This window comes from Aeromonas sp. PI_26, assembly GCF_027854445.1.
Classification (GTDB): Bacteria; Pseudomonadota; Gammaproteobacteria; order Enterobacterales; family Aeromonadaceae; genus Aeromonas; species Aeromonas veronii.
In genome coordinates, this window is sequence record NZ_JAJNOE010000009.1 from 1 (window position 1) to 115,343 (window position 115,343).

Annotated in this window: 98 protein-coding genes, 1 other RNA gene and 2 pseudogenes; 40 read left to right on the plus strand and 61 right to left on the minus strand. The window is 59.7% G+C overall.

What is annotated here, in order from left to right:
- Window positions 1-192: pseudogene (locus LRL22_RS11205) on the minus strand (helix-turn-helix domain-containing protein); the annotation flags it as partial.
- Between the two features lie 130 nt (window positions 193-322).
- A complete protein-coding gene (locus tag LRL22_RS11210; protein WP_110303149.1) occupies window positions 323-1,738 on the minus strand; it encodes a GumC family protein in 1,416 nt (471 codons plus the stop codon).
- Window positions 1,739-2,002: 264 nt separating this feature from the next.
- Between LRL22_RS11210 and LRL22_RS11215 the strand changes: the two genes are divergently transcribed.
- Genes LRL22_RS11215 through LRL22_RS11225 form a run of 3 tightly spaced genes read left to right on the plus strand, consistent with a single transcriptional unit; the run spans window position 2,003 to window position 4,915 of the window.
- Window positions 2,003-3,058, plus strand: a complete 1,056-nt coding sequence (locus LRL22_RS11215) for a glycosyltransferase (protein ID WP_270905405.1) — start codon at window positions 2,003-2,005, stop codon at window positions 3,056-3,058.
- A gap of 31 nt (window positions 3,059-3,089) precedes the next feature.
- Window positions 3,090-4,283 (plus strand): glycosyltransferase family 2 protein, encoded by a 1,194-nt coding sequence (locus tag LRL22_RS11220; RefSeq protein WP_270905406.1) that lies wholly within the window; start codon window positions 3,090-3,092, stop codon window positions 4,281-4,283.
- Complete coding sequence (locus tag LRL22_RS11225) at window positions 4,280-4,915, plus strand: sugar transferase (RefSeq protein ID WP_139459340.1); 636 nt, start codon at window positions 4,280-4,282, stop codon at window positions 4,913-4,915. Before LRL22_RS11220 ends, LRL22_RS11225 begins: the two co-directional genes overlap by 4 nt.
- A 282-nt stretch (window positions 4,916-5,197) precedes the next feature.
- On the opposite strand, the gene LRL22_RS11230 is transcribed toward LRL22_RS11225, so the two are convergent.
- The 6 genes from LRL22_RS11230 to LRL22_RS11255 all read right to left on the minus strand — a co-directional run bounded on the left by LRL22_RS11230 (window position 5,198) and on the right by LRL22_RS11255 (window position 11,342).
- Window positions 5,198-6,199 carry a glycosyltransferase family 4 protein gene (locus LRL22_RS11230; protein WP_270905407.1) on the minus strand — a complete coding sequence of 334 codons (1,002 nt, stop codon included), beginning with the start codon at window positions 6,197-6,199 and terminating at the stop codon, window positions 5,198-5,200.
- Between the two features lie 71 nt (window positions 6,200-6,270).
- Window positions 6,271-7,761, minus strand: a complete 1,491-nt coding sequence (locus LRL22_RS11235) for a SpoIIE family protein phosphatase (RefSeq protein ID WP_270905408.1) — start codon at window positions 7,759-7,761, stop codon at window positions 6,271-6,273.
- Between the two features lie 23 nt (window positions 7,762-7,784).
- The gene (locus LRL22_RS11240; protein WP_005333403.1) at window positions 7,785-8,453 is read right to left on the minus strand and encodes a tyrosine-protein kinase family protein; all 669 of its coding nucleotides are present in this window, start codon (window positions 8,451-8,453) and stop codon (window positions 7,785-7,787) included.
- A gap of 1 nt (window position 8,454) precedes the next feature.
- Window positions 8,455-10,560 (minus strand): SLBB domain-containing protein, encoded by a 2,106-nt coding sequence (locus LRL22_RS11245; RefSeq protein WP_005360128.1) that lies wholly within the window; start codon window positions 10,558-10,560, stop codon window positions 8,455-8,457.
- A gap of 18 nt (window positions 10,561-10,578) precedes the next feature.
- Window positions 10,579-10,995, minus strand: coding sequence for a hypothetical protein (locus tag LRL22_RS11250; protein WP_019445317.1), 417 nt, complete (start codon window positions 10,993-10,995; stop codon window positions 10,579-10,581).
- Window positions 10,992-11,342 carry an STAS domain-containing protein gene (locus LRL22_RS11255; RefSeq protein ID WP_005333409.1) on the minus strand — a complete coding sequence of 117 codons (351 nt, stop codon included), beginning with the start codon at window positions 11,340-11,342 and terminating at the stop codon, window positions 10,992-10,994. The genes LRL22_RS11250 and LRL22_RS11255 overlap by 4 nt, the downstream gene beginning before the upstream one ends.
- A 338-nt stretch (window positions 11,343-11,680) precedes the next feature.
- Between LRL22_RS11255 and LRL22_RS11260 the strand changes: the two genes are divergently transcribed.
- Together LRL22_RS11260 and LRL22_RS11265 are read left to right on the plus strand one after the other, a co-directional pair.
- The gene (locus LRL22_RS11260; RefSeq protein WP_005351410.1) at window positions 11,681-12,172 is read left to right on the plus strand and encodes a molybdopterin-dependent oxidoreductase; all 492 of its coding nucleotides are present in this window, start codon (window positions 11,681-11,683) and stop codon (window positions 12,170-12,172) included.
- Between the two features lie 8 nt (window positions 12,173-12,180).
- Window positions 12,181-14,007: an ATP-binding protein gene (locus LRL22_RS11265; protein ID WP_270905409.1), complete on the plus strand. Its 1,827-nt coding sequence runs from the start codon at window positions 12,181-12,183 to the stop codon at window positions 14,005-14,007.
- 317 nt (window positions 14,008-14,324) lie between these two features.
- Here the strand turns inward: LRL22_RS11265 and ffs are convergent.
- The 8 genes from ffs to LRL22_RS11305 form a co-directional block, all read right to left on the minus strand.
- An RNA gene (ffs, locus tag LRL22_RS11270) (signal recognition particle sRNA small type) lies at window positions 14,325-14,421 on the minus strand.
- Window positions 14,422-14,523: 102 nt separating this feature from the next.
- Entirely contained in the window at window positions 14,524-15,312 is a 789-nt protein-coding gene (locus LRL22_RS11275; RefSeq protein ID WP_270905410.1) for a sulfite exporter TauE/SafE family protein, read from the minus strand.
- A 105-nt stretch (window positions 15,313-15,417) separates the two neighbouring features.
- On the minus strand, window positions 15,418-16,854 hold the full coding sequence (gene arcD / locus LRL22_RS11280; protein WP_005336921.1) for an arginine-ornithine antiporter: 1,437 nt from the start codon (window positions 16,852-16,854) through the stop codon (window positions 15,418-15,420).
- Between the two features lie 358 nt (window positions 16,855-17,212).
- On the minus strand, window positions 17,213-17,992 hold the full coding sequence (locus tag LRL22_RS11285; RefSeq protein WP_227273797.1) for an SDR family oxidoreductase: 780 nt from the start codon (window positions 17,990-17,992) through the stop codon (window positions 17,213-17,215).
- A 51-nt stretch (window positions 17,993-18,043) separates the two neighbouring features.
- Window positions 18,044-18,946, minus strand: coding sequence for a 3-hydroxyisobutyrate dehydrogenase (gene mmsB, locus LRL22_RS11290; protein WP_270905411.1), 903 nt, complete (start codon window positions 18,944-18,946; stop codon window positions 18,044-18,046).
- A gap of 51 nt (window positions 18,947-18,997) precedes the next feature.
- Entirely contained in the window at window positions 18,998-20,110 is a 1,113-nt protein-coding gene (locus LRL22_RS11295; protein ID WP_259583463.1) for an enoyl-CoA hydratase/isomerase family protein, read from the minus strand.
- 18 nt (window positions 20,111-20,128) lie between these two features.
- On the minus strand, window positions 20,129-20,911 hold the full coding sequence (locus tag LRL22_RS11300; protein WP_227273800.1) for an enoyl-CoA hydratase: 783 nt from the start codon (window positions 20,909-20,911) through the stop codon (window positions 20,129-20,131).
- 134 nt (window positions 20,912-21,045) lie between these two features.
- Window positions 21,046-22,203 (minus strand): acyl-CoA dehydrogenase family protein, encoded by a 1,158-nt coding sequence (locus tag LRL22_RS11305; protein ID WP_270905412.1) that lies wholly within the window; start codon window positions 22,201-22,203, stop codon window positions 21,046-21,048.
- A 304-nt stretch (window positions 22,204-22,507) separates the two neighbouring features.
- On the opposite strand from LRL22_RS11305, the gene LRL22_RS11310 reads away from it, so the two are divergent.
- From LRL22_RS11310 to LRL22_RS11350, 9 genes are all read left to right on the plus strand, one after another.
- Window positions 22,508-23,650, plus strand: a complete 1,143-nt coding sequence (locus tag LRL22_RS11310) for an isovaleryl-CoA dehydrogenase (protein ID WP_270905413.1) — start codon at window positions 22,508-22,510, stop codon at window positions 23,648-23,650.
- A complete protein-coding gene (locus LRL22_RS11315) occupies window positions 23,647-25,248 on the plus strand; it encodes a carboxyl transferase domain-containing protein (RefSeq protein ID WP_270905414.1) in 1,602 nt (533 codons plus the stop codon). The genes LRL22_RS11310 and LRL22_RS11315 overlap by 4 nt, the downstream gene beginning before the upstream one ends.
- Window positions 25,249-25,259: 11 nt before the next feature.
- Window positions 25,260-26,114, plus strand: a complete 855-nt coding sequence (locus LRL22_RS11320; protein ID WP_270905415.1) for an enoyl-CoA hydratase-related protein — start codon at window positions 25,260-25,262, stop codon at window positions 26,112-26,114.
- Window positions 26,111-28,081 carry an acetyl/propionyl/methylcrotonyl-CoA carboxylase subunit alpha gene (locus LRL22_RS11325; protein ID WP_270905416.1) on the plus strand — a complete coding sequence of 657 codons (1,971 nt, stop codon included), beginning with the start codon at window positions 26,111-26,113 and terminating at the stop codon, window positions 28,079-28,081. The genes LRL22_RS11320 and LRL22_RS11325 overlap by 4 nt, the downstream gene beginning before the upstream one ends.
- On the plus strand, window positions 28,078-29,046 hold the full coding sequence (locus LRL22_RS11330; protein WP_270905417.1) for a hydroxymethylglutaryl-CoA lyase: 969 nt from the start codon (window positions 28,078-28,080) through the stop codon (window positions 29,044-29,046). The genes LRL22_RS11325 and LRL22_RS11330 overlap by 4 nt, the downstream gene beginning before the upstream one ends.
- Window positions 29,047-29,048: 2 nt before the next feature.
- Entirely contained in the window at window positions 29,049-29,459 is a 411-nt protein-coding gene (locus tag LRL22_RS11335) for a MerR family transcriptional regulator (protein ID WP_047436889.1), read from the plus strand.
- Window positions 29,460-29,495: 36 nt separating this feature from the next.
- Window positions 29,496-30,257, plus strand: a complete 762-nt coding sequence (locus LRL22_RS11340; RefSeq protein ID WP_139748172.1) for a substrate-binding periplasmic protein — start codon at window positions 29,496-29,498, stop codon at window positions 30,255-30,257.
- Between the two features lie 52 nt (window positions 30,258-30,309).
- Window positions 30,310-33,312 carry a DUF748 domain-containing protein gene (locus tag LRL22_RS11345; protein ID WP_270905418.1) on the plus strand — a complete coding sequence of 1,001 codons (3,003 nt, stop codon included), beginning with the start codon at window positions 30,310-30,312 and terminating at the stop codon, window positions 33,310-33,312.
- A 223-nt stretch (window positions 33,313-33,535) separates the two neighbouring features.
- Window positions 33,536-34,132 (plus strand): acetate uptake transporter, encoded by a 597-nt coding sequence (locus LRL22_RS11350; RefSeq protein WP_005336948.1) that lies wholly within the window; start codon window positions 33,536-33,538, stop codon window positions 34,130-34,132.
- Between the two features lie 336 nt (window positions 34,133-34,468).
- Here LRL22_RS11350 and LRL22_RS11355 read toward each other — a convergent pair whose 3' ends face one another.
- The 9 genes from LRL22_RS11355 to sdhC form a co-directional block, all read right to left on the minus strand.
- A complete protein-coding gene (locus LRL22_RS11355; RefSeq protein WP_270905419.1) occupies window positions 34,469-35,875 on the minus strand; it encodes an autotransporter outer membrane beta-barrel domain-containing protein in 1,407 nt (468 codons plus the stop codon).
- A gap of 275 nt (window positions 35,876-36,150) precedes the next feature.
- Window positions 36,151-37,023, minus strand: coding sequence for a succinate--CoA ligase subunit alpha (gene sucD / locus LRL22_RS11360; protein ID WP_005333542.1), 873 nt, complete (start codon window positions 37,021-37,023; stop codon window positions 36,151-36,153).
- Window positions 37,023-38,189 carry an ADP-forming succinate--CoA ligase subunit beta gene (sucC, locus tag LRL22_RS11365; RefSeq protein ID WP_005361097.1) on the minus strand — a complete coding sequence of 389 codons (1,167 nt, stop codon included), beginning with the start codon at window positions 38,187-38,189 and terminating at the stop codon, window positions 37,023-37,025. Before sucC ends, sucD begins: the two co-directional genes overlap by 1 nt.
- Before the next feature lie 103 nt (window positions 38,190-38,292).
- Window positions 38,293-39,480: a 2-oxoglutarate dehydrogenase complex dihydrolipoyllysine-residue succinyltransferase gene (gene odhB, locus LRL22_RS11370; RefSeq protein ID WP_270905420.1), complete on the minus strand. Its 1,188-nt coding sequence runs from the start codon at window positions 39,478-39,480 to the stop codon at window positions 38,293-38,295.
- Between the two features lie 33 nt (window positions 39,481-39,513).
- Window positions 39,514-42,324, minus strand: coding sequence for a 2-oxoglutarate dehydrogenase E1 component (gene sucA / locus LRL22_RS11375; protein WP_270905421.1), 2,811 nt, complete (start codon window positions 42,322-42,324; stop codon window positions 39,514-39,516).
- A gap of 115 nt (window positions 42,325-42,439) precedes the next feature.
- The gene (locus LRL22_RS11380; protein WP_270905422.1) at window positions 42,440-43,156 is read right to left on the minus strand and encodes a succinate dehydrogenase iron-sulfur subunit; all 717 of its coding nucleotides are present in this window, start codon (window positions 43,154-43,156) and stop codon (window positions 42,440-42,442) included.
- A 16-nt stretch (window positions 43,157-43,172) separates the two neighbouring features.
- Complete coding sequence (gene sdhA, locus LRL22_RS11385) at window positions 43,173-44,939, minus strand: succinate dehydrogenase flavoprotein subunit (RefSeq protein ID WP_270905423.1); 1,767 nt, start codon at window positions 44,937-44,939, stop codon at window positions 43,173-43,175.
- Window position 44,940: 1 nt separating this feature from the next.
- Window positions 44,941-45,285, minus strand: coding sequence for a succinate dehydrogenase, hydrophobic membrane anchor protein (gene sdhD, locus LRL22_RS11390; RefSeq protein ID WP_005333558.1), 345 nt, complete (start codon window positions 45,283-45,285; stop codon window positions 44,941-44,943).
- A complete protein-coding gene (sdhC, locus tag LRL22_RS11395; protein WP_270905424.1) occupies window positions 45,279-45,656 on the minus strand; it encodes a succinate dehydrogenase cytochrome b556 subunit in 378 nt (125 codons plus the stop codon). The genes sdhD and sdhC overlap by 7 nt, the downstream gene beginning before the upstream one ends.
- 442 nt (window positions 45,657-46,098) lie before the next feature.
- Between sdhC and LRL22_RS11400 the strand changes: the two genes are divergently transcribed.
- Both LRL22_RS11400 and LRL22_RS11405 read left to right on the plus strand, forming a co-directional pair.
- A complete protein-coding gene (locus LRL22_RS11400; RefSeq protein ID WP_005333572.1) occupies window positions 46,099-47,385 on the plus strand; it encodes a citrate synthase in 1,287 nt (428 codons plus the stop codon).
- Between the two features lie 92 nt (window positions 47,386-47,477).
- Window positions 47,478-47,798 (plus strand): DUF4377 domain-containing protein, encoded by a 321-nt coding sequence (locus tag LRL22_RS11405; RefSeq protein ID WP_270905425.1) that lies wholly within the window; start codon window positions 47,478-47,480, stop codon window positions 47,796-47,798.
- 78 nt (window positions 47,799-47,876) lie between these two features.
- On the opposite strand, the gene LRL22_RS11410 is transcribed toward LRL22_RS11405, so the two are convergent.
- Window positions 47,877-48,317 (minus strand): acetyltransferase, encoded by a 441-nt coding sequence (locus tag LRL22_RS11410; protein WP_270905426.1) that lies wholly within the window; start codon window positions 48,315-48,317, stop codon window positions 47,877-47,879.
- A gap of 57 nt (window positions 48,318-48,374) precedes the next feature.
- The gene (locus LRL22_RS11415) at window positions 48,375-49,220 is read right to left on the minus strand and encodes a DUF5718 family protein (protein ID WP_103251154.1); all 846 of its coding nucleotides are present in this window, start codon (window positions 49,218-49,220) and stop codon (window positions 48,375-48,377) included.
- A 338-nt stretch (window positions 49,221-49,558) separates the two neighbouring features.
- Here LRL22_RS11415 and LRL22_RS11420 point away from each other — a divergent pair, with 338 nt between their 5' ends.
- The 3 genes from LRL22_RS11420 (at window position 49,559) to LRL22_RS11430 (ending at window position 51,965) form a co-directional block, all read left to right on the plus strand.
- On the plus strand, window positions 49,559-49,951 hold the full coding sequence (locus tag LRL22_RS11420; RefSeq protein WP_075115100.1) for an NUDIX hydrolase: 393 nt from the start codon (window positions 49,559-49,561) through the stop codon (window positions 49,949-49,951).
- Window positions 49,952-50,042: 91 nt separating this feature from the next.
- The gene (locus LRL22_RS11425; protein ID WP_216962344.1) at window positions 50,043-50,549 is read left to right on the plus strand and encodes a GNAT family N-acetyltransferase; all 507 of its coding nucleotides are present in this window, start codon (window positions 50,043-50,045) and stop codon (window positions 50,547-50,549) included.
- A gap of 297 nt (window positions 50,550-50,846) precedes the next feature.
- A complete protein-coding gene (locus tag LRL22_RS11430; RefSeq protein WP_164536643.1) occupies window positions 50,847-51,965 on the plus strand; it encodes a glycerol dehydrogenase in 1,119 nt (372 codons plus the stop codon).
- Between the two features lie 106 nt (window positions 51,966-52,071).
- Here LRL22_RS11430 and pdxY read toward each other — a convergent pair whose 3' ends face one another.
- From pdxY to LRL22_RS11445, 3 genes are all read right to left on the minus strand, one after another.
- The gene (gene pdxY, locus LRL22_RS11435; RefSeq protein ID WP_019446110.1) at window positions 52,072-52,935 is read right to left on the minus strand and encodes a pyridoxal kinase PdxY; all 864 of its coding nucleotides are present in this window, start codon (window positions 52,933-52,935) and stop codon (window positions 52,072-52,074) included.
- A gap of 168 nt (window positions 52,936-53,103) precedes the next feature.
- A complete protein-coding gene (locus LRL22_RS11440; protein ID WP_270905427.1) occupies window positions 53,104-53,880 on the minus strand; it encodes a DUF429 domain-containing protein in 777 nt (258 codons plus the stop codon).
- Window positions 53,881-53,964: 84 nt separating this feature from the next.
- Complete coding sequence (locus LRL22_RS11445; RefSeq protein ID WP_270905428.1) at window positions 53,965-54,528, minus strand: VC2662 family protein; 564 nt, start codon at window positions 54,526-54,528, stop codon at window positions 53,965-53,967.
- 260 nt (window positions 54,529-54,788) lie between these two features.
- On the opposite strand from LRL22_RS11445, the gene ybcJ reads away from it, so the two are divergent.
- Window positions 54,789-55,022, plus strand: a complete 234-nt coding sequence (gene ybcJ, locus LRL22_RS11450; protein WP_005361116.1) for a ribosome-associated protein YbcJ — start codon at window positions 54,789-54,791, stop codon at window positions 55,020-55,022.
- A 33-nt stretch (window positions 55,023-55,055) separates the two neighbouring features.
- On the opposite strand, the gene LRL22_RS11455 is transcribed toward ybcJ, so the two are convergent.
- From LRL22_RS11455 to LRL22_RS11470, 4 genes are all read right to left on the minus strand, one after another.
- Complete coding sequence (locus tag LRL22_RS11455) at window positions 55,056-55,529, minus strand: DUF4442 domain-containing protein (protein WP_180342937.1); 474 nt, start codon at window positions 55,527-55,529, stop codon at window positions 55,056-55,058.
- 167 nt (window positions 55,530-55,696) lie between these two features.
- A complete protein-coding gene (locus LRL22_RS11460; protein ID WP_270905429.1) occupies window positions 55,697-57,448 on the minus strand; it encodes an ABC transporter transmembrane domain-containing protein in 1,752 nt (583 codons plus the stop codon).
- A complete protein-coding gene (locus LRL22_RS11465) occupies window positions 57,445-59,181 on the minus strand; it encodes an ABC transporter transmembrane domain-containing protein (RefSeq protein ID WP_120414116.1) in 1,737 nt (578 codons plus the stop codon). Before LRL22_RS11465 ends, LRL22_RS11460 begins: the two co-directional genes overlap by 4 nt.
- 166 nt (window positions 59,182-59,347) lie before the next feature.
- Window positions 59,348-62,152 carry a hybrid sensor histidine kinase/response regulator gene (locus LRL22_RS11470; RefSeq protein WP_270905430.1) on the minus strand — a complete coding sequence of 935 codons (2,805 nt, stop codon included), beginning with the start codon at window positions 62,150-62,152 and terminating at the stop codon, window positions 59,348-59,350.
- Between the two features lie 187 nt (window positions 62,153-62,339).
- On the opposite strand from LRL22_RS11470, the gene trxC reads away from it, so the two are divergent.
- Both trxC and LRL22_RS11480 read left to right on the plus strand, forming a co-directional pair.
- On the plus strand, window positions 62,340-62,774 hold the full coding sequence (gene trxC, locus LRL22_RS11475) for a thioredoxin TrxC (RefSeq protein WP_005352560.1): 435 nt from the start codon (window positions 62,340-62,342) through the stop codon (window positions 62,772-62,774).
- Between the two features lie 161 nt (window positions 62,775-62,935).
- The gene (locus LRL22_RS11480; RefSeq protein ID WP_005333606.1) at window positions 62,936-64,318 is read left to right on the plus strand and encodes an SLC13 family permease; all 1,383 of its coding nucleotides are present in this window, start codon (window positions 62,936-62,938) and stop codon (window positions 64,316-64,318) included.
- Window positions 64,319-64,381: 63 nt separating this feature from the next.
- Here the strand turns inward: LRL22_RS11480 and LRL22_RS11485 are convergent, their stop codons facing one another.
- Window positions 64,382-66,856, minus strand: a complete 2,475-nt coding sequence (locus LRL22_RS11485; protein WP_005361122.1) for a glycogen/starch/alpha-glucan phosphorylase — start codon at window positions 66,854-66,856, stop codon at window positions 64,382-64,384.
- A gap of 375 nt (window positions 66,857-67,231) precedes the next feature.
- Complete coding sequence (locus tag LRL22_RS11490; protein ID WP_005333612.1) at window positions 67,232-67,429, minus strand: DUF4250 domain-containing protein; 198 nt, start codon at window positions 67,427-67,429, stop codon at window positions 67,232-67,234.
- 230 nt (window positions 67,430-67,659) lie between these two features.
- Here LRL22_RS11490 and LRL22_RS11495 point away from each other — a divergent pair, with 230 nt between their 5' ends.
- Together LRL22_RS11495 and LRL22_RS11500 are read left to right on the plus strand one after the other, a co-directional pair.
- Complete coding sequence (locus LRL22_RS11495; protein ID WP_216962328.1) at window positions 67,660-68,145, plus strand: cell division inhibitor; 486 nt, start codon at window positions 67,660-67,662, stop codon at window positions 68,143-68,145.
- Window positions 68,146-68,557: 412 nt separating this feature from the next.
- Window positions 68,558-68,992 carry a YcgN family cysteine cluster protein gene (locus tag LRL22_RS11500; RefSeq protein WP_005352569.1) on the plus strand — a complete coding sequence of 145 codons (435 nt, stop codon included), beginning with the start codon at window positions 68,558-68,560 and terminating at the stop codon, window positions 68,990-68,992.
- Window positions 68,993-69,532: 540 nt separating this feature from the next.
- On the opposite strand, the gene pflB is transcribed toward LRL22_RS11500, so the two are convergent.
- The 4 genes from pflB to LRL22_RS11520 all read right to left on the minus strand — a co-directional run bounded on the left by pflB (window position 69,533) and on the right by LRL22_RS11520 (window position 76,479).
- Window positions 69,533-71,815: a formate C-acetyltransferase gene (gene pflB / locus LRL22_RS11505; protein ID WP_005352571.1), complete on the minus strand. Its 2,283-nt coding sequence runs from the start codon at window positions 71,813-71,815 to the stop codon at window positions 69,533-69,535.
- A 46-nt stretch (window positions 71,816-71,861) separates the two neighbouring features.
- Window positions 71,862-72,710: a formate transporter FocA gene (gene focA / locus LRL22_RS11510; RefSeq protein ID WP_005333620.1), complete on the minus strand. Its 849-nt coding sequence runs from the start codon at window positions 72,708-72,710 to the stop codon at window positions 71,862-71,864.
- A gap of 381 nt (window positions 72,711-73,091) precedes the next feature.
- Entirely contained in the window at window positions 73,092-74,852 is a 1,761-nt protein-coding gene (ycaO, locus tag LRL22_RS11515) for a 30S ribosomal protein S12 methylthiotransferase accessory factor YcaO (protein WP_123172916.1), read from the minus strand.
- A gap of 193 nt (window positions 74,853-75,045) precedes the next feature.
- Window positions 75,046-76,479: a glycoside hydrolase family 1 protein gene (locus LRL22_RS11520; RefSeq protein WP_058058735.1), complete on the minus strand. Its 1,434-nt coding sequence runs from the start codon at window positions 76,477-76,479 to the stop codon at window positions 75,046-75,048.
- A gap of 166 nt (window positions 76,480-76,645) precedes the next feature.
- On the opposite strand from LRL22_RS11520, the gene LRL22_RS11525 reads away from it, so the two are divergent.
- Complete coding sequence (locus LRL22_RS11525) at window positions 76,646-77,509, plus strand: LysR family transcriptional regulator (RefSeq protein WP_021231364.1); 864 nt, start codon at window positions 76,646-76,648, stop codon at window positions 77,507-77,509.
- A gap of 36 nt (window positions 77,510-77,545) precedes the next feature.
- Here LRL22_RS11525 and LRL22_RS11530 read toward each other — a convergent pair whose 3' ends face one another.
- Both LRL22_RS11530 and metE read right to left on the minus strand, forming a co-directional pair.
- Complete coding sequence (locus tag LRL22_RS11530; RefSeq protein WP_410489649.1) at window positions 77,546-78,253, minus strand: substrate-binding periplasmic protein; 708 nt, start codon at window positions 78,251-78,253, stop codon at window positions 77,546-77,548.
- Window positions 78,254-78,471: 218 nt separating this feature from the next.
- Window positions 78,472-80,736 (minus strand): 5-methyltetrahydropteroyltriglutamate--homocysteine S-methyltransferase, encoded by a 2,265-nt coding sequence (metE, locus tag LRL22_RS11535; protein ID WP_270905432.1) that lies wholly within the window; start codon window positions 80,734-80,736, stop codon window positions 78,472-78,474.
- Window positions 80,737-81,012: 276 nt separating this feature from the next.
- On the opposite strand from metE, the gene LRL22_RS11540 reads away from it, so the two are divergent.
- The gene (locus LRL22_RS11540) at window positions 81,013-81,921 is read left to right on the plus strand and encodes a LysR substrate-binding domain-containing protein (RefSeq protein WP_270905433.1); all 909 of its coding nucleotides are present in this window, start codon (window positions 81,013-81,015) and stop codon (window positions 81,919-81,921) included.
- A gap of 6 nt (window positions 81,922-81,927) precedes the next feature.
- Here the strand turns inward: LRL22_RS11540 and LRL22_RS11545 are convergent, their stop codons facing one another.
- Entirely contained in the window at window positions 81,928-82,863 is a 936-nt protein-coding gene (locus tag LRL22_RS11545; protein ID WP_270905434.1) for a LysR substrate-binding domain-containing protein, read from the minus strand.
- Between the two features lie 192 nt (window positions 82,864-83,055).
- Here LRL22_RS11545 and LRL22_RS11550 point away from each other — a divergent pair, with 192 nt between their 5' ends.
- The 4 genes from LRL22_RS11550 (at window position 83,056) to LRL22_RS11565 (ending at window position 87,011) form a co-directional block, all read left to right on the plus strand.
- Window positions 83,056-83,793: an isochorismatase family protein gene (locus tag LRL22_RS11550; RefSeq protein ID WP_270905435.1), complete on the plus strand. Its 738-nt coding sequence runs from the start codon at window positions 83,056-83,058 to the stop codon at window positions 83,791-83,793.
- Between the two features lie 59 nt (window positions 83,794-83,852).
- The gene (locus LRL22_RS11555; RefSeq protein ID WP_270905436.1) at window positions 83,853-84,752 is read left to right on the plus strand and encodes a pirin family protein; all 900 of its coding nucleotides are present in this window, start codon (window positions 83,853-83,855) and stop codon (window positions 84,750-84,752) included.
- Window positions 84,749-86,008, plus strand: coding sequence for an MFS transporter (locus LRL22_RS11560; RefSeq protein ID WP_270905437.1), 1,260 nt, complete (start codon window positions 84,749-84,751; stop codon window positions 86,006-86,008). Before LRL22_RS11555 ends, LRL22_RS11560 begins: the two co-directional genes overlap by 4 nt.
- A 100-nt stretch (window positions 86,009-86,108) precedes the next feature.
- Window positions 86,109-87,011, plus strand: a complete 903-nt coding sequence (locus tag LRL22_RS11565) for a LysR family transcriptional regulator (protein ID WP_005352600.1) — start codon at window positions 86,109-86,111, stop codon at window positions 87,009-87,011.
- 124 nt (window positions 87,012-87,135) lie between these two features.
- Here the strand turns inward: LRL22_RS11565 and LRL22_RS11570 are convergent, their stop codons facing one another.
- On the minus strand, window positions 87,136-88,026 hold the full coding sequence (locus tag LRL22_RS11570) for a LysR family transcriptional regulator (protein ID WP_042052878.1): 891 nt from the start codon (window positions 88,024-88,026) through the stop codon (window positions 87,136-87,138).
- 101 nt (window positions 88,027-88,127) lie between these two features.
- On the opposite strand from LRL22_RS11570, the gene LRL22_RS11575 reads away from it, so the two are divergent.
- The 3 genes from LRL22_RS11575 (at window position 88,128) to LRL22_RS11585 (ending at window position 91,536) form a co-directional block, all read left to right on the plus strand.
- Window positions 88,128-88,766: an NAD(P)-dependent oxidoreductase gene (locus tag LRL22_RS11575; RefSeq protein WP_120414102.1), complete on the plus strand. Its 639-nt coding sequence runs from the start codon at window positions 88,128-88,130 to the stop codon at window positions 88,764-88,766.
- Between the two features lie 429 nt (window positions 88,767-89,195).
- Window positions 89,196-90,239 (plus strand): isopenicillin N synthase family dioxygenase, encoded by a 1,044-nt coding sequence (locus LRL22_RS11580; protein WP_270905438.1) that lies wholly within the window; start codon window positions 89,196-89,198, stop codon window positions 90,237-90,239.
- A 133-nt stretch (window positions 90,240-90,372) separates the two neighbouring features.
- Complete coding sequence (locus tag LRL22_RS11585) at window positions 90,373-91,536, plus strand: trans-sulfuration enzyme family protein (protein WP_270905439.1); 1,164 nt, start codon at window positions 90,373-90,375, stop codon at window positions 91,534-91,536.
- Between the two features lie 109 nt (window positions 91,537-91,645).
- Here LRL22_RS11585 and LRL22_RS11590 read toward each other — a convergent pair whose 3' ends face one another.
- From LRL22_RS11590 to LRL22_RS11600, 3 genes are all read right to left on the minus strand, one after another.
- On the minus strand, window positions 91,646-93,310 hold the full coding sequence (locus LRL22_RS11590; RefSeq protein ID WP_005333638.1) for an AMP-binding protein: 1,665 nt from the start codon (window positions 93,308-93,310) through the stop codon (window positions 91,646-91,648).
- Between the two features lie 98 nt (window positions 93,311-93,408).
- Entirely contained in the window at window positions 93,409-93,687 is a 279-nt protein-coding gene (locus LRL22_RS11595; RefSeq protein ID WP_005333639.1) for a YfcL family protein, read from the minus strand.
- A 99-nt stretch (window positions 93,688-93,786) separates the two neighbouring features.
- A complete protein-coding gene (locus LRL22_RS11600; RefSeq protein WP_270803714.1) occupies window positions 93,787-94,902 on the minus strand; it encodes an ATP-NAD kinase family protein in 1,116 nt (371 codons plus the stop codon).
- 120 nt (window positions 94,903-95,022) lie between these two features.
- Between LRL22_RS11600 and LRL22_RS11605 the strand changes: the two genes are divergently transcribed.
- The gene (locus tag LRL22_RS11605) at window positions 95,023-95,760 is read left to right on the plus strand and encodes a TerC family protein (protein WP_005352619.1); all 738 of its coding nucleotides are present in this window, start codon (window positions 95,023-95,025) and stop codon (window positions 95,758-95,760) included.
- 95 nt (window positions 95,761-95,855) lie between these two features.
- On the opposite strand, the gene LRL22_RS11610 is transcribed toward LRL22_RS11605, so the two are convergent.
- From LRL22_RS11610 to pspA, 12 genes and pseudogenes are all read right to left on the minus strand, one after another.
- Window positions 95,856-96,344, minus strand: coding sequence for an OmpA family protein (locus LRL22_RS11610; protein ID WP_005333642.1), 489 nt, complete (start codon window positions 96,342-96,344; stop codon window positions 95,856-95,858).
- 35 nt (window positions 96,345-96,379) lie between these two features.
- Window positions 96,380-97,609: a diguanylate cyclase domain-containing protein gene (locus LRL22_RS11615; protein WP_270905440.1), complete on the minus strand. Its 1,230-nt coding sequence runs from the start codon at window positions 97,607-97,609 to the stop codon at window positions 96,380-96,382.
- Window positions 97,606-98,163: a YfiR family protein gene (locus tag LRL22_RS11620; protein ID WP_005333646.1), complete on the minus strand. Its 558-nt coding sequence runs from the start codon at window positions 98,161-98,163 to the stop codon at window positions 97,606-97,608. Before LRL22_RS11620 ends, LRL22_RS11615 begins: the two co-directional genes overlap by 4 nt.
- A gap of 189 nt (window positions 98,164-98,352) precedes the next feature.
- Complete coding sequence (tyrR, locus tag LRL22_RS11625) at window positions 98,353-99,900, minus strand: transcriptional regulator TyrR (RefSeq protein ID WP_005333656.1); 1,548 nt, start codon at window positions 99,898-99,900, stop codon at window positions 98,353-98,355.
- A 148-nt stretch (window positions 99,901-100,048) separates the two neighbouring features.
- Window positions 100,049-100,192, minus strand: a pseudogene (locus LRL22_RS11630) (4a-hydroxytetrahydrobiopterin dehydratase); the annotation flags it as partial.
- A gap of 5 nt (window positions 100,193-100,197) precedes the next feature.
- Complete coding sequence (locus LRL22_RS11635) at window positions 100,198-100,536, minus strand: 4a-hydroxytetrahydrobiopterin dehydratase (RefSeq protein ID WP_216978931.1); 339 nt, start codon at window positions 100,534-100,536, stop codon at window positions 100,198-100,200.
- Window positions 100,537-100,599: 63 nt separating this feature from the next.
- On the minus strand, window positions 100,600-101,394 hold the full coding sequence (gene phhA / locus LRL22_RS11640; protein WP_270905442.1) for a phenylalanine 4-monooxygenase: 795 nt from the start codon (window positions 101,392-101,394) through the stop codon (window positions 100,600-100,602).
- 400 nt (window positions 101,395-101,794) lie between these two features.
- Complete coding sequence (locus LRL22_RS11645) at window positions 101,795-102,829, minus strand: YcjF family protein (protein ID WP_270905443.1); 1,035 nt, start codon at window positions 102,827-102,829, stop codon at window positions 101,795-101,797.
- A gap of 53 nt (window positions 102,830-102,882) precedes the next feature.
- On the minus strand, window positions 102,883-104,289 hold the full coding sequence (locus LRL22_RS11650) for a YcjX family protein (RefSeq protein ID WP_270905444.1): 1,407 nt from the start codon (window positions 104,287-104,289) through the stop codon (window positions 102,883-102,885).
- 145 nt (window positions 104,290-104,434) lie between these two features.
- Window positions 104,435-104,839: an envelope stress response membrane protein PspC gene (gene pspC / locus LRL22_RS11655; protein ID WP_005333670.1), complete on the minus strand. Its 405-nt coding sequence runs from the start codon at window positions 104,837-104,839 to the stop codon at window positions 104,435-104,437.
- Window positions 104,836-105,072, minus strand: a complete 237-nt coding sequence (gene pspB / locus LRL22_RS11660; protein ID WP_005333672.1) for an envelope stress response membrane protein PspB — start codon at window positions 105,070-105,072, stop codon at window positions 104,836-104,838. The genes pspC and pspB overlap by 4 nt, the downstream gene beginning before the upstream one ends.
- A 3-nt stretch (window positions 105,073-105,075) precedes the next feature.
- The gene (gene pspA / locus LRL22_RS11665; RefSeq protein ID WP_005361184.1) at window positions 105,076-105,762 is read right to left on the minus strand and encodes a phage shock protein PspA; all 687 of its coding nucleotides are present in this window, start codon (window positions 105,760-105,762) and stop codon (window positions 105,076-105,078) included.
- A 196-nt stretch (window positions 105,763-105,958) separates the two neighbouring features.
- On the opposite strand from pspA, the gene pspF reads away from it, so the two are divergent.
- The 6 genes from pspF (at window position 105,959) to LRL22_RS11695 (ending at window position 112,400) form a co-directional block, all read left to right on the plus strand.
- Window positions 105,959-106,987 carry a phage shock protein operon transcriptional activator gene (gene pspF / locus LRL22_RS11670; RefSeq protein ID WP_199427416.1) on the plus strand — a complete coding sequence of 343 codons (1,029 nt, stop codon included), beginning with the start codon at window positions 105,959-105,961 and terminating at the stop codon, window positions 106,985-106,987.
- 108 nt (window positions 106,988-107,095) lie between these two features.
- Window positions 107,096-108,691: an ABC transporter substrate-binding protein SapA gene (gene sapA / locus LRL22_RS11675; protein ID WP_236380562.1), complete on the plus strand. Its 1,596-nt coding sequence runs from the start codon at window positions 107,096-107,098 to the stop codon at window positions 108,689-108,691.
- 2 nt (window positions 108,692-108,693) lie between these two features.
- A complete protein-coding gene (locus tag LRL22_RS11680) occupies window positions 108,694-109,653 on the plus strand; it encodes an ABC transporter permease (protein ID WP_021231386.1) in 960 nt (319 codons plus the stop codon).
- A 35-nt stretch (window positions 109,654-109,688) separates the two neighbouring features.
- Window positions 109,689-110,582 (plus strand): ABC transporter permease subunit, encoded by an 894-nt coding sequence (locus tag LRL22_RS11685; protein WP_005333677.1) that lies wholly within the window; start codon window positions 109,689-109,691, stop codon window positions 110,580-110,582.
- Complete coding sequence (locus tag LRL22_RS11690; RefSeq protein WP_005333679.1) at window positions 110,582-111,580, plus strand: peptide ABC transporter ATP-binding protein; 999 nt, start codon at window positions 110,582-110,584, stop codon at window positions 111,578-111,580. Before LRL22_RS11685 ends, LRL22_RS11690 begins: the two co-directional genes overlap by 1 nt.
- 34 nt (window positions 111,581-111,614) lie before the next feature.
- Window positions 111,615-112,400 carry a peptide ABC transporter ATP-binding protein gene (locus LRL22_RS11695; RefSeq protein WP_005333681.1) on the plus strand — a complete coding sequence of 262 codons (786 nt, stop codon included), beginning with the start codon at window positions 111,615-111,617 and terminating at the stop codon, window positions 112,398-112,400.
- Between the two features lie 105 nt (window positions 112,401-112,505).
- Here LRL22_RS11695 and htpG read toward each other — a convergent pair whose 3' ends face one another.
- Together htpG and recR are read right to left on the minus strand one after the other, a co-directional pair.
- Window positions 112,506-114,419 carry a molecular chaperone HtpG gene (htpG, locus tag LRL22_RS11700; protein ID WP_139433199.1) on the minus strand — a complete coding sequence of 638 codons (1,914 nt, stop codon included), beginning with the start codon at window positions 114,417-114,419 and terminating at the stop codon, window positions 112,506-112,508.
- A 176-nt stretch (window positions 114,420-114,595) separates the two neighbouring features.
- The gene (gene recR / locus LRL22_RS11705; protein ID WP_019444931.1) at window positions 114,596-115,198 is read right to left on the minus strand and encodes a recombination mediator RecR; all 603 of its coding nucleotides are present in this window, start codon (window positions 115,196-115,198) and stop codon (window positions 114,596-114,598) included.
- Window positions 115,199-115,343 lie beyond the last annotated feature (145 nt).

Sequence of the window (115,343 nt, forward strand, 5' to 3'; positions counted from 1 at the left end):
TACAGAAGCCCCCTGGCTCCAATCTTGCCGACCATGTTTACGCAACCATACCAGAACGGTGGAGCGGCCCTGAATGCCATAACGCGCCTGAGCCTGTTTATAGGTGAGCTCGCCTTTTTCAATTTGCTCGACCAGTGCCAGTTTAAAAGTCAGCGAGTAATCGCGCTGTGTCCGTTTCACACCTTGTCCCATCGGGTTCTCCATTTATTGGGGGGGAAGGTGTAAACCATATTCAGGATGGGACAACAATATAAAAAAGGCCTTATCACAAGGCCTTTTCAGACATATCCAGATTCAGGCTGATAGCCCGCTTTTACCACAATCAACCCGGCTCAGGTGACAAAGGCAGCACCTGCCCATCCAGCGCATGATCACTATTGGATGGATAGTCCGGCACCGGTTCGCAGTAGGGAATGCGGCTTAGCACCGGTGCCTTGACCAGGGCGGCCAGTTGATCGGAGCGGCGCAGGCTGGCATCCGCCAATTCGGCCACCAGCGCCAGACCGCAGCCCAGCCCCAACCCGCCAACAATGCCCGCCAGCAGAAACAGCCAGAGCGGGTAGTTGCTCGGCTTGCTGGGGGCAAAGGGTTTGTCGATCACCTTGATCCGCTCCCCCTGCTCGAAGTTGCCCAGATCGCCGGTCACCTTGGCCTTCTCATAGCGCAGCAGCAAATCCTGATAGAGGGTGCGCTTGACCGCCAGATCCCGCTCCAGCTCGGCGAGCTGGCGCTCGGTATCTCCCTGGGAGTCGACCACCTTGTCCAGCCCATCCAGCTGGTTCTTCAGGCCGGCGGCGTTTTGCTCCGCCTCCGTCAGCTGCGTCTGGGCCAGCTGCCACTCGGGCCCGCGGGCCATATCCGGTTGAGATTTGAGCTGCTCAAACTCCTGCTGCAACTGGTCAATCTGATAGCGCAAACTCTGCACCTTGCTGTGCTCGTCGCTGTAGCGGGCCCGCAGCAACACCAGCTCGGTGCGCATCAGCTGGAGCTTCTCATCCAGCTGGCGGGCCAGCTGACTCTCCTGCCCCAGCGATAGCTGATCGACCCGGGCCTTGGCCTGCTGCAGGGTGATCAGGCTCTCGGCGTAACGCTCCTGCAAGCCATAGAGACGGGCGACGTTGGTACTCTGCTGCTGGGGCAAGGCGCTGGCATGCTCCCGTTTGAAGTCGGCGAGCAGCTGCTCGGCTGCTTGCAGTTCGCTGCGGCGGCTGTCGAGCTGGCTTTGCAGGAAACGTTCGGACGATTCCGCCGACTGGCGCCCCTTGCTGAGCAGGTTGAAGAAAAAGCGCCGTGAAATGGCTTCGAGCAAACCGGCGCTGTTGGCCGCCGAATCCGCTTTGACCTTTATCTCGATCACCTCATCGCCAATCAGCCGCAGCGAGACGGCACTCGAGAGCCAATCCATGATGGCATCGCGCTGGGCTGGGGGGGTCTCGTCATTGACCAGACCGCGATCCCGCGCCACCCCGTCCAGCACATAACGGCTGCGCAGCAGGGCTTCGAGCACCGCAAAGCGATCCTTGAGACTCTCCTGAGTGATCAGATCCTTGAGGGTCGGGGTCTGGTTGGCATCTTGCGGCACCATAAAGGTGGTGCGGCTCTCATACTCCTTGGGGGTGAGCAGGCCGATCGTCACGCCCACCAGCGGCATCACCAGTACCGGGATCACCAGCAGATAGCGACGGCGCCAGGCGGCAAAGAGAATGATGTAGAGGTTGTAATAGAACTGGACAGGCATGGCATCACTCCCTGAGAAAAGCCCTCCCCCGCACGATGCAAAGGCAGTGCCACCAGAGGAGCTGATCGCCTCTGTGGGTAGATCGCAAGAGTGGTACAAGATTCGCATTCTCCCGTTATCCGGGGTGTTACCCCTTCCCTTGCCGGAGCGCGAACCATGTTGTCATCAACCCCGTCGCACAGACCCCATCCCCGCAGGAGCACCATCCCCCAGCCCGTCGTTCGGTCTGTCCTGCAACCTGCTGTTCCACCTGTCGTGCAAATCGTGCAGCACCTGCAGCCCGGCGGGCTGGAGACCATGGTGCTCAACCTCACGCAGGCGAGCCCTGCCGAGCAGCCAGTGTACATCATCTCCCTCGAAGGGCGCAAAGGGGATGTGCTAAGGGCATGGCCCGCCCTGCATCCCTTCGCGGGCCACATTCACTGTCTGGAAAAGCCCGCAGGCTGGTCGCTGGTAACCCTCTGGCGGCTCACCCGACTGCTGCGCCAACTCAAGCCCGTCGCGGTACATACCCACCATCTGGGGCCCATGCTCTATGGCGGCCTCGCCAGTCGGCTGGCCCGGGTGCCCACCCTGGTACACACAGAGCACGATGCCTGGTATCTCGATGATCCCCATCAGCGCATGCTGGCCCTGTGGGGGCTGCGCGCCTTCAAACCCATTCTGGTGGCCGATGCCACGCCGGTGGCCAACCAGCTGCTGGCCAAGCTGGGCCAGCTGTCGCCAACCGTGATCCCCAACGGCATCGATGAGCAGCGCTTTGCCCCGGGCGCCGCTGCCCTCGCCCGTCAGGAGATGGGATTGCCGCAAGGGGTCAAGTTGATTGGCTGCGCCGCCCGCCTTGAGTCGGTCAAGGGTCACACCTTGCTGCTGGAGGCGATCCGCGCCCTGCCGGAAGAGGTGCATCTTGCGTTGGCTGGGGTCGGCAGTTTGCAAAATGCGTTGCAACAACAGTGTCAGCAACTGGGAATCGCTCATCGGGTCCATTTTCTGGGGCTGGTCGAAAACATGCCGCGCTTCTATCAGGGGCTGGATATCTTCTGCCTCCCCTCGCTGGCGGAGGGGATGCCGCTTTGCGTGCTGGAAGCACAGGCGTGCGGGGTGCCGGTGGTGATGAGCGACGTGGGGGCGGCCAGAGAGATCGTCTGTCAGACCAGCGGCCATATCCTGTCGGAGCGGGATCCCGGCCGCCTTGCCCAGCTTCTGGCACAAGGGTTGCTGCAGTGCCATAGCCTGCGTGCCGTCACCCGTGAGTTTGTGTGCAAGCAAAGCAGCTTGAGCCGGATGGCTCAGGCCTATCAGCAGCTCTACAGCCGCTGATCAAGCGACCCGATGACCAGAGGAGCATCCCATGGAATGGATCATGATCGTGTTCTGGCTGTGCGCTGTACTGGTGGTCTACCACCATGTCGGCTATCCCCTGCTGCTCAAATTCGGTGGTCGGCAGGCGCGCAAGGTAGCCAATCCGCCCCGCCCTCTGGATCGGGGATTCAAAGCAGAGGCCGCCGATGAGGCGCTGCCGACCATCACTTTGCTGATGCCGGTCTACAACGAGGCGGCGACCATCGCGGCCAAGCTGCAAAACCTCGCCAGCCTCGATTACCCCGCCGACAAGCTGTGGGTGCATGTGCATTTCGACGGCTGCAGCGACAACAGTTACCCCATTGCGCTAAGCCAGCTCGGAGATCCCGCCCTGCAGCAGTTACAGATCAGGCTGTTTGATCACCCCCTCAATCGCGGTAAGGTCGCCGTGCTCAACGAGGCCATGACCCGGGTGCACAGCGATCTGGTTGCTTTCAGCGATGTCTCGGCCCTGCTGCCCATCGACAGCCTGCTGCTGGCGGTCGCCCATTTTGCCGATCCCAAAGTAGGGGTGGTCGGGGAAGCATACCGCTTCTGGCAACCGGGCTCACAGGGCGAGGAGAGTTACTGGCACTATCAAAGCCAGATCAAGCTCTGCGAATCGGCCCTTGGTGGCATGCTGGGTGCCCACGGGGCCTTTTACATGATGCGCCGGGAGTGCCTCACCCCGCTGGCCGCCGATACCATCAACGACGATTTCATCCTGCCGATGCAGGCCATCGCCAAGGGGTATCGCGCCGTCTATGACAATCGCTGCGCCGCACTGGAGCTGGAAGTTTCCGATGCCGCGCTGGAGGCGACACGGCGCAAGCGGATCGGCGCTGGCAACACCCAGCAGCTGTTGCGGTTGCTGCCCCTGCTGCACCCCAAATTCGGCTGGGTTGCCTTCAACTTTGCCAGTGGCAAGGGACTGCGGGTGTTGATGCCGCTCTGCCTGACCCTGCTGTGGCTCTGCGCCATCCCGCTGGCCACCCAATCCCTGCTGTTTCAGCTGCTGCTGGGACTGCAACTGCTGGGGTATCTGCTGGTCATCTTGATCCAGCTGACCCCTGTGCACCCCTGGCCCAATCTGTTTCGCAAGATCCACTATCTGGTACTCGGACACTGGTACAACGGCATGGGCACCCTGCGCTACTGCCTGCGCGCCCCCATACGTTTCATGTCACAGGAGAAAGCCGTATGACACACCCCATTCCAAGATTGACCCTGGTGGTCAAACGCAGCATGGATCTGCTCGGTGCCACCCTTGGCCTGCTGCTGACGCTGCCACTGTGGCCGCTGATCATGCTGGCCATCCGGCTCGATAGCCCGGGGCCGGTGTTCTTTCGTCAGCTGCGGATCGGGCGCAGCCATGCCACCTATACCGAGCTCTTTTTCATGATCAAGTTTCGCACCATGCGCGCCGACGCCGAGGCGGCCACCGGGCCGGTCTGGTGTGGCAAGGGGGACAGCCGGATCACCCGCAGCGGCGACTTTCTGCGCAAAACCCGGCTCGATGAGCTGCCGCAGTTTATCAATGTGCTCAAGGGGGAGATGTCACTGATAGGCCCCCGCCCGGAGCGGCCCGGGATCGCCAACCGGCTGGAAGATGCGGTGCCGTACTTTATCGAACGCACCTATGAAGTGGCCCCCGGCATCACCGGTCTGGCCCAGGTCAATCAGGGTTACGACGAGTCGCTCGATGATGTGCGCAGCAAGCTAGCGTTCGATCTGGCCTACTCGGTTGCCCTGCTCCACCCCTGGCGTTGGCTGGTGCAGGATGTGCATATCATCGGCAAGACGATCGCCATCATGGTCGGCAAGAAGGGGCGCTAATCCCGCCAATCTCAGCCACACCTCGAGACCATCAGGCCATTGCCACTGCAATGGCCTTTTTTATGGCGCATCTTTGTGGCACGTCCGCGGTAATCACCGAGAAGTCAGCGATCTGATCGCCATCATCTGGCCCCATCCACAGGCCTGATGTCCGCTTGACCCACTGCAGAAACCCGAGCGTTGCGTGATCACAGAAGCAATCCGCCCCCTGCGACCTCTAACACCGGCACATAAAAAAACGAGTAGCCAGCGGCCACTCGTTTTGACAGGTTTCTCTGGGATTCAGGCGCCGTAAACGGCCAGAATATCGGTCACTCTGTTGTTGACGCTGTAACCCTTGGTTATGGTGTTGCGCGCCGCCTGACTCATTTTGCTGCGCACCACCCCATCGCTGCGCAGCCAGTAGTTGACCAGCTCAGCCATATCCCGCACATGGCCGGGCTCCACCAGCCAGCCATTAGACTTGTGGTCGATCAGGTTGACCAGGCCCCCCACCGCAAAGGTACAGACCGGTATGCCGTGAGCCATCGCCTCCAGGGCCACCAGCGGCAACCCTTCAAATCGGGAGGTGATGCAGAGCAGGTCGATGTTGTGCCACTCATTGGCCATGTTCTGGAAACCATGAAGCTGGACGCGATCACCATACTGCTGCAACAAGGCACTTTTCATGGGGCCATCCCCGTAGAGATGAAACGCCCCGTCTGGGCAGAAGGCGGCCAGCTGGCAAAACGCCTCCGGCCCCTTTTCCGGCGAGAGGCGGCCGACAAAGGCAATCCGGTTGCCAGTTACCGTAGCCGGCGTCGCAGGCATGGGGACAAAATTGCTGATCACCGTGCTTGGCACAGGCAATTTGCGAGCGATGGGCTCGCTCACTGCAATACACTTCGCAAAACGCGCTGTGGTGCGATCCAGCCAGCTGTAAAACTTCAGCAAACCCTCCCCGTCATCCCCGCTGTGAAAGGTCGAAACTACCGATTTACCGGTGAACCAGGCTGTCAACCGCCCCAGCACCCCGGCCTTGTAGCCGTGGGTATGGATCAGCACAGAGGCAGGCTGGCGGGCCAGACGGCGCATAAAATCGCGGCTGTTGTGGCACACCTCATAGGGCAAGCCCTGTTGTTTGAGCAGGGTCGTAAAGGGGGTCATGCCGTGGTTGCTCACCAGCACTATGGTGGGGCGAAATCCCCTGGCCAGCAGATCGTTGGCCAAGTGGATAATGTGAACTTCTATTCCACCGACCTGACGCGCATCGATGGCCAGCCAGATCTGCTGCATGGGTAACATAGGCACCTCCTCCCGTGGCTCCATGCCACCTGAAATGAGGCGTTGCATAGAGCGGGCCAGTCAGGCATGGATCAGGCGCCGGGACAGGCGACCAGCAGGAGGGTCATGTCATCGAGGGCGGCATCATTGATGCGCTCATCAAACCAGCGGGCAATGCGATGAGCCAGTTGCTCAAGACCGGGCCCCGAGGTCAGGCAGATCTCTTTTAGCTGCGCCTCCCAGCGCTGGCGCTCTGCGGCATCACGGCTATCGAGCAGGCCGTCGGTCCAGAACAGCAGGATCTCGCCGGGCTTGAGCTGACGCTCATTGGTCACGAAGTGGGGATCCGGGCGCAAACCGGGCAAGGGGCCGGTCACGCCGACCTGACGGATGGTACCGGGCCCGACCAGCCAGGGCGCAGGGTGGCCCGCGCTGGCCCACTGCACCCGCCCCTCGTTGCCGAGCTCAATACAGAGGGTGGTGAGCAGGGTAGCCCCCAATAATGGATCACTGTGAACCGCATTCGACAAGATGGTCAGCAAACGGGCGGGGGCGCGCTCCAGATCGTGGGCGGTCAGCAAGCCGCGCAGATAACCGGCATAGGCATGGGCGAAGAACTTGGCTTCCGCATCGTGGCCCATCACATCCCCGAGCCACAGCACCCGATCCTTGACCAGCAGAAAGTCCCCGCCCCCCACGGTGGCCGCACGGGTTTGCAACGCCAGCTGGTATCCCCCTATGGAGGTGGCGGGCAATAACGGGCGCAGCGCCGAGGTCATGCGCTGATCCAGCTGCTCGCCCCATTGCGACTTGAGCTGCTCCGAGCGTTGCAGCACCCGCGAAACCGCCAGCAACAGGTCCTGCTTGGTGATGGGTTTGACCAGAAAGTCATCGATCCCCAGCGCCCCCGCCCGACTCTGGGTCCACTGATCCTGATGACCGGTCAGGAAGATAAAGGGCACCCCCTTCATCTTGGGATCCTTCATCAACTGCTGGCGCAGCCCAAAGCCATCGATCCCTTCCATCTCGATATCGGAGAGCACCAGCGCGGGAGGTTGCTTTCCAAGCGCCAGCAGGGCGGCATGGGAGTCGGCATAACTTTCAACCCGGTAGTGCTCATGAAGGTAGGCGGTGAGCAGGGCACGCATCACCTTGTCATCGTCGATCACCGCAAGCACCGGCAGTTGGTTGACCGGGCCCTGCTGGCGAAGAGTCACGCGATTGCGCTCACCGTCGCGAGAGAAGTGCACCTCGGCAAACAGCTGGTGCACCAGCGCCAGCCCGTATCCCCCCTCCTGCAGCTCATCGGGTAACTGCGCGCTGGCAAGACCGGGTTGCGGGCCGCCATCATCTTCCAGTATCAGACTCAAGCCCGTTTCATCCTCTTTCAGCGTGAGCCAGAGCCTGGTCGCGGGAGGGACTGTGTGTTTGACGCTATTGGTGGCCAGCTCACTGAAACAGAGCAGCCAGTTGGCTTGATCCTTTGGGGATACCTGAAACAGGGAGAGCCCCTGTGCCAGCCGGTTGCGCAGTTCGCGTACCGACTGCAGGGTTGCCGGAGCAGATCGCAACCAGTCATCCATATCGGGCCTCCATCAGCGGGCGATCAGATCCGGAAATTGAGCAAGGCACTGCGCCGGCACCAGCGCTTGAGCCATTCGGTCACCCGGTTGCTGGGCAGCCGGTTGAGCTCGCGCAGGATCTCGCTGGCCAGCCCTGGGTTGAGTTTGTCGTTATAGACTGCGCCAATCAGATTGGCCTCGGCACGAGTCAGTTTATCCACCGCACTTTGTACCACGGTCGTCGGGGTCACCCCCGCCAGTACCACCAGCAGCGCCCCTTCACAGGCCCCACACACCTGATCGGCCGGAATATTGCCCCGATTGAGAGCGGTGAGCGGCGAGGTATCGAAGATCACCACATCGTAATGCTCCAGCCAGCGAACCAGCAGCTGACGCAAGGTATCCTTGTTGCGAAAGGCCATCAGATCCTTGCCTGGCGCCGGGAGCAAGGACAAGGAGCGGCCAGTGGCTACCGGCTCGGGCACATCATTGGGCCCCCAGGCAATCGCCGTGGCGCGGCCGGGATGATAGAGGTTGAGATCCACCAGCAGGGTGCGCAGCCCATCCGCCTCCGAGCGCCTTGCCAGCGCATCGCAGATGGAGCTAACCCCCTCTCCCCCTTCTGACGAGGTGACCGCCAGCGAGCGGATCCCCCGGGCGACCGTCGCCGCGTAGAGGGATTCGAGCTCCAGATATTGAATGGGGATGCTCATATCAAAGCGTTCCGACCAGGGCCACCACCGAGATCGTGGTCAAAATGTCGCGCATACCATCCATGAAGATGGCCCAGTTGCTGCTTTTGCTATCAGGGATAAAGACGGTGTCCCCTGCGCGCAGCACCGGTAACTGGCTAAAGTCGGGCTCTTTGGCAAAGCCGTCGAGATCGAAGCTGCGGGCCTGATCCCCCTGACCACTGGTGGCCATGTTGATCACCACAATCTTCTTGATATAGGCGCTGCTGGTCGGGCCCCCCGCCTCGGCCAGCAGATCCAGCAGGGTCATGGAGGAGTCAAAGCGGTAGCGCCCAGGGCGGGCAATCGCCCCCAACACCCGAATGGTGTTCTCCTTGGGCTCGTCTAGCCAGGGACGATTCTTCTCCGGCAGGTAGATGGAGTCGCCGGGCAGCACCTTGGGCAGCAAGGTTTCATCGCCGGTTTCAAAGTAGAGGGCAAGGTCGAGCTTGCTGACCCGCGCCGTGCTGCCACTGCGATGGGCGATGCGCACATTGCGCAGATCCGCCGCCGCAGTCGGACCATCGGCGGCCGACAGGATGTCGATAAAGCCCATCTGCTCATTGAAGGCATAGCGACCGGGGGCTCCGACCTGACCGAAGATATAGATGGAACTGTCCGGTGACTGGCGCACCCACTGGGACTTGTTGTCACTGGGATCGGTGGGCAGCTCGGGGATCATGATGGTGAATCCGGCCCGGATCTTCGGCAGGCTGGCCAGCGCCCCGCCCTGATGAAGGAACTTGTCGAGATCAAACAGGGTTGGCGTGGCCTGCCCCCCTTCGGCGGTCAGGATCTGCACCTTGGCGATATCGGCCCGCTCGTTGGGCCCTCCGGCGTGGGCGATCAGATCCAGCAGCGACATTTCGTCAGACCATTCATAGCGGCCCGGGATCCGCACCGCCCCCATCACCATCACCGCCCGCCCGGGTGCCACCTTCAACCAGGACTTCTCGTTGATATCGGTCTTTTCCGGCACAAAGATGGCATCACCTGGTTTGACTTGGGGCAGCGCCTTTTGCATCCCTTCGGTATAGGCCTGCAAGTCGATGGGTTCGATCGTGCCATCGGTGCGCAGCAAACGGATCTGGCGACTCTCGGCATAGCGGGTCGGGCCACCGGCATTGGCCAGAATATCGAGGAAAGAGTCCCCTTCCCGCCCCTCATAGGCGCCGGGTTTGAACACCTCGCCCATGATGTAGATAGTGCGTGCCCCCCGTTTTATCTGCTCTTCATCCTTGGGCACGAAGATGGTGGCGCCCGGCGCCAGATTGGGCAGCAGCTTGTTGTTGCCGGAGTCGAGATAGGCTTTGAGATCGAACAGTTCGGGGGCATCACCATTGATCACCCGGATCCGCTCCACCCCGGCAAAACGGGTTACCCCACCTGCCCGCATCAGCAGATCCACGATGGAGTTGCCACTCTTGAAACTGAAGGCGCCGGGGCTGTTGACCTCGCCAAACACCTTGATCGCCTTGCCGGTATCGCCATCCCCGCCTGCCGCCAGGGTTGCCGCATCAAAATCGATCTGCACGTTGCCGATCAGCGGAGAGGCGGGTACGAACACCACATCAAGGGATTGCAATGGCGGCAACACGCTGGCATCACCGGTATCGAGATAACGCTTGTAGTCGAAGCTAGAGACCGTGCTGCCGCGCCGCACCTGCATGTTGTTGAGCTGGGCACCGGGCACCAGACCACCAGCGGCATCGAGGGCCATCTGCACGTTGCCATCGGGCGCCAGATCATAACTGCCGGGTTTTTTGACATAGCCCATCACGCTGATCAGCAGCCGCTTCTCCAGCAAGGTGACGGTCAATTGAGAGAGGTTGTTGTAAACAGGTTTGAGGGCGGTGCGGATCAGCTCATCCGCCTGTTGCAGGGTCTTCCCCCCCACCACGACGTTGCCAACTTCAGGCAGTGCAATCTCCCCCTGCTTGTTGATCTGGAAAGGCTGATCAAAAGCAGGCTCACCGGGTTGCACTATGGCCAACCGATCACCGGGAGCCAACAAGGTGGAGGCCAGTAACGGGCAGGTGAACAACAGCAAGAGAACACAGATCAATCCTTCGAGAGCGCCCCGTTTCATAGACATCCTTTTCGTCTGTTACGTCTGCCCCCATTGGCGTAAGGGGAGCCCTGACCAATCAGCACGACAGCCATCCGCTGTTGTCTGTTGCAGCCGCAAACGTACTTGTTGTAGTGATTGTGCCAACACGGTCTGACGCCAGGCTACATCCGACCAGAGCCGTCCGTGCATATCCCGTTCGATATCAATACGTTGAGATTGTAGCCGTTTCAACTCGGCAGGCATACACCCCTGCAGACTCGCTTGCTTTAATTCCGTCAGCTGCAAGTCGAGTTCCTTCTGACGCTCATCATAACGAGACCAGACCCGCCGTTCATCCTCATTGACCGGAATACGGGTGGGTCTTGCCTCGGCCATGCCGCCATACCCCTGTGGCGGCCACTGCGCACAACCCGACAGCAGAATGGACGAGAGCAGGATACCAAAGCGTTTCATGATGCAGCGGCCATCATGCCACGGGAGCGCATATAGGCCTTGATGCTCTCATGGCAGGGGATCACTCGGTCAATATGCAGCATCTCCAGCAGGTCATGGGGTTGACCGGGTCCGCAGACAAGGGCCATCTGATGCCCGTTCATAATCAATCTTTTATAGAGAAATACCAAGGCTCCGATCCCCGAAGAGTCGATAAAATGAACATCGCTGATATCGGCCAGGATATCTCCCGGGTGGGTCGAGAGGGTTTCAAACAACGGGCGGAGCTCACTGACGGCCATCGCGTCAAACTCGTTTTCCAGTACCACTACCTGGATATCATTAAGGGTGTAAGTCATGCTTTCCATCGCTAGCTCCTTGTCGATTCTCAGACTATTTGCTGTCACGGCATTCAGCACGTTGCAAATGTTATGCCGGGCAGTGCCACGGCACTTGTTCTCCAAATGATACTCTTTGTGCCTTATTCGCCAACACCCACGCCTCGTTTTGATTGCCAAATTGCAATTAACCTCCCCCGCACGTTGCAAACTGCAATTCACCTTGGCCGAGATCGCCCGATAACAGGCTAAATCACTGATAATTCAAGCACATTAGACTGGGCCCGATTATTGCTTGCCTTTGCACACAGCTCACAAGCCACCGTTGGCTCGGCCCCCATGCCGCCATTTTCCAGGAAGGAGAGATCATGAAAGCAGGCCTGTACATAGCACCACTGCTGGCAGCCCTTTGCGGCACCGCATACGCAGCCCCCTCCCCTGACAGCGCCGTATTGAAGGTTGAAGGCGCCATCAGCAGCCCCACTCATCAGGCTCTGGCCCTGTGGGACAGCGCCATGCTGGATCAACTGCCGGTACACGAAATCAAAACCCATACCCCCTGGTATGACGAAGCCAAGACCTTTCGCGGCCCGCTGCTGCAAGATGTATTGGCCAAGGTCGGGGCAACCGGCAAACAGCTCACCATTACCGCGCTCAATGACTACTCGGTACAGGTGCCAACAAGCGATGCCGAGCAGTATCGGGTCATCCTCGCTCGCACCATCAATGGCAAGCCACTGTCGGTGCGTGACAAAGGGCCGCTGTTCCTTGTCTATCCGTTCGATCAATATCCCGAACTGCAAAACAAGCTCTATTACGGTCGGGCTATCTGGCAGATCAGTGCGATAAAAGTGGAGTAAATCCCATCATGCGTTCCATGGCGGCCAGTCAACGTTTCTTGTTTGTGGTGCTTTGTGTGCTGCTCCTAGCCTTTGCCGGTATTGGTACCATTCAGTATCGGCAATTTCAGGATCTGCAGCGCAGTACCAGCCAGGGCGAAGACAACGTGATGTGGAACTATTTCCAGCTCTATAACGAAGCGCTGCGTTTTCAAAGCTCGCTGCTCCATGAGTCGCAACCGACCTTCCAGCTCAGATACGATATTCTGGTCAGCCGCATGGATCTGGTGCTGGAGAGCAAGGATCGCAGCCTGCTTCAGCAAACAGAGATCTACCAGCAGGCAAGCAAAGCCATTCGATCCTACATCTCTCTGGCGGATATCTGGCTCGGCCCGGAAGCCACCAAGCCGCTCGACAATCTTGCCCATCAGGAGCTGCGCCAACAGCTTGCCTCCCTGCTCCCCCTGCTCCATCAGCTGACTCTGGAGGTGAACCAGCAGGCGACCCTGTTTGATGTGGCGCGTCGCGACAGCGTGAGGGAGCAGATCATCACGACGACACTCATCGCAACCCTGCAATTTGCGCTGCTCTTTGTGCTCGCCCTGCTGATCTGGCGGCAAATGAATATCTCGTTTCTGCAGCACAAACTGATGCAGCAGCTCAATGACAAACTGCTGCGGGCAAATCAGGCGGCAGAGGCCGGCACAAGAGCCAAAAGCAGCTTTTTGGCCAACATGAGCCATGAAATTCGCACCCCCATGAATGGCATTCTCGGCATGCTCTCACTGCTGGCCGACCGGGATATGGACCCAAGGGAGCGAGACTATCTGGAGACGGCGCGGGAATCGGCAAACCATCTGCTCGGTCTGCTTAACGACATTCTGGATGTATCCAAGCTGGAAGAGGGCAAGATCGAGCTGCAACTGGCCCCCCATCACTTGCCCCAGCTGCTGGAGGATATCCGGGCCCTGATGCAGAGCAACTGCGATGCAAAAGGGATCAAACTGACCCTGACTGTTGCCCCCGATACGCCGGAGTGGTTGATGATCGACCCGCTGAGGGTCCGCCAGATCCTCTTCAACCTGGTGAGCAATGCCATCAAGTTCACCCATCAGGGGGAAGTAAAGATCCATGTTGATAGCACCCTGTTGGAGCAGGATCGCCACTCGATACGCATCTCAATCCAGGACACAGGGATCGGCATGAGCAAAAGTCAGCTAAAGAACCTGTTTCAACGTTTCGCCCAGGCGGATGTCTCGATCACCCGCCAATATGGCGGATCGGGCCTGGGACTTGAAATATCCCGTAACCTCGCACGCCTGATGGGCGGCGATATCTCGGTAGAGAGCAGCGAGGGACATGGCAGTACTTTTACCTACATCTGGCCCGCCAGAGCCACGAGCCCCTCGATTGTTTGCCTGCCGTCCAAGCCGCTGGATCAGGAGAGCTATCGCATCTTGCTGGTTGATGACAATGCCACCAACCGCAAGGTGATCGGCGCCATGCTCGACTCCGTGGGCCATCAGGTCACACTGGCCGTTCAGGGAGAAGAGGCGCTGGAGAAACTGGGTCACACCGAATTTGATCTGGTGTTGATGGATGTCCAGATGCCAGTGATGGATGGTCTGGTGGCCACCACCCGGATCCGCACCTCCCAGATGCCTTGGGCAGATATTCCCATCATCGCCCTGACGGCTGATGCGATGCCGGAATCCAAGCAATACTATCTTTCCCATGGCATGAACGGGTATATCACCAAGCCCATCAATAAAGAGACGCTGCTAAGCGAGATAAACAGACATATTTCCCATGGTCGGCTTAAATACAACGCAGCCATGCGTGTCACCAAGCAATAAAACCGCGGATTCCGGGCTACTGATTGCTCATGTGGGGCAACATTGACCTCTGCAGGCAACTGAATGGGCTTGGGTCTGGAACGTACGCAGGCAAGCAGCTGAGTCACCTTGTGACGTGCACAAAGTTTGTCTCTGGTATGCAGGGATTTTTTGATCTCTTTGCGGCGACCACAGGGGAGCGTGGTGACTTTCCGGTAATACCAGATGCCGTGGGGACTGAGCCAGAGATTCATCGATGAGCTCCTCGTCGTCCACACAAAGTGGATGACCAAGGGCTTTAGGAAGCTAACTTATTGAATTGCAGAAACAAGTGGTGGCCCTACCAGCCACATCCCGGCACTCGAGTCCCCCGCCTTGGCTGCTACCTTCCGGTCCTGACCAGGTCGACGGGTTATCAATGCGAGAGGACCAATAGGACCACCGGGGAGGAGAATAGGCAAACTGGGCGTTCAATGCAACGGCTTTCTACCCTTCGATTGTTCGTTTGCCTTATTTTTCAACAATCTGCCGAATGAATCAGCTAAACAGCATAAATTTCGCCCCCACCAGCAGCATCAGCAGAGCAAATGCCTGCTTGAGGCGTCTTGGTGACAATCGGTGTGCCAGCTTGGCACCAAGGCGGGCAAACTGGGTACTGGTCAGCACAATGCCCAGCAGGGCGGGCAGATAGATGTAGCCCACACTCCACTCGGGCAGATCGGCATGACCCCAACCCGCATAGAGGTAGCTGAGGCTCCCCGCCAGCGCGATGGGCATGCTGCAAGCTGCAGAGGCCGCTACCGCATTGCGCATTGGCACCGAGTTCCAGCTCAGATAAGGGACGGTCAGCGAGCCACCGCCAATACCAAACAGCGCTGACATCCAGCCAATGATGGTACCGGCGATGCCTGTGCCGAACGCTCCTGGCAGGTGTCTTTCCGCCTTGGGCTTGAGGTTAAGCCCCATCTGCAGCGCCATAGTCCAGGCGAAGCAGCCGATAATGATATTGAGGGTACTGGCACTGAGCAGATTGGCCGTCATACCACCGAGCCAGGCACCAACCAACATACCAGCCCCTAATCGGCGGATCATCACCCAGTCGACGGCGCCCGCTTCCTGGTGCGCTCTAAGCGAGCTGAATCCGGTAAAGATCATGGTGGGAAGGGAAGTGCCGAGGGCCAGATGGGTAATTATTTCAGGGTCGATGCCCTGGGCGCGAAAGGTCATGACCAGCACGGGGACAATGATCAATCCACCGCCAATCCCGAACAGCCCCGCCAGCATGCCAGCAAAGGCCCCCAGCAGGAGGTAACCCATAAACAGCATAAAAATTCCTGTTTTGAACGATAAACGGCCAACTCGGCCGGACGACACTGGATATCAGCATGAAAAAAAAGAGATGGCGCGAGGGCCATCTCTTCATTGTGCCGGTTAGTGCAGTGGAATGGTACCGTCCATCACCTTGTAGAAGGCCAGCACGGCACAGCCAAGCAGGGCCGCCGTCATTCCCTGCTCCAATCGGTTAAGGCCGCGCAGACCGTGATGCTGACGCGCCTTCCAGTAGATGAAGATGCCCGGACTATAGAGCAGCGCCACCAGCAACAGGTACTCCACACCGGCAGCGTAGACCAGCCAGCAGCCGTAAACCGTCGCCACCAGGGCCAGCAGCAGGTCACGCTTGCGCTGATGGGGTTGCCCCTGATAGGTCTCCCCTTTCAATGCCAGCTTCAGGCCATAGGCACCGGAGAAAACGTAGGGCACCAGCGCCGCCGAGGTTGCGATGTTGACCAGCGCCAGATAGGTGCTGCTCTGGAAGTAGATGATGATCAGGAAGATCTGCACCAGACAGGTGGAGCACCAGAGCGACACCTGCGGCGAGCCGTTCTTGTTCTCCTTGGCAAACCAGCCCGGGAAGACGCCGGTCTTGCCTGCGATGTAGGGCACTTCAGCGGCCAGCACGGTCCAGCTGAGCAGAGCACCCATCACCGACACCACCAGACCGATGTTGATAAGCCAGGCGCCCCAGGGGCCGACCACGGCTTCGAGGATCATGGCGGTCGAAGGGTTCTTGAGCGCCGCCAGTTGCGGCTGGCTCATGACACCTAGCGAGAACAGGGTCACCATCACATAGAGTGTCAGGGCGCCGAGCAGCGCCAGCACGGTCGCGCGGCCCACATCCTTGCGATGACGGGCACGGGCAGAGACCACCACGGCCCCTTCAATCCCGATAAAGACCCAGAGGGTCACCTTCATGGTGGACTTGACCTGATCCATCACGGAGCCCAGCTCCATGTTGTTCTGGCCCCAGATATCCAGAGTGAAGGTATCCATGTTGAAGGCCAGCAGGATCGCAACACAGAAGACGATGAGCGGCACCATCTTGGCGATGGTAGTGACGATATTCACCAGTGCAGCAACCTGTACCCCGCGCAGCACCAGCGCATGCACCGACCAGATCAGGATGGAGGCCAGCGTGATGGCCACCGGCGTATTGCCGTCACCGAAGATGACGTTGTCAGGCGTATCGAAGAAGTAGCTCAGGGCGCTAAACACTACGATGGCGTAGGAGACGTTGGCCAGCAGTTGGCAGAGCCAGTAACCCCAGGCGGCGTTGAAACCGATGAAATCGCCGAAACCGGCCTTGGCATAGCTGAAGATACCGCCATCGAGATCAGGGCGGCGCATGGAGAGGTTCTGATAGACCAGCGCGAGACAGATCATGCCAAGACCGGTGATGGCCCAACCCAGGGCGACCGCCCCGGCACTGGCATGCGCAGCAATGTTTTGTGGCAGACTGAAGACCCCGGCGCCGACCATGGAGCCGATCACCAGCGAAATGAGGGCGCCCAGCCCTAGTTTCTTGTCCATTTCAATCCTGTTTATTTAGGCGGCGGCAGAGCGTCCGTATTCATACTGCGCGCAATATGGGAGGGGCTGGGAATCCTGACCCCGTGAAAAAGGCGGCAACTATATTGCATGACTATTCCGACCGCAATCCCTCGTCCCGTCAATCATGCACCGCCTTGACCGCGCGCAATTTTACAGCACTGACCCATATGGCCTGTGAGCTGGCTCAAATTAACCAAGACCCATTGATATTTCTCATTTTTCTGCCAACACAACCTGACTCGCATGGTTCCTATGCATCGCCATTCAGGCACTCTCTGTATAAATAATCTGCATAAAAAAGCCCCGGTGGAAACACCGGGGCCCATTATGTAAATCCCTATAAACGCAAACCGCCATCCAGTTCTATCATCCTTCCCGACAGATAGTCGTTGGCAAAAATAAAGCTCACCGTCTCGGCCAGCTGCTGCGCCTCGCCAAGGGTGCCGACCGGAATAGCCTGCTGCATCCGCGCCATCGCCTCCGGCTTCATCGCCGCCGTCATGTCGGTGGCAAACACCCCGGGGGCAATCCCCATCACCCGAATGCCATGGCGCGCCAACTCCCGCGCCCAGGTCACCACCAGCGAGGCAACCCCTGCCTTGCTGGCGGCATAGTTGCTCTGGCCAATATTGCCGGCGCGGGCGATGGAAGAGATGTTGATGATAACGCCCCCCTGCCCCCCTTGCGCCATCAGCGCCGCCCCTTCGCGCCCGCAGAGGAAGGTACCGGTGAGGTTGACGTCAATCACGCTCTGCCACTGGGCCAGCGTCATCTTCTCCACCAGCTCACCCTCTTTCACCTTGATCAGCATGCCATCGCGCAAAATACCGGCGCAGTTGATAAGACCGTGCAGCACGCCAAAACGCTCCTTGATGCCAGCAAAAATCGACTCAACCTCGGCTTCGCTCGCCACATTGCAGACAAACAGCTCGCACTGGCTATCTTGATCGCACTGATCATTCTGACTGCGCACCAGGGCTGCGGTCGCCTCCAGATCGGCGCGATTGATGTCGAGCAGCGCCAGCGTCGCCCCCTGTGCGCTCAGGGCCAGCGCAATGGCCCGTCCCAAGCCACGTCCGGCACCGGTAATAACGATGACCTTATCTTTGATATCCATCAATGCTCCTTGTAGCTGGTCGAGGGGAGATGCCTTGAAGAGAGGTGCCCGTCAGGCGGGATCCTGTTTATCCAGATAGAGTTCGACGATGCTGGAGAAATCGCGGCTCCCCTGCCCCTGGGCGGCATGCAGGTTGAACAGGTTACGTGCGAGCGCCCCCATGGGCACCGTACTGTGGCCATGCTCGGCCAGCGCCATGGCCAGCCCCAAATCTTTCACCATCAGGCGGGTCATAAAGCCCCCCTGATAGTTGCGGGCGGCAGGGACATTCTCCATCACCCCGGGCCAGGGGTTGTAGCGCTCCAGACTCCAGTTGTTGCCGGAGCTCTTGCCCATGATGGTGGAGAGCACGGCGGGATCCAGCCCCTCCTTCACCCCGAGGGCCAGCGCCTCGGCAGTGCCCGCCATATGGATCGCAAGCAGCATGTTGTTGCACATCTTGGCGATCTGCCCGGCGCCCAGCGTCCCGGCGTGAAACAGGTTCTGCCCCATGCAGGCGAGCAAGGGTTTTGCCGCCTCGAAATCTGCCGCGGCGCCGCCAACGATAAAGGTGAGCGTCCCGGCGGCCGCACCGGCGACACCGCCCGAGACAGGGGCATCAATAAAGCGCAAACCGCGTGCGCGGGCCGCCTCCCCGACCTGACGGGCAGAGTCGACATCGATAGTGGAGCAGTCGATCACCAGTGCACCAACCGGCAGGGCTGCCAGCAGATCCTGCCCCTCAGACAACCAAAGGTCGCGAACATGTTCCCCCGCAGGCAACATGCTGATCACCACCTCGCAGCCAGTCACCGCCTCACGGGCATCCCCCGTGGCGATGCAGCCAGCGGCGATGGCGCGCTCAATGTTTTGGGCAACCAGATCAAACACCTGCACCCTGTGCCCGGCCCTGGCCAGATTTGCCGCCATGGGCCCCCCCATGTTGCCGAGCCCGATAAACCCGATCCTTGTCATCCCGCTTGCTCCTTGCGTTGCTGATGGCGGCGTCCGCCGGTTGCCAAGATGTTATTCCTTGCAGGCCAACGGATTGCGCCCCTGCGGCCAGCGATAGAACTCGTCCAGCCACTTCCCCTCCGGTGGCCACTGTTGCCAGCGGGGATCTTTATCCTTGTCGATCAGCAGTGCCCGTACCCCTTCCACAAAATCCCCCTTCAGCACGCAGTTGACCGAGAGGGTCAGCTCCTCGGCAAATACTTCGGCCAGGGAGTTGCGGCGAGCCTGCCAATATTGGCGCCACAAAATGGCGCGGCTGATGGGGCTGCCGGTGCGGCAAATCTGCTGCGCCTGCTGGAGCACAGCTTCATGTTCATCGAACTGGGCATCGAACAGCCGCGCCAATACCCCTTGCAACGTGCGCCCCGCCAGCAGGGTATCGATCCTCTGTTGATGGGGTAACAGCACAGACGCAGGCAAGCGGGCCGCCACCTCACCATGTAACCCTCTGAACAGCAGATCGATCTGCTCACGGGGATCACCACTGCCAGTCCAGTCGAGTACGGCGAGGTGTGACAGCAGCGCACTGCGCTCGCCACTGGCGATGGCGTGATCCGCCAGCCCAAGACCGATGGCATCACTCCCGTTGAAGCGGGCGCCAGTCAGACCGAGCCAGAGCCCGAGTCGCCCCGGCATCCGGCTTAAAAACCAGCTTGCCCCCACGTCGGGGTAGAGGCCGATGGTCACCTCCGGCATGGCGAACAGGCTTCTTTCGGTCACCACCCGAAAATCGGCTCCGGCAAACAGGCCAATGCCGCCCCCCATGCAGATACCGTCCGCCACGCAGATCAGGGGCTTGCGGTAAGAGTGGATGTGGTGGTCGAGCCGGTACTCCTGCTCGAAAAAGTCGCGGGCATATTCGAACAGTTCCGATCCGCTTGCCTCCTGTTTGCGGTAATAGAAGGAGCGGATATCGCCACCGGCACAAAATGCCTTCTCACCCGCCCCCTGCAACAGCACACAGACGATGGCGGGATCCTGCTCCCAACGGGTCAGCGTCTGTTGCAGGATCTGGATCATCGGCAGGCTCAATGCGTTGAGAGACGCCGGGCTGTCGAGGGTCAACACCCCGATCTGATGACCATCTTCGGTGGGATAACAGCTAACCTTGACCGGCTCACTCATAAACGGCTCCGTATGGATTTATTTTGTTGGGCCATATTGCCAGCGCGGTAAGCGTTTCTCCAGGAAGGCGGCCACCCCTTCACGCTGATTGGCATCGCTAAAGAGATCGAGAAACAGCGACCGCTCAAGGGGCAAGGCGGCATCCCGCGGACCACTGCGGCCCTGATTGATCAGGGTTTTGCAGGCGCGCAGGGCGATCGGGCTCTGGCGCTCCACCAGATGGGCCATCTGGTGCGCCGCCTCCCACGCCTGACCGGTTTTCACCACCTCCTCCACCAGCCCCATCTCGTAGGCCAGCGAGGCACTCACCTTCTCACCGCAGAGGATCATCCGCTTGGCCCAGCCCGGCCCCACCAGCTCGGTCAGGCGCTGGGTGCCACCGGCACAGGGAAGCAAGCCCACCGAGGCTTCCGGCAGTCCCAGCAACGCCTGCTGCTCGGCGATACGGATATCACAGGCCAGCGCCACTTCCAGGCCGCCGCCCATGGCATAACCATTGATGGCGGCGATACTGACGCCATGAAAACGGGCCAGCGCCTCGAAGGCCTTACCAAAGGCCTCGGCTACTTCGCGGGCCAGCTCGACATTCCCCTCGACAAACATATTGAGGTCGGCACCGGCGCAGAAAAATTTGTCGCCCGCACCACGGATCACCAGTGCCACCACATCGGGACGACTGTCGAGCTCCACCATCATCTGCAAAAAGGCCTGCAGGCTGGCGAGGGTCCAGGTGTTGGCAGGGGGATGGTCGAGGGTGATATAGGCCACGTGGCCATGATATTCGAGTCTGATCCTTGTCATAACATTGTCCTTGTCGATGAAGCTGCCGCCATGATGACAGGCTTGAGTGACACCAACCTGTGGCTGGCTCACAAAGCCGAAACCGGCATGGTGCAATCGGGTGGCAGGCAACACACCCTTGATGCGACCACCGGTTAGCCCAGCGACAAACCGGGATCGGCCAGCATGCGGCGCGCGATGATGAGTCGCATCACCTCGTTGGTGCCCTCCAGAATGCGGTGTACCCGGGTATCGCGCAGATAGCGCTCGAGCGGATACTCGCGGATATAACCATAGCCGCCAAAGAGTTGCAGAGCCTCATCACAAATTCGATAACCCACATCGGTAGCATAACGCTTGGCCATGGCGCACCAGGCACTCTTGTCCGGTGCCCCGCGATCCAGCTTGTCGGCGGCCTGACGCACCAACAAACGGGCGGCAGCCAGCTCGGTCGCCATATCGGCCAGGCGAAACTGCACGCTCTGGAATTCGCTGATCGGGTGACCAAATTGCTGGCGCTGCTGCACATAGGCCATCGCATCGTCCAGCGCCTGCTGGGCGGTGCCCACCGAACAGGTGGCAATATTGATGCGCCCACCATCGAGGGCCTGCATGGCGAACTTGAACCCTTCCCCCTCTTCGCCCAACCGATAGCAGGCAGGAATGCGAACCCCATTAAAGACAACCTCCCGGGTCGGCTGGCTGTTCCAGCCCATCTTCTCTTCTGCCTTGCCATAGCTCACGCCGGGGGCATTAGCCGGCACCATAAAGGCAGAGATCCCCTTCGCACCTTCACCACCGGTACGGGCCATCACCACCAGCACATCGCTGCTGCCTGCTCCCGAGATAAAGACCTTGGTTCCCTCGATGAGGTAGCTGTCACCCTCGCGCACCGCCCGAGTCTTGAGTGCCGCAGCATCGGAACCCGCCCCCGGCTCGGTGAGGCAATAGGAGCCCAGCAGCTCGCCGCTGGCCAGTTTGGGCACCCACTCCTTGGCAACCTCGGTGGGCAACCAGCTGCCCAGCATCCAGCTCACCATGTTGTGGATAGTCAGATACGCCGTGGTCGAGGTACAGCCCATGGCGAGGCGTTCGAAGATGAGGCTCGCATCGAGGCGCGGCAGCCCCAATCCGCCAAACGGCTCCGGCGTATAGAGACCGCAAAACCCGAGCTCTGCCGCCTGCTTGATGGTCGGGATCGGAAACTCATGCTCCTTGTCCCAGCGCGCGGCATGGGGTTTGAGCGCCTCATCGGCAAAGGCGGCGGCCGCCTCCACATACGCCTGTTGATCATCGGTCAGGGTAAAATCCATCTTGTCGCTCGCTCCCTTGTTGCCCCGCGCTTACTTTACCGCGTTAGCGCTTTATGACGCGGCGCCCACACACTGGTCATTCGGATCTGCCACTATGGCGCTGTTGTCGTGGTAGCTGCTGACTCTTTCACTACCACCGCTTTATCGACACACAATAGATTAACAATTGATTTACGTTTACGCTAACGTAAACTTGTGGCAGAAGTGAAGTACAAAATGGACCGACCACTGCCAGCCGTAACGCCGAGTCAGCCGGTCGAACCAACCTTCCAAACCGACTGTCATATCCGCAAGGAGAGCATGGATGCAGATGGATGAGACCCTGAATGCCCTGGCCGAACAGGTTGCGGCTTTCTGCCAGAAAGTGATTGCCCCGCGCGCCAGCGAGATCGATCAGAGCAACACCTTCCCCCGTGATCTCTGGCCCCGGATGGGTGAGCTGGGGCTGCACGGCATCACAGTGGCGGAGGAGTATGACGGGGTGAACCTCGGCTATCTGGCCCACGTGCTGGTGATGGAACAGGTGAGCCGCGCCAGCGCCTCGGTCGGCCTCTCCTACGGCGCCCACTCCAATCTCTGCATCAACCAGATCCATCGCCACGGCACGGCGGAGCAGAAAGCGCGCTACCTCCCCCCGCTGGTGAGCGGCGAGCATGTGGGGGCGCTGGCCATGAGCGAGCCGGGCGCCGGTTCAGATGTGGTCAGCATGCGCCTGACCGCGGAGCGCGAGGGCGATCACTTCGTGCTCAACGGCAACAAGATGTGGATCACCAACGGACCCGATGCCGACACCTTCGTCATCTATGCCAAGACAGATACCAGTGCGGGCCCCAAAGGAATTTCTGCCTTTATCGTTGAAGCCGGCACTCCCGGTTTTTCTACCGCCCAGAAGCTCGACAAGCTGGGGATGCGCGGCTCCAGCACTTGCGAGCTGGTGTTCGACAACTGCCGAGTGCCGCAGGAAAACCTGCTGGGCACCCTGCACGGCGGGGTCAAGGTGCTGATGAGCGGGCTCGATTACGAGCGGGTGGTGCTGGCTGCGGGCCCCCTTGGCATCATGCAGGCCTGCATGGATGTAGTGCTGCCCTATGTGCGTGAGCGCAAGCAGTTTGGTCAAGCCATCGGCGAGTTCCAGCTGGTGCAGGGCAAGCTCGCCGACATGTATACCCGCTTCGCCAGCAGCCGGGCGCTGGTCTACTCGGTGGCGAGCGCCTGCGATCAGGGGCGCACCAGCCGTAAAGATTGCGCCGCAGCCATCCTGTTTGCCGCCGAAAACGCCACCCAGATGGCCCTCGACGCTATCCAGCTGCTCGGCGGCAACGGTTACATCAACGAATACCCCACTGGCCGCCTGCTGCGGGACGCCAAACTCTACGAGATCGGCGCCGGCACCTCGGAGATCCGCCGCTGGCTCATCGGCCGCGAGCTGATGGGAGAAAATGCATGAGTCGTATCCACTCCCGCCTCGACACGGCGAGCCCGGAATATGCGGCCAATCGGACCGCCATGCAGGGGCTAGTCGACGATCTCCATATTCGCATTGCCGAGATCGCGCTAGGGGGCGGCGCGGCCAACAACGCCCGCCATCTGGCCCGTGGCAAGCTGCTGCCCCGCGAGCGCATCAATCAGCTGCTGGACCCGGGCTCCCCGTTTCTCGAACTCTCGGCGCTGGCTGGCTGGCAGGTCTATGACGAGCCGGTCCCCGCCGCCGGTATCATCACCGGCATCGGTCGGGTCTCGGGCCGGCTCTGCATGCTGGTGGTGAACGACGCCACAGTGAAAGGCGGCACCTACTACCCGCTCACGGTGAAAAAACACCTGCGCGCCCAGGCCATCGCCGAGCGGCTGCGCCTCCCCTGCCTATATCTGGTGGATTCCGGCGGCGCCTTCTTGCCGATGCAGGACGAGGTGTTCCCCGACCGGGATCACTTTGGCCGCATCTTCTACAACCAGGCCCGCATGTCGGCCCAAAACATCCCTCAACTGGCAGTGGTGATGGGGCTCTGTACTGCAGGCGGCGCCTACGTCCCCGCAATGGCTGATGAATCCATCATGGTCAGGGAGCAGGCCACCATCTTTCTGGCCGGCCCACCGCTGGTCAAGGCCGCCACTGGCGAGGAGATCAGCGCTGAGGCCCTGGGCGGCGCCGAGGTACACTGCGCCCACTCCGGCGTTGCTGATCATATGGCCCGTGACGATGCCCATGCGCTGGCCATCGCCCGCACGCTGGTTACTCATCTGGGTAACGAGCCGATAGAGAGCAGCCCCGACTACGACCCCCCCTGCTACCCGATCGAGGAGCTCTACGGTCTGGTGGGCACCAGCCTCAAACGCCCTTACGATGCCCGCGAACTGATTGCACGACTGGTGGATGGCTCTGATTTTGACGAATTCAAGGCGCTGTTCGGCACCACTCTGGTGACCGGCTTTGCCCGCATTTGCGGCATGGAGGTGGGGCTCCTCGCCAACAACGGCGTGCTGCACAGCGACAGCGCCCAGAAGGGGGCCCACTTTATCCAACTCTGTAACCGCCGTGCCATCCCGCTGCTCTTTTTGCAGAACATCACCGGCTTTATGGTGGGGAGTAGTGCAGAAAAGGAGGGGATCGCCAAGCACGGCGCCAAGCTGGTGACCGCAGTGGCCTGCAGCCGGGTGCCAAAGATCACCCTGATCGTCGGCGGCAGCTTTGGTGCCGGCAACTACGGCATGTGTGGCCGCGCCTATGAACCCGATTTTCTCTTTAGCTGGCCCAACAGCCGCATCTCTGTCATGGGTGGCGAACAAGCTGCCGGAGTGCTGGTGCAGGTGCGTCGGGACAAGCTGACTGCCGAGGGCAAAGATTTGAGCGAGCAGGAGGCGGCCGCCATCCGTGCCCCGGTGATCGAGCAGTATGAGCGACAGGGTCACCCCTACTACGCCAGCGCCCGCCTCTGGGATGACGGCGTCATTGACCCGGCCCAGAGTCGCACCGTGCTGGCGCTGGCGCTCGCCGCCTGTCAGGGGGCCCGCGCAGAACCCGAGCAGTACGGCATCTTCCGGATGTAAGGAGCAAAACGATGTCAGATCCACTTACTTCCTCAGCACTTGGCTCTTCAACACAGGGCCCGTTTCGGCTGGAGCGGCACGGCCCATTGGCCGAGCTGGTGCTGTCGCGCCCGGCCCGCCACAACGCCTTTGATGCCGACCTGATGCTGGGGCTGCTCGACTGCCTCGATGACCTGGCCCATCTCCATGGTCACTCACTTGCCGAACGCCCCCACGCTCTGCTGCTGCGGGCAGAGGGCAAACACTTTTGCGCGGGCGCCGATCTCAACTGGATGCGTAATCTGGCCCACGCCGATTTCGAGCACAATCGCGAAGATGCCCGGGTACTGGCGCGGCTGATGCAGACCCTCGATGAGCTCCCCTTCCCCACGGTGGCGCTGGTGCAAGGGGCCGCCTACGGCGGGGCGCTGGGGCTGATCTGTGCCTGCGATCTGGTGCTGGCCAGCGACGATGCCCGCTTTTGCCTCTCAGAGGTGAGCCTGGGTCTGGTGCCTGCGGTGATCAGCCCCTACGTGGTGCGCACTATGGGGATGCGTCAGGCGCGCCGCTACATGCTCAGTGCCGAGCCGTTCGATGCCATCACCGCCTGTCGGCTCAATGTGGCACATCAACTCTGCAAGCCGGATCAACTGCTGGCGGAGGGACGGGCGCAGGCCCTTCGTCTGTGCCGCAACGGGCCGGAAGCGATGAAAGAGACCAAACGACTGCTGGCGGCGATAGAGGCCCATCCTTCCCGCCTGCACGAAGAGAAAACCGTCGAGACCATCGCCCGGGTTCGGGTGGGTCTCGAAGCACAGGAGGGGATGCAGGCCTTCTTCGACAAACGTCCTCCCGCCTGGCGTCCCCGTTTCAAGGATGAGACATGACCCATCACACTCAGATTAAACGCCTGCTGATCGCCAATCGAGGCGAAATTGCCGTGCGTATCATCAAGACGGCGAAACGCCTCGGCATCCACACCATCGCCCTCTACTCCGATGCCGACGCCCATGCCATGCATACCCGTCTGGCCGATGAGGCCTGGCATCTGGGGCCTGCTCCGGCCAGAGAGAGCTATCTCGACACCGGCAAGGTGCTGAAGATTGCCAAAGAGGCGCGCGCCGATGCCATCCATCCCGGTTACGGCTTTCTGTCGGAAAACAGCGACTTTGCCACCGCCTGCGAACAGCGCGGCCTGCGCTTTGTCGGCCCAAGCGGCGCCGCCATTCTCGCCATGGGCGACAAATCGGGCGCCAAGGCGCTGATGCAGGCCGCCGGCGTACCTGTGCTGCCCGGCTATCACGGCACGGATCAGCGACCGGACTTCTTGCGCGATCAGGCGAGCCAGATTGGCTTCCCGCTACTTATCAAAGCAGCCAGTGGCGGCGGTGGCAAGGGGATGCGCCGGGTCGATCAGCTGGCCGACTTTGATGAGTCGCTGGCGGCAGTCAAACGGGAAGCCAAGGCCGCCTTTGGCGACGATCTGGTGCTGCTGGAGCGCTATCTGCCCCAGGCTCGCCATGTTGAGGTGCAGGTCTTTGCCGATAGCCTCGGCAACGCCATCTATCTGGGAGACAGGGACTGCTCCTTGCAGCGACGCCATCAGAAAGTGATCGAAGAGGCGCCCGCCCCCGACATCCCTCCGGCTCTGCGCCGCGCCATGGGGAAGGCAGCCGTGGCCGCAGCCAAGGCCATCCATTATCAGGGGGCTGGCACCATCGAGTTCCTGCTCTGCAAGGATGAGTTCTTCTTTATGGAGATGAACACCCGGCTGCAGGTGGAGCATCCGGTCACCGAAGCGGTGACCGGGCAGGATCTGGTGGCCTGGCAACTGGCCGTGGCAGAAGGCAAGCCGCTGCCACTCACTCAGGAGGGAGTTGTGCTGCGCGGCCATGCGGTGGAAGCGCGCCTCTACGCCGAGGATGTGGCGGCCGGTTTTCTGCCTGCCAGCGGGCCTATCCACTGGCTCCACTGGCCCGTTGGCGTGCGCATCGACACCGGCGTCACCGCTGGCGATGAGGTGAGCCCCTATTACGATCCCATGATCGCCAAGCTGATCGCCCACGGCCAGAGTCGCGCCGAGGCGTTCGCCAAACTGGCCGATGCGCTGGCGGCGCTGGATCTCGGCCCGCTGATGCACAACGGCGCGCTCTTGCTGCGCCTGTGTGAAGAGCCTGACGTCCTGGCCATGAGCCACCATACCCAGTGGCCCATCCCCACTACAGCGCAACCCATTCCTGAACTCGCCTGGCCGCTGGCCACCCTCTGGCTGGCGAGCCGCCCTGCGGGCATCTCCCCCTGGCAGCAAGCCTGCGGATTTCGGCTGGGGCCGGATCGCTGCTGGACAGCGGCGGTGCGCATCGGTGATGAGCGCCGGGTATTGACCCTTCACGATCATGGCGGCCAGTTTGAGTGGCAAGGGGAGACTCATTGCTACCAGAGAGGTGACGATAATATCCGGCTGCAGCAGGGTGGCTGCTGGCAACAGATCCCCATTCAGACGGTCGAAGGCTCGGAGGCAACCTTCATCATGACCCTGGGGGGCCAGCGCATCCGCTTCGCGGCAGATGATCGGCAGCACAGCCACCACCATGAGCAGGCAAACGAGAAGGCGCAGGGCGCCATCGCGCCTATGCACGGCATAGTGGTAGCCGTGCTGATCGAGCAGGGGCAAACAGTCAGCAAGGGGCAACCCCTGCTGGTGCTGGAGGCGATGAAGATGGAACACCAGTTGCGTGCAGAGCGGGACGGGGTAATTGAAGCCCTGCAGTGCAAACAAGGCGAGCAGGTAAGCCAGGGAACCGTGCTGGTGCGCTTTGCCGAAGAGACTGCTTCACAGGAGGAACACCCATGAACCGATCACAGGACGTCCGTGACGACAGGGTCAGTTTGGTGGAGATGGGGCCGCGAGATGGCCTGCAAAATGAAGCTGCGCCCCTCTCCCTGGTACAGCGGCTGGAGCTGATCCAGCGCCTTACCGATAGCGGTCTGCTGCGCATCGAGGTTGGCGCCTTTGTATCGCCCAAAAGAGTGCCGCAGATGGCTGACTCCGCAGCGCTGTTCGAGGCACTGCCGCGCAAGGGCTCAACCCGTTACGGCGCTCTGGTGCCCAATCTGCAAGGCCTGCAGGCAGCCATTGCCGCCCGCGCCGATGAGATTGGCCTCTTCACCGCCTGCTCCGACGGTTTTACCCGCGCCAATATCGGCATCAGCGTGGAGGAGTCGCTGGTGCGCTTCGCCCCGCTGGTGCAGGAGGCGCGCCGCCTCGGCATCAAGGTGCGCGGCTACCTCTCCACCGTCATCGCCTGCCCGTTCGATGGCCCGACCCGCCCGAAACGGGTCGCTGCCATGGCCGAGCAACTGCTGGATCTCGGTTGCCACGAAATTTCGCTGGGGGACACCATCGGCGTCGGCACTCCGGGCACGGTGGCGCCCATGCTGGATGCGGTGCTGCACGAGATCCCGGCGGGTCGACTCGCGGTCCATTTTCACGACACCTACGGCCAGGGGTTGGCCAATCTGCTACCCGCGCTGGAGCGCGGCATTCGCACCATCGACTGCTCGGTGGCGGGGCTTGGCGGCTGCCCCTATGCGCCGGGCGCCTCCGGCAATGTGGCGTCAGAAGAGGTGGTCTACCTGCTGCACGGCCTTGGCATGACAACCGGGGTGGATCTCGACAAACTGGCGGCCACCGGCCAGTGGGTGAGCGAGCAGCTCGGCCGCGCCAACGGCTCGCGGGTCGGTCAGGCCTTGCACGCCAATGCCGAACGGCTGCGTGCCCGCCTCTGCCAGCCACACGCCCAGCAACAGGAGTCATGATCATGTCCCGTTCCCTGCCCGGCAAGGAGATCACCTACAGCATTTCGGAGCTGGCCCACGAGTTCGATGTCACGCCGCGCACCATCCGCTACTACGAGGATGAGGGGCTGCTCACCCCGCTACGGGAGGGGCAAACCCGCATCTACAGCCATCGAGACAAGATCCGGCTCAAATTGACCCTGCGCGGCAAACGGCTGGGGTTTAGCCTGGCCGAGATCCGCGAGCTGTTCGATATGTACGACACCGACAAATCGAGCAAAACCCAGCTCCACTCCATGATCCAGCTGATCGATGAAAAGCGCGACGCACTGCGCCAACAACTGGAGGATATCCAGATGGTGATGGCCGAGCTGGAAGCCGCCGAACAGCGCTGTGTTAATTCCCTTAACAGCTTGAAAACTGGCGCAGATTAACCGAATCTGGGAGCAAGCTATTGCCCTGGGGATCCCATGAGATATTGGTGCTGGTTTTTGCTCTTGTTCAGCCTCTCTGGCTGGAGCCATCCCTTCATCAAGGTTGGCGGATACCCCTATGCCCCCTTTGTGGTCAAACTCTCCGATTCACGCTATGAAGGGCTGACGCTGGACCTCATCGCCAAGCTAAACGAGATCCAGCAAGAGGTAAGATTCGTGTTTGTTCCCACCTCGGCCGCCAACCGTTACAAGGCGCTCGATCTGGGCCGTTTCTCGCTGATGCTGTTTGAAGACACCAAGTGGGGCTGGGACACCGATAAATTCAAAATGACAGCACCCTTCCTCGGTGGTGGCGAGGTCTATGTGGCCCTGAACAAAACGGGTCGGGATCAGCGCTTTTTCGATGACCCCTCTCGGCATCATCTTATCGGGGTGACCGGCTACCACTACGGCGTTGGCCAGTTCAATGCCGATCCTCTCTACCTGCAGCGCAAGCTCAATATCACCCTGGTCAAGGACAACGTCAGTGCCTTGCAAGCGCTACTCAAAGGGCGTGGCGAGATAGCCATTCTCAACGTTTCCTACCTTAACCAATATCTGCTTTCCCACCCCGACACCGCCGACCAGTTGCTGATCTCGCAGAAATGGGATCAACGATATCAACACCGCGCCATCCTTCACCCTGAGGCCCCCATTACCCCTGCCCAGCTGGAACAGTGGCTGGCAGCGCTGCAACAAAAGGGTGAACTGGATCGCCTTTGGACAAAGTACGGCGTACAACAGCACGCAACCCCATGATTACTATCCAGCTTTTCTGTACCATGGCGGGAACCAAATGGGAGTGCACCAAATGAACACCACCGAGCCCGCGTCCCCCAAGCTCCGCTTGCTGCGCTACCTTGCCTACGCTTTCCTGCTGTTTCTTATCCTGATCACTCTGCTGCTGTGGCAAACCCCCCGTCTAGTCCAGCGCTATCTGCCCGGCTGGCTGGCCGAGCACTATGGCCTGCAACTGACGCTGGGGGAGATTGACGTAGGAGTCCGCACCCCATCTCTCACCCTCGGCGCGACCGCCCTGCTCGATGCCAAACAGCAGCCTATCGTCCGTTTTGAGCAGCTCTTGATCACCCCCGACCTGCAAGCCAGCTGGCAGCAGAAAGGGGTCGTGCTTTCCACCGTCACCCTGACCAAACCCGCGGTGCTGCTGCAACGGCTGACAGATAAAAAAGGAGATGTTCGACTCAACCTGACCGATGCGCTTGCCACCCTGCTCGCCCCTGCGCCCTCCCCCGAGCCCGAAACAGCCAGCGCCCCGCTGCTGGTCGATATTGCCAGCGTCAATGTCACTGACGGGAATGTGCGCTATCAGGATCAGCGCAAGGAGAGTGAACCCGGCTGGTTGCCGCCCCTCAATCTGGAAAAAGTGACCCTCAAACTCGATAACCTGCGCACCGAGGCAAACCATCCGACCGCCTATCAACTGAACGCCGCCATCAACGGCAAAAGCAGCCTCGCCGCTCACGGCAAGCTCGATGTGATGAGCGGCATGGGTCAGGGTAAGGTGAGCCTCAAGCAGGTCGAGCTGAAACCCTTCGCCCCGCTCTGGGCACCCTATCTCAAGCTGGATCTGGCCAAGGGCCACGCCAATGCAGAGGTGGAGTACCAGCTTAAAGAGGGCAAGCAAGGAGTGCTGTGGCAATTGTCCAAAGGCAAGCTGACCCTGGACAACTGGCAGCTTAAAAAACACAAGGGCGACGAATTTGCCCGCTTCGGCCAGTTGGCCCTTAGCGAGCTGTCTGTCGATGGCCAGAAACAGTCGCTCCAGATCGGCAAGGTGACCCTGCAACAACCCCTGCTCAAGGCCACCCTCAACCCACAGCAGGAGCTGGATCTAGCTGACTTGCTGATTGAACAGGCCCCCGCCAAGCCCGTCAAAGGGGCCCACGCCGCAAACGAGGTGGCCAACAATGCGGCGCCCAAGTCGGCACAACAAGCAAAAACAGCCGGTAACGGCAAGAAACAAGGGGCAGACAAACCCTGGCAGTGGCAGATCAAGCAGATCACCATCGACAAGGGCGATCTCACTCTCACCGAATCGAGCAGCGGCAAACCGCAGGCACGCCAGCTCTCCGGTCTCAAGCTGGCGTTGGGGCCACTGGGCAGCAAGGGGGAGCAACCGAGCAAACTGACTCTGGCCACCCAGTTCAACCAGAGCGGCCCCCTCGCCTTTGATGGCCAACTGACCCTGACTCCTTTCACCTTAAGCGGCGACATCAACCAGCAGGGGCTACCCCTGACGCTGGCACAGCCCTATCTGGCCGATCTGGTACGCATCAAGGTGCAAAACGGGCTGCTGAGCAGCAAGACCCGCCTTGATCTCGCCACCACCGCCCAGGGAGATCTCAGCAAGCTGACCCTGCAGGGGGGGCTCGATGTCAACGGGCTCAAGGTGGTCGATCGGGCAGACAATCAGCGGCTGCTGGAGTTCAACACCCTGGCTCTCACCGGTCTGACGTACGACGGCATCAGCCAGCAGATGCGGATCAAGGACATTGCCCTGAACAAGCCCTTCGCCCGCATCGAGATCAACGAAGATGGCACCACCAACCTGCAACAACTGCTGCTGCCGCAGCCGGCGGCAGCCAAAAGTACTCAAGCGGCGGCAGGCAGCAAGGCTCCCGACTTTCGTTTCACCATTGATCAGCTGCGCACCGAGCAGGGCAACCTGCGCTTTGCCGACCGCAGTCTGAGTCAGGATTTTGTGGCCGATATCGCCTCGCTGGGCGGCCAAAGTCGCCATATCAGCAATATTCCGGGGCAACGCTCCGATCTCGCCTTCAACGGCAAGGTGGATCGCTATGCACCGGTGACCATTCGCGGCGGTACCAACCTGCTGGTGGCCAACCCGATCCTCGACATCGCGGTCGCTTTCCACAATCTGGAGCTCACCACCTTTACCCCCTATTCGGGCACCTATGCCGGTTATGCCATCGACAAGGGGCAGCTCTCCATGAAACTGCACTACAAACTGGAGGGCAACCGGCTGGAGGGGGATAACGACATCACCATCAAGAAGCTGCAACTGGGCGAGAAGATCAAGAGCGATCAGGCCAAGGATCTGCCGCTGGGGCTGGCCATCGCCCTGCTAAGCGATGCCAACGGGGTGATACAGATGAACCTCAAGGTGAAGGGGGATCTCGATCAACCGGACTTCAGCATCGGCAATATCTTCTGGGATGTGCTGGGCAACACCCTGAGCAAGGCGCTCACCTCCCCCTTCTCCCTGCTCGCCTCGCTGGCCGATGGCACCGAAGATCTCGACGAACTTCCCTTCCTGCCGGGGGATCCCGATCTCACCCCCACCCAGCAGGAGAAACTGGTCAAGCTGGCGCAGGCCCTCAAGGATAGACCCAAGCTCAGCATGAACATTCGCGGCAAGGTCAACTTCAACGAGGAGCGCCCCATCCTGCAACGGCAAAAGCTGGAGCGGGTACTGGCCAAGCTCACCGGCAATCAGGCGGATCTCGACCTGCTGGAACAGGACCCCGCCCTGCAAGAGGCGCTGGCCCAGGCCTATGAAGAGAGCTTTGGCGAAGATCTGGAAGATCTGGCCGATCGCCTCCATCTGGATGAAGAGAGCGCGGCACTGAGGGCCCAGGCGGTGATCCTGCTGCGGGATCAGCAGCTCATCACTGCCAAATCCCTGCGCAATCTCGCCATGCGCCGGGCGCAAAATACCAAGGAGTTTCTGGTCGACAGCCAGGGGATCGCCCCGGAGCGGCTGTTCGTGCTCGACAGCCAGGTCAAGGAAGAGGACAAGGAAGCCAAAGTGATCCTGACACTGGATCAGTAAGGCCGCCGCACTGCGCAAAAGCGTAAGAAAAATACAACCCTTCAACTATTTTGACACCTTTTGCTCACCAAACAGCCTGTCTTGGTGAGCATTTGGCCGCTGATACAAATAATCACGTAGTTTTTTTACGATTTATCCCCCTTGCCCCCTTGCGGGCGCGCCACAGCCTGCCTAAAATCGCGCGTCTTTTGTTAACCCCACCTCTATTTTTGGAGAACGCCACGTGAGCGAAAAATTGGCCAACCCTGCCCCTCTGGGTCTGATGGGTTTCGGTATGACCACCATCCTGCTGAACATCCATAACGCAGGTTTCTTCCCCATCAGCGCCATGATCCTGGCCATGGGCCTGTGCTACGGCGGCATCGCCCAGATCATCGCTGGCATCATGGAATACAAGCGTGGCAACACCTTCGGTGTGACCGCGTTCACCTCCTACGGCCTGTTCTGGCTGAGCCTGGTGTTCCTGCTGATCATGCCGACCATGGGTCTGGCCGAAGCCACTCCGCACGCCTACATGGGTTGGTATCTGCTGATGTGGGGCATGTTCACCCTGTTCATGCTGGTTGGCACCATCAACTACCCGCGCGCCAAGCAGTTCGTGTTCGCCTCCCTGACCGTGCTGTTCTTCCTGCTGGCCGCCCGTGACTTCACCGGCAGCACCCTGATCGGCACCATCGCCGGTTTCGAAGGCATCATCTGTGGCGCCAGCGCCATCTACTTGGCCATGGCCACCGTGATCAACGAGCAGTTCGGCCGCACCGTGATGCCGATCGGCGATCACAAGAAAGCCGCCGCCGTACAGCTGAAAGCCGCTGCCTGATAGGCAAGCCACTCAGATTGTGAAAAAGGCACCCTCGGGTGCCTTTTTGCTATTTCGCAAAGCTGACGTTCCTGCGCACACATCTTCCCTTTTCAGCCCTACATCCGGATATCCGTCTCTAGCTATTCGGCACTCCTGACACCCCCATTTGTGGATATATCCATCAACTAAATAAGGCTCTCACGGACCACCACAAGGGATGCAGTTTGTTATTCGGTATGAAGCCGTATGACCACTCCCTTTTGTTGGCAACTGTCAGGTGAATACCATCTCCATACAAGTAATTTAAATCAAAGTGCCGACCAAGATATCGGTACTTTTATCTCCCTATGTAAGTTAAAAATTCACTGCGGCGTTAAATCTAATATCCCAGAGGTCAAGCTCCTGACGCCCGATACTGTAATAACCGGTAATAACTTCAAAACGCTGATGACGCTGAGGGGCTACCGCCAGTGCAATCCGTGCAGATCCACTCCACGGAGTCGTACTTTCCATTGTCAGATTTTCATTCAGGATCTGACCATCATTGGGACGCTCAATATCATAACGAACCCCAAGACGCAGGGCCGGTATAATTTGAACACCATCGGTTGTGGTGAAAATACGACTGATATCCCCTGATGCTTCACTGGTGGCATATTCAAAAGAGTTTTCATTAACCCGCAATGTCACGTTATAAATCTGGTTTGCATAAGGCAATGAGCCTGTGTAATCAAACGCATCGGATTTATTGTGACTGTAAAAGAGGGCAAGCTTGGGCCGCAGCAGATATTCACCAACGTCGTAGCCACCGGTCAGGTTGGCTGAGATCAACCCGGTCGTTGTCTTGAAACTCCCTTTAAGGACATCGAGTTCGGTATCGTTATCAGTTCGTCCCCATGCAGCCCAGCCATCCAGCAGCCAGTGCGTATCTAGCCTATAGCCGCCATATGGCCCAACAAAGAAGCTGTCCCCCTCATTTCGTACCGAACTGCCAAACGTGCCAAGAGAGGTTTTGCTATTGGCAAATGCAATGCCGCCCAGCCCGTCTTTACCAAGGGATCTGTGTATACCGATCAAAAAGCTGTTGGCATGTCCGGATGTGTCTATCTCGTTACGATCATCGGAGACTCCGGTATGGCGTACATCAGTCCATACCTGCCACAACCCCTTTTGACTGGCAATATCTTCAAATTGGTCAAGCCCGACAACGACACGATCTGAAATACTGAGGGAGCCGCTCAAATAGCCCATCAAGGCATCTGCACTGATACTGGTCACAATATTGCGGATCGGGTCACTCCCACCACCGGTGCCACCACCACTACCACCATTGCTGCCATCCCCACCGCCGGTTCCGCCACCAGTGCCACCGTTACTGTCTCCCCCATCGATCGGGGGAATATTTGGAAATACAGGATTGTTCTGGTTTCTCGAATCGAAGAAGCAGTTGAAAGAACCATCCGCATTGAGGAGATCCAGTTTGTGAGTCCCGTTAAGGTCATCAAGTACTACAGGTGAGACACTCAAGTGCAACGACGCGCGGTTTGCATTCCAACTATCGATTTCAGATACCCCGGGAGCAGAGAGGCGAAAATTACCCCCAGAACCTGGACTTGAAAGCCATAGTGATACCGAATTGTCAGCCGAACGCCCAAGAAACTCTAGATGCTGCCCCGGTTGCCTGTTCGGGCAATCCGCCGCCCATGCTGTTGGCAAGCAGATACTGGTAAGGCAGCCAATTCCCAGAATACGTGAAATCATTATGTCCTCCTGACACTACGTTATCTCACTGACATCCTTGCGTGACTTTTAGCATTACCCACAAACAGGTCACTCGATGCAATGGGTAAAGGAACCAATCAATCTGACAAGTTCAAATCGCAGACTATTTAGTATCCACACTGTTTCTGGTCTCCTGTAATAAAATTCGTTTAGCGCCTGAATCGCGATGATTGATTAAATCAAACCACTTTAAAACCCATAAAAAATGCCGCCCATCGGGCGGCACTTTTATTAGAGAAAACGGGCTAAAGGAATTACCATCCGGTCACTTCGCGCAGGGCCTTGCCGATATCGGCCAGGGAGCGGACGGTTTTCACGCCAGCATCTTCCAGCGCGGCAAACTTCTCGGCGGCGGTACCCTTGCCACCGGAGATGATGGCACCAGCGTGGCCCATCCGCTTGCCGGGAGGCGCGGTCACACCGGCGATATAGGAGACCACCGGCTTGGTGACGTGGGCCTTGATATAGGCAGCCGCGTCCTCCTCGGCGTTGCCGCCGATCTCGCCGATCATCACGATCGCTTCGGTCTGCGGGTCGTTCTGGAACATTTCCAGAATGTCGATAAAGTTGGAACCCGGGATGGGGTCGCCACCGATACCGACGCAGGTGGACTGGCCAAAGCCCTCGTCAGTGGTCTGCTTGACCGCTTCGTAGGTCAGGGTGCCGGAGCGGGAGACGATACCCACCTTGCCCGGCTTGTGAATGTGGCCCGGCATGATGCCGATCTTGCACTCACCCGGAGTGATCACACCTGGGCAGTTGGGGCCGATCATCCGCACGCCGGTCTCTTGCAGCTTCACTTTGACGTCCAGCATATCCAGCGTCGGGATGCCTTCGGTGATGGTGACGATGAGCTTGATGCCCGCGTCGATCGCTTCTAGGATCGCGTCCTTGCAGAAAGGTGCCGGCACATAGATGACGGAGGCAGTAGCGCCGGTCGCTTCGACCGCGTCACGGACGGTGTTGAACACCGGCAGGCCCAGATGGGTGGTGCCGCCCTTACCCGGAGAGACGCCGCCCACCAGCTGGGTACCATAGGAGAGCGCCTGCTCGGAGTGGAAAGTACCCTGACCGCCGGTAAAGCCCTGGCAGATGACTCGGGTGTCCTTGTTGATCAGTACGCTCATCAGTTGGCCTCCGCTGCTTTGACGACTTGCTGCGCGGCATCGGTCAGACTCTTGGCCGCAATGATGTTGAGGCCGCTCTCGGCCAGCTTGATACCACCCAGCTCGGCGTTGTTGCCTTCCAGACGGACCACGACGGGCACCTTGACCCCCACTTCCTTGACCGCACCTATGATGCCTTCCGCGATCATGTCGCAGCGCACGATGCCGCCAAAGATGTTGACCAGCACCGCTTTGACGTTGCTGTCGGAGAGGATGATCTTGAACGCCTCGGTTACCCGTTCCTTGGTGGCGCCGCCGCCGACGTCAAGGAAGTTGGCCGGCTTGCCGCCGTGCAGGTTGACGATGTCCATGGTGCCCATGGCCAGACCCGCGCCGTTGACCATGCAGCCGATGTTGCCATCGAGGGCCACATAGTTGAGCTCCCACTGGGCGGCGTGCGCTTCGCGGGGGTCATCTTGTGACGGGTCGTGCATCTCGCGCAGCTTGGGCTGACGATACAGTGCGTTGGCGTCGATGTTGATCTTGCCATCCAGGCAGTGCAGGTTGCCCTGCGCGGTGATCACCAGCGGGTTGATCTCCAGCAGCGCGAAATCGCAATCCAGGAACATCTGGCCCAGACCCATGAAGATCTTGGTGAACTGTTTGATCTGATCGCCGACCAGACCCAGTTTGAAGGCCAGTTCGCGGGCCTGATAAGCCTGCGGACCCACCAGCGGATCGATGGCCGCCTTGTGGATCAGATGGGGGGTTTCGTGGGCAATCTTCTCGATGTCCACGCCACCTTCAGTCGAGGCCATGAAGACCACGCGGCGCGAACCACGGTCAACCACGGCGCCCAGGTAGAGCTCTTTGGCGATGTCGGTGCAAGATTCCACCAGGATCTTGGTGACCGGCTGGCCGTTGGCATCGGTCTGGTAGGTCACCAGATTTTTGCCAAGCCAGTTCTGGGCAAAAGCACGGATCTCGTCCTTGCTCTTGGCCACTTTCACGCCGCCCGCTTTACCGCGGCCACCGGCGTGTACCTGGCATTTGACGACCCAGGTATTGCCGCCAATCTTGTCGGCCGCTTCGGCCGCTTCTTGTGGGGTAGCACAGGCATAACCTTCGGAGACCGGCAGGCCATACTCGGCAAACAGCTGTTTTGCCTGATATTCATGCAGATTCATAGATGCTCTATCCGTGTTGTAGGTATTTCCGTCCGGGGCTGGTGTTTCTCAATCCCCTGTGAAGGGGGCCTGGGCGGCCCCTCGTTATCTTTCAGTTGGTTGCTCAGACGTCCAGCAGCAGGCGGGTCGGATCTTCCAGCAGCTCCTTGACGGAGACCAGGAAGCCTACCGATTCGCGCCCGTCGATGAGACGGTGATCGTAGGAGAGGGCCAGGTACATCATCGGCAGGATCTCGACCTTGCCGTCAACGGCCATCGGGCGATCCTGGATCTTGTGCATGCCCAGAATGGCGCTCTGGGGCGGGTTGATGATCGGGGTGGACATCAGGGAGCCGAACACACCACCGTTGGTGATGGTGAAGTTGCCGCCAGTCAGCTCATCCACGGTCAGTTTGCCGTCGCGGCCCTTGCCGGCCAGATCCTTGATGGCCTTCTCGATGTCGGCCAGGCTCATGTTGTCGCAGTCGCGCAGTACCGGGGTCACCAGACCACGGGGGGTGGAGACGGCGATGCTGACGTCGAAGTAGTTGTGGTAGACGATGTCGTCACCATCCAGCCCAGCGTTCACTTCCGGATAGCGCTTGAGGGACTCCACTACCGCCTTCACGTAGAAGGACATGAAGCCGAGCTTGATGCCGTGCTTCTTCTCGAAGATCTCGCCGTACTGCTTGCGCAGATCCATGATGGGCTTCATGTTGACCTCGTTGAAGGTGGTCAGCATGGCGGTGGTGTTTTTCGCTTCCAGCAGACGCTCGGCGATGCGCTTGCGCAGACGGGTCATCGGCACCCGCTTCTCGCTGCGACCGGCCAGCGCGGCAACCGGTGCGACCGGCGCAGCAGCAACCGGAGCGGCTGCGGCAGGCTTGCTCAGCACCTTGATGTAGGCTTCCACATCATCCTTGGTGATGCGACCGCCCTTGCCAGTGCCGGTCAGCTTGGCCACATCGATGTCGTGCTCGCCAATGAGACGGCGCACGGAGGGGCTCAGGCCATCGGCGCCATCATCGGCAACCGCTTCGGCCGGCTTCTCTTTGGTCTCTTCACCAGCCACGGCAGCCGCCTTGATGGTGGCGATCAGCTGGCGGGAGAGGACGGTTGCCCCCTCTGCCTGCAGGATGTCGCCCAACACGCCAGCTTGCGGTGCCGGCACTTCCAGCACCACCTTGTCGGTCTCGATGTCGACCAGCACTTCATCACGGGCAACCAGATCACCCGGCTTCTTGTGCCAGGTGGCAATGGTGGCATCCGCCACTGATTCCGGCAGGTCCGGTACCTTGATCTCGATAGTCATCTAATCAGTTCCTTGTTACTTCTTGTTCAGGGCTTAGGCCAGAGTAAGGGCATCTTCCACCAAAGCTTTCTGCTGCTTGGCGTGGACGGACATGTAACCAACCGCCGGTGAGGCGGACGCCGGACGACCGGCATAACGCAGGGTGGCTCCGGTCGGCAGCACCTCATCGTAGTTGTGACGGGTGCAGTACCAGGCGCCCTGGTTTTGCGGCTCTTCCTGACACCAGACAAAATCGGTGACGTGGCTGTAATCGGCCAGAATGGCGCGCACTTCCTCTTCCGGGAAGGGGTAGAGCTGTTCGATCCGCACGATCGCCACATCCTTCTGCTCCGCCTTGCGACGGGCTTCGAGCAGGTCGTAGTAAACCTTGCCGGAGCAGAAGACCACCCGCTTGACCGCTTTCGGATCCAGCGCGTCGATCTCGCCAATGGCGTTCTGGAAGGTGCCTTCCGCCAGATCTTCGAGCTTGCTCACCGCCAGCGGATGGCGCAGCAGGGATTTGGGCGTCATCACGATGAGCGGACGGCGCATCGGGCGCACTACCTGACGGCGCAGCATGTGGAATACCTGAGCCGGGGTTGAGGGGACGCACACCTGCATGTTGTGCTGGGCGCACATCTGCAGATAACGCTCCAGACGGGCGGAGGAGTGCTCCGGCCCCTGCCCCTCGTAACCGTGCGGTAGCAACATGGTCAGGCCGCACATCCGGCCCCACTTCTGTTCGCCGGAGGAGAGGAACTGATCCACCACCACCTGAGCACAGTTGGCGAAGTCGCCGAACTGGGCTTCCCAGATGGTGAGGCCAGCCGGCTCGGCACTGGCGTAGCCATATTCAAAGGCAAGTACCGCGTTCTCGGTCAGTACCGAGTCGTAAATCTCGAACGGACCCTGCTCGTCGTGCAGGTTGCACAGCGGGGTGTAGGTGCTGGCATCGGTCTGGTTGTGCAGCACGGCGTGGCGGTGGAAGAAGGTGCCACGGCCGGAGTCTTCACCGGTAAAGCGGATGCGGGAACCCTTGTCCACCAGAGTGGCGTAGGCCAGGGTCTCGGCAAAGCCCCAATCCACCAGCTTCTCGCCGGCAGCCATCAGACGGCGGTCTTCGTAAATCTTCTCGACCTGACGCTGCAGCACATGGGTTGCCGGATACTGGCTCACCCGCTCGCCGAGGGCTTTGAGGTGATCCATCGGCACTGTGCTGTCATAGGCCATGTTCCAGTCGTGGCCAAGATAGGGGGTCCAGTCGACGGAATGCAGCTCCATCGGCCGCCACTCCTTGCTCACCCGCTCGCCGCGATCCAGCGCTTCGCGATACTCGTTGACCAGCGTCGTCGCCTGCTCCTGGGCGAGGCTCCCCTCGGCCACCAGCTGATCGGCGTAGATCTTGCGCGGGGTCGGGTGCTGCTTGATCTTCTGGTACATCAGCGGCTGAGTCGCGCTCGGCTCGTCCGCTTCGTTGTGACCGTGACGACGGTAGCAGACCAGTTCGATCACCACGTCGCGTTTGAAGGTGTTGCGGTAATCCAGTGCAATCTGGGTCACCAGCACCACGGCTTCCGGATCATCCCCGTTGACGTGCAGCACCGGCGCCTGCACCGCCTTGGCGATGTCGGTGCAATATTCGGTGGAACGCAGGTCACGGATATAGGAGGTGGTGAAACCAACCTGGTTGTTGATGACGATGCGCACCGTCCCGCCGACACCATAGGCGCGGGTCTGGGACATGTTGAAGGTCTCGGCCACCACGCCCTGACCGGCCATGGCCGAGTCACCGTGAATGGTGATGGGCAGCACGCTGGAGCCATCCTTGTCACCGCGACGATCCATACGGGCACGGACCGAGCCGATGACCACAGGGTTGACGATCTCGAGGTGGGAGGGGTTGAAGGCGAGCGCCAGGTGGACGTTGCCACCCGGGGTGGCGAAGTCGGAGGAGAAACCCATGTGGTACTTCACATCACCGGTACCCCAGGATTCGCCATGCTTGCCGGCAAACTCGTCGAACAGATCCTGAGCGCGCTTGCCCAGCACGTTGATCAGCACGTTGAGACGACCGCGGTGGGCCATACCGATAACGGCCTCTTTGCAGCCCTGCTCACCGGCGCGACGGATCAACTCCTTGAGCATGGGGATCATGGCGTCGCCACCTTCCAGCGAGAAGCGCTTGGCTCCCGGGAACTTGGCGCCCAGATATTTCTCCAGCCCTTCGGCGGCAGTCAGGCTCTCGAGGAAACGGGTCTTCTCTTCGAGGGTGTAGCTCCCCTTCCCCTCAATGGATTCGAGACGCTGTTGCAGCCAGCGCTTCTCTTCCGTGGAGGTGAGGTGCATGTAGTCGGCGCCGATGGAGCCGCAATAGGTCTTCTTCAGCGAGGCGTAGAGGTCGGAGAGCACCATGGTCTCGCGACCGATGGCGTAGGAGCCCACATTGAAGGTGGCCTCCATGTCTGCGCCCTGCAGGTTGTGGAACCCAGGATCCAGTTCTGCAACGGTTTCACGCTGCCACAGGCCCAGCGGGTCCAGATTGGCATTCTGGTGACCACGGAAACGGAAGGCGTTGATCAGCTGCAATACCCGCACCTGCTTGGCATCCACTTGCGGATCGGAGACGGGGGCACTGTAGCGAGAGGGATCCTTGGCCAGACGACGGAAATAATCGCGGACCTGGGAGTGGGGTTGTTCAACCGCATGGCCATTGACCTGGGGCAGCTCGCTAAACAGGCTGCGCCACTCGTCGGACACGGAGTCAGGATTTTCCAGGAAGGATTCGTACAAATCCTCGATATAGCTTGCATTCGCACCAGCCAGGTGAGATGACTCCAACCAGGCCTTCATCACGCCGTTATGCATTTCTATCCCTTGTACTTCTTGTTACTGCTGCGCAGCTTGTAGGGGTCAAATAGCCATCCTGCCACGGGTGGGATGGCTATCCAGAGGTCGGGCCAGCACGTGGCCGGCCCTGATACTAAACAGCCCGATTGAGCAACATCGACTTGATCTGGCCAATCGCCTTGGTCGGGTTCAAGCCTTTCGGACAGACGTTCACGCAGTTCATGATGCCATGGCAGCGGAACACGCTGAATGCGTCGTCCAGATCCCCCAGTCGTTCGGTGGTCGCGGTGTCGCGGCTGTCAGCCAGCCAGCGGTAGGCGGCGAGCAGCCCGGCCGGACCGATGAACTTGTCGGGATTCCACCAGAAAGAGGGGCACGAAGTGGAGCAGCAGGCACAGAGAATGCACTCGTACAGGCCGTCAAGCTTGGCGCGCTCTTCGGGGGATTGCAGGTGCTCACGCACCGGCGGCAACTTGTCATCATTGATGAGGAAGGGTTTGACCTTCTCCCACTGGGTGTAGAACTGGGTCATGTCGATCACCAGATCACGGATCACCGGCAGGCCGGGCAAGGGGCGGATAACGACGTTATTGCCCTTCTTCAGCAGGTCGGAGAGCGGGGTGATACAGGCAAGACCGTTCTTGCCATTCATGTTGAGACCGTCTGATCCACAGACCCCTTCGCGGCAAGAGCGGCGGAAGGCGAGCGTGGGATCCTGCTCTTTCAACTGGATCAGTGCGTCGAGCACCATCATGTCGGAACCTTCAGGAATATCAAGACGATATTCCTTCATATGGGGGACGTTATCAACATCCGGATTGTATCTGTAGACAGAGAATGTGACGTTCATAGGGCTGGCTCCGCAATCAGTAAGTCCGGACCTTGGGCGGGAACGCCTCACGGGTCTTGGGTGACATGTTGACAGCGCGACGGGTCATGGACTCGGTGTCCGGATGATAGAGGCTGTGGCACAGCCAGTTCTCATCGTCGCGATCCGGGAAGTCGAAGCGGCAGTGAGCACCGCGACTCTCGGTACGGAAGTTGGCGGCAACCGCCGTGGCAAACGCCGTCTCCATCAGGTTGTCCAGCTCCAGACACTCGATGCGCTGGGTGTTGAACTCTTTGGAGGTGTCATCCAGACGGGCTGACTTGAGGCGTTCGCGGATAACCTTGAGCTCAGCCAACCCTTCTGCCATCGCCGCACCTTCGCGGAATACGGAGAAGTTGTTCTGCATGCAGCGCTGCAGGTCTTTGCGGATCTGCACCGGGTCTTCACCGTCACGGCAATTTTCCCAGCGGTTGAAGCGGGCCAGTGCGGCATCCAGATCCGACTCGGAAGCATCGCGGCCGTGATCCATCTCGCCCAGGGTGTTGACCAGATGCATGCCAGCAGCGCGGCCGAAGACCACCAGATCCAGCAGGGAGTTGCCACCCAGACGGTTGGCACCGTGCACCGAGACGCAGGCAATCTCGCCCACCGCAAACAGGCCGACCACCGGTACATCGTTGCCGTTCTTGTCCTGGGTCAGGCACTGGCCATTCACGTTGGTCGGCACGCCGCCCATCATGTAGTGGCAGGTCGGGATGATCGGGATCGGCTCTTTGACCGGATCCACGTGGGCGAAGGTGCGAGAGAGCTCGCAGATCCCCGGCAGACGGGATTCCAGCACCTCTTTGCCGAGGTGATCCAGCTTCAGCTTGATGTGCGGGCCCCAGGGACCGTCGCAGCCACGTCCTTCACGGATCTCGATCATGATGGAGCGGGCCACCACGTCGCGACCGGCCAAGTCCTTGGCGTTCGGGGCGTAACGCTCCATGAAGCGCTCGCCATCCTTATTGAGCAGATAGCCGCCTTCACCACGGCAGCCTTCAGTTACCAGCACCCCTGCCCCGGCGATGCCGGTCGGGTGGAACTGCCACATCTCCATATCCTGGACGCCGACGCCGGCACGCAGCGCCATACCAACGCCGTCACCGGTGTTGATGTGGGCGTTGGTGGTGGACTGGTAGATACGACCGGCACCGCCAGTCGCCAGCACGGTGGCCTTGGCCTTGAAGTAGACCACTTCACCGCTCTCCATGTCGATGGCGGTACAACCCACCACGTGGCCATCCTGGTTCTTCACCAGATCCAGCGCATACCACTCGGAGAAGACAGTGGTCTTGTTCTTGACGTTCTGTTGGTAGAGGGTGTGCAGCAGGGCGTGACCGGTACGGTCGGCCGCAGCCGCAGTACGGGCAGCCTGCTCGCCACCGAAATTCTTGGACTGACCACCAAACGGACGCTGGTAGACAGATCCGTTGTCGAAACGGGAGAAGGGCAAGCCCATGTTCTCCAGCTCATAGATAGCCTCGGGACCGGTTTTGCACATGTATTCGATGGCTTCCTGATCACCGATGTAATCGGAACCTTTTACCGTGTCATACATATGCCACTGCCAGTTGTCATCATGGGCATTGCCCAGCGCAACCGTGATCCCGCCCTGAGCGGAAACAGTGTGAGAACGGGTTGGAAAAACCTTGGACAACAGAGCGCAGCTCTTGCCGGACTGGGCAATCTGCAGCGCGGCGCGCATACCGGCGCCACCGGCACCAATCACCACCGCATCAAATTCACGAATTGGAATAGTCACCTTACACACCCCACAGCACGACGAAACCCGTCATCAGATAGACAAACAGCACCACGACCAGGGCAAATTGCAGCGCCCCGCGCAGCCCTACCGGCTTGATATAGTCAGTCAGCACCTGCCACAGACCAATCCAGGCGTGGATCAGTACGCAGAGCAGGGTCAACAGGGTGAATACCTTGGTGAATGTTTTGGCGAAGAAGCCTGCCCACACCTCGTAGGTGATGTCGTTGAACGCGACAAAGCCCACCAGATAGAGGACATAACAGGTCATGATGAGGGCGGTGGCGCGGATCAGGATGTAATCGTGAACGCCGCTGCGCCCGAAGGTTGCAGAATTGGTTACCATACAAGCACTCCCGCCAATACAGCTAGGATCGCGGTGATCACGAAGGCCACGCGGGCGCTCTGATTGCCGGATTCCAGCTCTTCCCAATAGCCCATATCCATGACCAGATGACGCAAGCCACCCACAATGTGGTATGCCAGCGCAGTCAGAATCCCCCACAGCACGAGTTTGACCAGGAAGTTGCCCATGATGGCAACCACGGTTTCAAACCCTTCGGGAGAGGCGAGTGAAGTACCAAGCATCCACAGCAAGATGCCCAGTGCAACAAAGGTAATGACCCCTGAAACACGGTGCAGGATGGATGCAATGGCAGTGACAGGAAAGCTGATCGTCTGTAGGTCGAGGTTGACCGGTCTCTGTTTGTTTTTCACGCTTGCCCACTCAGCTCCATTGAGCACGTTAGTTATTGTTTTAACTCACACTTGAGGGCACGGAATGGTGATTGTTGGTTTTTTGTTACCAAAACACTCTGAAAAAGCCAAAACGCGAGTTTTCGGTTTCACATCAGGCTTTGCCAAAGCGTTTCAAACACCCGCAGCCATGACCCACGTGGCGCAGTATATCGGCGGCCTTAACCGAAGACAATCAATTAGCTACAAAGAAAACACAAAACCGCAAACTCGATCGCATATTTAATTTAACATTTCATTAATGCCATTAATGGGGTTCCAGCAAAATTGACATTGATAAGGAACTCTGTTTCAAATAAGGCGCTCCAGCCACTTCGGTATGGGTAACAACCTTTGCCAGCGTCATAAAAGTCGTAATAGAGTAGGACTGGAACCAAATTATAAAGAGCAAAGGAGACGTGCTATGGCTGATAAGATAGCCACCCTACACCTGCCCGGAAAAGATCCGGTCGAACTGCCGATCCTCTCCGGCACCATCGGCCCGGATGTCATCGATGTCAGAAAATTGGGATCACAGGGGTATTTCACCTTTGACCCCGGTTTTATGGCCACCGGTTCTTGCAAATCTGCCATTACCTACATTGACGGGGATCAGGGTGTCTTGCTGCACCGTGGTTACCCCATCGCCCAGTTGGCCACCCAGGCCACCTATCTGGAAGTCTGCTATATCCTGCTGTACGGCGAAGCGCCGACCAAGGCCCAATATGCCGAATTCGAACGCCTGGTCACCCGCCACACCATGGTGCACGAGCAGATCGCCTTCTTCTTCCGCGGCTTCCGTCGCGACTCCCACCCCATGGCCATCATGTGCGGTGTGGTCAGCGCCCTCTCCGCCTTCTATCACGATGCCCTCGACATCAATAACGAGCAGCATCGCGAGATCTGTGCCTTCCGTCTGCTCTCCAAGATGCCGACTCTGGCCGCCATGTGTTACAAGTACTCCATCGGCCAGCCGTTCATGCAGCCGCGTAACGCCCTCTCCTATGCCGGTAACTTCCTGCACATGATGTTTGGCGTGCCGACCGAAGAGTACAAGGTCAACCCCATCGTTGAACGCGCCATGGATCGTATCTTTACCCTCCATGCGGATCACGAGCAGAACGCCTCCACTTCCACCGTTCGTCTGGCTGGCTCCTCCGGTGCCAACCCGTTCGCCTGTATCGCCGCGGGGATCGCCTCCCTGTGGGGACCGGCCCACGGTGGTGCCAACGAAGCCTGCCTGCGCATGCTGGAAGAGATCGGCTCGGTGGATCGCATCCCCGAGTACATCGCCAAGGCCAAGGACAAGAATGATCCGTTCCGTCTGATGGGCTTCGGTCACCGTGTCTACAAAAACCACGACCCTCGTGCCACAGTGATGCGTGAAACCTGCCATGAAGTACTGACCGAGCTGCAGATCAAGGATCCGCTGCTGGATGTGGCCATGGAGCTGGAGCGTATTGCGCTCTCCGATCCCTACTTCGTCGAGAAGAAACTCTACCCGAACGTGGACTTCTACTCCGGCATCATCATGAAGGCGATCGGCATCCCGATGAGCATGTTCACCGTGATCTTCGCCATCTCCCGCACTATCGGCTGGATTGCGCACTGGAACGAGTTCCACTCAGACCCGGACAGCAAGATTGGTCGCCCACGCCAGCTCTACGTGGGTCACCCGTTGCGCGAGTTCACTCCGCTCGAGCAGCGCTAACCACTGCGCTGATATGGTTTGTTACAAAGGCGGTCATTGACCGCCTTTTTGTTTGCCGCTCTAATGCCCCCTTTCGCGTTAAGGAGTCCATTATGAAACCACTGTTTATCAGCGCAGCCTTGCTGCTGACCGCCTGCCAGAGCGCCCCCGCCCCGTCACAGGGGGAGACCCTCTATATCAACAGCCAGCTGGTCGATTGCGTCGGAGTTGGCCCGATGCAGTGCATGCAGGTTCGCAGTGATGAGCAGCAGCCCTGGACGCTGTTCTACCAGAATATTGAAGGTTTCCAGTTCGAGCCTGGCTATCGCTACCAGCTCGCTGTCAGCAAGGAGCAGCTCACCGATGTGCCGGCCGATGCCCCCTCCCTGCGCTATCAGCTGATCAAGGTGGTGAACAAGGTCGCCAGCAAGTAACAAACACGATCAAAAAAACGGGGGATGGCTGATGCCATCCCCCGTTGGTTTATGGGGACTGCGCCTCATCAGGCACGATCAGGTCGGCGCCAGCATCATATGCAGCAGCGGATAGGGCTTGCCCTGACCATCCAGCGGCGAACGACCCGTCACGGTGAATCCCATCTTCAGATAGAAGCCCACCGCCTGTTCGTTCTGCTCGTTGACGTCAACCTGCGTCGCGCCGCACTGGCTGATGGCATGCGCCACCAGCCAGCGACCCACGCCACTGCCGCGCGCCTCGGGAGCCACAAACAGCATCTCCAGCTTGCCCTCGTACACTCCGCTAAAACCCGTAATCTGCCCCTCTTCTGTGCGTGCACTGTGCAGTGTCACCGCATCGAAGTAGTGCTCCAGAATAAGCGGTTTAAGCGCGAGGATCTCGGCCTCGGGCAGGAAGTGGTGGGTCGCCCGCACAGAGGCCTCCCACAGATCGATCAGGGCCGGATAATCGGCCCGGGATACCGGAACAATCGTCATGAAATGACTCGATATGATAACCAGCGGGAAGAGACATCTTCCCACTGGCAACGGTGATTAGCGCGCCTGCACCGCCTGCAGCAGCACCGACATATCAGCGCCAAAGTTGCGGCTGCGGATCGCTTCGCGAATATCCGCTTCGCTATAACGGCTGCCCGGGTAGACCACCACGCAGGAAGTGTCGCCCGGTTTGAGGAAGTGGGTCTCGCCAAACGGGGTATAGCGAGTGGCACCGATACTGATGAGCGCATGGGGAGGATGTCCCGCCTGCGCCAGCAGTCCCTGAATGTGCTCCGCCGGCCCCTCATCCTGCTGATGATTGAACTTGTCGATGGCCCAGTCGAGCAGCTTGCCGTGGAAGTAGCTGTAGTCGATGGCGGCGCTGTCTACCCCGTAGGCGTGCAGCTCACCGTCCCGCTCCAGATAGCAGGCGATACGATAGTCATCGAGCTCGCAACCGGCGGCAAAACCGGAAAGCGGCAGCAGCTTGTCCGCCAGCCCCTTGCTCTCTTCGCCCCAGTTCTTCTTCTCGCTGATCTTCTTGGCGTTGGGACGACGGATGGAGCAGTCGTTATAGGCGCCAAAGGCGCGGGGATGGATCGCCACCACCTGCTTGTCGGCATACTCCAGCTCGCACCAGAGGGCTACTTCCGGCTCGATCTGCACCTTCTCGTCACCACTGACCGCCGCTTCCGGCAGGAAGATCGCCTTGTCGCTCAACGGGAATACCCCGAGCTGACCCGGATGGCCCGGCACGAAGAAGGGAAAGAGCGCCTTGGGCGCCGTGGTGTCACGCACCACGACCGCCACGAAATCCGACGCTTCACCCGCCTGCTCCAGATGACCGGCGAAATTGCCCGCGACCCCGAGTCCGATAAACTTGCTCTCTGCTGCTATCTGCATCTTGCTCACCTGCATCTTGCCAACGCAAGGTAGCAGGCTCGTCGCCTACTACCGCTAAAGTGGCAAGATTAAACCACAAGGACCCCGCCTTCGCCCAGTCCGGCCCTGTAGTGATGTGCGCCAGTCCGCTTTTTTAGGGACGAGAAGGCTGTGGTGAACCAGCCATTGCGCACTCATTCAGCTACGCGGTCACCGCGCTGGAAACAGTGCGTTTCCGGCATCTCCCCTCTTTCTCCTTGGGACTCAACTTCATCTTTGTTAGGCTGCCGGCATGCAAAACAACTGTGCGCTTGAGTGCGCCACTGCTCATCACGGCAACCCCATTGGAGAGAAAACAGATGATCGACAAACTCGCTTGGCTCACCTTTAAAGATCAGCAACTGCTCTGCGCCCGCTCCCACGGCAAGGGCATCTATTACATCCCAGGCGGCAAGCGGGAACCGGGCGAGAGCGACGAGGCGGCGCTGATCCGCGAGATTGAGGAGGAGCTGGCTGTCACCCTGCAACCCGACACCCTGCGCTTTGCCTGCGAATTCAACGCCCAGGCCGATGGCAAACCTGCAGGTGTCGAGGTGAGACTGCGCTGCTACACCGGCGAAGCGAGCGGCACCCCGATCGCATCGGCCGAAATTGCCGAGCTGCGCTGGCTCGACAGCTCTCACCTCGATGAGCTCTCCCCCGTCTCCCGCCTGCTGTTTGTCTGGCTGGTTGAGCAGGGGCTGATCCGCTGACAAGTCGTGCTTGCGCCAAGCATACGTATCCACCTCATATGAACCAACGGTGGCAATCAGCCACATAACAGCGCAACGACAAGGATGTCAGATGGACATTGTGGAAGTTAATAGCGCAGCGACCTACCAAAGTGCGCTCATCACCCTGCTGCAAGATTGTGTCGATAGCGGCGCCTCGGTCGGATTTTTACCGCCGCTGACCACGGAGGAATCTACCCGCTACTGGCAAGGAGTTGAAGCGGATCTTGTGGCAGGTCACCGAAAGCTGTGGCTTGCCCTTGAGCAACAACAGCTCGTGGGAGCGGTTCAGCTCGCGCTCTGTGGCAAGGCCAACGGTCGCCACCGGGCCGAGGTGGAAAAACTGATGGTACTGCAAACGGCGAGAGGCAAAGGTGTCGGTCATGCGCTGATGCAGGCAATGGAACAAGGCGCCCATGCCGCGGGCCGTTCGCTGCTGGTGCTCGATACTCGCGCCGGTGATGTGGCCTCCCACCTCTATCGTCAACTCGGCTATCTGGAGGCGGGCCAGATCCCGATCTTTGCGCGCAACGCCGATGGCTCTCTTGCTGCGACCGTCATCTTCTATAAACCGCTCTGACCATCCCCTATCTCTTATCCACATACAGCAGGGCCGCACCAAGCGGCCCTGCTTGTTGCCCGCGTGACTGTTTGTTGCAGCAATTTGGCTTGCGACGGATTGCCACGATACGGCCAGTGCTCCTGTATGCCTCAACACCGCCAATCGCCGCCCCAAAATACAGCCAAACAAATAGAAAGATTAATTAATGATTAAAACGCCCCCCTTTTCTTCTTCATCTATTGCCTCATCAGGCGTATCGTAAGAGACCCATTTGATAATCAATCTTATGTTATTCACTGCCTTGAGGAATAATGGATGCCCACTTTGCCCCGTACAGTTACCTCCCCCAAAAAGTTCATCATCGGTCAACACCTTCTCCCGCAACTCCATGAGCACGTTAAAGATTTTGGTGACTATGCGTTGCTCATCAGCGATGAGTTCATTCTGGAGCGGGTACGGGAAGAAGCTTTGGCGGGGCTCCTGCAGGCAGGTCTCAGGGGAGTGGTCGACAAGTTTCGCTACGAATGCACCGAACAGGAGATCCACCGCCTGACCCACCTTGCAGAGCAATATGGTGCGAACGTGATTGTCGGGATCGGCGGCGGCAAGACGCTGGATGTCGCCAAGGCCGTGGCCTTCTATCTGCGCCGTCCGGTTGTGCTGTTCCCGACGATTGCCTCCACGGATGCCCCCTGTACGGCGCTGGCAGTGATCTACAACCAGGCGGGTGAATTTGAACGCTATCTGTTCCTGCCGCAAAATCCGGACGTGGTGCTGGCTGACACGGCCATCATTGCCGCCGCCCCTCCCCGCTTCTTTTCCGCAGGCGTTGGCGATGCCCTGGCCACCTATTTCGAGGCGCGCGCCTGCTATCGGGCAGACGGACTCAATCTAGTCGGCAAGCGTCCTTCACGCACTGGCCTTGGTCTGGCACAGCTCTGTTACGAGCTGCTTGGTGAGAACATCGAGCTGGCCATGGATGCAATACGCCACCATGTCTCGACTCCGGCGCTGGAGCAGGTCATCGAGGCCACCATCTACCTCAGCGGGGTCGGCGCAGAAGCCGGTGGACTGGCCGCCGCTCATGCCGTCAACAACGGCATGTCACTGATCCCGGAGCTCCATCGTGCCCAGCATGGCGAGAAGGTGGTCTTCGGCCTGCTGACCCAACTTGTGCTTGAGCGCGCCCCGCAACATGAACTTGATGAGGTGTTTCGCATCATCGACTGTGCAGGCCTGCCCATGACACTGCAAGAGTTGGGGCTCACCCACTTTGATGAAAGCGAGTGGCGCAAGGTGGCGCAGCTGGCCTGCGATCCCCTCGATACCATGGGCAACATGCCGATGACAGTGAGTGAACAGGATGTCTACGCCGCCGTGGTAGCGGCCAATGCCATGGCTGAGCGTTATCGCCTCCGCCATCCCCGCATCTGATTGCTTGCCGCACTAAATAGGCAAACAGTAAAAAGGCTTGCCCATTGGCAAGCCTTTTTTATCTGCAGCCCATCGCTTGTCTAGATAGACGAAAGCCTGCGCAGTATCAGGGCAGTTTCACCGCTCGCACTGCAACCTCTGGCAGGGCGAAGGCATCTTGCGCGGCGATGAGTTGCAACTCGTAAGCCTGCTGGCGCCAGGTCTCCTGCAGCACCGCATCCACCGAGGCGTTGGTGCGCTCGAACGCGCTGACCGCATCGTGACCGGCCAGCAAATTGGCCAGCATCAGGGCGCTGATAAGATCGCCCACCCCCACCGGCTGGCGGGCAAAGTCATAGAGCGGACGGGCAATCAGATAATCCCCTTGCGGCGTTGCCAGCAGCATCTCGAAGCGGCTGGAGTCCTGCGCCGCACGACCGAGATGCTTGACCAGCACCAGCTTGACGCCGCGGGCCAGCAGCTGATGGGCAGCCGCGCGGGTCTGATCCAGATCAGCCAGATGGGTATCACAGAGGGTCTCCAGCTCCAGCAGGTTGGGGGCCATCATGTCGGCCACCGGCAGCGCCTGCTCGGTCAGGAAACGGGTGACGCCGGGGGCAACGATGCACCCCTTCTCCGGGTGACCCATCACAGGGTCGCAGAAGTAGATGGCATCGGGGTTGGCCGCCTTGACGGCGTTGACCACGGTCAGGATCTCGTCCCCCTGCTCGGCGGAGCCAAGGTAGCCGCTCAGCACGGCGTCACACTGGCTCAACACCTCGATATTGCCCAATCCTTTCACCAGCGCACTGATATGACCCGCAGGCATCGCCATTCCCTGCCACCCCTGGGCATATTGGGTGTGGTTGGAAAACTGCACCGTGTTGATGGGCCATACATCCATGCCGAGGCGACGCATGGGGAAGACGGCCGCGCTGTTGCCGGCACAACCAAAGACCACGTGGGACTGAATAGAGAGAACGGATTTCATCGGGAATACCACAGCAAAGGATCAGCAAGGTGGGCAATATATCGGATGAAGATAACGATGCGCCACCTTGGCGCGGGATGAACAGGCAATTTCCTGACTAAAGACAGGTTTTTTACGCCATTTGGCCCACGCCGACAAGGTGAGCGGAGCCATGATGCGCCGCGTCCGTCACATCCCGTTGCGTTCAACAGCATGAGGGGCAAAGTGATAGACCCATCCCTCATCACAAGGCATGTCGCTGGGGGGCTGAATCAGCTCAGGCAACACCGCCACCTTGCCACCAGCGGCATACTGCAGCGCCATCAGGGCGCAGAGCGCCGCATCGTAGCGATCGGTGCCGACCTGCACATCCGCAGGCAGCAGCGCCGCCAGCTCGGGCCGTGCCGAGGATGCCTTGCCGCCCACTTTGGCCAATGCCGGATAGACCTCCAGCACGGCGCGACTGGCCTTCGGGGCAACGGTCGGCACCAGTTGCAGATCCGAGAGTCGCGGCAGCATGGAGAGCGCCAGGGTGGCGTTGTTGCCAAGCCGGTCGAAGGTGGCCGACAGCGGCTTCTTGCCGTACTGCTGATACAGCCAGCGCTCGCAGTCGCGATAGGCGTAGGGGTTGTCTATCTCACGCTCGGGAGCGGCGCAGCTATGTGGCTGGCCATTAAGCAGATCCCGCAAGGCGCGGGGAAAGGCAAGCGGCGCATCGATACCGAGCGCCAGTTGCGGGCAGGCTTCTACCTGCATCAGGGTCAGCTCATTTTGCAGGGCGGGACGCAGCAGAGCGGCCAGATCCGGCGCCACCCGCGAGCTCAGACGAAACAGCGGCGACACCCCGAGCCAATGCAGGTGGTTAGAACCGGCCTGCCAGCCCACTACAGCAACCGCCTGGGCACTGCCCTGCCAGCCCCGCACATCCCAGCCGATCCCGATTGCACTCATCTGCCCTGCCGTCATCAATTACCTCTTTTCACCTGTCACACGTTGCAAGAGGCACAGGGTAATCAGCAGAGGCCTTTAACGCAAAGCGAACCGCCTTGGTCAGAACGATTTCTGGAAGTTCACCAGCGGCAGAATGGGGAACACGCCGTTGGCGGCATAGTTGGCCAGCCCGATCTGCAAGCCATCGAGGTGCTGGGTGGCATTGATAAAGCCAATCTGGAAGGTGGTACGCTCGGCATAGTTGACGAAGCCGACGTTGGCCAGCGCATTGCCCTTGGCGATGTTGACGGCACCCCAGTTGAGCCCCTGCACATTGTTGGTCAGGTTGACTACCCCCAGATTGACGCCGGTATCCTGACCTTCGTGCCAGTTGATGGCGTTGATGGCGACACCGCCAAACTGGTGACGCACCCGACCAGCACCGAGGAAAATCCCGAGCTGCAGACCGCTGAACTGATCCACATCGGAGAGGGCGAAGATCGGCAGATCAATACCCTTCACCTGACCGGTCCGGCCGTAGAGCAGCGAGGCGCGCGCCCCTTCCACCTGATGGGACGCGGGCAAATTGACCCCAGGCAGCGAGACCTGCACCGGAGTACTGGCCTGCGCGACACAGCACAGAGTAAGGGCGCTGCATGCCAGCAGCAGGCGGGAGAGTGTCATGGAAAGTTCCTTGGGCCATTGAGAGTGGCCCGATCCTAACAGTCAGGGGCTAATGTGGGCACACCAGCAGGGACGAGGTGCGTCACGATACGTCACGGGTGGCCCTCTCACCTCTCCATCAGGTCTTGCGAAAGCGCCACCTTAAAGACAATCGGCCACTTTTTCGCAGCGAGTGGCCCCTCTTCCTTTCTTTGCCTGAGCGAACTGCCTAAAATAGTCGCCCTGCTGTATCCGGCATTCATCCATCTAGAGGATTTCCCATGGAGACGTTTCTGCTCGAAGGTCACCCCTTCGTTGCCTTGTGTGACCTTATCAAACATCAGGGGTGGGCCGATTGTGGCGGCGCCGCCAAAGCCCTCGTTGCCGAAGGGCTGGTCGAGGTGGACGGTCAGGTTGAGACCCGCAAGCGCTGCAAGATCGTGGCCGAACAGGTGGTCAACTTCAACGGCATGAAGGTCGTGGTGAAAGAGGGCGTCAGCCCGGAGATTGGCTAAACCCGTTTCGGGGAGCCACTCTCCGGCAACCCGCTAGCTGGCCTTGACTGACAGGGTCAACACAAAACGCGCCATCGCCTCATCCCCGTTCAATGACGGGCAGGTGGCCACCACCCGGATGGGGCGATTGATGCGCTGACCGCTTGCCAGCGACTCGTCGATCATGGCGTCAATCTCCTCCCCCGCTGCGCAGTCGAACTGCACATCCCCCTCCGGTCGTTTCAAAAACTCCCCCTGCACATCCTTGAAGGCGAAGTGCACCTTCTTGCGCCGCTGCCGCCCCTTCTCCATCACCAGCAGACCGCCTACCAGATCGGCGCCGGTCGCCAGCGCGCCAAAATACATGCTGCCCAGATGGTTGCGGGTACGCCAGCCAAGGGGAATGCGAATGCGCAGCGCCTTGGCGTTCATCTCTTCGATGATCGGGGCACAAAACCCGATAACGGGAATGTAGCGCCAGGCAAACAGCCGGAGCGCCAGATTGGCTTTGAAGCGTTGCAAATCCATATGCGAACTGATCCGATGAGTTAATGTAAACGACATGTTGCCTGCATCTGCGCCATTCGACAAGCACAGGGTTCACGGTTACGACCTTTTACCCAACCCAAAAAAATAGAGGGAACCGCATCGGTTCCCTCTTTTCGTTCATGTCGTCGTTACAGCAAATGTGCCGCTCAGGCGCGCTTCTCTTCCAGCCAGGCCCCCTGACTCTGCATCTCGAACAGCTGGGCATAGTGACCGCCGAGGGCCATCAGCTCGCTGTGGCTGCCCCGCTCGCTCACCTGACCGCGGGAGAGCAGCAGGATCTCGTCCGCATCGACGATGGTCGAGAGGCGGTGGGCGATGGCGATGGTGGTGCGGCCACGACGGGCAGCAGAGATCGCCTGCGACAGCGCCAACTCGGTCTGGGAGTCCACACTCGCCGTCGCTTCATCCAGAATGAGGATACGCGGATCTCCCACCAGTGCACGGGCAAAGGAGAGCAGTTGCCGCTGACCGGCGGAGAGGTTCTTGCCACCCTCCTCCATCAGGGTGTTGATCCCCTGTGGCAAGCTGTGCACAAACTCGGCCAGCTGCACCTCGCTCAGCGCCTGCCAGAGCCGCGCGTCATCTATGCCGGCGCGGCCGAGACGCAGGTTCTCCGCCAGAGTGCCGACGAAGATAAAGGGATCCTGCTGCACCAACCCGATGCTGCGGCGCACCGCCGCCAGCGACAGAGTATCCAGTGCGTGATCATCGAAGCGGATCTGCCCCTGATCCAGCGGATAGAAGCCCATCAGCAAGCTGATGATGGTGGACTTGCCGCTGCCGGTATGGCCCACCAGCGCCAGCATCTGGCCCGGTTTTGCGGCAAAGCTGACCTCCCGCAGCACCTGCTGCTCGCCATCGTAGGAGAAGCTCACCCGCTCGAAACTGACCCGTCCTTCCAGCGGGCGCAGCTCGCCCTCGGTGCTCTCGCGGGTTTCATCGAGCAGGGCAAAGACCCGCTCCCCCGCCACCATCGCCTGCTGCAACTGGTTAAGCTGGTTGGTCATCTCGATGAGCGGCTCGATCATCCGCCCCAGATAGCTGATAAAGGCGTAGAGCACCCCCACCTGAATGGCACCGGCGTGGCTCCCCCCCTCGTGGGCGAACAGCGCCAACAGACCGATCAGCACCATCATGTAGAAGAGATCGATGAGCGGACGCAGCAAAATGCCGTTGATCTTGAGGCTCTTGATCCGTGCCGACCAGTGTTGCTGGTTCACCTCGGCAAAGGCGTTGGCAAAGTGGCGCTCCTGCACCATGGCCTGGATCACCGGCATCCCCTGCAGCGACTCGTTGAGGCGGCTGTTGATGTCGGAGAGCAGACTGCGGGTCGCTCGCACCACCGGCACGCTCAGTTTCTGGTAGAGCCACATCACCCCGCCCACAGCGGGCAGCAACAGGGAGCAGACCAGCATCAGCCGCAGATCCAGCAGCGCCATCGAGATGAGGATGCCGCACAAGAGCACCACCTTTTGCACCAGCAAGCCGATCACCTGCACATAGAGGTTCATGATCGCTTCGGTGTCGTTGGTGATGCGGGAAATCAGCGAGCCGGATCGATGCTTGTCAAAGTAGCGGGCCGGCAAGCGGATGGCGGTGGCAAACACCTGCTCGCGCAAGGTTTGCACCACCGCCTGAGCGATGCGATTGAAGCGCAGGGATTGCAAATAGAAACCCGCCGCCGACAGCACCTGCAAACCCAGATAGCCCGCCGCAATCAGGGCTATGGTGGGCAGCACGATATTGCGTGGCGCCAGATAGTCATCGATAAAGAGCTTGATCAGCAGCGGCCCGGCCACTTCGGCGCCGGTGGCAAGCAGCAGGCAAATCCCCGCCTGGATCAGCCAGCGAGGATAGCGGGCGCAGTAGGCGAGCAGTCTTTTAATGGTCGGATTCACAGGCTCTCCTCCACCGCTTCTTCGAGTCGCTGATAACGCACCATATCTGCATACCAGCCATTGTGCGCCATCAGGGCACCGTGATGACCCCGCTCGCTAACGGTCCCCTGCTCCAGCACCAGGATCTCGTCGGCCTGCTCCACCGCCGTCATGCGATGGCTGACCAGGATCAGGGTGCGACGATGGGCTTTGAGGGCATGCAGAATTTGCTGCTCAGTGTGGGCATCCACCGCCGAGAGCGCATCATCGAGCACCAGAATGGGCGCATCCAGCAGCAGGGCGCGGGCAATGGCCAGCCGCTGTTTCTGACCGCCGGAGAGGGTCACCCCTTTCTCCCCCACCTCGGTCTCATAGCCCTTGGGGAAACGCACAATATCATCGTGGACACAGGCAATGCGCGCCACCCGTTCGACCTCCTCGCGGCTCGCATCGGGTTTGCCGAGGGCAATATTGGCGGCGATAGTGGTGGAAAACAGGAATGGCTCCTGCGGCACATAGGCAAACTGGCTGCGCAGTGTGGCGAGCGGCAACTGGTCAATCGGTACGCCCCCCATGGCTATCGAACCGTGAGTCGGATTGGCAAGGCGCATCAACAGCTTGAGCAGGGAGCTCTTGCCTGCCCCGGTGCGCCCCACCACCCCAAGCATCCCCCCTTGCTTGAGGGTAACGTCGATATCCGCAAGCAGGGTGCGCTGCTCAAGTTGATAGCTCACCCCTTTGATCTGCAAAGGAAAGGCAGAGGTAAACGCGGCAGGCTGGGCGGGCTCTTCGATATCGCTACGCTCCCCCAGCAGGCTTTCGATACGGGAGTAGGCGGCGCTGCCCCGCTCGATGATGTTGAACAGCCAGGCGATGGCAAACATCGGCCAGATCAGCTGGCCAAGGTACATGGTGAAGCTGGTGAGCTCACCCAGGGTCAACTCATCGCGCAGCACCAGCACACTGCCCCCCGCCACCGCGAGGAAGTAGGAGCAACCGATACAGAGATAGATGACCGGATCGAATTTGGCATCGATGCGGGCCACAGCCATATTGCGCTCCCCCGCCTGTTTGGTCAGCTCGGCAAAGCCTTCATCTTCCAGCGATTCAACCGCATAGGATTTCAACACCCGCACGCCGGAAAGGGCCTCCTGGGTCTTGTTGTTGAGCCTGGAGAAGGCCCCTTGCGCCGCCTTGAACTGGGTATAGATCTGGGTGCCGAAGCGGTTCATGAAATAGGCCATCACCGGCAGCGGCAGCAAGGAGACCAGCGTCAACTGCCAGGAGTACTGGCTGCACATGATGGAGAGCACCAATACCCCGACCATGATGGAGTCCACCAGAGTCAGCACCCCTTCGCCAGCGGTCATCTCCACAGCCTGAATGTCATTGGTGGCATGGGCCATCAAATCGCCAGTACGGTGGCGCTGATAAAAATCGGGGCTCATCCGGGTGAAATGGCTGAAAAGGCGATTGCGCAACACATAGGCCAGACGGTAAGAGGCACCAAACAGCATCACCCGCCAGACGTAGCGCAGCAGATAAATCAGCACACCCAGACCAAACAGCCCCGCCAGATAGCGCATCAGGGTACCATTGTCGAGACCACCCCTGGTGATGCCATCCACCACCCAGCCCACCACTTTGGGCGGAATAACGGTCAACAGGGCCACCATCAGCAGCAGGGAGATGGCGGCCAGATAACGGGGCCACTGCTCCTTGAAAAACCAGCTCAATCGTAGAAATACGCTCACACCACCAACCTTTAGCGCTCTCTGCCCGTGACCGCTCCAAGGAGCGGCCATCAGAGAAGCCACGCAGAAATAGAAGAATGAAAACAATCGCCTCCGGCTGGAGGCGATTCGAACGAAAGCTCATCATATCCCGAACCGGGATGGTTGAGAATAATTACTATTTAATTCACTGTGACATGCGATCATCCCCTGATGAATAGGGATTATACGAATTTTCATGCTGCTCACCGGTCAACAGGAAGTGTGACACCTCTTCCCGGGTCTGGCTAAAGACCTGTTGCAACTGCTCCAGATCCGTCTCGCTCAGCACTTCGTTTTGCCGCAGGCGCCACTCCAGCTCGCCAGCCACCAATTGCAGACGGGACGCCGAGATATTGGCAGACACCCCCTTGAGGGTGTGCAGCAGCTTGCTGGCCACCTCGGGCTGCTGACGGCGCAGGGCGGAGCGGATCTCCCACAGATCGTCCTTGTGCTCCGACATGAACAGCTTGAACAGGATCTGCAACGCCTCCTTGTCCTGCTCCAGCCGCTTGAGTGCATCCTGCAGATCGAGGATCCCGATCATATCCGGCGGTTTCACCTCCATGATCCCCGCCTGCTCCACCCCTTGCGGCTTTACCCACTGCAGCAGGTTGTTGTAGAGATCCAGCTTGCTCACCGGCTTGGTGACATAGCCATTCATCCCCACCCCCAGGCAACGCTCCTTGTCACCGGGCATGGCACTGGCGGTGAGGGCAATGATGGGCACATCGTGTTTGTCGACCATCTTGCGGATCTGGCGGGTGGCATCGAGTCCGTCCAGCACCGGCATCTGCAAATCCATCAGGATCACGTCAAAAGGCTGCTCGGCGACCCGCTCCACCGCCTCCCGACCATTGCTGACCACACACACCACCGCATCGACGCGCCGCAGATACTCAATGATGAGCTGCTGATTGACCCGGTTGTCTTCCGCCAACAGCACTCGGGTACCCTGCAACAGGGATTTGAAGTGTTGCTGATCCCCCTGTGCCTCGGCCTTGCGCAGGTTGAGCTCGTAGGAGCTGCCGTTGAGCAGCTCGTCCACCTTGGCCAGCAGGGCATTTTCGGTCATCGGTTTGGGCAGAAAATGGGTCAGCCCCATGCTATCCATCCGGGCGTGTAGCCCCTCTCTGGCCCAGGCACTGATCATCAGGATGGGGATCCGCCGCCACTGGCTGTGCTGATACATCTCCAGCGCCAGATCGAGCCCATCCTCCTGACCCATGCGCCAGTCGAGGATCGCCAACCGCAGATTCGGTCCCTCTTCACGGAGCAGCTGACGGGCGCGGGAAAGGGAGTTAACCGGCAGCACTCGCACTCCCGCGCGAGTCAGAATGTCCCGGGCCAGATCCAGCACCAGTTCGTTGTCATCCATCACCATCACCAGCGGCTGGTTCTCGAAGAAGACTTTCCGTCCAGCCACGCCGTAGACCGCCTGCGCCATCGGGATATCGAACTTGAACAGAGAGCCGACGCCAGGCTTGCTCTCTACGGTGATCCGCCCCCCCATCAGCTCCACCAGCCGCTGGGAGATATTGAGCCCGAGCCCCGAGCCGCCATATTTGCGGGTATTGCCCGCCTCCAGCTGGGTAAACGCCTGAAACAGTTGGGTCTGCTTCTCTTCGGCAATGCCGATGCCGGTATCGCGCACACCGAAGCGGATCCGCATTGGGTGAGGATTGGCCAGCTCGATGCAGACTTCGACTTCACCGCGTTCGGTAAACTTGATGGCGTTGTTCACCAGATTGACCAGCACTTGTCCCAATCGCAAGGGATCCCCACGCAAGAAGACCGGCACCTCCGGTGACTTGCGAATAACCACTTCCACGTGTTTGCGCTCCGCCAGATCGGCAAACATGCCCGCCAGCGAATCGAGCTGCTCACTGAGATCGAAGTCGATCTCCTCCAACGTCAGCTTGCCGGACTCCACCTTGGTCAAATCAAGGATGTCGTTGATCAGCAGCAGCAGGGTATCGGATGAGGATTTGATCTTGCCCAGATAGTCCCGCTGTTGTTGATCCAATTCGGTCTGCAGTGCCAGCGAGCTAAAACCTATGATGGCATTCATGGGGGTGCGGATCTCGTGGCTCATGTTGGCCAGAAAATCGCTTTTGGCCTGGGCCAGCAAGCCGGTCTGGCGCGACAACTCGCTCAGCTTCTGATTGCGGCGCCACAGGGTGAAGGCCACCAGCGCAAAGCAGATCAAAGCCCCGCACAGCACCATCAGATAGAAGCGGTTCATCAAAGAGGAGGCGCGCTCCAGCTTGTCGAGTTTCCAGCGCACCAGACTCTCGATCACATGCATGTCGATGAGCTGGTAACGCAAGGTGTGATAAGCAATCACCTGCTGGCTCATCTCCTTGCTCAGGCGGATCAGGGTGGCGATCTCCGGCAAGTTGCCATAACGGGATTGCAACTGCTGTTGCAGCTGGTCCAGCGTAGTCTGTTCACGTTTGTCCCAACTGCGCTGCAGATAGTTGCTCAGTTGCGCCAACTCCTCTAGGTCGCGATGGAGAGCACTGTCTGACGGGCTTATCCCCCGCACCTTTTTAATCTGGGCCTGCAGGGGCGCATTGAGGTACTCGATAGCCATCTCAATGGCATGAAGCCTGGCCAGCGCCAACAGATAGTTGTCCATGTCATCAAGCAGAGCCTGGGAAAGGTCGTCTTGCACCAGCTCGGGATCGCTTCTGACTTCCCGTACAAAACCGTCAAGGGTGATGGATAACTGGTTCAGGCGCTGCTGGACATTGCTGTCATTGGCCTGCTCCCGCCCAAGCAGATAGAGGGTATCGGCGTTGATCCTGTTCAGCACCACCTCGGCCGCTTCGTTCAGGTTGTGGGCCTGCTGCTGCTGACTGAGCGACTGCCAGCAGTAGCCCGAAAAGGCAAGCAGCAGGGCAACAATCAGCCCTGGCACAGCACGGTTTTTCCGTGATCCTTTATTCATCCCGTCTCGACTCTCATCTGGTGGTCGCTGAATTATCCGGTCAGGCAATGAACCCTGGGGGAATTATCCACTCCCGCTGGGCACTGTGTTACCGTTATTGCTCTGATATTTCGCTATTGTTTCGCGATTGCTTCATTCTGGCTTTTCATCATATCCCCGGCCAGAGCTGATTTAGAAGGAACCAATTATGTCATTTATCACTACTTATTGTAGCCACTGCTTTACCAGGAACCGCCTGCCCGTTACCCATATCGATACATCTGCCAAATGCGGGCGCTGCAAAGCCCTCCTGTTCAGCCAGACCCCTTGCCTCGGGAATGCGGATAACTTCGATACCCTGATCAACTCAGACATCCCGGTCGTGGTCGATTTCTGGGCCAGCTGGTGCGGCCCCTGCCAGCAATTTGCTCCGGTATTTCATGAGGTTGCCCATGAACTCGAACCACGGATGCGCTTTGCCAAAGTCGATACCGAGCAACAGAGCACCATTGCCGCCCGTTACGCCATTCGCAGCATCCCCACCCTGATGGTCTTCCAACAGGGCAAACTGGTGAACCAGATAAATGGCTCCTTGCCCAAGAGCATGTTCAAGCAATGGCTGGAACAGTTCATGGATGTTTGATTTATATTTCGCACATGTTTTATTTATGTGTTCATTTCCTCATTTTTATCAATGAGTATGTGAGTAGAGGCTGATTTTCAACATGTGAGTCTGTTTCAAACAAGTGAATGGATGTAATCTCGGCAACACAAAAAAAACCATAAATTAACCGAGAGAACATTATGCACACATCAGCTGTACCCTCTGCTCCATCTCGCTGGCTGGACATCAAATCAGGGATCGTCATCCTGGATGTCTTGCTACTTTGTGCCATGCTCGCCTGGCTCCCGTTTGACCCCATGGTTAACAAGGGGCTGGGCATTCTGGTCTTTATCGCCATCCTCTGGCTGACCGAAGCACTGCACGTCACCATCACCGCGCTGCTGGTACCCCTGCTGGCTACCGTGCTCGGGGTGTTTGACATGAGCAAATCCCTCACCGATTTTGCCAACCCGATCCTGTTCCTCTTTTTTGGCGGTTTCGCCCTCGCGGCAGCCCTCTCAAAACAGGGACTGGATACCCTGATGGCAGGCAAGGTGATGCACCTGGCCAATGGTCATCTGGGTTGGGGCGTCATCCTGCTCTTTACCATCACAGCCGCCATGTCGATGTGGATCAGCAACACCGCTACCACCGCCATGATGCTGCCACTGGCGATCGGTATGCTGGCACGCCTCGATAGCAAAAAAGAGCGCGCCACCTTCGTCTTCGTATTGCTGGGGATCGCCTACAGCGCCAGTATCGGCGGCATCGGTACCCTGGTGGGTAGCCCACCCAACGCCATCGCAGCCGCCCAGATGGGGATTGGCTTCACTGACTGGATGAAATTCGGTGTTCCAGTAGTGCTGATCCTGATGCCCTGCGGCATTGCCCTGCTCTATCTGGTAACCCGCCCGCGTCTCAGCCACCGCGTCGAGATCCAGGATGTCACCATCAACTGGACCCGCGAGCGTAAAGTGACGCTGGCAATCTTCCTGACCACAGTTGTGCTCTGGATCGGCTCACAACCCATCTCCAACGCCTTTGGCGGTATTCCGCAACTCGACACCCTGATTGCCATGGGCGCCATCGTGGCCATCGTGGTCAGCCGTGTCGCCAGCTGGGATGACGTCAACCAGAACACCGACTGGGGCGTGCTGATGCTGTTTGGCGGCGGTCTGACCCTGAGCGCCATTCTCAAGGCCACTGGTACCAGCGCATTCCTGGCCAGCCATTTGTCGGCTGTACTCTCCAACGCCAACATTTTTGTTGTGTTGCTTATGCTGGCCGCCTTCGTGGTGTTCCTGACCGAGCTGGTCTCCAACACCGCCACCGCCGCGCTGTTGGTTCCCCTGTTTGCCGGTGTCGCCGAGGCGCTGGGTGTATCACCTGTGGTGATGTCGGTGTTGATCGCTATCGGTGCCTCATGTGCCTTTATGCTGCCGGTCGCCACGCCGCCCAATGCCATCGTCTTCGCCAGTGGCCACATCCGCCAGAGGGAGATGATGAAAGCCGGTATGGCTCTGAACGTGGTCTTTACAGTGTTGCTCGCCCTGCTGGCCTACTTTGTTGGCGATATCCTCTGATCCAGCTCCCCCCAATAAACAAAAACCCCCGCATTGCGGGGGTTTTCTCATTTATGAATCCGATTAGCCGATGTTGCAGGCCTTCAGATCCCAGATCCGATCCACATAGTCCTGGATGGAACGGTCTGAGTTGAACTTGCCCATGGTGGCCGAGTTGATGATGGCCTTCTTCGCCCACAGTGCCGGATCCCGATACCAGGTATCGATCAGCTTGTGTGCATCCGAGTAGGACTGGAAGTCCGCCAAGGTCAGGTAAGGGTCTCCCCCTTCCAGCAAAGAGCGCTTGATGGAGGCCAGCTCACCCGGACGACCCGGCGTGAAGTAGTCGGTATCAAACCAGTCCAGCACGGCCTTGAGCTCGGAGTTGGCATAGTAGAAGTCGTACGGATTATAACCGCGCGCCTTCAACGACTTCACTTCGTCCACGTTCAGACCGAAGATGGCACAGTTTTCGGCCCCCGCCTCTTCAGCGATCTCGATGTTGGCTCCATCCAGCGTCCCGATGGTGATTGCACCGTTGAGTGCCATCTTCATGTTGCCGGTACCGGATGCTTCATAACCTGCAGTAGAGATCTGCTCGGAGACATCTGCCGCCGGGATCAGCTTCTCGGCCAGACTCACGCGATAGTTCGGCATGAACACCACTTTCAGCTTGCCCTGGATACGAGCATCGTTATTGACCCGATCCGCCAGTTTGTTGATGGCATAGATGATGTCTTTGGCCAGCTTGTAACCGGGCGCCGCTTTGGAGCCGAAGATAAACACACGCGGATGCATGTCATAGTCCGGGTTGGCCAGCAGACGACGATAGAGCGCCATGATGTGAATGAGGTTCAGCTGCTGGCGCTTGTACTCGTGCAGACGCTTGATCTGAACGTCAAAGATCGCCTCGGCACTGACATCGATACCGGTTTCGTCTTTGATGACCTTGACCAGCTTCTCTTTGTTGTGACGCTTGATGGTCATGAACTGCTGCTGGAACGCCTTGTCGTCGGCAAACTTCACCACGCCACGCAGTTTGTCCAGTTGCAGCGGCCACTCCTTGCCCACTACTTCGTTGTAGAGGCCAGCCAGTTCCGGGTTGCACGCCAGCAGCCAGCGACGCGGGGTCACCCCGTTGGTCACGTTGCACATTTTTTCCGGCCACAGCTCGGCATACTCGGGGAAGAGATCTTCCTTCACCAGCTTGGAGTGGATCTCGGCCACACCGTTCACTTTGGACGAACCGATCACGCACAGGTTGCCCATGCGAACCTTGCGTACATCTCCCTCTTCGATGATGGAGAGCTTGGCTTTGATAGCATCGTTGCCCGGCCACTTGGGCTCCACCAACTCGTTCAGGAAGCGGGCGTTGATCTCGTAAATCACCTCCAGATGGCGAGGCAGTACTTTCTCGAACAGGCTGACCGACCACTTCTCCAGCGCTTCCGGCAGCAGAGTGTGGTTGGTATAAGAGAAGACCTGATAGCAGATAGCCCAAGCGGCATCCCAGTTCAGATCTTCCTCGTCAACCAGCACCCGCATCAGTTCCGGGATGGCGACAGTCGGGTGAGTATCGTTGAGCTGAATGGCAATTTGCGCGGCAAAGTTGCTGAAGTCACTACCATGGACCCGCTTGTAGCGGCGCATGATGTCCTTGATGGAGCAAGCACAGAAGAAGTACTGCTGGATCAGACGCAGCTCTTTACCGGCATCGGTCTCATCGTTCGGATACAGCACCTTGGAGATGGTCTCGGCCTGGGCTTTCTCAGCCTGGGAGTCGATGTAACCACCTGCGTTGAACACGTCCCAGTCGAAAAACTCGGAGGCGCGGGATTCCCACAAACGCAGGATGTTGACGGTGTGACCGCCAAAACCGACCACCGGAATATCCCAAGGCACCCCTTTAATCTTGCGACCGGCGTGCCATACCTTCTTCAGGCCGCCATTGTCACCAAACACGGTCTCGACGTAGCCATAGAGCGGCACTTCTTGCACCGACTCGGGGCGGCAGATCTCCCAGGGGTTGCCATATTCACGCCAGGAGTCTGGGCGCTCAATCTGGCGACCATCCTGAATTTCCTGACGGAACAGACCGTGTTCGTAGTGGATACCGTAACCAACCGCCGGATAGTTCAGAGTGGCCAGCGAGTCGATAAAGCAGGCAGCCAGACGACCCAGGCCACCGTTGCCAAGTGCCATGTCCGGCTCTTGTTCGCACAGGTCGGTCAGTTCCAGACCGAGTTCGCCCAGCGCCTCTTCGCAAGTCTTGTAGAGGGAGAGGTTGTGCAGGTTGTTGGAAGTCAATCGTCCCATCAGGAATTCAGCAGAGAGATAGTGAATCGCACGAGTATCTTTCTTGAAATGAGTCTGCTGAGTGCGGGTCAGGCGCTCGTACACCTGTTCATTGACAGCCGCAGCAGTGGCTTTCCACCACGCTTCGGGAGAGGCTTTCTGTTCGCTTGTTCCCAAGGTAGAACGCAGGTGACGCACGATACTCGCCTTGAGCTGATCTTTATCCAGTTGGAGATCCTGGTCTGTCTTCTTCTTGGTAGCCATAAACCATATTCCTTCGTTACAAATAAAATTGTTATCCCGCTTGCGGGACCGGCGCTGTTGTTATCTCAAAATATGTACCGGCGTGAGAATACTAACTAAAGCGGCAGAATTAAAAGTTAACGCAAGTCACACTTTAACCGATAAAAACAGCCTGAAAAGCTTGAAAACCCTTTCCTTTAACTGATCGAGCAAAAACAAATATTTCCTTTATTATCAGCAATTTAATGCAACATTAAAAATATTCTGGCATGAATAGGTTTTCAGAGATTGCCAAGCCTTGAAAATCCCTGAAAATAGACAGCAAGACGGCACATTGAAACCGGTTTCAATGTGCCTGAAAAATTACCGTATAAATATGAAGCTATCATTGCACCCTTAAAGATGTGCTTTGAACTGATTGCTCAATGGATCGTAATGGTACCCAATCTGATCCAGACGTCCTGCCAACTGCTCTTCACTCATATCGTAATAGGCCAGCAACTCCTCCAACCCGTCGCACTCAAGCCTTAGCTTCTCATTGATGATGCCCAGCAAGATGTTGGCATCAAGACGTTGCAAGGTACTGATATCCATGGCGGCACCTCCTGTAAATGACCTGTATAACCATGGGCGGTTACGCAAGGTTTGTCCATAGTACGAAAAACACCCAGCCAGCTTTATATTAAATAGTGTTTAAAAACATAACCTTACTAACGACACATGCCAACACCATCACATTTTTCAGCAAAAACACCTTGTCACTGCCACAGGATAGAAATACTGTATGCACATACAGCTTGGATATTCATACAGGAACCCCATATATGAACCAGCCCCTGCACTCACTGCCCTTTGCGATGAATCGTGTCATGAGCAAGCCCTGGCCAACCAGAACCGCCTGCAAAGCGGAGTTGGCTCATTATGGTGTGACTATCCAGTCTGATGATCAGTTTCTGAGCGAGCTGACCAAGCTTGGGGAGGCTCATACCGGCTGGATCTTGTTGATCGCCCCGCCGGGACGCCCCACAGTCAGCCGTCTGGAAGAGCGAGGTATCGATCCCAGGAGAGTGCTGGTGGTACATAGCCCCAAAATCAAGAACTGGCAGCAAACCCTGGAGCGCAGTCTGGGCAATGGTCACTGCGCCGCCGTATTTACCTGGCTACCCGAGCAGATCGAGCTGGATCACGTCAAGCTACAGCGACTGGGACAGCAATCTGGCGTACTCACCCGCTTCTTTGGCGCGAAACGGACTAACCTCGACACACCTCTGCTGGCCTATTCAGAGCAAGATATCTATCTCAATCATTAAGACAAAAAACGAACGCCTACGCAGGCTCTCCCGCGAGTCGCAGCGACAGAAGGGCGCAAACAATATGTGACCAGCGGCTTTATTTGAAAGACAAGCGTGCAACAGCCTGACGGTAGGCATCGGAGATCATTTGACCCTGCTTGCTGCAAGCAGACAAACATCAAAAGATGTAACGGATCAAGAAGCAGAAAATAAAACCTGAACTGGACAATCATGCAGCCCAAGTATTCAAACCTGTGGGACTTCCTGCCCACCAGCGAACCCGTTTGAGCAATATGATGAGGCTGAAAGTCATTGCATTCATTTGAGCTGATCACGACAAATTTCCCCCCGGAGTGACCCTCTCCTTGAAATACCGGGTAACAAGGGGTATAACCACGCGTTTTATCAGGTGTAATAAGTGAGCGGTATGATGCAAGCCCCCTTTTGGCAGACCAAGAGTCTGCAGCAGATGACTGAATCCGAATGGGAATCCCTCTGCGATGGTTGCGGAAAATGCTGCCTCAACAAGCTGATCGATGAAGATACCGACGAACTGGTTTTCACCAATGTCGCCTGCAATTTGCTTAACACCAAGACCTGTCAGTGCTCTGATTACGCCAATCGTTTCAAAAAAGAGCCTGACTGTCTGCAGATCACCCATGACAAGATCGCCGAATATGACTGGCTCCCCTCAACCTGCGCATATCGCCTGCTGTCTGAAGGTGACGCTCTGCCAGAGTGGCATCCTCTGCTGACCGGCAGTCGTTCCGCGATGCATCAGGCTGGTCAATCCGTCCGTGGCAAAGTCATTCACGAGGATCAGGCGGGTGAATGGATCGATCACATCATCACCTGGGCCAGCTGACACGCTCAACCCGCTATTCTCCAGAGGCAAGGGCTGCACAATGTGCAGCCCTTGTTGTTTCTGCAAGCAGGGTTTGTAGCTTCACACATATCTGGCTGGCTAAACCAGACCCCCACCCAACTGCACATTGAGAGAGATAGAGGCAGAGGCAGAGGCAGAGGCAGAGGCAGAGGCAGAGGCAGAGGCAGAGGCAGAGAATGATTCCATAGTCACAGGCTTATGGGTATTGCTTGATACCTGCGATGGCGCCTCTGTTCACCCCTTAAACCTGATCAGCTGTTCCACGAGCCATAGCAACACTGATGCAATGGCAGGCAAAGCAACCGCCTATCCCCTTAGAGCGCGAATAAAGCATAATCGCATTACAGACGGGGCCTAGGTCAATCCTGGTGAGCCCCTCCAATCCTCTTCGAATACCCAGTAACAACTGTTGTGGTTGCAATGGAACTGGAGGCGATTCACAGGGGATGATTACTCCCCCTGAATCGCACGCATAAAAAACCGGCGCCTTGGCGCCGGTTTTTGCTCACTATGTCTCGATTACAGAGAAGCAGTGAAGGTACGGGTGATGACGTCTTGCTGTTGCTCTTTGGTCAAAGAGTTGAAGCGAACGGCATAACCGGATACGCGGATGGTCAACTGCGGATATTTCTCCGGGTTTTCCATGGCGTCCAGCAGCATTTCACGGTTCATCACGTTAACGTTCAGGTGCTGACCACCCTCTACGTTGGATTCGTGGTGGAAGTAACCGTCCATCAGGCCAGCCAGGTTGGCTTTCTGGGCTTCCATATCTTTACCCAGTGCGTTCGGAACGATGGAGAAGGTATAGGAGATACCATCTTTAGCGTAAGCGAACGGCAGCTTGGCTACGGAAGTCAGGGAAGCAACAGCACCCTTCTGGTCACGACCGTGCATCGGGTTGGCACCCGGGCCGAACGGAGCACCAGCACGACGGCCATCCGGGGTGTTACCGGTCTTCTTGCCATATACCACGTTGGAGGTGATGGTCAGAACAGACTGGGTAGCAACAGCACCACGGTAGGTGTTCAGCTTCTGAATCTTCTTCATGAAGCGCTCAACCAGGTCACAGGCGATATCATCGACGCGAGCGTCGTTGTTACCGAACTGCGGGTATTCGCCTTCGATTTCGAAGTCGATGGCAACGCCATCTTCGTCACGAATCGGCTTGACCTTGGCGTACTTGATGGCAGACAGGGAGTCAGCGGCTACAGACAGACCAGCGATACCACACGCCATGGTGCGATATACGTCACGGTCGTGCAGCGCCATCAGAGAGGCTTCGTAGCTGTACTTGTCGTGCATGTAGTGGATGATGTTCAGCGCAGCAACGTATTGCTTGGCCAGCCAATCCATGAAGTGGTCCAGACGATCCATTACGTCGTTGTAGTCGAGGTACTCGGACTTGACCATCTCGGTTTTCGGACCGACCTGGATCTTGAGCTTCTCGTCCATACCACCGTTGATTGCATACAGCATGGTCTTGGCCAGGTTGGCACGAGCACCGAAGAACTGCATCTGCTTGCCAACGATCATCGGGGATACACAGCAAGCGATGGCGTAGTCATCGTTGTTGAAATCCGGACGCATCAGATCGTCGTTCTCGTACTGAACGGAAGAGGTCTCGATGGATACCTTGGCACAGTACTTCTTGAAACCGACCGGCAGCTTCTCGGACCACAGGATGGTCAGGTTCGGCTCAGGGGACGGGCCCATGGTGTACAGGGTGTTCAGCATACGGAAGCTGTTCTTGGTGACCAGAGTACGGCCATCAACGCCCATACCAGCCAGGGTCTCGGTCGCCCACATCGGGTCGCCGGAGAACAGTGAATCGTATTCCGGAGTACGCAGGAAGCGAACCATACGCAGCTTCATGACCATGTGGTCCATCAGCTCCTGGGCTTCTTGCTCGGTGATCAGGCCTTTTTGCAGGTCACGCTCGATGTAGATATCCAGGAAGCTGGAGGTACGACCGAAGGACATGGCAGCACCGTTCTGGGACTTGACTGCCGCCAGGTAGGCGAAGTAGGTCCACTGTACGGCTTCTTTGGCGTTCTTGGCCGGTACGGAGATATCGCAACCGTACTTGGCAGCCATCACCTTCATCTGTGCCAGGGCACGGTGCTGCTCGGAGATCTCTTCGCGCAGACGGATGGTGGCTTCCAGGTTGACGCCGTTTTCCAGGTCAGCTTGCAGGGACTTGAACTGGGCCAGTTTGTCGGCCATCAGGAAGTCAACACCGTACAGAGCAACACGACGGTAGTCACCGATGATACGGCCACGGCCGTAGGCATCCGGCAGACCGGTGATAACACCAGACTTGCGGCAGTTCAGGATGTCTTTGGTGTAAACGTCAAACACGCCCTGGTTGTGAGTCTTGCGGTATTCGGTGAAGATCTTCTCGACCATCGGGTCCAGTTGACGACCGTACACTTCGCAAGAAGTTTTAACCATCTTGATACCGCCGTTGGCGATGATGGCGCGCTTCAGCGGCTTGTCAGTCTGCAGACCAACGATCTGCTCCAGGCTCTGATCGATATAACCGGCATCGTGTGCGGTAATGGTGGAGGGCAGGTCAGTATCAAAATCAACCGGCGCATGAGTGCGGTTTTCGATTTTGATCCCTTCCATGACCTTGTCCCACAGCTTGGTGGTCGCTTCGGTCGCGCCAGCCAGGAAGGACTCGTCACCTTCATACGGGGTGTAGTTCTTCTGGATGAAGTCACGGGTGTTGACAGAGGTCTGCCATTCACCGGCCGCGAAGCCTTCCCATGCTTTTTGGAACTGTTCGTTAAGTTCTGCCATTTTTCATTACCTCACACGGTATTGATGTAGTATCCCGCAATCATCCTTAATGATGACGACGGAAGATAAACCAGTAAGTCAGACCAACCATCACGCCACCACCGATGATATTGCCGATGGTCACGGGGATGAGGTTGTGTAGGACGAAGTTGGATACGGTCAGGTCAGCAAAGGTTGCCGGATCCTGGCCGATGGCCTGCCAAAATTCCGGACTAGCCACGCTGTGGATAGCGATACCAACCGGAATCATAAACATGTTTGCGATGCTGTGCTCGAAACCTGAGGCAACGAACATGGCAACCGGCAGCAGCATAACCACTACCTTGTCAGTCGCGCTGCGGGCACCAAAGGCCATCCATGCAGCAAGACATACCATCAGGTTACAGAGGATACCCAGCGCCACCGCTTCGAAGAAGGTGTGGTGAATTTTGTGTTGGGCCACTTTGAGGGCGTTAAGGCCCCACTGACCGTCTGCTGCCGTGTACTCGGCAGAAACGATGATCAGCGCCACCATCAGCAGACCGCCAATCAGGTTACCGAAGTAGACCAGACCCCAATTCTTGAGCAGCTGAGCCCAGCTGATGCGATTGGCAGCCTTGGCCACCAGTGTCAGGGTGGTGGAGGTGAACAGCTCGGCACCGAGCAGCACACAGAGAATAAGTCCGAGAGAGAAGCAGAGACCGCCAACCAGCTTGGCCATACCCCAAGGCATGGAACCGGTTCCGGTCGTCACTGTGATGTAGAAGATAAATGCGATGGCGATGAAAGCGCCTGCGGTAATGGCCAGTGGAATGACCTTGTATGCCGGCTTGGTAGCCTTGGCATAGGTGATGTCTTCAGCCAGTGCAGCGATGGCTTCGGGCTTGAGACAATCGAATGGAGATTCAGCTTTCAATTATTTTCTACCTGAATGTTTTGCCTGTTGAAATCATAACAAAGGGCCAAATAGCCAAAATTGACATTGATCAAGTTTATCAGAGTGCGAATGTAATTTTACTACAAATATTTTAGTGCGATGGCTACGCCACTTTACACCAGGTATCAGCTGAAACAGAAATATCACATTTTTAATGCAATGATTTTAAAGAATTTATTTTCAATCATGGAAATATGGTATTGGCAAGATATCTTTGCAGATCGACAGCACATCCCCTGCCCTGCCATCAACCCCCTTAGGGGTATTTTTTGTTTTTTATTTCATCTTTGAATAACTATCCCGTGCCTTGCCGCACGATAAACAGAAGGGGCCACACGGCCCCTTCCTTTACAGCAACGATCACGCCCAGTGATGGGCTCGCTTGGCCTTCTGCAGCTTCTCGTAGGCCGCCAGCAGCTTCTGGTGCAGTGGGAACTGGGAGAGCGACAGATCGGCCGCCTCCAGCCCGTGGAAGCGTGCTTCGCCAGTGGCGTTGGCCCATGCCTGTGCCAGCGTCTCTTCACCATACATGCGAGTGAAGACGGCGCGATACTGCTCCGGATCCCGCTCCTCGTCGAGGAACAACTCGACGCAGGCACGCAGGGCGCGGTAGTAGCTGGCACGCTCGGCAGTAAACACCGACTGGTTGAACTCCATGGTCCAGTCGATGAGATCCAGTGCGGTCTCCAGCTCACCGGCGGCCAGCGCCAGCATGGCTTTCAGCTCGCCAACGCGCAGGGTGTGCAGCGCGGTCCCCTTGGCAGCGGCGATGCCCAGCAGCTCGCGTACACGGGTACGCTCGTCGTGCCCCTCTTCATCCAGTTGATCAAAAAACGCCATGTACTGCTCGGCATCCCAATCAAGTGATGGCAGTGCCAGGATCACTTCGCGCAGGTTGGCGCCCATATTGTTGTTGGCCAGCAACAGATCTTCGGCCGGATAGATGTCGGACATGCCGGGCACCAGAATGCGGCAGGCGTAGACACCCAGATGCTCGTAGTCGGCGATATAGACCGGCTGCTCCAGCTCATGGAAGATGCCGATCAGGTGATCGAACTCCTCCTGCGAGGTACCGCGGAAGTCCCAGTCGGCAAACTCGAAGTCCGCATCCTGCTTGAACAGATCCCAGCTGATGAGGCCAGAAGAGTCGATGAAGTGGGTCTCGAGGTTGTGGTGATCCGCCACCTGCTCGTTGTCGAATGACGGCGGCACAAACACGTCGAGATCCTTGAGACCGCGGCCCTGCAGCAACTCGGTGACGGTCCGCTCGAAGGCCACTTCGAAGCGCGGGTGGGCGCCGAAGGAGGCAAAGCAGGTACCGTTGCTCGGGTTGAGCAGCACCACACAGATGACCGGATAGCGGCCACCGAGGGAAGCATCGAAGCTGTAAATGGGGAAGCCTTCCGCTTCGAGGGCGGCGATGGAGGCGGCAATCCCCGGATAACGGGCAATCACCTCGTCCGGGATCAGCGGCAAGCTGATGGCCTCGGCGATGATCTTGTTTTTCACGTGGCGCTCGAACACCTCGGAGAGCGCCTGGGTGCGCGCTTCGGTCTTGGTGTTGCCAGCGCTCATGCCGTTGGAGACATAGAGGTTGCCGATGATGTTCATCGGGATGTAGACGGTCTCGTGATCGGACTGACGCTCGAACGGCAGGGCGACGATACCGCGCTCCTCGTTGTTTGACTGCAGATCCACCAGCATGTCGGCGGTCACTTCACCGTCCGGGTTGTAGAACTTGCGGGTGAAGCTGTCGAGCAGACCGGCCGGGAACTGGTCACCCTCGATGGGGAACCACTTTTCGTTCGGGTAGTGAACGAAATCACCGTTGGCAACCTGCTCGCCCAGATAGAAGTCGGCGAAGAAGTAGTTGGTGGAGAGACGCTCGAAATATTCGCCAAGGGCGGAAGCGAGGGCCGCCTTCTTGCTGGCACCCTTGCCGTTGGTAAAGCAGAGGGGGCACTCTTTGTCCCGAATATGCACCGACCAGACGTTCGGCACAGGGTTGAGCCAGGAGGCCTCTTCGATATCAAACCCTAAGGCTTGCAGCTTGGTCTGGAAGCGTTCGATGGAGTCTTCCAGCGCCGCGTCCTTGCCGGGAATAAAAGTGTGGTCAGTCATCACGATATCCTGATTTTTATTGGCTCATGTTCGGCCGCAGATAATAGCAGGGGTCGGCGGCTTTGGCAGGACAAAAATCAGCAAACAGGGATGAATCGCACGTTGAGAAACCGGCTTATCCCCGCTCCCCCGCCACAAACAGCGCGGGCCCGGGGATTGCCCGGGCCCGCTGGTTACGCGACGCGATAAACCGTCAGAGCTGCTTGCCCTGGCTCGCAATCACCTGGCTGTACCAGTGGAAGCTCGCCTTCTTGATCCGGCGAAGGGAGCCCCCCTGCTCGTCACGATCCACATAGACGAAGCCGTAGCGCTTCTGGTAGCCGTTGAGCCAGCTCAGGATGTCGGTGAACGACCAGGCGCAGTAGCCGAGCAATTCCACCCCATCCTGCATCGCCTCCTGGCACGCCTTGACGTGGCTGCGCAGGTAATCGATGCGATACTCATCGTTCACCTTGTCGCCCGCCTCCAGCTTGTCGAACTCGCCAAGGCCGTTCTCGGTGATCATCAGCGGCAGACCATAGCGGGAAGAGAGGCGACGCAACGCGATGCGCATCCCGGTCGGGTCGATGGCCCAGTCCCAGTTGCTGGTCTCAAGGTGCGGATTGGGCGCCGTCTTGTAGAGGCCGGGGATGCCGCTGGACGGTGTAGTGCCCTTCTTGCCGGTGGTGTTGATCCGCTGCAGGGTCTGACCGCCCAAGGGGTTATCTGTGTAGGTCAGGGTGTAGTAGTAGTTGACGCCAATGTAGTCGGGCGTCCCCTCGCGCAGCAACTCCATATCGCCCGGCAGGATCTCCGGCGCCTCGCCGTTTTCCCGCAAGTAAGCGAGCGCCGCCTGCGGATAGCGGCCAAAGCAGTAGGCATCCAGCCACCAGAGGTTGTTGAACTCCTCGGCGTTCTCGTAGGCCAGCATATCTTTCGGGTCGCACGACGCCGGATAGGCAGGGGAGTAGGCAAAGCTCGGGCCGATGAGGCCATTTGGCACATGCTGGCGAAACGCCTTGATCACCCGGGCGTTGGCCAGAAAGGCGATATGGTTGGCGGCAAAGAAGCGCTTGCGATCCTGCACAGCGGGCGGATGGGTGCCGAGCTGATAGGCGTTGGTCAGGTTGTAGTTCTGCTCGTTGAGAGAGACCCAGTACTTCACCTTGCCGGCAAAACGCTGATAGAGGGTCACGCAGTAGCGCTCGAAATCCTCGATAATGCGTCGGTCTTCCCAGCCGCCGTACTCATCCTGCAGCGCCTGCGGCAGATCCCAGTGATAAAGGGTCAGCACCGGTTCGATCTGGTGGGCCAAGAGGGTGTCGATCAGCTTCTCGTAGAAGGCCAGCCCCGCCTCGTTCACCTCCCCCCGACCGGTGGGATAGATGCGCGGCCAGCTCACCGAGAAGCGGTAAGCCTTGAGCCCCATCTCGGCCATCAGCGCCACGTCCTCTTCCATGCGGTGGTAGTGATCCACCGCCACATCGCCGTTGCTCCCCTCAAAGGTCTTGCCCGGCAGCTTGGTGAAGAGATCCCACACCGAGGGCCCCTTGCCATCGGCATTCCAGCCTCCCTCCACCTGATAGGCGGCGGAGGCGGCGCCCCACAGAAAATCGCTCGGGAAGTCGTTGAACTTGTGGTGATGCATCTGGTGTTGCTCCTTCTGCGCTGATGGTGTCAGCCATCTCTGATAACCCGGCGCCCCGTGCCGGGGCATCCGAAATGAATTGGCATAAGCATCCATCACTTCTAAAATTCCGTCCAATGACAAATTTGACCACTCAACATTCCCAACAGGAATGAAAGGAGCCCTGATGGAGCTACGGGATCTGAAAGCTTTCGTCACTCTGGGGGAAGTGCTGCACTTCGGCCAAGCAGCGGTACGTCAGCATGTTACCCAGTCGGCCCTGAGCAAACAGATAAGGCGGCTTGAGGAGGAGCTGGGCGGCGAGCTGTTCGAGCGCAACGCCAGTACCACTCGCCTCACCGGACTGGGCAGGGCGCTGTATGAGGATGCCCGCGCTGTGGTCATCCAGAGCGAGCAGCTCTCGCGCACCGCCCGCGACGTGCTGGCGGGCAATGTCGGCACCCTGCGCATCGGCTTTGGCGTGGCCACCAAGATCCTGGTGCCCGCCGCCATCGCCCGCTTTCGCGCCGAGCGGCCGCAAGTGACTATCGAGCTCAACGATCTCTCCACCCACCACCAGCTGCTGGCGCTCAGTGAAGGCAAGCTGGATCTCGGTTTTTGCCGCCTGCCCGCCCCCAAGGGGTGGCACGCCCTGCCGGTGGTCGAAGCCCACTTTGTCGCCGTACTACCCGCCAGCTACCGCGATGTGAGGGAGTTGGCGGATCTGGTGGACAAGCCTCTGGCGATCCTGCGTCGGGACAAGGCCCCGTCGTTTTACGATCACCTGATGAACTATCTGGCCCAGAGCGGGCTGCGTTTTCGCGATATCCAGTACGTCAACGACTTCGCCGCAGGCGTCGCCACCGCGGCGGCAGAGATCGCCTGGACCCTGGTCCCCTCCTCCACCACCATAGAGCACCCGGATGTACTCACCCTCCCCCTTAGAGATGGGGAAGCCTGCTGGACCATTGGCCTTATCCGTCCGCCCCACAGCAAGGGGCCCTTGATCGATGCCTTCTGGGCAACCATCGCCGATATGACGCCAAGATAGACACGCCGTTGGCAAACCGCAGATGGCAGCCGCGCATCAACGATAGCGTTCGACGATACGCGCCAACTCGCCGCTTTGTCGCAGCTGTTGCAGGGCACTGTTGAACTCGGTTATCCGGGTATTGAAGCGGGAGTGTTTGCCGATGCAGAGGTTAAACGGTGTCGACTCAAGCACGAGTGGCACCTCAACCACCTGATTGGCCAGCCCCAGCTTGTTGAGTTTGAAGCGTGCGACCAGTGGGTCTGTCACCATCAGATCCCCCCGACCCGCAGCCAGCATTTTGAAGACGTTATCAACATTGATGGTCTGATGAACGGTGAAGCTGGCCAGATTCTCCTTGCCCCAGCCGTTACCGAAATAGTCGAGAAAGGTGAACGCCCTGAGATCGCCCAGATGTTTGGCTTGCAGGAACTCCTGCATATGGGGATGAGCACGCGGCGTAAATATCGTCAGAGTCGTCGTGGTGACCGGCTCTTCCACAACCAGGGTATAGCTGCGCCGCTCCCGGGTGGCGATGGTTACAAAACCATCGGCCTGCGCCAGACGCACCATTTTTTGCGCCCGTTGCCACGGATAGCCTTCGTGGTGCACCCGCAGCCCCATCTGCGCTGCCACCCGATCCATCACATCGATCATCAGCCCGCGCATCTTGCCCTGTTCATCACGCCACGAATATGGGGCAAAGTCGTCAAAATAGACCAGCTTCAACTCGGCCGCTGGCGCCGCCCAGACACTCTGCCACATCAGCAATCCCCACAGGATTGCGATCCTCATACCAACACCCATGGCCGCGACTCCATCCACTCCTGCCACCTCTGAGCCTAGTGCAAAGCGGGCTGCGGCAAGGTTCAGGATCTAGTGGAAAAAGTGGCCAACGAAAAAAAAGAGAGGAAGCAGTGGCTTCCCCTCTCTCGTTCGTTTGTCAGCACACCACCTTATCGATGGCGGTCACGGCTTGCCGGTTACGCCAGCTCGGCCCGCAGCGCCCTGGTGGCATCGACCATCACCTTGAGGGCGGCTTCTGTCTCTTCCCAGCCGCGGGTCTTGAGGCCGCAATCCGGGTTGACCCAGAGCCGCTCGGCCGGGATCTGTTTGGCCGCCTTGCGCAGCAACCCCTCAATCCAGCTCTGGCTAGGCACGTTTGGCGAATGGATATCGTAGACGCCGGGGCCTATCTCGTTGGGGTAGTTGAAGCGCTCGAACGCTTCGAGCAGCTGCATCTGGCTGCGGCTCGTCTCGATGGTGATCACATCCGCATCCAGCGCCGCCACCGCCTCGATGATGAGGTTGAAGTCGCTGTAACACATGTGAGTGTGGATCTGGGTGCTATCCGCCACCGGACTGGCACTCAGACGGAAGGCCCGCACTGCCCAGTCGAGATAAGCCTGATGATCCTGCTTGCGCAGGGGCAAGCCTTCACGGATCGCCGGTTCGTCGATCTGGATGATCTTGATGCCGGCGGCTTCCAGGTCTGCCACCTCGTCGCGAATGGCCAGCCCGATTTGCAGGGCAGATTGCTCGCGGCTCACGTCTTCCCGCGGGAAGGACCAGCAGAGGATGGTCACAGGGCCAGTCAGCATCCCCTTCACCGGCTTGTCGGTCAGGCTCTGGGCAAATCGGGTCCATTCGAGCGTCATGGGAGTCGGGCGGTCAATATCGCGGGTGATCACCGGCGGCTTGACGCAGCGGGAGCCATAGCTCTGTACCCAACCGAAGCGGGTGATGGCAAAGCCATCCAGCAGCTCACCGAAATACTCCACCATGTCGTTGCGCTCAGCCTCACCATGTACCAACACATCCAGCCCGATGGCCTCCTGACGCGCGATGGCATCGCGGATCTCGGCCTTAATGCCAGCCTCGTAGGCACTGTCATCGATGCGACCGGAGCGCCAATCCTGCCGCAACACCCGGATCTGGGAGGTCTGCGGGAAGGAGCCGATGGTGGTGGTGGGCAGCAGCGGCAGCTTGAGATCCGAGCGCTGCAGCTCGGCCCTGACCGGATAGGGACTGTGGCGATCAAAATCGCTGTTGGTGAGGCTGGCGAGCCGTGACTGCACCGCTTTTTTGTGCACCCGGCTGTCGGACTCCCGATCCACGATGGGCTGGCTGTAGGCGGTGATTTTGTCGAGCTCGCCCCCATCCAGATACTCTCTGAGCAGTCCCAACTCGAAACATTTTTGCAAGGCGAAGGCGAACCAGCTGCGGGTCTGGGGATCCAGCTCCTGCTCCAGAGTCAAATCCACCGGGCTATGCAGCAATGAGCAGGATGAGGCCACCCAGAGCCGCTCGCCGAGTTTGGCTTTCAGTGCCTTCAGAGTCGGCGCCAGCTTGGCCAGATTGGCACGCCAGACGTTGCGGCCGTTGATCACCCCGGCTGAGATGACCCACTGGGCGGGCAGATGCGGCAACAGGGTCTCCAGCTGCTCGGGGGCGGCCACCAGATCCAGATGCAGGCCATCTACCTTGAGGCTGGTGATGATGTCGCGCTGATGGGCCACCGAGCCGAAATAGGTGGTGAGCAACAGCTTGCAGGGGCCGCTCAAGCGCTCGTAGGCGTTGAGGTAGGCCAGCCGCCACTCGTCCGGCAAGTCCAGCGTCAGCGCAGGTTCATCGATCTGTACCCACTCCACTCCCTGGGCGGCCAACTTGGCCAGGATCTCCTGATAGACGATGAGCAGGCGATCGAGCAGTTCAAGGCGGGAGAAGCCGCTCTCTTTCTCCTTGCCGAGCCACAGATAAGAGACCGGTCCCAGCAGCACCGCCTTGACCGGCAGCCCCAGTGCTTTGGCCTCTTCTACCTCGTCAAACAGCTGGCTCCAGCCCAGCTTGAAGCGCTGATCACGGCTGAATTCCGGCACCAGATAGTGATAGTTGGTGTTGAACCATTTGGTCATCTCGGCGGCGGCCGCCGCTGGGCCGGTCGGCGCACGGCCCCGGGCCACCCGGAACAGGGTGTCGAGATCGGTCTCGCCATGGCGGTGACGGGCAGGCACCGCATCCACCAGCAGGCTGGTACCGAGCACCTGATCGTACCAGGCAAAGTCACCCACCGGCAGCAGATTGACCCCGGCGCCGTGCTGGGCCTGCCAGTGGCGCTCACGCAGCGTCTTGCCCACGGCAACAAGTTCGGCCTGAGTGGTCTCGCCACGCCAGTAGGATTCGAGGGCAAATTTCAGCTCGCGCTTGGCGCCGATACGGGGGAAGCCCAGGGTGTGTGCTCGTGTCATAGGTTCATTTCCTTATGCTCATTCATCTGATGGGAAACTGGATGATTTAGCCATCCAGATGTTTACACATCCAAAATGACAAGATAAGGTGACGCTGGCTATTGAATCCTCTTCAAGTGGCTCTCAAATAATCCTCAACTGACCGCCAGTCAGGTTCACCGCGAGGATACAGAGGCCGATTTTTACAGGTGCAAGAGGTGCCGGAGTCAAGAAGCGCAGCAGGCCACCGCCGACCGCAACCTCAGCGCCATACGCAATCTCACAAGGAGCCATCTTATGGCAGTGCCAAGCAATGCAGGGATAGAGATCAAACACTTGAAAACATTGACCGCGCTGGCCGAGCAGGGCTCGCTGGCCGGTGCGGCGCTGACCCTCAACCTCACCCAGTCCGCCCTCTCCCACCAGCTCAAAGAGCTGGAGACCCGCCTCAATCTGGAGCTTTACCTGCGCAAAAGCCGCCCGCTGGTGCTGACCGCGGCAGGCAGCCAGCTGCTCGCCCTTGCCCGTCAGGTACTGCCCGCCCTGGCCCAAACCGAGAAACAGCTGCAGGCCTTGCAGAGCGGCGATGCGGGAAGGCTGCATTTGGCGCTCGATTGCCACAGTTGCATCCAGTGGCTGCTGCCGCTGTTGCCCGATTTTCGCCGCCAGTGGCCCGGGGTGGATCTGGAGGTGGAGTCAGTGCCGGGCTTTGATGCCATCAATGCCCTGCTCGGCGGCCAGCTCGATCTGCTGCTCACCTCCGATGTGCAGGCCCGCGGCGATCTCCACTTCGAGCCGCTTTTTGCCTTCGATCTGACTCTGGTGATGGCGCCGTATCACCCCCTCTGCCACCAGAGCCGCATCGAGCCGGTCGATCTGGAGCCGGAGGTGCTGCTGGTCTATCCGGTGGAGCGCAGCCGCATGGATATCTTCAGCCGCTTTTTGCAACCCGCCGGGGTGGAGCCCGCCCGCTGCAAGCCGGTGGACAACACTTCTGTGATGCTGCAGATGGCCGCCGCAGGGCTCGGGGTCGCCGCCTTGCCGCGCTGGGCCAGCGAGGAGTTTGTCAGACAGGGGATGCTCTGCGCCCGTCCCCTCGGCAGCGGTATTCGTCGCCATATGTACGGCGCGGTGCGGGCCGCCGATCGGGATCAAGCCTGCCTGCAGAGCCTGTTCGAGCGCATTCGCCGCAAGATGGAGGGATAGCCCTCCTCAGCGTGGCTGACCGACCTCTGCCAGCAGTGCAGGCAACTGCACCTTGATAAAGTCGATGAGGGCCCTGACCGCCGGTGACAGACCGCGCCGCACGGGATAGAGCATCACCAGCTTGCCATCTTTGGGACGCCACTCGGGCAGCAGTTGTTGCAGCCGCCCATCCGCCAACTCACTCACGCAGGCGTAAAGTGGCAAGCCCACCATCCCGAGCCCCGCCAGCGCCGCCTGTTTGAGGGTTTGCACATTGTCGCTGCGCAGCAGCACATTGACCGCCACCTCCTCACTCTCCCCACTGTCGTGCCGCAGCCGCAGCAGATCGGCCTGACGCTCCAGCGAGCTGAAAAGTAGGGCATCCTCTCCTTCCAGCTGCCGTGGATGCGCCAGCGCATTGTGGCGCGAGAGCCACGCCGGGGTCGCCAGCACACCCCACTGCACCGTGCAGAGCGGCACCTGCACCAGACTGGAGGGGGGCTGCTCGAAGGCCACCCCGCGGATCACCACATCCAGCCCCTCCTCCAGCAGATCCACCTGCCGATTGCTGGCTTGCACGGCGAGCCTCACCTTGGGGTATTGCGCCATAAAAGCGGGCAGCAAGCGGGCAAGCAGCGCATCGGCAATGGTAATGGGCACGCTGATGCGCACCAGACCGCTCGGCTCCTGCTGCCGTTGCCGCACAGCCGCCTCTCCGGCCTGCGCTTCGGCCAGCATCGCCTGACAGTGGCGATAGAGCACCTCACCGGCATCGGTCAGGCTGAGCTGGCGCGAGGTACGTTGCAGCAGCCGGGTATCCAGCCGCTCCTCCAGCAGCCGGATACGGCGCGAGATCCGCGACTTGGGCACGCCAAGCGCACGCGCGGCGGCAGTGAATCCCTGTCGCTGCACCACATGGGTGAAGAGATAGAGATCATTCAAATCAAGTTCCAGTGGTGTCATCGGGCAGCCTTGGTCAGGGTGAGGTGCATTCACATCGTTCCACCAATAGAACGATAAGAACCTATTTCACCAGATTGTCGCCATTTTTGCAGCCATCATAATGGCCCTGTCCCCATCAGACGGTTGCTGCGCGGGCAATCCGCCCCACCAGCAAGGGCCGTTTGACTGTTCCGATATCACAAGGAATTCACCATGAAACTGCGACAAATCTGCTCTGCCACCCTGCTCGGTCTGGCGACCCTGACCGCCACGCTAGCCACCACAGCGACACCGGCCATGGCCGCCGAGGCTGCCAGCCATCCGACCGTATCACCCAACCGCTATCTGGAGATGCTCTCCCGAGACAATACGGTACTGCTGCTGGTCGACCATCAGGTCGGCTTGCTGAGCGGCGTGCGCGATACCACGGTGGGCGAGCTCAAGCACAACGTGGTGGCGCTGGCCAACGCCGCCCGCGCCCTCGGCGTGCCGGTGATCGTGACCGCTACCATGCCCGATGGCATGTGGGGCCCCACCATGCCTGAACTGACCAGTGCCCTGCCGGATGTGAAGGTGATCAACCGCACCGTCATCAACGCCTGGGACGATCCTGCCGTGCGCGCCGCCATTGAGAAGACCGGCCGCAAACAACTGATCATCGCCGGGGTATCCCTCGAGATCTGCGCCAGCTTCCCGGCCCTCTCTGCCAAGGCTGCCGGCTATGATGCCCGGGTGGTGCTCGATGCCTCCGGCACCTTCAACGAAGCCAAGCGCACCACTGGGCTGCAACGCTTGCTGGGGGCCGGTATCCCGGTCACCGACTACGCCTCCGCCGCGGTCGAGATGCTGCGCAGCAACGTCGATCCCAAGGCGCACGATGTCTACAGCGCCCTCGACATGCCTTTCGCCACCCTGGTGTGGCAGATGCAAGAGGGTGCCAAGAAGTCGTAACTCGCCCCGCCTTCGGTCAGATGACCGAAGGCATCTTTTGTCTTCAAGAGGTTATATCGATGACCAGACGCCTGACTCTCTCCGCCCCCGTCAAGGGCCAACCGCTGCGCATTGGCAGCGGCTTTGAAGCCAGCCATTTTGGCGAACACTTTTTCAACGGTCTGATAGACCCCGTGGTGATGGTGGATCACTTCCAGATGACCGCCCCCACCTTCGAGCCCCATCCCCACGCCGGGATCTCTGCCGTCACCTATCTGTTCGAGGATTCGACGAGCCCCCACGTCAACTACGACTCTCTCGGCAATCAGGGCCCCATCGAACCGGGAGCGCTCCATTGGCTGGCGGCCGGACGCGGGGCCGTGCATACCGAACAGCCGGAGGGGGCATCGCCCTACGTCCACGCCCTGCAGATCTTCGTCAACCTGCCTGCCCGTCAAAAGATGATGTCGCCTTTTGCCGTCCACGCAGCCGCTGCCACCATCCCCGAGTTTCATGGCGAAGGGGTGCAAGTACGGGTGGTCGCAGGCCACAGCAACGGGATAACGGCACCACACTCGGTAGAACTACCCCAACCCTTTACCCTGCTCGATGGCCATTGCGCGCCCGGCAGCCGCTTCACCCATCTGCTGGCGGCAGGCTGGAATGCCATGATCTATCCCCTGACCGGATCGCTGACCCTGCTGGCGGAGGGAGAGCGGCACCTCATCCCGGCAGGTCACGGGATGGGGGTAAGCCTCCCTGCCGATGGCGGCGAGGCGGTGGCACTGCAACTTGAGGCCACCGAGCCCTGCCACTTCGTGCTGCTCTCAGGCCAGGCGCTCAATGAACCCCTGGTCAAACATGGCCCCTTCGTCATGAACAGCCACGACGCCATTGCAAATCGGCTGCATGCCTATCAGCGCGGCGAATTTGGTCAGCTCAACGATGAGTGGCTGCGCAACGGCCAATATCGGCCATGAGCACGCTCGCTGGCCACCAGCCACAAAGCACGCGCTGGCCTCTGGTCTTCCTCGCCATTTTTGCCGGTGCCAGCGGCGCCCTCTGCCTTGGCAAAGTGCCCGCCGTACTCGGCATACTGCGCAGCGAGCTGGGGCTGACACTGGTCGAAGCCAGCTATCTCGCCTCGGCTTTCAATACGCTGGCTATCCTCTTCAGCCTCTTTCTCGGCCTGTTGCTGACCCGCTGGAGTGGGCGGCAAACCGGGGTTGTCGGGCTACTGGTTATCGTGGCAGGCGGGGCGTTGGCACTGCCCGCCACCGGGCTGGCCATGATGCTGCTGTCGCGCATTGTCGAGGGGATTGGCTTTTTGCTGGTCTCGGTGGCCATGCCCGCCTTTATCATGGCGGTGACCCGGGAGGAGGATAAGCGACTGGCCTTGAGCCTGTGGGCGGTCAACCTGCCCCTCGGGGCGGCGGCGGGCATGCTGCTCACCCCCTGGCTCACGGCGCAAGGTGGCTGGCGACTGGCCTGGCTGATCCTGATGATCCCGCAACTCTCTGCCCTGCTGCTTCTGCTCGCCAGTCGCTCGGCAGATAAACTGCGGGTCTGGGCATCCCAAAACTCGATCAACTCGGGCCACCCGCTGCGCCAGCTCACGGTGCTCCGGCAGAAGGCACTCTGGCGCTACGGGTTGGCGTTCACGCTCTACAGCCTGATGCTCTGGGCGCTCTTTGTCTGGCTGCCAACCATGTTGCAAGGCAGCCCCGGAATTGGCCAAAGCCAGATCGCCCTGCTTTCGGCGCTGGCGGTGGTCGCCAATATTCCCGGCAACCTGATGGGGGCATGGCTGCTGCGCAGGGGCGTAGCGCGAGATCGGCTCATCAGCTGGGCACTGGGTCTGATGGCGCTGTGCGGCATTCTCGCCTTCTGGCCCGGCCTGTCGCCGTGGTGGGCCTATGGATTGTGCCTCGTCCTCTCCCTTTCGGGTGGCATGGCGCCGCCGGCGATCCTCTCGTCCGCGCAGGGAGTGAGTCAGGGGCCGGTGCAACTGGCCATCGTGCAGGGCTTTTTTGTCCAGCTCGCCAACTTCGGTCAGCTGCTTGGCCCCCTATTGCTGGCGGCCCTGATGACGGACAACGGCCATTGGGGAAGCGCTCGCTGGCTCTTTCTGGGCGGCTTGCTGCTGGTCGCGCTACTCTATGCCGCGGACCACCTGCCGGGCTCAAGCATGGCTGCAAAACAGGCTCGATCGCATTCGCGGCAAGATGAAAGGTGACGAATAGAGAGGGAAACATCACAGTTATCGCAGGGAATGCTGGCCGGACAAGAGGCTGTTCAGTATGTTAACTGTTTAATCTTGCTTAACGGTAGCCACCATGTCTCAAGTCGATCTCAATCTCTTTCGCGTCCTCGATGCGGTGATCCGCTATGGTGGTGTCACCACGGCCGCCGAGATGATGGAGATGACCCCCTCGGCCATCAGCCAAGCCATCAGCCGCCTGACCACCCTGGTGGGCGAACCGCTGTTTGTCCGCCAGGGACGCGGCATCACCCCCACGGCGCGAGCGCTCAGTCTGCACCACGAGATCATGGTGCCGCTGCACGACATGGAGCGCAGCCTGCAGCGCACCGATCTCTTTGATCCCCAGACCAGTCGGCGCACCTTTCGCATCGCGGGGGTGCCCGATATCGATATCTTCTTCCTGCCGGAGCTCAACAACCTGCTGCAGACCCAAGCCCCCAACTGTCAGCTGGAGTGGAACACCCAGGTGCAGGACGAAGCCCTGCGCCAGAACAGCCTCTATCTGCACAGCGTGGATCTGGTGCTGGCCACCAAGCCGATGGCGGAGCAGGGGATCGAAAACGAGCAGATCATGTCCCAGGCCCTGCGCATCGCCTGCCGCAAGGATCACCCCAGGATCCGCCAGGCCCCCGACATGGCCACCTTCTTCAACGAAAAGCACGTGGTATTGCAAACCAGGCGGCTCGACAGCTTGCTGCTCAACACCCTGACCAAGGCGCCGCTGCCGCCGCGCCAGATTGCCTACGAGAGCGACTCCCTGCTCACCGCCCTTCATCTGGTGAGTCGTACCGACTGGCTCTGCGTCGCCAGCCAGTGGCACATGGAGAAGCTGGGGCAAGCGCTGGATCTGGCCAGCTATCCCCTCCCCTGGCTCTCGGAGGATTGCCCCGTCTACATGAGTTGGCACAAGAGCTCCGGTCAGGATACCGGGCTTAATTGGCTCAAAGATCAGGTGCGGGCCGTCAGTTCGTTTTAAGTATGCTTAACAGTCAAGCATGCCCATCTCCTCATCCGGGCTATCGATCTTGTCGACAAACCGCCTTATGGATAATCCCCCTTCAGGATAATCGGGCGCCTTTTCTCAACCATTAAGGCGCAGCTCATGACGACATCGTCGTGCCGAAATAGCTGCGCAGCGCCTCCACCACCCGTCGCACCTTCTCCGGGATCTCCCGCTGCGGCGTGATGGCGTGGATCTCCATCGGCTGCACCCGAAAACCGGGCAGCAGTTCGAGCAGACGCCCCTGAGCCAGATCCTCGCCAATTTCTCCCTCCGGTTGCAGCGAGATCCCCTGCCCTGCCAGCGCAAACTGGCGCAGGGGCAACACGTTGTTGCAGAGCACCTTGGCCTTGAACCTCACCCTGTGTTCGCCACCCTTTTCATCCTGCAGCAGCAAACCGTTGCCCAGCATGTCGCCGCAGAGCCAGTCGTGAGTCGCCAGATCGTCGGGCATGCGCGGCGTCCCCTTGCGCGCCAGATAGGCGGGGGCGGCGCAGAGCAGCATCCGGGTCTGGCCCAGCTTGCGGGCCACCAGGGTCGAGTCAGGCAAGGTGCCGACCCGCAGCGCCACGTCGATCCGCTCGGCAATGAGATCCCGTTTCTCGTCGTCGGCGATGATCTGGATGGTGAGGCCGGGGTGGGCCTGCAGCAGCGGTGAGAGGGCCAGCGCCAGCGGCTGGCCCGCCATCCCCACCGGGGCGGTGATCCGCACTTCCCCGAGCAGGGCGTCGCGCACCTCCGAGAGGCGCAGCTCGGTTTCGCTCAGAGTCTGCTGCAACGCCCGACACCCTTGCCACACCACCTCTCCCGCCTCGGTCAGACTGAGACGACGGGTGGAGCGATGGAGCAGGGGCAGTCCGAGCAGGCTTTCGAGCTGACTGATATGCTGACTGACGGCGGAGGGGGTCATGCCAAGGGATTTGGCCGCCCCTGTCATGCTGCCCGCTTCCACCACGGCGGCGAAGATGGCGTAACGTCTGAGCTGTTCCATTATTAAATCCAGCTTATAAGTGAATGCATTTTTGAGGTGATTATTAAATCATAAATGGCGGCGTAGGATAGCCCCATTCCAACAGTGAAGGAGAGTTCCCCATGAAGATTGCCCTGATCGGTGCCAGTGGTTTTGTCGGTTCAGCCATCCTGAACGAGGCCATCAGCCGCGGCCATCACGTCACCGCCATCGTCCGCGATGTCAGCAAGGTGGCCGCCCATCCGCAGGTCACCGCCGTGGCGGTGGATGCCCAAAACCCGCAGGCATTGGCCGAGGTGCTCAAGGGGCACGATCGGGTGATCAGCGCCTACAACCCGGGCTGGACCACACCGGATATCTACGACCAGTACCTCAAGGGCGCCAACGCGATCGTCGCAGCAGCCAAAGCGGCCAACAGCTGGCTGCTGGTAGTAGGTGGCGCCGGCAGTCTGGAGGTTGCCCCCGGCGTGCAACTGGTGGATACCCCTGAGTTTCCGGCCGAGTGGAAACAGGGGGCGCTGGCGGCCCGCGACGGTCTCACCGCCCTGCGTCGTGAAACTACCCTCGACTGGCGCTTTGTCTCTCCCCCGGTGTTCCTCGAACCGGGCGAGAAGCGCGGCGGCTATCGGATTGGTGGCGATCAGGTGCTCTTTAGTGGCGAACAGCCTACCGGGATCACCGCCGGTGATCTGGCCGACGGTGTGCTGAACGAGGTGGAAAAACCGGCTCACCAGCGCCAGCGCTTTACCCTGGGTTACTGAGAGCCAGCAATCGGTTAAGGCCAGAATACGCGGTCACTCGCCTGTGCTTTCGGTCAGGTGAAAAACCGCTCAACCAGAAGGGAGGCATCCGCCTCCCTTCTGTTTTGGTCATTTTTGCTGCTGGCAGCTTGCCTCTGGTTATCACTCTCCCCCTCATCGTTGCCCCTTTACCCCACAATGGCTGCGCAAAAAACCTTCAGCCCATCAGGCACCGAATTCCATTTCGAATTTTGTATATAACTAAGAATAATTTGTTGTTTACGTCTTATAACACCGAACAGTAGCATCCCCTTTATCCCAGATGGCGCCACACCGCAGCGCACACCGCCACACTGTCGCGCCATCCCGTTTGCCGCTCATCAGACCTGCCCGCACCAGAGGCAGCAGAAGAGATGGCGCCAGAGATAACGAAAGAGTGAGGAGGTGCACATGGAACATTCACCACTGCCGATCATCGATCTGGCTGCCCTCAACGGGGCACCCGAGGTGCGTAGCCCTATGTTGGCCAGGCTGGCCTCGGCCGCCCGCGATGTGGGCTTTTTCTATCTGGTCGGCCACGGCTTGAGCAAGGTTGAGATGCTAGAGACTCTGGCGCTGGCAGAGCGCTTCTTTGCTCTGCCGGAGCAGGAGAAGCTGGCGGTGCAGATGGTCAACAGCCCCCACTTTCGCGGCTACAACCGGGTCGGTGCCGAGCTGACCCGCCAGCGACCGGATCTGCGGGAGCAGTTCGATATCATGAATGAGGCGCAAGCCCTGCCTGCGGCCCTGATCCGTGAACCCTGGCAGCGGCTGATCGGCCCCAACCAGTGGCCGACTACTCTGCCAGAGATGAAAGCCCATCTGCTGGCGTGGCAAGATCGGCTGAGCGATATCACCCTCACCCTGCTGGCCGCTTTTGCCGAGGTGCTGGAGCAACCGGCCAACGTGTTTGACGACAGCATCCGCGGCGCCCCCTACCAGCACATGAAGCTGATTCATTACCCGGGGCAAGAGGCGGGCGGCAGCAGTCAGGGGGTCGGCGCCCACAAGGATCCCGGCTACCTGACGCTGGTGATGCAGGACAATAATTCGGGGCTTGAGGTCGAGACGGCCAACGGCTGGATCTCCGCGCCCCCCCTGCCGGGTGCGCTGGTGGTCAATATCGGCGAGCTGCTTGAGCTGGCCTCCAACGGCTATCTCAAGGCGACCCTGCATCGGGTGGTGAGCCCGCCGCCCGGCGTATCGCGCCTCTCCTGCGCCTTCTTTATGGCGGCGCGGCTCGATGCCACCGTGCCACTGCTCAGCCTCTCCCCCGAGCTGGCAGCACAGGCGCAAGGGCCGGAGAGTGACCCGACCAATCCGCTCTTCTATCAGGTGGGGGAGAACGTGCTGAAAGGGCGGCTGCGCTCCCACCCGGATGTGGCGGCGCGGCACTATGGGCCGGTGGAACCAACTCGCCTCCCGCGCACTGAAAGCGAAGCGATAACGGCCTAAGCAGCGTAAAGATCCCTAGGCGGGTATATGCATAAGCCACAAGCCGCATGCACATACCCGCGCTGACAAAAACAACAAGCAACGAACAACAAAACAAGTCATGGCCAGAGCCTGGTCATCACGGAGCAACACGATGAAATTCAAGACCATGAGCGTACACAGCGGCCAGCGGATCGACCCACAGACCGGCGCCCTCACCACCCCGCTCTACCAGAGTAGCACCTTCAGCTACTTCAACGCCCAGGCGGGCAAGGAGCGCTTTGCAGGTCAGGCCCCCGGCTTTATCTACAGCCGCTTTGGCAACCCCACCACCGCCGAGCTGGAGCAGAAGCTGGCGGCGCTTGAAGGTGCCGATGAAGCGCTGGTGGTGGCGAGCGGCATGGCAGCGGTGAGCGCCATCATGTATGCCCTGGCCGACAGCGGCGATGAGGTGGCCTATATCGGCCCGCTCTACGGCGGCACCGATGCCTTCTTGAAGCAGACCTTCAGCCGCGCCGGTATCAAGGTCACCGCCTACGAGAGCGACCGGGATCTGCTGGCCAATATCCGCCCTGCCACCAAGGTGGTACTGTTCGAAACCCTGACCAACCCCACCCTCAAGGTGGTGGATCCGCGGCTGGTGGTGGAAGCAGCCCGCAAGGTGGGCGCCATTACGGTATGTGACAACACCTTCCTCACCCCCTACCTGCTGCGTCCGCTGGAGCTCGGGGTCGATGTGGTGATGCACAGCGGCACCAAGTATCTGGGTGGCCACGGCGACATCATCGCCGGGGTGGTAGCGGGATCTCACGCCCTGATGAAGTCGATCCGCACCGTGGCCCTCAAACATATCGGTTCTCCCATTGGCCCGCAGGAGGCCTACCTGCTGCAGCGCGGGGTCAAGACCCTGCCGCTGCGGATGGATGCCCACCTGCACAATGCCCAGAAAGTGGCCGGGTTTCTGGCCGCCCACCCGGCAGTGAAGAAGGTGATCTACCCGGGGCTTGCCAACCATCCGGGCCACGATGCCCTCGGCGCCTTCGCCAGCGGCTTTGGCGGCATGGTGAGCATTGAGCTGGAAGGCGGGTTTGAGCGCTGTGCCACCCTGCTCGATAATCTGCAGCTGTTCGTGCAGGCGGTGAGTCTGGGGGATCTCGAGAGTCTCGCTTGCCATCCAGCCAGTACCACCCACGCCGCCATGGACGAGGCGAGCCGCCTCGCTGCCGGAGTCAACGACGACCTCATCCGCTTCAGCATCGGGGTGGAAGATGCGGACGATCTGATCGCCGATCTGGCCGCCGCGCTGGCGCAGATCTAACCGGGCGCACTTTTACTCGCCGACAAAACAGCGGCGAGTGATATGCCTCAAACACAACAACGGCCCATCAAGGGCCGTTGTTGTTTGTTGCGCTATGGAAAGACGGAATTTACTCCTCCCACACCACCACTTGGGATGAGGGCCAGCGATCCCCGACCTGGGCGTACTTTTGCTCCAGCAGGTGACGCTTGATCTTCATGGTGGGGGTCAGCACGCCGTTCTCGATATTCCAGGGGGTTTTCACCACCAGAATGCCGCGAATTTTGGCATGAGATTCCAGCTGATCGTTGACCCGAACCCGCGCCGCTTCCAGTCTGGCGTTGACCTCCTCCCGATTGCCCTTCATGGCGCTCTCGGCCAGCTGCACCAGCGCAATGGGCTGCGGCATGCCGTAACCAATCACGCAGAGCTGTTCGATGATGGGCTCCTGCCCCAGCAGTCCCTCGATGGGCACCGGCGCCACATACTTGCCCTTGGCGGTCTTGAACACATCCTTCATCCGGCCGGTGATGGTGAGATAACCCTCCTTGTCCAGCTTGCCCATGTCGCCAGTGTGCAGCCACCCCTCGGCATCGATGGCCTCGGCGCTGTGCTCGGGATCCTTGTAGTAACCCAGCATCATCCCTTCGCAGCGGCAGAGGATCTCCCCCTCGTCGGAGATCTTGATGGTCACCCCAATCCCCGCCTTGCCGACGGTGCCGATCTTGTCGGCACGGAACGGGTAGTTGATGGTGGAGTAGGCGTGGTTCTCGGTCATGCCCCAGGCTTCAGTCACCTTGAGACCGATGCTCAGATACCACTCAAGCAGCGCAGGGGAGACAGGCGCGGAGCCGCAGCCGAGTACCCGGGCCTGATCCAGTCCCAACCCCTTTTGCAGCTTGCGTTTGATAAGGCCGGAGATAAGCGGGATCTTGAGCAGCAACGCCAGTTTGTTCTGGGGCAGCTTCTCGTGGATCTTGATGCGGAACATGGCCCACAGCCGTGGCACCGAGATAAAGACGGTGGGACGGCAGCGTTTGACATCTTCGATAAAGGTGTCGAGGGATTCGGGGAACGCGATAGTAGCACCGCCATAGAGGCTGCCGCCGTAGATGTAGACCCGCTCGGTAATATGGGCCAGCGGCAGGTAGGAGAAGCCCCGATCGGCCTGGCTCAGGCTCACCGTCTCCACCAGCTTCTCGCACGACCAGGCGTAACGCTCGACGCTCAGCATGGCCCCTTTCGGCTTGCCGGTGCTGCCGGAGGTGTAGACCAAACTCAGCAGGGAGTCAGGGGCCTGCACCGGGCTGTCAGGGATCGGCTCATGCGCCTCCAGCAGATCGTCCCACTGGTGGCTGGCCGGCATGGTGTCATAGGGGAAGGCGATGCGCAGCAGATCGGCGGGTACGCCCGCCTCCTGACTCTTCCAGTCATCCAGCTTGCCGACGAAGATCGCCTTGGCCTCGCTATGGCGCAGCACATATTCGATGGTGTCGACGTTGGCAGTCGGGTAGATGGGCACGCTCACGTATTGCCCCATCTGCATCGCCAGATCGGCGATAAACCACTGGGCGCAGTTCTTGGAGAGCAGCGCCACCTTGTCACCGGCCACCAGACCGAGGTGACGCAAGGCCGTCACCATCCGCCGCGCTTCATCGGCCACTTCACCCCAGGTGAAATCGACATATTCGCGATTGATGGTTTGACGCAGGTAGGTTCGATCAGGACACTGCCGCTCCCAGTGATAGAGCATCTCGAGCGGCAGTTTATTGGCAATGCGTGAGGAGGAGGCCATAGTTTAATCCCTGAAACAAAAGGCGAAACTTATTATTAACCTTTCACTAACTTCAGGGGAAGAATAAACTCAAACTTCAGTTTGAATTGTGTATCCGATCAAGCTTCTGCGTCTTGTTGCAAACGACTCCACATCGCCTGCACCAGTTTTTCATCCTCTTCAGATAGCTCACCTTGCAAGATCGCCTCGTTGAGGCTGCGCAGCACATAGCTCTTGACGTCCCGCACCAGGGTCTTGCCTTCCAGCTCGGCCCGGGCAACGGCCAATGAGATATGACCTCGCAGGTAACCCCCCGCAAACAGCTCATCGTCGGTCGCGGTGGCAACCATGCTGTCGATCAGTCCCAACAACTTGTGCTCAAAATCGTGAATCGTCATGTAACGCAGCCTCATTTGCGGCAAAAAATTCGGGGGTATGGAACCGCAATCCGGTTGATTGCAGCTCTCTGGCGCCAGGCCAGCAGCGTCCTTGGCGTCCTATTCCGGGTTGGCCACCGGGTAGATGACCTGATCCTTGTATCCCGTGGTTATTCGCAGATAACCACGCAACGCCCGGTTTAATTCGGGATCATCGGTGTCCACCAGCAGCGGCCTGCCCGCAAGGGCGGCAAGCTTGGCTTTGGTTGCCAGCACCTGGATATTCTCCAGCCCTACACACCGAATCACCTCAGGACTCAATTGCTGATTTCCGCGCCCGAACAGATGTCCCTGTCCGCCGATCAGGGTAATGATCAGTCGGCAGCGACGGCCGCGGATCCGGGTCAGGATCTCGGCGGCGCTGAGATCCTGCCCGATAAGTCGGCCATTTTCCACCAGATCCACACCGAGCAAAGTATTTTCCAGACCGAGCTCTGCCATACAGGCTGCCACCGTGCTGCCGGAGCCCATCAGATAGAGGGTATCGGGCTCCATCTGCTCCACCACACCGGCGGCGAGATCCGCCAACACCAGCTCTTCGGACTCCTTTCCCCCCTGCTTGACCGCCTGCACATAACGCAGATCACCGGGCACCTTCAGCTGGCCGTAGTGGCGGGCCCGCACCTTGCCCGCGCGAAACGCCTCCTCGTCGATGTCGCGCACCTCGGCATCGATCAGGCTGAGCAATTCCCCAGCAATCATCCGCGCCACCACCCGCCCGCTGGCTGCGGGCGTCACCCCGTAGACGCCGGAGTGGATCTTGCACCCCGCGGGAATGCCGAGCACATGGCAGGACTCCCCCACCGCGGCGCAGATATCCCGCGCCGTGCCATCGCCACCGGCAAACAGCAGCAGATCGACCCCGGCTTCGCGCATCAGCCCGGCGGCGTGGCGGGTATCATCGGCCGAGGAGCTCTCCCCGGCCGGTTGATAGATGACTCGACAGGGTAGTCCCAGAGATCGGGCCACCGCCTCCCCCATCTCTCCCGCTACCGTCAGCAGTTCAAACGGGACGCTCAGCTCGCACAGTGGCAACAGAGCTTGCCGCGCCCGATCCTGCGCCTTGGGCACGGCACCACGAGCAAGCGCCTCATCCACCACGCCGTCACTGCCCTTGAGCCCCACTGCGCCACCAATCCCGGCGACCGGATTAATAATGAACCCTAATCGAAACATGCCTGCCTCCCTTGCGATGGCCACCATTTTTATCTTTTCCCCCCTCTGGGACAAGCAGTGGCGCCCCTGCTAGAATGCGCTGCTTCAATTTTCCAACCAATTTTCAACCAAGGTTCAATCATGCTGGAATGGGTTCTTGATCCCTCTGCCTGGGTCGCACTCGCCACCCTTACCCTGCTCGAGATCGTGCTGGGCATCGACAACATCATCTTTATCTCCATCCTGGTAGGTCGCCTGCCGGAGGCGCAGCGTCAAAAAGCGCGTATTCTGGGTCTGGGGCTCGCCATGGGTACCCGGATCCTGCTGCTGCTCTCGCTGGCCTGGGTGATGCGCCTCACCGATCCGCTCTTCACCGTGCTGGGTGAAGCCATCTCCGGCCGCGACCTGATCCTGCTGCTGGGGGGCCTGTTCCTCATCGGCAAGAGTGCCCACGAGATCCACGTCACCCTGGAAGGGGCGGCCGAGCCGGAGAGCGTCAGCAAAGCGGCCTCGGGCTTTATCAGCACCCTGATCCAGATCGCCATCCTCGATATCGTGTTCAGCCTCGACTCGGTGATCACCGCAGTCGGCATGGCCGATCACGTGCCGGTGATGGTGCTGGCCATCATGATCGCCGTCTTCATCATGATGTTTGCCGCCAAATCCATCGGTGATTTTGTCGATGCCCACCCCACCATCAAGATGCTGGCCCTCTCCTTCCTCACCCTGGTGGGCTTCGCCCTGATGGCCGAGGGGATGGATCTGCATATTCCGAAGGGCTACATCTACTTCGCCATGGCCTTCTCGCTGGTGGTGGAGATGATCAACATCCGCCTGCGCAGCCATCACGACAATAACGGGCAAAATAGCGCGCAGTAACCCTGCCCCACATGCCCTCGCGACCCCAGCTGTCGCGATCAAAAAGAGCGCCGATCGGGCGCTCTTTTTTTATGGGTAATGAAACGATGAAAAGGTTATTGATCGCTGATCACGATGGCAACCCGGCGGTTGGCGGCCCGGCCCTCTCTGGTCTTGTTATCCGCCAGCGGCATGGTCTCGCCACGGCCATGGATCTCCAGATTGGCCGGTTTCATGCCGACCGAGACCAGCACATCGGCCACCGACTGGGCCCGCTTCAGGGAGAGCTGCTGGTTGTAGCTGCTCTCGCCGGTATTATCGGTGTGGCCATCCACCCGCGCCTTGTCCAACCCTACGCCAAGCAGTGTTTTACCCAGTTTTTCAACGGATTGGCGAGTCTGGGGATTGAGCGCCCCCACGTTGTTGGCAAACAGCACCCGGTTGGCCAGATCCAGCGTCCACCCCTCATCGGTCAGATAAAAGCCCTGCTCCTTGAGCACGGCGATCTGCTCCGGGGTCAACCCTTTGGGCGCGCTCTGGCAACCGGCCAGCAGTGACAACATCAACCCCAGCAGGGTCACTTTCAACAGGTGGGTGATCTTCATGGTTTGCTCCTTGTTTATGTTGTTATTCTTGCCAGTCAGGCGATGGTTTGCTGTTCGCGGCGGCGCGCCCGTTTCGCCAGATACATGGCTGCATCGGCCTGATCACACAGCACGCTGGCACTCATGCCCGCCTGATAGACGGCAAAGCCGACACTCACCCCGGCCACCAGCTGACGACCGTCACGCAGTGCCACCGGTTCGCTCATCGCCTGCTGGATGCGGCCAATCACCTCTTCCACCTCATGCTGTCGCTGGAGTGGACCAACCAGCACCGCAAACTCGTCACCACCGAGGCGAAACACCAGATCATCCGGACGCAGCTGATGCTGCACCCGTCTTGAGAGCGCGATCAGCACATCGTCACCGGCGTTGTGCCCCAGCGTGTCATTAATTTGCTTGAAACGATCGCAGTCGAGATAGAGCAGCGCAAACCCCTCTTGCTCGCCGAGGGCGATGGCCTGCGCGAGCCGCGCTTCAAACAGGGCGCGATTGGGCAGTCCGGTGAGGGCATCGTGAGTCGCCTGATGGAGCAGGCTGGCATTTTCGCGGGCCTGCTGGGCCTGCCAGGCTTGCAGCTCGTCCAGCAGGGAGTTGAAGTCATCCCCCAGCTCGTTAATCTCGACGATATCGGCCGGTGGCGCCCGCATCCCCAGGGTGCGCTGTCGGCGTACCGAGTGGGCGACAAGTGCCAGTTTGCGCAGCGGTGCGGTGATGGAGACCTGCATCCGGTCAGCCACATAGAGAGCCACCATGGCGCTCAGCATCAGGCAAACAACCATCACCAGCAGCGCCGAGAGCAAAAACAGCAACAGATATTCACCATGGCCGCGCAGCTCGATGGTGGCGATCTGCTCGCCACCCCGCAGCATGGGGAGTTTGACAGGCCCCGGCATCAGCAGTTGGGCCAGATAGTCTTCGAGCGTCACCAGCGGGTTGCTTCTGGGGCGCTCCCAACTGGCGAGCAGCTGGCCATTGGTCAGCACGATAGTGGCTTCGGCCACCTCTTCCTTGGCAACGATGCCGCTAAGTGCCTCGCTCGCCGCCTCCTCATCGTGGAACACCACCGCCGCCTCGGCGCTGTAGCTGATGGCGCGGGCTACCAGCTCCAGATTGTGGTCGGCGTAAAAACGCACTACCAGCAGGGCCACCAGAGTAAAAAAGAGTCCTGCCACGCTGACGGCTGTGATGGCGGCCACCAGATGGGTTCGCCCCAGGCTCTGACGCAGGGTCAGACGGCGGGGAGCCGCGCTCACCTGTCGTCTCATGGAACCCCCTTGTCGGCATGGGCCAGCTTGAGCACGGCGGGATGCACCCGCACGCCGCTCAGGGCCAGGGCATCGAGGTTCACTTTAAACCGCACCCGCACGCTGTCCGGCGAGGTCTGCAGGCAGAACACCGAGCTGGTGGAGCAGTCGTGGTTGTATTCACTGATGCTGAGCACAGGGTGCCCCTGCAGGCGGGCAAACAGCGCAATCCGGGTCGGCTCGTCGAGCACTCCCAAATAGAGCACATCGCAGTGATCGCTGATGGCCGGATCGCTCGCCTCGTAACGATGGACCTGCACGGTACGGCCATTGGCCTGACGATCGATGGTAAAGAGGGCGCCGGCATATTCGGTCGGCGCCGCCACGCACATACGCAGCACCGCAGGCTCGGTGGGCCAGCGGGTGTAACTCATGATATCGAGCACCAGCTCCCTGACCGCCGTCGCCCGGCTCTCTGCGGCCGTTTCCGCCAGCGCGCGGGGCAACAGCAGGCCAAACGCGACCAACAGGAGCGCCAGACGGGCAGTTAAACGGGGGGAAAAGAGTAACAGCATGATCGGGAGGTAGTCGCCTTGACAATACCGCTGCTATGGCGTTGCGGTTCGGGTACATGAACCCAGATAGTAAGTTGGCTGACACTGGCCTGACAAGTCTCACCCCGCCATCAACTACCGAGTTCGTGTAAAGAAAACGGAGAGCCCGTCTGGTAACGGGCTCTCTGGTGGCAGGCAGCAAGGCGGGAATCACTTCTTGCTGATGCCGTATTCCCGCAGCTTGTTGGCGATGGCGGTATGCGACACGCCCAGGCGTTTGGCCAGCTGGCGCGTCGACGGGAAGGCGGGATAGAGCCGGGCCAGCAGCTGGCTCTCGAAGCGCTTCACCGCATCGTCGAGATTCCCCTCAAACCACTCGTCGATCAGCGGCATGGTATCGGCCGCCACCGGCAGGTCGATCTGCTCGGGCCCCAGTTCATCCCCTTCCAGCAGGGTCATGGCACGGTAGAGACAGTTGCGCAGCTGACGCACGTTGCCCGGCCAGCGATAGGCGGTCAGGTAGTCGGCCATGTTGCGGGTAAAGCGCGGACGGGGTCGCTGCAACTCGCTGGCAAAGCGGGAGACAAACTGCTGGGCCAGCACCATGATGTCCGCCTTGCGCTCGCGCAGGGGGGGCAGCGCCAGACTGAGCACGTTGAGGCGATAGTAGAGATCCTCGCGGAAGGTTCCTTCGTGCACCAGATCCAGCAACTGCTTCTGGGTGGTGCAGATGAAACGCACGTTGACCTTCACCTCCTGCTCGTCACCGACCCGGCGGAATACCCCATCCTGCAACACCCGCAAAAACTTGGTCTGCAGATGGGGAGACATATCGCCGATCTCGTCCAGCATCAGGGTGCCGCCGCTCGCCAGCTCCAGCACGCCGCGCTTGCCCTCGGTGTTGTTGCCAAAGGCACCGGGAGCATAACCAAACAGCTCGCTCTCGGCCACGTTATCGGGCATGGCGGCGCAGTTGAGGGCCATAAAGGGGTGGCTGGAGCGCAGGCTGGCCCCGTGACAAGCACGGGCCAGCAGCTCCTTGCCGGTACCGGTCTCACCGACAATCAGCAGCGGCGCATCCTGCATCGCCAGTTTGCGCGCTTGCGACAGCACCTCTTTCATCTTGGGGCTCTCGGCCTGCAGATGCTCGAAGCCCCCCACTTCCACCGCATGAAGCGCGCTGAAGTGCAGGCCGACCCGACGGGCAGATTTGAGCACCACCACGGCACCGGCCAGCGCCTGCTTGCCGCGGGCTTCTGCCACGAACAGCGGCATCAGATCTGCCAGATACTCTTCGCCATTGAAACTGAGCTTGCAGGTCTGCGGCTTGATCTCGCTCGCCTCCAGCCAGCGGGTGAAGGAGAAACCCTTAACCAGCGAACCGAGCGCCACGCCTCGCACCTCCTCCACCGGCAAGCCGAGGGTGGTGAGGGCAGACTGGTTGGCCTGGGTCACCTTGCCCTTGCTGTCGAGGGAGAAGACCAGATCCGGCAGCGCCTTGAGCAGCGCCTCGATCTCGTGGTGCTCTCGCTCGGAAGGCATGTAAGGGATGGTCTTGACGTCGTAGACGCCGGGAATGCGGCGGATCTCCGGCATCAGGTGCTGAAAATCACTGAACTCCAGCTCGGGAAAGTTGAGATAGATGATGCCTGAGGTATCGATTTCGATGCCGCGCAGATCGATATTGTGCTCCACCAGGCGGTCGAGCAGTTCCCGGGTCAGGCCCAGGCGGTCTTCACAGCTGACTTCAAGACGCATTCGGGACACACTTCCTAGCTAACTCTATGAATGAGCGGATAATACAGTCTCGATCCCCCCAGTGCGAGCGCCAGCCCATAAAAATGCGGGCCCGCCCCGCTTTCGCAGGCAGGCCCGGGTCAACCGATGACGCTGGTGTGGGGTGCGATTACCGGAGCAACTGATCGGTGCGCGCCGCCATGATGAAGTCGTTGCGATGCAAGCCGCCGATCTTATGCATCCACCAGCTGACGGTCACCTCCCCCATTCGGTCAGAAATGCAGGAAGGGGGATACTCCGCCTCAACCTGTTCTCAGATTATCTGGGCAATTGGTCTGTACGCGCAGCCATGATGAAGTCGTTGCGGTGTAATCCGCCGATCTTGTGGGTCCACCAGCTGACGGTCACCTTGCCCCACTCGGTCAGGATGGCCGGATGATGGAACTCTGCCTCCGCCAGCTCGCCCAGGCGGTTGGTAAACGCCAGCGCCTCCTTGAAGTTGCGAAACGTAAATTCCCGCCGCAGTTGCAGCGCCCCCCCCTCCACCAGCGGCTGCCAGTCGGGAATAAGCTGCATCAGCTCACGCAGCTCCTCATCGCTCACCTTGGGGGCATCGGCGCGACACGCTTCACACTGTTGGCTGGCCAGTTCGGACATGGGTTACTCCTGCTTGAATTAATGAAAAATTAATGAAAATGAAATAGGGTTGTTTGCTTTTGGTCAGCTCGCCTGTTTGCCAGCGGGAACCTCAAAACGTGGCGGATAGAGGCCAAGACGACTGGCCTCGGCCAGAGCAGCCATGATCTCCTCCCCAGTTAGTTGGTAGAGATGCTCGAGACTCGGCAGCACAAAATAGGTGGGCTGCATGATGTCGATGCGATACGGGGTGCGCAGCACGGTCAACAGATCGAAAGGTTGCAGCAGCGGCTGGCCGGAGAGGGCATAGGCGGTCTCACCGATGGAGGAGAGAATGCCGCCACCGTAGATACGCAGCCCGTCGGACGTTGCCAGCAGGCCAAACTCCACGGTGAACCAGTAGAGCCGCGCCAGAAAAACCCGCTGCTCCTTGCTCGCCTGCTGCCCCAACTGACCGTATAGGTGGGTGAAGTGGGCAAAGGCCGGATTAGTCAACATGGCGCAGTGGCCGAAGATCTCGTGAAAGATATCGGGCTCTTGCAGGTAGTCGAGCTCATCACGGCGCCGGATAAAGGTGGCCACCGGAAACTGGCGGTTGGCCAGCAGGGCGAAGAAGCGATCGAACGAGATAAGCGCAGGCACCGCCGCCACCGACCAGCCGGTCGCAGGCTGCAAGACGGCGTTGATCTCGGCCAGCTGGGGGATGCGATCTCGCGGCAATGTCAGTCTTTCAAGGCCCGCCAGATACTCGTCACACGCCTTGCCTTCAAGCGCCGCCAGCTGACGTTCGATCAGGATCTGCCAGGTGCCGTGCTCTTCGGCCGAGTAGTGGATCATCCCCCGGGCATCCGGCTGGTGAGCGGTATAAAGGGTTGCCATAAGCGGTTCCATCCTCTGCGCCGGGTGGGGCGCCTTGCCATTGGGTCACAGGATCACTGTAACGAACCGGCAACAAAAAAGCAGCCGACCCCGTGGTCGGCTGCTGGCGAGAGATGTAAATAAAATGTGACATTCACGCCTGATGGCGAGCTGACTCATTCAGAGTGAGCCAAACCCTTGGTACCCCTTACCCCTTGTACGACCAATACCTGAAGGAGACGGGATAAAAGCGGAGCAGCCCCGTTGCCCGGGTTAAGCCGTGATAGCCCATCAGCCCGGCGCAGATTGTTGCAAAAAACACCTGAAAAAGTGGATTAGCGTTTCACCAGTAAAACAATATAGATCCTCGGCATGCCTGGCCCCCATCAGGATCCGCCAACCCCCGAGCCCCGCTCCGGGGTTAGCTCGTCCCCTTGAGATAACCGGCCAGCTGACCCACCAGCCGCTTGCGCAGCTCGCCGAGTTTGGGTTTCTCGTCCGCACACCAGGGCAGCGGGCGGCACGCCTCTATAGTACGCAGGCCAAGGCGAGCAGTGAGCAGCCCGGCCCCCACCCCTTGCGCCGCGCGGGCGGAGAGCTTGGCGGCAAACTCGGCGCCCAGCAAGTCCATACCCACCTCGGTCACCAGCTCGGTGGCACCGGCGTAGAGCATGTTGCGAAACACCTGACGGATCAGACGTATGCGGCTCCAGTAGCCAAGTTCGATGGCATAGACATCGGCGATATCCTCGATCATCCGCAGGTTGCGCCACAACATCAGCATCATGTCGACGGTGGCGAGCGGGCTGAGCGCCACCAGCACAGCGGCCTCCCCCGACCATTTGGCCACCCGCGCCTGGGCCAGCTTGTCACGCTCGCCGAGTACCAGCTGGCTGTAGAGGGTCAGCACCTCCCGATCGCTGTGGCTCTCATCGAGCTGGGCCAGCCAGGTTTGATACCCTTCGCGCCCCTTGTCGCCACTTTTGACCGCCAACCCTTCGCAAAAGGCCTGCCCCTGCCCGACTCCCTGATGGGCAAGCAGATCTTCTGCTCGCGAGCGCACATCCTGACGCCGCTTGAGGGTGCGCAGTCGCAGCCACTCGCGCCCCACCACACTGGCGGTCCCCGCAGCGACCAACGCCGAGGCCGCCAGCCAGGCGCTGCCCCAGAGCGGGGTGGTGAGGAATTGATCGTAAAGAAAGGCGCCATACTGGCCCAACGAGAGCAGACCGACCGCCCCCAGCCCCCACGCCAGTAGCCGATGACGGCGACGCGGTTTGATGACGAGGGTGCTCTCCACCTCGGTGAACTCGTCCAGCGCGTCGAGGCGCTCGAAACTCGCCTCCTCCAGCCGCTGGGCCGGTGCGGGCGGTCGCTCGTCACTGGCCACCGTCAAGGCAGGCTCAAGGATCACCTTGCCCTGCAACGGTGGCCGCTCTTTTATCTGATCGTTCATCGCATTGTTCTCCTGTGCGCAGCCTTCGGCTCAGGTGCCAAGACCGCACACCGTTATTCGAGGTGATCCCCGAGCAGAAACTCCAGCGCCGCATCGAGCCGGATATGGGGCAGCGCCTGATGGGGGCTCATGAGCATGGGGCGAAACGCCTGAAAATCAAAGCCCTGACTGCTCCACCACTGTGCGGGGGGAATATGGGGCGGCACCTCCCCCGGGAACAGCAGCAGCGGCTCACCGCTCAGACTGGTGCCGCGAATGGCGGGGAACTCGCGGCCATTGGCCACCCCCTTGCCCACTTCGGTCGCCTTGATGGCGGCGAGCGCCAGACACTCAGTGGTGATCCCCTCGAAACGGGCCTGACCACGACCGCTGCGTACCAGATGCTGGAGCAGGGAGACCATGGGCGCATGCTGTTCGGGGGTGACGTGATCGGCCTTGCTCGCCACAAACAGCAGCTTGTCGATACGGGGCGAGAAGAGTCGCCGCCACCAGTTGCTCTTGCCGTAGGCAAAGCTCTCCATGATGCGGGCAATGGCCTGCTGCATGTCGCCAAAGCTTGCCGCCCCGGCGTTGAGGGGCTGCAGGCAATCCACCAGCACGATCTGGCGATCAAAGCCGGCAAAGTGCTGCTCATAAAAAACCTGCACCAGATGCTGTTTGTACTGCTCGAAGCGCTGCTTGAGAGTGGCGTAAAGAGTGCCATCGGCGGGCTCGCCGGCGGGCATCTCCCACACCCAGGGGACAAATTGCAGCATGGGGGCACCGGCATACTCCCCCGGCAAGACGAAACGGCCGGGTTGAATAAGGTGCAATCCCAGCTCCTGTTTGCAAGCATGCAAGTAGGCGGTGTAGCGCTCGGCTAGCTCAGCCACCGGCCGCTCTTCGAAGCGCTGATCGACCTTCCACCCGGGTGTCAGCCAGCTGGCGGCAAGTGCCTGCAGCTCTGGGCGACGAAGCTGCTCGCGCACCTGTTCGCTCCACTGCTCGTAGCTCATCTCAAGGAGCGGCAAGTCGAGCAGCCACTCCCCGGGGTAGTCCACCAGATCCACGTAGAGGGTGGAGATCTCCCCCAGATGCTTGCGCAGAGGATGACGGGTGCGATAGCGAATTTCGAGCCGCACTTCGGCCACGCCGCGGGTGGGCTCTGGCCAGGCCGGTGGATCGCCAAACAGGGAATCGAGGCCGCGCTCGTAGGCAAAGGTGGGAATGTGGGCATTGAGCTGCGGCACCCGGCGAGCGCCGAGAATGCGCCCCTGACGCAGGGCATCCCACAACGGCAAACGACCATCGATGGCCGCGTGTTCCAGCTGGTTGACCAGCGCCGTGATAAAGGCGGTCTTGCCGCTGCGAGATAGGCCGGTCACCGCCAGCCGGATATGGCGATCCCGCACCCGGTTCACCACGTCGTTCGCCTTGTGTTGCAGGCGAGTCAACTTCTGTTCCAGTTTATTGAGTATCAAGGCTTGATCCGTTCTCCCTTGGTGGTTGCATCCGGCGTGCTCAGCCGTGCGAGAGGTCGACTGCTTATCCACGTCTGGATAGTTGTCGTCGATGGTGGATCATCACAGAAGATTCCACCATCGACATTGAGTGCTTTGGCAAGCACTACAGCTTGCGAAATTCCCGCTGCAGGGTGAACTCCCTGGAGGTCACCAGCTTCTCGATCCGCTGAACTCTGGGCTCCAGCGCGTCAAGTTCCTGCGCGATACGGCCCAGCGCCTGATGAGGGGTGATCCCCGCCTGCCAGCTGCGCGCTTTCATCCGCACCTCGGCAAAGTCGGCATCCTCTTGCGAATAGAGGGTGACCGGCTTTTTGTCGAGCAAGAACCAGGCAGCGATATAGGCGGTGAAGGTAATGAAACCGGCGAAGATAAGGCCACTGATGGCGAGCAGCCGCACGATCCAGGTCTCCACCCCGAAATACTCAGCCAAACCGGCACAGATCCCGGCTATCTTGCCACGCTGGGGATCACGATAGAGGTTACGCCCTTCACGACTGACACTGCTCATACCTTGTTCCTCCAACCGGGTACTTCCGCATCCAGAATCGACTCCAGTGCTCCTACTCGCTCCTGCATCTTCTCGGTGCGAGCCAGCAGCCCTTGCAGCTGTTCCCGCTCGCTATCGGCAAGACCGGCGCCAATCCGCCCCTTGGCACGATAGTGCAGCACCAGCCAGATGGGAGCTACCACCACCATGAAGACCACCATGGGAACCATCAATACGCCCAGCAGATCTTCCATCTGTTACTCCCCCTGTTTGCCTTCGCTTTTGCTGTCGCCCTGGCCCAGCTTCTGGCGCATGGCTTCCAGCTCGCGGCTTATCTGATCATCCACTTCCAGCTCGGCAAACTGCTGCGCCAGCGCCTTGTCGGACTGCCCCAGATCGGCGCGCGCCTCCATTTCGTCGATGCGACGCTCCATCCGCTCAAACTTGCTCACCACCGCCTGGCTCTCGCCACGGGCGACCTGGCTCTGCACATTGAGACGGCTGCTGGCCGCTTCGGTGCGAATGGCCATCGCCTTTTGACGGGCGCGGGCATCTTCCAGCTTGGCTTCGAGCTGGCGGATCTCTTCACCCAGCTTCTCGATGCCGCTGTCGACCGCCTGCTGCTCACGGTAGAGGGTCTCTGACAACTCGGTCTGTTTCTTCTTCTCGATAAGGGCGGCGCGGGCCAGATCTTCACGCCCCTTGGTCAGGGCCAGCTCGGCCTTGGCTTGCCACTCGTCGACCCGCTCCTGATGGCGGGCGACCTGGCGGCCAATCTCTTTCTGGCTGGCGAGGAAGCGGGCCAGATTGGAACGCTCCTTGACCAGCTCGTCCTCCATCTCCTGGATGATCAGGCGCACCATCTTCTGGGGATCTTCTGCCTTGTCGAGCAGGGCCGTCAGGTTGGAATTGATGATGTCGGCCAGACGGGAAAAAATACTCATGATTGCACTCCTGTTATTGGCATGGCGTTGTTTCTCCATTGACAATGGCAACTTGTGTGCCAATCTGGAACAAAATTTAACTTGTTGATTTATATGGGGCAGAATAGCCGGATTGCAAGATGCCTCGCGCAAGAGATGATTAAAATCACCAACTTTTGGTAAGATTGACCAGCTTTTACAACTGACAGGGATCACTATGACCACGGCCACGGAAAGCCTGCTGGGGGAATCCAACGCATTTCTCGAGATCATTGAGCAGGCCTCACGGCTCGCCCCGCTGCGCAAACCCGTGCTGATCATCGGTGAGCGGGGGACGGGCAAGGAGCTGATCGCCCACCGCCTACATTATCTCTCGGCACGCTGGGATCAAAGCTTTGTCACCATCAACTGCGCCACCCTGAGCGAGAGCCTGCTGGAGACCGAGCTGTTCGGCCACGAAGCGGGATCGTTTACCGGCGCGGCCAAGCGCCATCAGGGCCGCTTCGAGCGGGCCGATGGCGGCACCCTCTTCCTCGACGAGCTGGCAACCACCAGCGCCAGGGTGCAGGAGAAGTTGCTGCGGGTCATCGAGTATGGCGAGTTCGAGCGGGTGGGTGGGGCCAAGCCCCTCAAGGTGGATGTGCGGCTGGTCTGCGCCACCAACGAGGATCTCCCTGCGCTGGCCGACAAGGGGCAGTTTCGCCACGATCTGCTCGATCGGCTCGCGTTTGATGTGATCACCCTCCCCCCCTTGCGGGAGCGGCGGGAAGATATCCTGATGCTGGCGGAGCACTTCGCCCACAGCATGACCCGGGAGCTGGGCTATCCACTGTTTGCCGGTTTCTCGCGCAAGGCAACCCAGCTGCTGCTGGATTACCACTGGCCGGGCAACGTACGGGAGCTGAAGAACGTGGTGGAGCGCAGTATCTATCGTCAGGGCAATCCCCAGTTGCCGCTCTCGACCCTGGTGCTCAACCCGTTTGATTCCCCCTGGCGACCACAGGTCACGCAACCTGCGCAAGAGGACCTAAGCGAGGTACAATCTGCATCCCCCCTCGCCTTGCCGCTCGATCTCAAGCAGGCGGTGGCGGAGTACGAGATTAATTTACTCAAGCAAGCGATGCAGCAATCCCAGTATAATCAGCGCAAAGCCGCTCAACTGCTGGCCTTAAGCTATCACCAGTTCCGTGGCATGCTACGCAAATATCAGCTGCTGGATGGCGATAACGATGCAGAACAAGAGTGAAGGAGTGCGGTTGATGCCGACTCCAGCAACACGCCAGCCTTCGCGCTGGCACATTTGTATCAAAACGTGCGTACAAAACCCCTATAAGAACATGGTTCAACAATGAGAATGCTCACACCCTTGCTGCTGGGTCTGCTGGTGCTGGTCACCGGCTGCCAGAAGCAACCCGAGGCCTCCAAAACCGGACTCATCTATTGTGCTGAGGGATCCCCCCTCTCCTTCAATCCCCATGTTTCCAACTCCGGGGTGACACTGGATGCCAGTGCCCGTCCGCTCTACGACCGCCTGCTGGAGGTGAACCCCAACACCCTGGCGCTGGAGCCAGCGCTCGCCACCAACTGGCATGTCAGCGAGGATGGCCTCACCTATACCCTGACCCTGCGCAAGGGGGTGACGTTTCACCATACCCCCTGGTTCAAGCCCACCCGCACTTTCAATGCCGATGACGTGGTCTTCACCTATGCCCGCCAGCTTGACGAGCAGCACCCCTATCACAATGTCTCCGGCGGCGATTACCCCTACTTCTACAGCCTGGGGCAAGACCTGCTGATCAAACGGGTGAGCAAGAAGGGGCCGCAGACGGTAGTGTTCGAGCTGAACCAGCCAAACGCCTCCTTCCTCGCCACCCTGGCCAGCGACTATGCGGTGATCCTCTCCGCCGAATACGCCGAGCAGATGTTGCAGGCAGGCACCCCGGCCCTGCTGGATAGCCGCCCCATCGGCACCGGGCCGTTCAGCTTCAAGGAGTATCGCCACAACGAGTTCATCCGCTATCTGCGCCACCCCGGCTACTGGGGCGGCGATGCCAAGATTGAACAGCTGGTCTACGACATCACCCCCAAATCCGCCAAACGGCTGGCCAAGCTGCTGACCGGCGAGTGCGACGTAATGAGCACCCCTTCCGCCAGCCAGCTCTCGGTGATCAAGCAAAATCCGGCGCTCAGTCTCTCGGTCCAGTCGGGGATGAACGTCGCCTTTTTGGCCCTCAATACCCGCAAGCCGCCGTTCAACAACGTCAAGGTGCGGCAGGCCATTGCCAGCGCCATCAATATCGACAACCTGCTTCAGGCGGTCTATTTCGATACCGGCCTGCCCGCCAACAGCCTGCTGCCGACCCTCTCATGGGGTTACAACCCGAGCCTGCCCGAGCGCAAACCCGATCTGAAACGGGCGCGCCAGCTGCTCAAGGAGGCGGGTATGGAGAAAGGGTTTGAGATGCAGGTGCTGGTGCAACCGGACGCCCGCCCCTACAACCCGGATGCGGTCAAGACCGCCCAGCTGATCCGCAGCGATCTGGCCAAGGTCGGGATCAAGCTCAAGATCGTGCAACGGGAGTGGCCGGTGATCGAAGGCCGCCTCACCAAGGGGCAGTACGACAGCCTGCTCTCCGGCTGGATTGCCGATAACGCCGATCCGGACAACTTCTTCCGCCAGCTGCTGAGCTGCTCGGCAGTGGAGCGCGGCAACAACTACAGCCGCTGGTGTAGCCCGGCCTTCGATCAGTTGCTGGATGATGCGGTCACCACGCCCCAGCTCTCGTTCCGGCTGCGTAACTACTACTATGCCCAGACCCTGCTTAACGAACAGCTGCCGCTGATCCCGCTGGCGCACGCCTTGCGCACCCAGGTCAGCCGCAGTGACATCGAGGGGCTGACGCTGATGCCCTTTGGCGGCACCTCCTTCAACCAGGCTCACAGGGAGTAAGCATGCTTCTATACACCTTGCGCCGCATCAACCTGCTGCTTATCACTCTACTGGCGCTGACCTTTGTCGCCTACCTGCTGGACTATCGGCTGATCGGCAATCAGCTCAGCTTCTGGAGCGGCTATCCCGACTTCCTGCGCCGCATTTTCGCAGGCGACCTGGGGCTCTCCAGCGTCTCCGGGCTGCCGGTGCTGGACGAGATCCGCCACTACTTCCCGGCGACCCTGATCCTCTGTCTGGCGGCGTTCGCCATCTCGCTGCTGGTGGGGATCCCTCTCGGCACCCTGGCGGCCCTGTCCCAGGGCAAGACGCTGGATCTCTCCATCATGACTGCCGGTCTTATCGGCTATGCGGTGCCGGTGTTCTGGCTGGCGCTGCTGGTGGTGATGCTCTTTTCGCTGGATCTCGGCTGGCTGCCGGCGTCGGGCCAGATCAGCCTGCTCTACGATGTGCCCCCCATTACCGGCATCGCGGTGATCGATGTGCTGCTCAGCAACGAGCCCTGGCGGCAAGCGGCGCTGCACGATGCCCTGCGCCACCTCATTCTCCCGTCACTGGTGCTGGCGGTGGTGCCCACCACCGAGGTGATCCGCCATGTGCGCAGCTCCCTCATCGACGTGATGAAGCAGAACTACATCAAGGCGGCGGCGAGCAGGGGCCTTTCCAAGGCGCAGATCGTCTGGCGCCATGGTCTGAAGAACGCCCTGCCGCCGGTACTGCCTCTGCTGGGTCTGCAACTGGGTAGCGTGCTCACCTCCGCCATGATCACCGAGGTGGTGTTCGAGTGGCACGGGATCGGCCGCTGGCTCATCAGCAGCATCGCCCTGCAGGATTACGCCGCCATTCGCGGCGCGACCCTGGTGGTCGCCAGTTTCGTGATCCTGACCAGCGTCAGCACCGAGTTGCTGACCACCCTTATCTATCCGGCACGGCGCAAAGAGTTGTATGCCAAACAAGATTGAACGCGCTCATGGCGTGACCAGGAGCCAGGTATCCTATGCAAGATAAATCGAACATCTATCCCGAGCTCAAGATCCTCTCGCCCCTTGAGCAGACGTGGGCCTCCTACAGCCGCAATCCGTTGGCGATGGCGGGGCTCTGGTGCTTTTTGCTGTTGCTGCTCATCACGCTGGTGGGGCCGCTGGTCGTCCCCTACGGCATCGATGAACAGCACACCGACAAGCTGCTGCTCGCCCCCTCCTGGGCGGCGACCGGCAACATCGACTACTTCCTCGGCACCGACGATCTGGGGCGCGACATGCTCTCCCGGCTGGTGGTGGGGGCGCGTCTCACTTTCGGCTATGCGCTGGTCGTGGTGGTGATCGCCATGGTGGTGGGCTCCGCCATCGGCATCCTCGGCGGCATGAGCAAGGGGCTCAAGTCGAGCGTACTGCACCACCTGCTCGATACCCTGCTTTCCATCCCCTCCCTGCTGATGGCCATCATCATGGTCGCCATCATGGGGCCGGGTTTTGGCAATACCCTGATAGCCATTACCCTGGCGTTGATCCCGCCCTTTATCCGGGCCACCTACAACGCGGTGCATGCCGAAATGCAGAAGGAGTACATCACCGCCAGCCGCCTCGATGGCTCGCCTCCCTTCCGGATCATGCGTCTGGCGATTTTGCCCAATATCGTCGAAACCCTGGTGGCCCAGACCACCCGCACCTTGTCGGCAGCCATTCTCGATATCTCGGCGGTCGGGTTTCTTGGTCTCGGCGCCCAGTCTCCCCAACCGGAGTGGGGCACCATGCTGGCCGATTCGAGCGACCTCATCTATCTCGCCCCCTGGACCGTCACCCTGCCCGGCATCGCCATCCTGTTCAGCGTGCTGGTGACCAATTTGGTTGGTGAAGGCATTCGCGAAGCACTCAAAGAGGGGAATGACTGATGCCGCTGCTCGACATTCGCAATCTCACCATCGAGATCGACACACCGCAAGGCAAGGTCAAGGCGGTGGACAAGGTGAGCCTGACCCTGACCGAGGGGGAGATCCGCGGTCTGGTGGGTGAATCCGGCTCCGGTAAAAGTCTGATCGCCAAGGTGATCGTCGGCATCGAGAAGGACAACTGGACGGTTCGTGCCGACCGGATGCGCTTCAACGACATGGATCTGCTGACCATGGCTCCCAAGGAGCGCCGTCGCATCATGGGTCGCGAGATCGCCATGATCTTCCAGGACCCCATCAGCTGTCTCGATCCCTCCGAGGAGATCGGCACCCAGCTGGAAGAAGCGATCCCGACCGATTCGTTCGAGGGACAATTCTGGCAGCGCTTCCAGTGGCGCAAGAAGAAAGCCATCGCCCTGCTGCACCGGGTAGGCGTCAAGGATCACCGCAAGGTGATGCGCGCCTATCCCCACGAGCTGTCGGATGGCATGTGCCAGAAGGTGATGATCGCCATGGCCATTGCCAACCAGCCGCGTCTGCTGGTAGCCGACGAGCCCACCAGCGCCATGGAGTCCACCACCCACTCCCAGATCCTGCGACTGCTGGACAAGATGAACAAGCTGGGCAATACCACCATCCTGATCATCAGTAACGATATCGCCGCCATCGCCAACCTGACCGATACCATCAACGTGATGTACTGCGGCCAGATGGTGGAGGTAGGCACCCGGGAGCAGATCCTCGAGACCCCGCATCACCCCTATACCGATGCCCTGCTCAAATCGATCCCCGACTTTGACAAGCTGGTGCGCCACAAGTCGCGCCTCGAAACCCTGCCCGGCGTCATCCCGCCACTGCAACACCTGCCCATCGGCTGCCGTCTGGGGCCGCGCTGCCCCTATGCCCAGAAGCAGTGCGTGCAAACTCCGTTGATGAACAAGATCAAGGGCCATCAGTTCAGCTGTCACTTCCCGCTGAACATGGAGGAGCCGAAAAAATGATGACCGTTAATGCCCCCATGAAGGAGCCCCGCTTGTGATCGAGCCATCCCTGTTGCAGGTCAGAGGCCTTAGCAAAACCTACCAGAACCGCACCGGTCTATTCCGTCGTCAGGCGGTGGAGGCGATCAAGCCCCTCTCGTTCGATCTCGAAGTGGGTCAGACCCTCGCCATCGTCGGCGAAGCTGGCTCCGGCAAGAGCACCCTCGCCCGCATTCTGGCCGGGATGATCGAGCCCACCAGCGGCGACATCGCCATCGACGGCCAGCTGATGGTGCATGGCGATTACCAGACACGCTGCAAACTGCTGCGGATGATTTTTCAGGATCCCAACACCTCGCTGAACCGCAAGATCCGGGTCGGCCAGATCCTGGAAACCCCGCTGCGTCTCAACACCGAGATGACCGAGGAGGAGCGCCGCGAGAAGGTGGTGCAGACCCTGCGTATGGTGGGGATGCTGCCGGATCACGCCCTGTTCTATCCGCAGATGCTCTCCTCCGGTCAGCAGCAGCGGGTGGCGCTGGCGCGGGCGCTGATCCTCAACCCCAAGATCGTGGTGGCCGATGAGGCGCTCTCCACCCTGGATATCTCGGTACGCTCCCAGATCATCAATCTGCTGCTGGAGATGCAGGAGACCATGGGACTGAGTTATGTGCTGGTAGCCAACGATTTGGGCATCGTCAGCCATATCAGCGACGAGGTGCTGGTAATGCACGAAGGTCGGGTGGTGGAGCGCGGCAAGACTCTCAAAGTGTTTGCCGATCCCCAGCATGAGGTGACTCGCCGTCTCATCCAGAACTACAACAACGAATACCGCAAATAGAGAGGCGCTGGCCGCCTCCCTTGCCGCTGTGTTTCGCCGAGCTCACTCGGCGGGATCAAAAAAGCCCACTGCATACAGTGGGCTTTCTGTTACCGGCGTTGCTGCTTAGGCTTGCAGCAACAGACGGTTGATGCGGGAGACGAAGCTCGCCGGATCGTTCAGCCCGCCCTGCTCGGCCAGCTGGGCCTGTTCATGCAGCAGGGTTACCCACTCGCCGAACAGCGCCTCGTCTTCAATGGTGTCGAGCTTCTTCACCAGCGCGTGGTCGGGGTTGAGCTCCAGAATGTACTTCTGCTCCGGTACCGGCTGGCCGGCCGCACGCATCAGCTTGATCATCTGGGTGCTCATACCGTAGGCGTCGGTGACGATGCAGGAGGGAGAGTCGGTCAGACGGTGGGTGACACGCACCTCTTTCACCGCTTCACCGAGACTCTTCTTGACCCGCTCCACCAGACCGGCGTTGGCTTTTTCAGCCTCTTCTTGCGCCTGCTTGGAGGCTTCATCTTCCAGATCGCCGAGATCCAGTTCGCCACGGGTGACGGAGATGAGCTGCTTGCCGTCGAACTCGGTCAGGTGGCTCATCAGCCACTCGTCCACGCGCTCCCACATCAGCAAGACTTCGACACCCTTCTTGCGGAAGATCTCGAGGTGCGGGCTGTTCTTGGCTGCAGCATAGGAATCAGCAGTGATGTAGTAGATCTTCTGCTGGCCTTCCTTCATGCGGCCAACGTAATCCTCAAGAGAGACGGTCTGGGCTTCGCCCTCGCCAGCGGTGCTGGCAAAGCGCAGGAGCTTGGCGATCTCTTCGCGGTTGGCGTAATCCTCGGCCGGGCCCTCTTTGAGCACGTTACCGAACTCTTTCCAGAACTTGGCGTACTTCTCGGCATCGTCTTTCGCCAGCTTGGAGAGCATGGTCAGCACGCGCTTTGAGCAAGCCTTGCGCAGGGAGGCGGTCACCTTGTTGTCCTGCAGGATTTCGCGGCTAACGTTGAGCGGCAGATCGTTGGAGTCCAGCACCCCTTTGACGAAGCGCAGGTAGGTCGGCATAAACTGCTCGGCGTCGTCCATGATGAAGACGCGCTGCACGTAGAGCTTCAGACCGTGCTTCTGCTCGCGGTTGTAGAGGTCAAACGGTGCGCGGGCCGGAACGTAGAGCAGGCTGGTGTACTCCTGCGCCCCTTCCACCCGGTTGTGACCCCACAGCAGCGGATCTTCAAAGTCGTGGGCGACGTGCTTGTAGAACTCCTGATACTCCTCGTCCTTGATATCTTTCGGGTTGCGGGTCCAGAGTGCCGTGGCGCGGTTGACCTGCTCCCACTCGCCCGGGGTGCCGACGATGGTCTCGCCATCCTCTTCCCGATCCGGGGTACCCTCTTTGAACATCTCGACCGGTACGCTGATGTGATCGGAATATTTGCCCACCACGGAGCGCAAACGCCAGTCGTCGAGGAATTCGTCCTCTTCGGCACGCAGGTGCAGGATGACGTCGGTACCGCGACCCTCTTTGGTTACGTCAGCGACGGTGAAGGAGCCTTCCCCTTCAGATTCCCACTGTACGCCCTGCTCCGGAGCAGTACCGGCGGCACGGGAGACCACGGTCACCTTGTCGGCCACGATAAAGGCGGAGTAGAAACCAACCCCGAATTGACCGATAAGTTGGGAATCCTTACCCTGATCGCCGGAGAGGTTTTTGAAGAATTCTGCGGTGCCGGACTTGGCGATGGTACCCAGGTGCTCGATCACCTGATCACGGGTCATACCGATCCCGTTATCGGAGATGGTCAGGGTACGCTTCTCTTTGTCCACCACCAGGCGCACACGCAACTGGCCGTCGTTTTCGAACAAAGAGGCATCGGAAAGCGCCTTGAAGCGCAGCTTGTCCGCCGCATCGGATGCGTTGGAGATCAGCTCGCGCAGGAATACTTCTTTGTTGGAGTAGAGGCTGTGAGCCATCAGGCTCAGCAGTTGTTTGACTTCAGTCTGAAAGCCGTGGGTTTCGGCATGAACACTTTGGGTCATGGACCAATCCTCAGAAACATCGGGTTGAACATATGCCCAACCTAGATGGGGACGGCCAATCAAATATCAAGGGGCGAGTGTGCAATCCCGCTCACTCGCCCCTTTAAATCCGCTCAAACGGCTATTTCTTACCCAGCTCGACCGCTATTAATGCGGGGAAACTGGCTGGCACCTTGCTATTTCAAGCGTTGGCGCCCCATCAGGGAGTGGGAGAGCGTTGTGCCATCCACCAGCTCCAGCTCGCCCCCTACCGGCACCCCGTGGGCTATGCGGCTCACCTCTACCCCGGCCGCACGGGCCATGTCGGCGATATACCAGGCGGTGGCATCTCCCTCGATGGTGGGGTTGGTGGCGAGGATCAGTTCGCTGATGTGCTCTTCCTTCAACCGGCGCTCGAGAATATCGAGCCCCAGCTCCTCCGGGCCGATGCCGTCCAGCGGCGACAGATGACCCATCAGCACAAAGTAGCGACCGGAGAACTGGCCGGTCTGCTCGATGGCGGCCACGTCCGCCGGGCTCTCCACCACGCAGAGCAGACCGTTCTCTTCCCGCTTGGGATTGGCGCAAATATCGCAGCGATCGTTCTCGGTAAACGTGCGGCAGTGGCTGCAGTGGCCAATCTCGGTCAGGGCGCGAGAGAGCAACTGGGCCAGCCGCAAACCACCGCTGCGCTCGCGCTCAAGCAGGGTAAAGGCCATCCGCTGGGCAGACTTGGGCCCCACCCCAGGCAATACCTGCAGGGCTTTCATCATCTCATCGAGCAGGGGACTGAACTTCATAACACTCCTTACACAGGCCTGCCCCTCGCCACCACCAGGGCCACGACGGGTCAGCAAAACAGGATAACGCCATTGGCGCAGGACTATACCCGAGCCCGCCGCCCATCGCCATCGGCTTGCCCACAGCGCCCGCAAAAAACCGGAT

Excerpts from the sequence above, each read along its gene's own strand:
- LRL22_RS11210 (WP_110303149.1), bottom strand. The coding sequence starts at position 1,738 with ATGCCTGTCCAGTTCTATTACAACCTCTACATCATTCTCTTTGCCGCC.
- LRL22_RS11220 (WP_270905406.1), top strand. The coding sequence starts at position 3,090 with ATGGAATGGATCATGATCGTGTTCTGGCTGTGCGCTGTACTGGTGGTC.
- LRL22_RS11225 (WP_139459340.1), top strand. The coding sequence starts at position 4,280 with ATGACACACCCCATTCCAAGATTGACCCTGGTGGTCAAACGCAGCATG.
- LRL22_RS11230 (WP_270905407.1), bottom strand. The coding sequence starts at position 6,199 with ATGTTACCCATGCAGCAGATCTGGCTGGCCATCGATGCGCGTCAGGTC.
- LRL22_RS11235 (WP_270905408.1), bottom strand. The coding sequence starts at position 7,761 with ATGGATGACTGGTTGCGATCTGCTCCGGCAACCCTGCAGTCGGTACGC.
- LRL22_RS11240 (WP_005333403.1), bottom strand. The coding sequence starts at position 8,453 with ATGAGCATCCCCATTCAATATCTGGAGCTCGAATCCCTCTACGCGGCG.
- LRL22_RS11245 (WP_005360128.1), bottom strand. The coding sequence starts at position 10,560 with ATGAAACGGGGCGCTCTCGAAGGATTGATCTGTGTTCTCTTGCTGTTG.
- LRL22_RS11250 (WP_019445317.1), bottom strand. The coding sequence starts at position 10,995 with ATGAAACGCTTTGGTATCCTGCTCTCGTCCATTCTGCTGTCGGGTTGT.
- LRL22_RS11255 (WP_005333409.1), bottom strand. The coding sequence starts at position 11,342 with ATGGAAAGCATGACTTACACCCTTAATGATATCCAGGTAGTGGTACTG.
- LRL22_RS11260 (WP_005351410.1), top strand. The coding sequence starts at position 11,681 with ATGAAAGCAGGCCTGTACATAGCACCACTGCTGGCAGCCCTTTGCGGC.
- LRL22_RS11265 (WP_270905409.1), top strand. The coding sequence starts at position 12,181 with ATGCGTTCCATGGCGGCCAGTCAACGTTTCTTGTTTGTGGTGCTTTGT.
- LRL22_RS11275 (WP_270905410.1), bottom strand. The coding sequence starts at position 15,312 with ATGCTGTTTATGGGTTACCTCCTGCTGGGGGCCTTTGCTGGCATGCTG.
- arcD (WP_005336921.1), bottom strand. The coding sequence starts at position 16,854 with ATGGACAAGAAACTAGGGCTGGGCGCCCTCATTTCGCTGGTGATCGGC.
- LRL22_RS11285 (WP_227273797.1), bottom strand. The coding sequence starts at position 17,992 with ATGGATATCAAAGATAAGGTCATCGTTATTACCGGTGCCGGACGTGGC.
- mmsB (WP_270905411.1), bottom strand. The coding sequence starts at position 18,946 with ATGACAAGGATCGGGTTTATCGGGCTCGGCAACATGGGGGGGCCCATG.
- LRL22_RS11295 (WP_259583463.1), bottom strand. The coding sequence starts at position 20,110 with ATGAGTGAGCCGGTCAAGGTTAGCTGTTATCCCACCGAAGATGGTCAT.
- LRL22_RS11300 (WP_227273800.1), bottom strand. The coding sequence starts at position 20,911 with ATGACAAGGATCAGACTCGAATATCATGGCCACGTGGCCTATATCACC.
- LRL22_RS11305 (WP_270905412.1), bottom strand. The coding sequence starts at position 22,203 with ATGGATTTTACCCTGACCGATGATCAACAGGCGTATGTGGAGGCGGCC.
- LRL22_RS11310 (WP_270905413.1), top strand. The coding sequence starts at position 22,508 with ATGCAGATGGATGAGACCCTGAATGCCCTGGCCGAACAGGTTGCGGCT.
- LRL22_RS11315 (WP_270905414.1), top strand. The coding sequence starts at position 23,647 with ATGAGTCGTATCCACTCCCGCCTCGACACGGCGAGCCCGGAATATGCG.
- LRL22_RS11320 (WP_270905415.1), top strand. The coding sequence starts at position 25,260 with ATGTCAGATCCACTTACTTCCTCAGCACTTGGCTCTTCAACACAGGGC.
- LRL22_RS11325 (WP_270905416.1), top strand. The coding sequence starts at position 26,111 with ATGACCCATCACACTCAGATTAAACGCCTGCTGATCGCCAATCGAGGC.
- LRL22_RS11330 (WP_270905417.1), top strand. The coding sequence starts at position 28,078 with ATGAACCGATCACAGGACGTCCGTGACGACAGGGTCAGTTTGGTGGAG.
- LRL22_RS11335 (WP_047436889.1), top strand. The coding sequence starts at position 29,049 with ATGTCCCGTTCCCTGCCCGGCAAGGAGATCACCTACAGCATTTCGGAG.
- LRL22_RS11340 (WP_139748172.1), top strand. The coding sequence starts at position 29,496 with ATGAGATATTGGTGCTGGTTTTTGCTCTTGTTCAGCCTCTCTGGCTGG.
- LRL22_RS11345 (WP_270905418.1), top strand. The coding sequence starts at position 30,310 with ATGAACACCACCGAGCCCGCGTCCCCCAAGCTCCGCTTGCTGCGCTAC.
- LRL22_RS11355 (WP_270905419.1), bottom strand. The coding sequence starts at position 35,875 with ATGATTTCACGTATTCTGGGAATTGGCTGCCTTACCAGTATCTGCTTG.
- sucD (WP_005333542.1), bottom strand. The coding sequence starts at position 37,023 with ATGAGCGTACTGATCAACAAGGACACCCGAGTCATCTGCCAGGGCTTT.
- sucC (WP_005361097.1), bottom strand. The coding sequence starts at position 38,189 with ATGAATCTGCATGAATATCAGGCAAAACAGCTGTTTGCCGAGTATGGC.
- odhB (WP_270905420.1), bottom strand. The coding sequence starts at position 39,480 with ATGACTATCGAGATCAAGGTACCGGACCTGCCGGAATCAGTGGCGGAT.
- sucA (WP_270905421.1), bottom strand. The coding sequence starts at position 42,324 with ATGCATAACGGCGTGATGAAGGCCTGGTTGGAGTCATCTCACCTGGCT.
- LRL22_RS11380 (WP_270905422.1), bottom strand. The coding sequence starts at position 43,156 with ATGAACGTCACATTCTCTGTCTACAGATACAATCCGGATGTTGATAAC.
- sdhD (WP_005333558.1), bottom strand. The coding sequence starts at position 45,285 with ATGGTAACCAATTCTGCAACCTTCGGGCGCAGCGGCGTTCACGATTAC.
- LRL22_RS11400 (WP_005333572.1), top strand. The coding sequence starts at position 46,099 with ATGGCTGATAAGATAGCCACCCTACACCTGCCCGGAAAAGATCCGGTC.
- LRL22_RS11405 (WP_270905425.1), top strand. The coding sequence starts at position 47,478 with ATGAAACCACTGTTTATCAGCGCAGCCTTGCTGCTGACCGCCTGCCAG.
- LRL22_RS11410 (WP_270905426.1), bottom strand. The coding sequence starts at position 48,317 with ATGACGATTGTTCCGGTATCCCGGGCCGATTATCCGGCCCTGATCGAT.
- LRL22_RS11415 (WP_103251154.1), bottom strand. The coding sequence starts at position 49,220 with ATGCAGATAGCAGCAGAGAGCAAGTTTATCGGACTCGGGGTCGCGGGC.
- LRL22_RS11420 (WP_075115100.1), top strand. The coding sequence starts at position 49,559 with ATGATCGACAAACTCGCTTGGCTCACCTTTAAAGATCAGCAACTGCTC.
- LRL22_RS11425 (WP_216962344.1), top strand. The coding sequence starts at position 50,043 with ATGGACATTGTGGAAGTTAATAGCGCAGCGACCTACCAAAGTGCGCTC.
- LRL22_RS11430 (WP_164536643.1), top strand. The coding sequence starts at position 50,847 with ATGCCCACTTTGCCCCGTACAGTTACCTCCCCCAAAAAGTTCATCATC.
- pdxY (WP_019446110.1), bottom strand. The coding sequence starts at position 52,935 with ATGAAATCCGTTCTCTCTATTCAGTCCCACGTGGTCTTTGGTTGTGCC.
- LRL22_RS11440 (WP_270905427.1), bottom strand. The coding sequence starts at position 53,880 with ATGACGGCAGGGCAGATGAGTGCAATCGGGATCGGCTGGGATGTGCGG.
- LRL22_RS11445 (WP_270905428.1), bottom strand. The coding sequence starts at position 54,528 with ATGACACTCTCCCGCCTGCTGCTGGCATGCAGCGCCCTTACTCTGTGC.
- ybcJ (WP_005361116.1), top strand. The coding sequence starts at position 54,789 with ATGGAGACGTTTCTGCTCGAAGGTCACCCCTTCGTTGCCTTGTGTGAC.
- LRL22_RS11455 (WP_180342937.1), bottom strand. The coding sequence starts at position 55,529 with ATGGATTTGCAACGCTTCAAAGCCAATCTGGCGCTCCGGCTGTTTGCC.
- LRL22_RS11470 (WP_270905430.1), bottom strand. The coding sequence starts at position 62,152 with ATGAATAAAGGATCACGGAAAAACCGTGCTGTGCCAGGGCTGATTGTT.
- trxC (WP_005352560.1), top strand. The coding sequence starts at position 62,340 with ATGTCATTTATCACTACTTATTGTAGCCACTGCTTTACCAGGAACCGC.
- LRL22_RS11480 (WP_005333606.1), top strand. The coding sequence starts at position 62,936 with ATGCACACATCAGCTGTACCCTCTGCTCCATCTCGCTGGCTGGACATC.
- LRL22_RS11485 (WP_005361122.1), bottom strand. The coding sequence starts at position 66,856 with ATGGCTACCAAGAAGAAGACAGACCAGGATCTCCAACTGGATAAAGAT.
- LRL22_RS11490 (WP_005333612.1), bottom strand. The coding sequence starts at position 67,429 with ATGGATATCAGTACCTTGCAACGTCTTGATGCCAACATCTTGCTGGGC.
- LRL22_RS11495 (WP_216962328.1), top strand. The coding sequence starts at position 67,660 with ATGAACCAGCCCCTGCACTCACTGCCCTTTGCGATGAATCGTGTCATG.
- LRL22_RS11500 (WP_005352569.1), top strand. The coding sequence starts at position 68,558 with ATGCAAGCCCCCTTTTGGCAGACCAAGAGTCTGCAGCAGATGACTGAA.
- pflB (WP_005352571.1), bottom strand. The coding sequence starts at position 71,815 with ATGGCAGAACTTAACGAACAGTTCCAAAAAGCATGGGAAGGCTTCGCG.
- ycaO (WP_123172916.1), bottom strand. The coding sequence starts at position 74,852 with ATGACTGACCACACTTTTATTCCCGGCAAGGACGCGGCGCTGGAAGAC.
- LRL22_RS11520 (WP_058058735.1), bottom strand. The coding sequence starts at position 76,479 with ATGCATCACCACAAGTTCAACGACTTCCCGAGCGATTTTCTGTGGGGC.
- LRL22_RS11525 (WP_021231364.1), top strand. The coding sequence starts at position 76,646 with ATGGAGCTACGGGATCTGAAAGCTTTCGTCACTCTGGGGGAAGTGCTG.
- LRL22_RS11530 (WP_410489649.1), bottom strand. The coding sequence starts at position 78,253 with ATGTGGCAGAGTGTCTGGGCGGCGCCAGCGGCCGAGTTGAAGCTGGTC.
- metE (WP_270905432.1), bottom strand. The coding sequence starts at position 80,736 with ATGACACGAGCACACACCCTGGGCTTCCCCCGTATCGGCGCCAAGCGC.
- LRL22_RS11540 (WP_270905433.1), top strand. The coding sequence starts at position 81,013 with ATGGCAGTGCCAAGCAATGCAGGGATAGAGATCAAACACTTGAAAACA.
- LRL22_RS11545 (WP_270905434.1), bottom strand. The coding sequence starts at position 82,863 with ATGACACCACTGGAACTTGATTTGAATGATCTCTATCTCTTCACCCAT.
- LRL22_RS11550 (WP_270905435.1), top strand. The coding sequence starts at position 83,056 with ATGAAACTGCGACAAATCTGCTCTGCCACCCTGCTCGGTCTGGCGACC.
- LRL22_RS11555 (WP_270905436.1), top strand. The coding sequence starts at position 83,853 with ATGACCAGACGCCTGACTCTCTCCGCCCCCGTCAAGGGCCAACCGCTG.
- LRL22_RS11560 (WP_270905437.1), top strand. The coding sequence starts at position 84,749 with ATGAGCACGCTCGCTGGCCACCAGCCACAAAGCACGCGCTGGCCTCTG.
- LRL22_RS11565 (WP_005352600.1), top strand. The coding sequence starts at position 86,109 with ATGTCTCAAGTCGATCTCAATCTCTTTCGCGTCCTCGATGCGGTGATC.
- LRL22_RS11570 (WP_042052878.1), bottom strand. The coding sequence starts at position 88,026 with ATGGAACAGCTCAGACGTTACGCCATCTTCGCCGCCGTGGTGGAAGCG.
- LRL22_RS11575 (WP_120414102.1), top strand. The coding sequence starts at position 88,128 with ATGAAGATTGCCCTGATCGGTGCCAGTGGTTTTGTCGGTTCAGCCATC.
- LRL22_RS11580 (WP_270905438.1), top strand. The coding sequence starts at position 89,196 with ATGGAACATTCACCACTGCCGATCATCGATCTGGCTGCCCTCAACGGG.
- LRL22_RS11585 (WP_270905439.1), top strand. The coding sequence starts at position 90,373 with ATGAAATTCAAGACCATGAGCGTACACAGCGGCCAGCGGATCGACCCA.
- LRL22_RS11590 (WP_005333638.1), bottom strand. The coding sequence starts at position 93,310 with ATGGCCTCCTCCTCACGCATTGCCAATAAACTGCCGCTCGAGATGCTC.
- LRL22_RS11595 (WP_005333639.1), bottom strand. The coding sequence starts at position 93,687 with ATGACGATTCACGATTTTGAGCACAAGTTGTTGGGACTGATCGACAGC.
- LRL22_RS11600 (WP_270803714.1), bottom strand. The coding sequence starts at position 94,902 with ATGTTTCGATTAGGGTTCATTATTAATCCGGTCGCCGGGATTGGTGGC.
- LRL22_RS11605 (WP_005352619.1), top strand. The coding sequence starts at position 95,023 with ATGCTGGAATGGGTTCTTGATCCCTCTGCCTGGGTCGCACTCGCCACC.
- LRL22_RS11610 (WP_005333642.1), bottom strand. The coding sequence starts at position 96,344 with ATGAAGATCACCCACCTGTTGAAAGTGACCCTGCTGGGGTTGATGTTG.
- LRL22_RS11615 (WP_270905440.1), bottom strand. The coding sequence starts at position 97,609 with ATGAGACGACAGGTGAGCGCGGCTCCCCGCCGTCTGACCCTGCGTCAG.
- LRL22_RS11620 (WP_005333646.1), bottom strand. The coding sequence starts at position 98,163 with ATGCTGTTACTCTTTTCCCCCCGTTTAACTGCCCGTCTGGCGCTCCTG.
- tyrR (WP_005333656.1), bottom strand. The coding sequence starts at position 99,900 with ATGCGTCTTGAAGTCAGCTGTGAAGACCGCCTGGGCCTGACCCGGGAA.
- LRL22_RS11635 (WP_216978931.1), bottom strand. The coding sequence starts at position 100,536 with ATGTCCGAACTGGCCAGCCAACAGTGTGAAGCGTGTCGCGCCGATGCC.
- phhA (WP_270905442.1), bottom strand. The coding sequence starts at position 101,394 with ATGGCAACCCTTTATACCGCTCACCAGCCGGATGCCCGGGGGATGATC.
- LRL22_RS11645 (WP_270905443.1), bottom strand. The coding sequence starts at position 102,829 with ATGAACGATCAGATAAAAGAGCGGCCACCGTTGCAGGGCAAGGTGATC.
- pspC (WP_005333670.1), bottom strand. The coding sequence starts at position 104,839 with ATGAGCAGTGTCAGTCGTGAAGGGCGTAACCTCTATCGTGATCCCCAG.
- pspB (WP_005333672.1), bottom strand. The coding sequence starts at position 105,072 with ATGGAAGATCTGCTGGGCGTATTGATGGTTCCCATGGTGGTCTTCATG.
- pspA (WP_005361184.1), bottom strand. The coding sequence starts at position 105,762 with ATGAGTATTTTTTCCCGTCTGGCCGACATCATCAATTCCAACCTGACG.
- pspF (WP_199427416.1), top strand. The coding sequence starts at position 105,959 with ATGACCACGGCCACGGAAAGCCTGCTGGGGGAATCCAACGCATTTCTC.
- sapA (WP_236380562.1), top strand. The coding sequence starts at position 107,096 with ATGCTCACACCCTTGCTGCTGGGTCTGCTGGTGCTGGTCACCGGCTGC.
- LRL22_RS11680 (WP_021231386.1), top strand. The coding sequence starts at position 108,694 with ATGCTTCTATACACCTTGCGCCGCATCAACCTGCTGCTTATCACTCTA.
- LRL22_RS11685 (WP_005333677.1), top strand. The coding sequence starts at position 109,689 with ATGCAAGATAAATCGAACATCTATCCCGAGCTCAAGATCCTCTCGCCC.
- LRL22_RS11690 (WP_005333679.1), top strand. The coding sequence starts at position 110,582 with ATGCCGCTGCTCGACATTCGCAATCTCACCATCGAGATCGACACACCG.
- htpG (WP_139433199.1), bottom strand. The coding sequence starts at position 114,419 with ATGACCCAAAGTGTTCATGCCGAAACCCACGGCTTTCAGACTGAAGTC.
- recR (WP_019444931.1), bottom strand. The coding sequence starts at position 115,198 with ATGAAGTTCAGTCCCCTGCTCGATGAGATGATGAAAGCCCTGCAGGTA.